At 58.3% G+C, this 82578-nt stretch carries 49 protein-coding genes and 1 pseudogene (1 of these 50 cut by a window edge); 23 read left to right on the top strand and 27 right to left on the bottom strand.

Features of this window, described 5'->3' with window-relative positions; translation table 11 throughout:
• The first annotated feature begins 26 nt into the window (after positions 1–26).
• The 3 genes from DC3_RS12720 to DC3_RS12710 are packed head-to-tail and all read left to right on the top strand — an operon-like array spanning position 27 to position 7239.
• Complete coding sequence (locus DC3_RS12720; RefSeq protein ID WP_146884840.1) at positions 27–2504, top strand: protein kinase domain-containing protein; 2478 nt, start codon at positions 27–29, stop codon at positions 2502–2504.
• Positions 2504–5197, top strand: coding sequence for a hypothetical protein (locus DC3_RS12715; protein WP_146884838.1), 2694 nt, complete (start codon positions 2504–2506; stop codon positions 5195–5197). Before DC3_RS12720 ends, DC3_RS12715 begins: the two co-directional genes overlap by 1 nt.
• Entirely contained in the window at positions 5194–7239 is a 2046-nt protein-coding gene (locus DC3_RS12710; protein ID WP_146884836.1) for a serine/threonine-protein kinase, read from the top strand. The genes DC3_RS12715 and DC3_RS12710 overlap by 4 nt, the downstream gene beginning before the upstream one ends.
• Before the next feature lie 115 nt (positions 7240–7354).
• Here DC3_RS12710 and DC3_RS12705 read toward each other — a convergent pair whose 3' ends face one another.
• Complete coding sequence (locus DC3_RS12705) at positions 7355–7561, bottom strand: helix-turn-helix domain-containing protein (protein WP_146884834.1); 207 nt, start codon at positions 7559–7561, stop codon at positions 7355–7357.
• 689 nt (positions 7562–8250) lie between these two features.
• On the opposite strand from DC3_RS12705, the gene DC3_RS12700 reads away from it, so the two are divergent.
• Entirely contained in the window at positions 8251–13623 is a 5373-nt protein-coding gene (locus DC3_RS12700; protein WP_186816007.1) for a RecQ family ATP-dependent DNA helicase, read from the top strand.
• A gap of 5 nt (positions 13624–13628) precedes the next feature.
• On the opposite strand, the gene DC3_RS12695 is transcribed toward DC3_RS12700, so the two are convergent.
• The 9 genes from DC3_RS12695 to DC3_RS12655 all read right to left on the bottom strand — a co-directional run bounded on the left by DC3_RS12695 (position 13629) and on the right by DC3_RS12655 (position 27193).
• Positions 13629–14450, bottom strand: a complete 822-nt coding sequence (locus tag DC3_RS12695) for a hypothetical protein (RefSeq protein ID WP_146884831.1) — start codon at positions 14448–14450, stop codon at positions 13629–13631.
• A gap of 16 nt (positions 14451–14466) precedes the next feature.
• On the bottom strand, positions 14467–16233 hold the full coding sequence (locus DC3_RS12690; protein WP_146884829.1) for a protein kinase domain-containing protein: 1767 nt from the start codon (positions 16231–16233) through the stop codon (positions 14467–14469).
• Positions 16233–16877 carry an OmpA/MotB family protein gene (locus DC3_RS12685; RefSeq protein ID WP_146884827.1) on the bottom strand — a complete coding sequence of 215 codons (645 nt, stop codon included), beginning with the start codon at positions 16875–16877 and terminating at the stop codon, positions 16233–16235. Before DC3_RS12685 ends, DC3_RS12690 begins: the two co-directional genes overlap by 1 nt.
• Positions 16874–18706, bottom strand: a complete 1833-nt coding sequence (locus tag DC3_RS12680) for a coiled-coil domain-containing protein (RefSeq protein ID WP_146884825.1) — start codon at positions 18704–18706, stop codon at positions 16874–16876. The genes DC3_RS12685 and DC3_RS12680 overlap by 4 nt, the downstream gene beginning before the upstream one ends.
• Complete coding sequence (locus tag DC3_RS12675; RefSeq protein ID WP_146884823.1) at positions 18699–21887, bottom strand: tubulin-like doman-containing protein; 3189 nt, start codon at positions 21885–21887, stop codon at positions 18699–18701. The genes DC3_RS12680 and DC3_RS12675 overlap by 8 nt, the downstream gene beginning before the upstream one ends.
• Before the next feature lie 16 nt (positions 21888–21903).
• Entirely contained in the window at positions 21904–23193 is a 1290-nt protein-coding gene (locus tag DC3_RS12670; protein WP_146884821.1) for a hypothetical protein, read from the bottom strand.
• 379 nt (positions 23194–23572) lie between these two features.
• A complete protein-coding gene (locus DC3_RS12665; RefSeq protein WP_146884819.1) occupies positions 23573–24502 on the bottom strand; it encodes a nuclease-related domain-containing protein in 930 nt (309 codons plus the stop codon).
• A gap of 195 nt (positions 24503–24697) precedes the next feature.
• Positions 24698–26128 (bottom strand): YeeR family protein, encoded by a 1431-nt coding sequence (locus DC3_RS12660; RefSeq protein ID WP_146884817.1) that lies wholly within the window; start codon positions 26126–26128, stop codon positions 24698–24700.
• A 69-nt stretch (positions 26129–26197) separates the two neighbouring features.
• Positions 26198–27193 (bottom strand): helix-turn-helix transcriptional regulator, encoded by a 996-nt coding sequence (locus tag DC3_RS12655; protein ID WP_146884815.1) that lies wholly within the window; start codon positions 27191–27193, stop codon positions 26198–26200.
• A gap of 208 nt (positions 27194–27401) precedes the next feature.
• Here DC3_RS12655 and DC3_RS12645 point away from each other — a divergent pair, with 208 nt between their 5' ends.
• From DC3_RS12645 to DC3_RS12630, 5 genes and pseudogenes are all read left to right on the top strand, one after another.
• On the top strand, positions 27402–29858 hold the full coding sequence (locus DC3_RS12645; protein ID WP_186816005.1) for an AAA family ATPase: 2457 nt from the start codon (positions 27402–27404) through the stop codon (positions 29856–29858).
• On the top strand, positions 29858–31126 hold the full coding sequence (locus DC3_RS12640; RefSeq protein ID WP_146884811.1) for an McrC family protein: 1269 nt from the start codon (positions 29858–29860) through the stop codon (positions 31124–31126). Before DC3_RS12645 ends, DC3_RS12640 begins: the two co-directional genes overlap by 1 nt.
• 230 nt (positions 31127–31356) lie before the next feature.
• Positions 31357–31794, top strand: a pseudogene (locus tag DC3_RS29770) (cyanophycin synthetase family protein); the annotation flags it as partial.
• Positions 31795–32017: 223 nt separating this feature from the next.
• Positions 32018–34189, top strand: a complete 2172-nt coding sequence (gene cphA, locus DC3_RS12635) for a cyanophycin synthetase (RefSeq protein WP_246130652.1) — start codon at positions 32018–32020, stop codon at positions 34187–34189.
• Between the two features lie 101 nt (positions 34190–34290).
• Positions 34291–35205 carry a LysR family transcriptional regulator gene (locus tag DC3_RS12630; RefSeq protein ID WP_146884809.1) on the top strand — a complete coding sequence of 305 codons (915 nt, stop codon included), beginning with the start codon at positions 34291–34293 and terminating at the stop codon, positions 35203–35205.
• A gap of 88 nt (positions 35206–35293) precedes the next feature.
• Here DC3_RS12630 and DC3_RS12625 read toward each other — a convergent pair whose 3' ends face one another.
• The 4 genes from DC3_RS12625 to DC3_RS12610 form a co-directional block, all read right to left on the bottom strand.
• Positions 35294–41401, bottom strand: coding sequence for an ExeM/NucH family extracellular endonuclease (locus tag DC3_RS12625; RefSeq protein ID WP_146884807.1), 6108 nt, complete (start codon positions 41399–41401; stop codon positions 35294–35296).
• Positions 41402–42301 carry a hypothetical protein gene (locus DC3_RS12620; RefSeq protein ID WP_146884805.1) on the bottom strand — a complete coding sequence of 300 codons (900 nt, stop codon included), beginning with the start codon at positions 42299–42301 and terminating at the stop codon, positions 41402–41404. It abuts the gene before it with no gap.
• A gap of 498 nt (positions 42302–42799) precedes the next feature.
• Entirely contained in the window at positions 42800–43774 is a 975-nt protein-coding gene (locus DC3_RS12615; RefSeq protein ID WP_146884803.1) for an aldo/keto reductase, read from the bottom strand.
• Positions 43775–43922: 148 nt separating this feature from the next.
• Positions 43923–44516 carry a DoxX family protein gene (locus DC3_RS12610; RefSeq protein WP_146884801.1) on the bottom strand — a complete coding sequence of 198 codons (594 nt, stop codon included), beginning with the start codon at positions 44514–44516 and terminating at the stop codon, positions 43923–43925.
• A gap of 517 nt (positions 44517–45033) precedes the next feature.
• Here DC3_RS12610 and DC3_RS12605 point away from each other — a divergent pair.
• Positions 45034–47193 (top strand): diguanylate cyclase domain-containing protein, encoded by a 2160-nt coding sequence (locus DC3_RS12605; RefSeq protein ID WP_186816004.1) that lies wholly within the window; start codon positions 45034–45036, stop codon positions 47191–47193.
• A gap of 353 nt (positions 47194–47546) precedes the next feature.
• Here the strand turns inward: DC3_RS12605 and DC3_RS12600 are convergent, their stop codons facing one another.
• Complete coding sequence (locus tag DC3_RS12600) at positions 47547–48857, bottom strand: RNA-guided endonuclease InsQ/TnpB family protein (protein WP_146884797.1); 1311 nt, start codon at positions 48855–48857, stop codon at positions 47547–47549.
• Positions 48858–48972: 115 nt separating this feature from the next.
• Here DC3_RS12600 and DC3_RS12595 point away from each other — a divergent pair, with 115 nt between their 5' ends.
• Both DC3_RS12595 and DC3_RS12590 read left to right on the top strand, forming a co-directional pair.
• Positions 48973–49371, top strand: a complete 399-nt coding sequence (locus DC3_RS12595; protein WP_146884795.1) for a hypothetical protein — start codon at positions 48973–48975, stop codon at positions 49369–49371.
• 9 nt (positions 49372–49380) lie between these two features.
• On the top strand, positions 49381–49818 hold the full coding sequence (locus DC3_RS12590; protein ID WP_146884793.1) for a hypothetical protein: 438 nt from the start codon (positions 49381–49383) through the stop codon (positions 49816–49818).
• A 45-nt stretch (positions 49819–49863) separates the two neighbouring features.
• Here DC3_RS12590 and DC3_RS12585 read toward each other — a convergent pair whose 3' ends face one another.
• Together DC3_RS12585 and DC3_RS12580 are read right to left on the bottom strand one after the other, a co-directional pair.
• Positions 49864–51135 (bottom strand): VWA domain-containing protein, encoded by a 1272-nt coding sequence (locus DC3_RS12585; protein ID WP_146884791.1) that lies wholly within the window; start codon positions 51133–51135, stop codon positions 49864–49866.
• Between the two features lie 60 nt (positions 51136–51195).
• Positions 51196–51906: an ArsR/SmtB family transcription factor gene (locus DC3_RS12580; protein WP_146884790.1), complete on the bottom strand. Its 711-nt coding sequence runs from the start codon at positions 51904–51906 to the stop codon at positions 51196–51198.
• Between the two features lie 111 nt (positions 51907–52017).
• Between DC3_RS12580 and DC3_RS12575 the strand changes: the two genes are divergently transcribed.
• Positions 52018–53085 (top strand): cytochrome P450 family protein, encoded by a 1068-nt coding sequence (locus tag DC3_RS12575; RefSeq protein WP_146884788.1) that lies wholly within the window; start codon positions 52018–52020, stop codon positions 53083–53085.
• Positions 53082–53426: an antibiotic biosynthesis monooxygenase family protein gene (locus DC3_RS12570; RefSeq protein ID WP_146884786.1), complete on the top strand. Its 345-nt coding sequence runs from the start codon at positions 53082–53084 to the stop codon at positions 53424–53426. The genes DC3_RS12575 and DC3_RS12570 overlap by 4 nt, the downstream gene beginning before the upstream one ends.
• 4 nt (positions 53427–53430) lie before the next feature.
• Here DC3_RS12570 and DC3_RS12565 read toward each other — a convergent pair whose 3' ends face one another.
• The 3 genes from DC3_RS12565 to DC3_RS12555 form a co-directional block, all read right to left on the bottom strand.
• Positions 53431–56793 (bottom strand): ATP-binding protein, encoded by a 3363-nt coding sequence (locus tag DC3_RS12565; protein WP_186816003.1) that lies wholly within the window; start codon positions 56791–56793, stop codon positions 53431–53433.
• Positions 56794–56932: 139 nt separating this feature from the next.
• A complete protein-coding gene (locus DC3_RS12560; RefSeq protein ID WP_146884782.1) occupies positions 56933–57526 on the bottom strand; it encodes a DoxX family protein in 594 nt (197 codons plus the stop codon).
• 216 nt (positions 57527–57742) lie between these two features.
• Positions 57743–60073, bottom strand: a complete 2331-nt coding sequence (locus DC3_RS12555; protein WP_186816002.1) for an HD domain-containing phosphohydrolase — start codon at positions 60071–60073, stop codon at positions 57743–57745.
• A 339-nt stretch (positions 60074–60412) separates the two neighbouring features.
• Here DC3_RS12555 and DC3_RS12550 point away from each other — a divergent pair, with 339 nt between their 5' ends.
• Positions 60413–60973: a GNAT family N-acetyltransferase gene (locus tag DC3_RS12550; protein ID WP_186816001.1), complete on the top strand. Its 561-nt coding sequence runs from the start codon at positions 60413–60415 to the stop codon at positions 60971–60973.
• Between the two features lie 167 nt (positions 60974–61140).
• Here DC3_RS12550 and DC3_RS12545 read toward each other — a convergent pair whose 3' ends face one another.
• From DC3_RS12545 to ptsP, 3 genes are read right to left on the bottom strand one after another with little or no spacing between them, the layout of a single operon-like run.
• Positions 61141–62922, bottom strand: coding sequence for a PTS fructose-like transporter subunit IIB (locus DC3_RS12545; protein WP_146884776.1), 1782 nt, complete (start codon positions 62920–62922; stop codon positions 61141–61143).
• A 9-nt stretch (positions 62923–62931) separates the two neighbouring features.
• Positions 62932–63906 carry a 1-phosphofructokinase gene (pfkB, locus tag DC3_RS12540; RefSeq protein WP_246130650.1) on the bottom strand — a complete coding sequence of 325 codons (975 nt, stop codon included), beginning with the start codon at positions 63904–63906 and terminating at the stop codon, positions 62932–62934.
• The gene (gene ptsP / locus DC3_RS12535) at positions 63870–66323 is read right to left on the bottom strand and encodes a phosphoenolpyruvate--protein phosphotransferase (RefSeq protein WP_146884774.1); all 2454 of its coding nucleotides are present in this window, start codon (positions 66321–66323) and stop codon (positions 63870–63872) included. Before ptsP ends, pfkB begins: the two co-directional genes overlap by 37 nt.
• A gap of 262 nt (positions 66324–66585) precedes the next feature.
• On the opposite strand from ptsP, the gene DC3_RS12530 reads away from it, so the two are divergent.
• On the top strand, positions 66586–67353 hold the full coding sequence (locus DC3_RS12530; protein ID WP_146884772.1) for a DeoR/GlpR family DNA-binding transcription regulator: 768 nt from the start codon (positions 66586–66588) through the stop codon (positions 67351–67353).
• A gap of 157 nt (positions 67354–67510) precedes the next feature.
• The gene (locus DC3_RS12525) at positions 67511–68614 is read left to right on the top strand and encodes a zinc metalloprotease (RefSeq protein ID WP_146884770.1); all 1104 of its coding nucleotides are present in this window, start codon (positions 67511–67513) and stop codon (positions 68612–68614) included.
• A gap of 17 nt (positions 68615–68631) precedes the next feature.
• On the opposite strand, the gene DC3_RS12520 is transcribed toward DC3_RS12525, so the two are convergent.
• Together DC3_RS12520 and DC3_RS12515 are read right to left on the bottom strand one after the other, a co-directional pair.
• On the bottom strand, positions 68632–70791 hold the full coding sequence (locus DC3_RS12520) for a diguanylate cyclase domain-containing protein (RefSeq protein ID WP_146884769.1): 2160 nt from the start codon (positions 70789–70791) through the stop codon (positions 68632–68634).
• 172 nt (positions 70792–70963) lie between these two features.
• On the bottom strand, positions 70964–72175 hold the full coding sequence (locus tag DC3_RS12515; RefSeq protein ID WP_146884767.1) for an MFS transporter: 1212 nt from the start codon (positions 72173–72175) through the stop codon (positions 70964–70966).
• A gap of 81 nt (positions 72176–72256) precedes the next feature.
• Here DC3_RS12515 and DC3_RS12510 point away from each other — a divergent pair, with 81 nt between their 5' ends.
• From DC3_RS12510 to DC3_RS12500, 3 genes are read left to right on the top strand one after another with little or no spacing between them, the layout of a single operon-like run.
• The gene (locus tag DC3_RS12510) at positions 72257–72835 is read left to right on the top strand and encodes a TetR/AcrR family transcriptional regulator (protein WP_146884765.1); all 579 of its coding nucleotides are present in this window, start codon (positions 72257–72259) and stop codon (positions 72833–72835) included.
• 39 nt (positions 72836–72874) lie between these two features.
• Positions 72875–74017, top strand: coding sequence for an ArgE/DapE family deacylase (locus tag DC3_RS12505; protein WP_146884763.1), 1143 nt, complete (start codon positions 72875–72877; stop codon positions 74015–74017).
• 4 nt (positions 74018–74021) lie between these two features.
• Complete coding sequence (locus DC3_RS12500) at positions 74022–75158, top strand: diaminopropionate ammonia-lyase (RefSeq protein ID WP_146884761.1); 1137 nt, start codon at positions 74022–74024, stop codon at positions 75156–75158.
• Between the two features lie 48 nt (positions 75159–75206).
• Here DC3_RS12500 and DC3_RS12495 read toward each other — a convergent pair whose 3' ends face one another.
• Together DC3_RS12495 and DC3_RS12490 are read right to left on the bottom strand one after the other, a co-directional pair.
• A complete protein-coding gene (locus DC3_RS12495; RefSeq protein WP_146884760.1) occupies positions 75207–75632 on the bottom strand; it encodes a hypothetical protein in 426 nt (141 codons plus the stop codon).
• Between the two features lie 148 nt (positions 75633–75780).
• Positions 75781–76482: a hypothetical protein gene (locus tag DC3_RS12490; protein WP_146884757.1), complete on the bottom strand. Its 702-nt coding sequence runs from the start codon at positions 76480–76482 to the stop codon at positions 75781–75783.
• A 243-nt stretch (positions 76483–76725) separates the two neighbouring features.
• Between DC3_RS12490 and DC3_RS12485 the strand changes: the two genes are divergently transcribed.
• The 3 genes from DC3_RS12485 to DC3_RS12475 all read left to right on the top strand — a co-directional run.
• The gene (locus DC3_RS12485) at positions 76726–77940 is read left to right on the top strand and encodes an erythromycin esterase family protein (RefSeq protein ID WP_146884755.1); all 1215 of its coding nucleotides are present in this window, start codon (positions 76726–76728) and stop codon (positions 77938–77940) included.
• A 158-nt stretch (positions 77941–78098) separates the two neighbouring features.
• Positions 78099–78503: a hypothetical protein gene (locus DC3_RS12480; RefSeq protein ID WP_146884754.1), complete on the top strand. Its 405-nt coding sequence runs from the start codon at positions 78099–78101 to the stop codon at positions 78501–78503.
• Between the two features lies 1 nt (position 78504).
• On the top strand, positions 78505–82578 hold the 5' portion of the coding sequence (locus tag DC3_RS12475; protein ID WP_146884752.1) for a DUF4132 domain-containing protein. Its footprint extends 702 nt past the window's final position; only the first 4074 of its 4776 coding nucleotides appear in the window; it begins with the start codon at positions 78505–78507; its stop codon lies beyond the right edge, outside the window.

Here is an 82578-nt window from a genome sequence, read left to right as displayed (position 1 = left end):
GGGTTCTGATACATTGATGGAGTCTTATGATCACCCAGCTGGGTCGCTACACCATCGATTCCCTCATCGGGCAGGGCGGGCAGGCCCGGGTTTACCGGGTCAAGCACCCTTTCATTCCCGGAAAGTTCCTGGCCCTGAAGTGCCACCAGAACCAGAACACCTTCGAGCAGGAAAGGGACCACCTGCTTGCGCTGGACCCCTTGCACCTCACCCAGGTGCCCAGCCTGATCGATGCATTTTCTCTGCCAGAAGGCCACTGTCTGGTGATGACCCTGTTTGCAGACCTCACCTCCCCGGCCCTCCCCATGAACTGGAGGCAGACCCTTTCCCTCATGCAGGAACTCGGGGGTGTGGTCAGGCAACTGCATCAGGCTGGGGTGCTTTACCTGGACCTGAAACCCGAGAACGTGCTGTTCTCCCGAAGTGGAGGGGTGCATCTGATCGATTACGGCAACAGCCAGAGAACCTCTCACGCCATCAGCACAGGCATCGGGACACCTGGTTTTGCCGCCCCTGAACAACTGCGGGCAGGTCAGCAGGTGGGGGCTTTCACTGACACTTATGCTCTGGGAGCCCTGGGGCGTTACTGGTTGACTGGAGAAGTGCATGTGCCCGGGCAGGAGGTGCATTTCAGAGAACCTCTGCCCTCTGGTTTTAAGTCGGTGCTGCTGGGTATGCTGCATCCTCAGGCCCAGCAGCGTCACACGCTGGACCTGCTGCTGAACCTGCAAGAAAGCCAGCTGGCGCAGGAGATGGTGCGCTGCCAGAGGTGCCACCGGGAAAACCCCAGAAACGCTGAACGCTGCCACCACTGCTCCCAGATCCTGACGGACACCCCCTCTGCCCCGAAAATCAATGTACCCATGATCCTGCCCCCCATGCACATTCCCGCGCCTGCAGGAAACACTGCGCTGGTTTTACAGGAACTCTCCAAACCTGCCCGCACGAGGGATCTGGATTTGCGCTCCCTGCGGCTGCAGGCCGAGGCCATCTCTAAACTCCCGAGCTTTGAAACCCTGCTGGCTCCAGAACGCCTCAAGCACCGTCTGGAACTCTACCCCCACCAGCTTCATGCAGTGGAACGTGCCCTCAGGGAGATGCGCGGTCAGGTGATGCTGGCCGATGAGGTGGGCCTCGGGAAAACCATCGAGGCAGGCGTGATTTTAAAAGAACTCCACATCCGCAAACTGGTGAAGAAAGTGGTGATTGTGGTCCCGGCTCACCTGGTGGACCAGTGGGTCAGCGAGATGCAGGAAAAACTGGAATTGCCCTTTGAGGCCTATTCCAGAGAAACTGCCCATAAGGACCTGCTGGTGATGTCGTTTTTTCAGAAGCCCAACTTCAGCAAACTGAATGTGGACGCACTGATCATCGACGAGATGCACAACCTGCTGCGCAAGGACGGTCAGCCCAGAAAGGTGTACGAGAATCTGGCAGGGGTCCCCCGCAAGTACACCATGCTGCTCTCGGCGACCCCGATTCGCAAGGATGTGAGGGAACTGTACCACCTGATCAACTTCATCCAGCCGAATTTTTTCCTGTCTTTCAATGATTTTTTCAGCCGGGTCAGAAACAAAAAGGACCTGAAGGTGGTCTTGCAGGAACTGATGATCCACAACCGCAGGCATGAAATCAAATCCAGTTACCAGAACGTTTTGCCTCCAGACCGCCAGATGCACACGCTGTCTGTGCGCATGGACCCTCAGGAAGAAAATCTGCAGAACCAGTTGCTGCACCTGATCCGCACCGGACGCATCCCTGCCAGGGAGCTCTCGAAAGCCTTCAGTTCGCTGGGGTCCCGCCTTGAACTCGCCCGCACATACGGGGTACCCCATCAGGCGACCACCAGCAAAAAACTGGAGGCCCTCGATGGACTGCTGAAATCCATCGGGAAGCAGGTGGTGGTTTTCACCAGGGAAGCGAGCACCGTGCATTTTCTGGCACGGGAACTCCGGCACAAAGGGCACCACGTCATTGAGTTTGCTCCGGGCCTCTCCCGCAAAGAGAAAGCCGAGCGGTTCTACCACTTCAGACGCACACCCAAAGGCATCCTGGTCTCCACCGACGCAGCTGCAGAAGGGCGCAATCTGCAGTTCTCCCACCATCTGGTGCATTTCGATCTGCCCTGGAACCCCTTACAGATGGAACAGCGCATGGGACGCATCGACCGTCTCGGACAAAAAGAGATCCCCCACATCTACACCCTGCTGTATGAGGAGGATTTTGAGGAGCTGATCTACAACAGCGTTTTCAAAAATGGACTGGGGATGTTCGATTTGATCATCGGAGAACTGGCCAGTGTGCTGCAGGACTTTGAATTTCAGGGCGAAAAAGACAGAACCATCGACCAGATCCTGACCAATCTCTGGAAGACCTCACCGGACGTGCGAAGCCTCAACAGGAACCTGGGGCTGCTCTCGGCGGAACTGCGCAAAGCCAGACAGGAATTCGATCAGGACAGGAAAACCCAGAAGCATTTTGACATCGGTGAGGAGCTGTTCTGATGCACGATCTGGAACGATTCACGCTGGGGCTCTTCCAGAAGCTCGGGGTGGAGCCCAGAGAAGTGGCCTCCCGCACCTACCGGGTCAAACTTCCCCTGGAACTGAACCGGTTCTTTCGGCGCAGTGAGCTGTTTTTCACCTTCAGTGAGGAGCATTACGACATTCATCAGGATGAAGGCATCGAATTCATCACTGCTGGAAGTCCGCTGCTGGACCGCCTGATCGGGTTTGTGCGCTCCCGCTTCATGGTCTCGGAAGCCATGCTGCAGGGCAAAGCGCTGGGTCAGCTGGCCCTTTCTTCTCAGAACCTGAACCTTGAGAAAACCCCAAAGCAGCTGTACCGCAAGTACCTGTGTTTTCACGTCAAGATCTCGGTGCGCTCTGATGAGCATCTGGAAGAAATCCTTCCCATCTGGATGGACCTCACCACAAAACAGGTGCTCTCCGAAGCCCCTGAAACTCCGGAACTTCATCCGAGCGAGACCCCCACGGCCCTTGCCCCTGAAGAAGTGCAGGAGGCCTGGAATGGGGCCTGGAGTGGCATCCAGCAGCAACTGAAGCACTGGCTGGAACCCGTGCAAGACGGGATCAATTTGAGGCTGCAACTGGAGATCAACAAACGCCGGGCGTCCGGCCCGGAACGCCAGATGCTCATTGACCGCTTCAAACCCCAGTTGCAGACCGAACTGGTCTTCGCGGAATTGCTGATGTATCCCGTGCAGCTCTGGGAGGTGCAATTCAAGGCCAGAAACTGGTCCATGCGGGCACAATACCGCTGGGACATGGTGCGCAAAACCTGGCTGACCGCACCGACCTGCAGCTCCTGCCAGCAGATCACCTTTCAGTTGCAGGGCTGCGAAAAAGGGCACCATCTGGTGTGCGAGAGGTGCCAGCAGGTGTGCAAGCAGTGCCAGGTCCACCAGTGCAGGCAGCACCCACTGGAGAAATGCAGCAGTTGCCAGGGGGGCACCTGCAACACCTGCCTTGAAGGGTGCCACGCTTGCCAGAAGCACAACTGCCCAACATGCCTGATGCCCTGCCCGGAGTGCAGAAAACAGACCTGCCACACCTGCGTGGTGTCCTGCGCGGACTGTGACCGGGTGGGCTGCACCGACCACTTCCAGACCTGCCACATCACCTTAAAATCCCTCTGTGCCCGGCATGCCCGCACCTGTCAGGGATGCCAGAACGTCACCCACCATTCGGTCCTGCACCTCACTGAAGATGGGGCACTGCTCTGTGAAAACTGCGCCGTTGTGTGCACAGAAAGCCACTCCAGACCCACCTGGCTGAATCCAGCGGTGGCCATGCAGTGCTCAGGCCAGCACACAAAACCCCAGTACCTCTGTCACCAGCACGTGCAGGTGTGCACGGATTGTGGGAAGGCCATGTGCCAGCAGCATCTGGTGACCACAAAATCAGGAGTGAAGGTCTGCAGAGAATGTGCAAAAACCTGCCCGGTGTGCCCCACGGGGACCTACCACACCTCCCAGGAGGTGCAGGGATGTCAGGACAGCCACCATGCGGCACATCTGGTGTGCCATGAGCACCAGCGGAGTTGCCATGATTGCAAGAAAAGCACCTGCAGCCACCACAGCTACCGCTCAAAGCGCAGCCACAATGCGTTCTGCAGAGAACACATTGTGGTGTGTCCGGACTGCAAAACCCAGGTGGGACGCTCCGAAGCGGTGCAGGCTGTGGAAGGACTGTATTGCCTGGAATGTGTGGGGAAATGCGCAGCCTGCAATCAGACGCACTCCAGAAAATACCTTCACACTGCAAAGCACTCTGGAAGGACCTTCTGCAAAACCCACATCATGGCCTGCCCGGAATGCCAGACTCAGGTTGGTGTTTCTGAAGCCGTTCAGACCCTGGAAGGTCCGCGCTGCCCGGACTGCCATGACACCTGCAAAACCTGCCACACGGATCATGCCCTCTCCGGCCTGACCGTCTGCCCCTCCTGTGTTCCTGCAAGCCAGAAAGGCAAAAACAAACGTGACCTTCGACTGTACCTGCACTGTCAGTTGCATGTGCATCACTGTCACGTGTGCAGTCAGGCCACCTGCCAGAGCCACACAAAACAGTGTGCGGACTGTCTGCAAAACACCTGCCCGGACCATCTGGTCACCGACACGCAGGGCCGCAAACTGTGCAGCAAATGTGCTGTGATCTGTACGTACTGCCCTTCTGGAACGTATCATCACAGGAAAGACATCACCTCCTGCTCTGTTTCCAAAGAGCATCTGTGCAAAAACCACACCCTGATCTGCGAAGACTGCCTGAAGCCTGTCGGGGCCAGACACACGGCGAAATGCAGCTCCTGCCAGGGCCTCACCTGCAGAAGTTGCCTGAGAGAGAATGAATGTTATACCTGCTGGACCCTAAAGCCCGCAGATGCACTGCTGCTGAAAGAACTCGGGCTCCAGGAAGTTGCCCAGAGCTGGTCCATACATGCCAGTTTGAAGGACAGAGGGAATGGCACTTTCAAACAGGTGGTGGTGTACCACACCCGCGCGGGTTCACTGTGGGGCGCACTCACCAGCAAGACCTCTCTCATGCTGGATGTGTACCTGAGGTCCGGCCAGAAAATCCAGAAAGTCCGGCACCTTGAACCGGAGAAAGCACCCCGAGGATTCCCGAACCCCTCTCGCCTGAAAGCCCTGCAGGACGCATTGCAAAAGAGGAAACCATGATCTGTCCCAATCCCAACTGCCTGCTGGAGACCCCTGCTTTTCCCTGCGTGAATTGCGGTCACAACCCCAACGCATCTCAACCACCTGCCACACCACCCCATGGGATCTGTGCGAAGTGTGGAGGACCCACCCCCTCTTATCCCTGCGTGAACTGTGCATACCGTCCTGCTGCTGGCAGCGCCACCCAGACCCCGGCCCTGAACATCATGCTGCTGAACCGTTACCGTCTGGAGAAAATCCTGGCGGTGGGAGGGATGGGAAGGGTTTACAAAGGAACCGACACCCTGTTTGGCAGGCCTTGCGCCATCAAGGAAATTCTGCCTTCCAGCGATCCAGAGGAGCAGAAGCATGCCCTGAAGATGTTCGAGCAGGAGGCGGCACTGCTTGCCGGGCTGCACCACACCCACATCGTCACCCTGCTGGATTTCTTTGTGGAACGTGGCAACGCCTATCTGGTGATGGAACTGTGTTCTGGAGGGGACCTCAGCGGAATCAGGATGCCCATCAGTGAAATTGAAGCGCTGAACCTGAGCGTGCAGATCGCCAGTGCCCTCTCAAAGCTGCACCAGAACAGCATCGTCTACAAGGACATGAAACCTGCAAATGTGCTCTTACGGGACAACGGACAGGCGGTGCTTGCAGACTTCGGGATTTCGCGGGTGTTCAATCCCACCAAGGCCAGGGACACCCAGCGCTTCGTGAGCAAGGGATACGCCCCACCAGAGCAGTACGCCGAGAGCATCCAGACGCAGCCCTCTGCAGACATTTATGCTTTTGGAGCCACCCTATACCACCTGCTGACCGGGACAGCTCCCGAAACCTGGATTCGTGAGGTCTTCGTGGAGTTTCCACGTTTGCGAAAGCTCAGACCAGACCTCCGGGATGATTTCATTGCAGTGATTGAGAAGTGCGTGCAGAACAAAATGTCGGACCGTTTCCAGAGTGGCAGTGAACTTTTAGATGCCCTGATGCCCCTAAAGCGCAGATGGGAAGCTGCCCTGTGCAAGTGCGGTCACCAGAACCTGCCAGACAGTCTGAAGTGCACAAGATGCGGAAGCAGCCTGTTGAAACCCACTGCATTTGAAGCCCACTTTCCACACCGCCTGAACCTGAGCCTCCAGAAAATGCCCCAGAAAATCTGGGAGATCACCCTCGGAAAAACCAGGGGCATGCCTGTGCTGCACGATGGTCTCATTCAGGTGGTCACCGAACAGGGACAGTGGGTGACTGTGGATTTGCAGGGGCAGGTGGTTCAGAGCAGATACGTGCCTCCCTCCAAGAGCACTCCTGTGGTCACAGTCCGTGGTCCTGTCCTTGGCACTGAACAGGGACTCTTGCTCCCTGAGGGACGGGTTCTGGAGCACCATGTGTTTTTTGCACCTCCACTCGCCGGTCAGGAAATTTACGCCCTGAGTTACGCAGGGGTTCTCTTCAAACTCAACCTTGAAGGGCAAATCCTGTGGCAGAGCTCGCTGGGTGGACAGGGCATCGGCACACCAGTCCTTGCTGGGAGCCGTGTGCTCGTGACCCTCAGAGAAGGCCGGGTGATCTCTGTGGATGCCATCACAGGAGCATGGCAGTGGAACACCCAGCTCAGCCACCCCATTTTTGGGATGCCCGTGGTGCTTGGGGATCAGGTGTACGTGCTGGACCACCTGGGGAACCTGAACCTGCTCCACCTGCACTCTGGAGCACGCCGTTCCAGCCTCCCCATCGTGGGCAAGAATTACAACATGCCCCATCAGACAGCAGCAGGGTGGGCTTTTGCAGATCACAGTGGGCAGGTGGTCATGATGGATGCTGGCCTCAACCTCAGATGGACCCGGCACCTGAATGCCACCGTGGTGGCCGCCCCTGTCGTGGCAGGTGGACTGGTGCTTGTTGCTGATGAAAAGGGTCAGGTGGATGGGCTGGATGTGGCCTCAGGACAGACCCGTTTTGTGCTGCAGCATCAGGAACGAATCATCGTGCCGCCCATCTGCGATGGGAACACCCTCATCACCCTGACCCAGGGCGGGATTCTGAGTTGTTTTGTGGGATGAGCCATCGGAGAGAGATGAACTCTCTGTTCATCTCGATGGCCTTGATCAGGTTTCTACCCTGCACGTCCATCAGCTTTCGCAGGACGTGCAGGGTGTGGTCGTGGCCCACATTTCCCTATTTGCTGATCACTGCCTGAGCCACGCCCATCTGCTCTGCAAGGGCTTTCTGGTTGTGTCCTTCAGCGTCTATGGACTTCTTGAGGGCCAAAGCCAGTCCAATGCGTTCTGATTCTTCCTGAGCGATGGCGTGCATTTCAGCGGTGTCTGGAATCTGAGACTTCAGCCATGCCATAAAATCCTGTTTGGCTTGTTGCTCTTTCATGTTTTCATTCCTTTCACCATGCATCAGAACGTTCTGGGTTGTCGAAGATGTTTTCCAGAGGCAACCTATAGAGTTTGTCTTCCAGTTTACTGACTTTATCGATCTCCCGGCGCAGATACAAAAGGCTGATCTTCCAGAAGGTCCAGACACACCACCTGCAATGTGCGCCCACCCGCCAGGGTGATGGCAGGCAAATGATCTGGCAATCCTGGAATTCTTGAATACATCAGAATGAAGACTTCAACGAACCTGATAATTGCTGGGGGTTTCACCTGAGTCATGACAACTTGCTTGCTGGATGACACACTTATCATCACAGTAAATCACAACTTCTGAGCAGATGTCCCATCAGAAAATCACATACATGCTGTAATTTGTGATCGAATTGCAATGGAATGTTTTCAAATGAGTTACAAATGATTTTATGGAACTCCAATTTCGTTTCAAAACCAACCTCATCCACCGACGAACCCGAAAGATCAAATTCATCCAGGAGCACAAATCCCAGGATTTCCAAAATCCTTAGAGCGTGATTTTCATCCAGTGAAAACATCCAGAAAGGGTGAATATCCCTTTTCCAAAGATGAAGTAAGGGAAATCCCTTATTTCACGAATGATGTCAGACTTACAGCAGTACCCTGAACTGAACACCTATGGCTTCAGCAGATTTCTTTGCCTCTCACGACCCCATGTTTCACTTCACCCCAGAGGACCAGGTGTGGCTGCTCGAAGCGATCATGTCCGGGCAAACCCTGTCTCAAATGGCACAACATCTTGGACTCCCAGACGGTCCACTGGCCCATCTGCTTGGGCAGCACGGCATGCTGAGAGGATACCTGGCCCAGCGTTCAGAGGATTACGATGCTCTGGAGGGTCTGCTGGGCCAGCACTTGCTGCAGGACTATTTGCAGCGAGGTTACCAGAAAGCAGAACTGCAATCCTCCTCAAAAACCTGTCCCAGGTTTGAGGCCTTCTGCCAGCACAGGGGGTACCAGCCAGACCACATCCAGAAGATCTTGCAGCAGATGCCCCAGAAACAGGTCCGGCTGCTGTCTTTGCGGTACGGCTGGTTTGGTCATGCTGAGCACACCCTGCAGCAACTGGAAAAAGAATTTCAATTGACCCGTGAACGCCTGCAACAGTTGCAGAAGCGGGCCGAACGCCATCTGAAACAGGCAGAGCGACAGCTGAAAAAACATCGACAGCACCAGAAAGAAGTCCTGCCTGCTCAAGACCAGCAGGCCCCTGAAGCTGATTTGCCCACGGTGGACCTTCAAAACTGGCCTGCAGGCCTGATGGTGCTGGATCTGGAAGTTTCGCTGGACGGGCAACTCAGAGAGGGCCTTCACCTGAATGGCTTGCAGGCCAGACGGTTCACTGCGCTGGATCTTGCTGAGGTGGAACGTGAACTGCTGACCTGTGAAGTGCTGCTCGGGCACAATCTGAGGCGCTTCGATCTGCCCTTTTTGCAGAAACACCTGTCACAGAGCAGCTTTGTGCAGTTGCAAAAACGCACCCTGGACACCCTGGAACTCTGCACCCTGGTCTTCCCTGGTGAGCCCAGTCAGGCCCTGGAAAAGCCTTACCGGGAATACGTGCCAAGCAGTGATCCGCTTGAAGATTGCATGGAAACTTACGCCAGATATCTGAAGGCCCGGGCAGCCATTTCGCAGCTCTCTCCTCTGGTGCACCAGACGGTCAGGAGGCTCTTGCCAGACAGTCCTTTAAGAGACCTGTTCCAGGGGAATGATGCCCCGTGGCCCGAAGAACTCCTTCCCCTCAGGCACCACCTCTGGTCTCTGCCGCTTCACGAAGAGAGCAATCTGGGAGCCGTGATCTACCTGAGCTGGATCTTGCAGGCCGGGCAGGACAGCCACCGCAGACCCGCCTGGGCAGAGCACACTTTTCCGTCTTTCCAGCAGGCTGAAGAAGCCTGCTCACCCCTGAATTTTACCTTCGAGCACCTCACCCAGGAATTGAAAACCCTGTATGGCGAGCATTACCAGTTCAGAGAAGGGCAATTTGAGATCGTGCAGACCCTCCTGAAAGGTGAGGTGGTTCCTCTGGGCCTGCTGCCCACCGGAGGGGGCAAGAGCCTGACCTTCCAGTTTCCAGCCCTCTTCCTCAGCAAATACCGCAGAGGGCTCTCTGTGATCATTTGCCCCTTGCAGGCCCTGATGGAAGATCAGGTGATCAACCTGCAGGTGCAATTGCCAGAGTGGGCCTCCAGGGTGGCTTTCCTGAGTGGCACCCAGACGCCCGAGGAACAGAGAAAGGTGCTGGATGGGGTGTGGGAGGGCCGCATCGACATCCTGTATGTCTCCCCTGAACGCCTGCGCAATGTGGCTGTGCAGCGCATGTTGCGCCACAGGCAACCCCACCTCTGGGTGCTGGATGAGGCCCACACCCTGTCCCAGTGGGGCATGGATTTCCGGCCTGATTTTCTGCGCATTCCCGGCATCATCCGGGACCTGCACAAAGAAGGTCAGCTTCCCAGACTGGGTTTTGTAACTGCAACGGCAACCCGACAGGTGGTGGCTGACCTGAAAAACCGCTTTGTGCAGCAACTTGAACCCCTGCTGGGAAGAAGCCTGGTGACGGTCCCGGAAGTGGCTCCCTTCCGCTGGCGCACGGAGATCCAGACCGAGGTGCGGCAAGTTCCCCGCAGCGAACGCCTGAATGTGATCGTCGAGAAACTGCAGGAGGCTCGTGAAACAGGTGTCTCCATCATTTATGTGCAATCCAGGGCACTGGCAGAAAGTTATGCCCAGACCCTGGATGACCTGGGTTTCCAGGTGAAAGCCTTCCATGCCCGCATTCCTGCCGCTGAGAAGCGGGAAGTGCTGCAGATGTTCAAGAATGGTGACCTTGAGGTGGTGGTGGCCACCAGCGCCTTTGGCATGGGGATCGACCGGGCTGGAATTCACACGGTAATTCATGCAGGGCCTCCCTCCACCCCTGAAAGTTACCTGCAGGAAATAGGACGGGTGGCCCGGAAACCGGGCGAATCCGGGCACGCTCTGCTTTTGTGGGACGAGCGTGATTTCCAGCTGCTTTTTGAGCATGAGAAAAACAACCGCATCGCCAGTGAGAAAGCCCTCAAGGACTGCTGGCAGGTGGTGAAAAAGCGCCTGAATTCCCCTCCGGTGCACCGCTGGGTGTCCAGCTTTGAATTCAGCCACGCCCTCCCTCAGGAAGACCCGGACGCCCTGATCACCCAGTCGAGGGTGGCCCTGTTTGCGCTGGAAAGTTATGATCTGGTGCATGAAGGAGAGCAGCGCCCGGCTGTCCTGAAAATCAGGATGCAACACAGCCAGCAAGCTCTGGGGCTGGAAGGCAGCAAGGTGCTGTCTCTGCTGCGGCACCACAGCAGAAAAATCGGTGTGGAGGTGCTGGTCGATGTGCGGGAAGCTGCGATGCTGTGTGCCCTCACCCCGGCAAAAGTCATTCGAGGCCTCCGGCAGATGGTCAAAGCAGGATACGCCAGCTGGAGTTACGAGGTCTCCCTGAGGACTCGGCGTGGAGCAAGAGGAAGGCTGGACGCTTCGACCGCCAGTGTGCGGGCTTTCCTGAGTCACCTTTCCGAGCAGCCAGATGTGGACCTCAGCCAGCTTCACATCGAACAGGTCAATCAGGACCTGATGCGCCGCAGCAGGCAGGCCAGGCTCCAGCAGGCCCTCAGGGTGGCCCAGGTGCTTGGGCTCTCCAGAGCACAACTGGAGAGGCTGAGTGCCAGAATCCAGTTCAGTGATCCAGACCTCTCCCTGCGTGAATGGTGCATGCTTTTCGAGCAGCAATACAGAACTTTCCGGGAATTTGCCGAGACCGTTCTTGAAAAACTCAGCGACGCAGCAGAGGGCATCACCCTGAATGTTGCAGAACTGGACCGCATGTTCGAGATTTCAGAGGGCAAAACCGTGCTGGAAGGTCTGGCTGGAATGCAGATGCTGGGTCTGCTGGATTTCACCCGTGGAGACTTTGAGCAGGGCAGTGTTTTTTACCTGAAACCCGGGCAGCGTGGCCGTTACAATCAGGTGGCTTACCGCCCGCTGGAACAGCATTACGAGAACCGGGCCAGACGCCTGCACAGCCTGCGTGAAATCCTCAGGCAGCCCGATGAGACCCAGCGCATTCATTTGCTGCAAGCCTATTTCACCGAGGACCTCAAGGTGTTCTGTGACCGCCACCTCCCCTATCCTGAAACCGCTGGAACGCTGCAGATCCCGGAGTTCCAGCACAAAATCCTTGCCAGCCTCAGCGAGGTGCAAAAGAGCATCGTGCAGGATGACAGCTCCCGTGCCCTCCTGGTGCTTGCCGGACCAGGGTCCGGCAAAACCCGCACCATTGTGCACCGGGTGGCCAATCTGGTGGCCTTGCGCGGCATTCCTGCGGATCGGGTGCTGGTTCTGGCCTACAACCGCACTGCCGTTGCAGAGGTCAAGGAACGCATCAGTGACCTGATTGGAGAGCTCTCCCTCAAGGTGGATGTCTTCACCTTTCACGGTCTGGCCCGCAAACTCACTGGCCTGACCGAAAAAGACGCTCCGCTGGAAGTGCGCGGGGATCAGGCCAGATTCGACTGGATTCTGAAGCAAGCCATTCAGCACCTGCAGGAGCAGGGCAGCAATTACCAGTACGTGCTGGTGGATGAATACCAGGACATCAAGGACCTGGAATACCAGCTGGTGACCCAGCTTGCTCGTTTCGATGGCAACGCTGATGACGATGAGGTGGACCAGCCTGGTTATCTGGTGGCTGTGGGGGATGACGACCAGAACCTGTATTCCTTTCAGGGTGCAGACATCAAATTCATTCACCGTTTCCAGCAGGATTACAGGATTGAACAGAACAAGGTTTTGACCCTGTCTGTCAATTACCGTTCCGCGCCACGCATTGTGCAGGTGGCCAACCGCTTCATTGAATTCACCCTGCCAGCAGAGAGCCGCCTCAAAGGACAGCACAACCGGGTGATCAGCAACCGGACGGAGGACGGCAGTGTGCAGCTCGGGAAATACACCCGAAGACTCGATGCAGCCTACACCATTTGCAGACGCATTCAGGAGCGCGTGGAGCAAGGCACCCGGCCAGAGGGCATTGCAGTGCTTGCCCGCACCTGGGAGGAACTCAATGAAGTGCAGCACTTTCTGGCCTCTTCAGGCATCCCCATGCAGCTTCTGAACGTGCATGATGCCCTGAGGCCCGTCAGTTCTCTGATCGGGCGGGAAGTGCAGCAGGTGCTGCTCGAAGAAAAAGGCCGCACCACCCGTGACCCTCAGAACATTCTGGAGGACACCCGACTGATCCTCAACCTGTCCAGCAAAGACCATGCGTGGCAGGCCCTGCTGGACAGCGTCTCCAGCCTGAAAAACCCCACTTTTGAACAGGTTGCCCTGCGCATGGAAAACACCCGGCCCCTCGGACACAGAGGGGTGGTGCTCTCCACCTACCACTCGGCCAAAGGTTGCGAGTTCGACGAGGTGTTCGTGATCAGCGAACAGGTGCCCCTGCGTTCAGGTCAGGTGCTCCCGGATGACACCCGCGCCCTGTACGTGGCCCTCACCCGGGCAAGAAACCACCTCCATGTGCTCAGGCACGAAAGCACCTGCCATCCTGCCCTCAGGAGCCGTGAATTCCAGCAAGGGCTCCTGGAAGACGGTGTGGTTCCCTTTGTGGTGCAATGCCCTGCTGAAGTTCCCACCCACCTCACCTTTGATCGCATGCCCGACCCCTCGGACTTCTACATCACCTCTCCCAGGGTCATCCATGTGGATGGCAGACAGGCAGTGCGACGTTTTGCGCAGCAATGGGGGCCCCTTGAACTGCACGGGAACCTGATCACCCACTTCGGGCAACCTGTGGCCCACCTCAGCAAAAACAGCCCTCTGGCCCAGAAACTCGAGCAGTACCGCAACCTGCGGGGACGCATCACCCCCATCGGGCACACGGTCATCCAGTGCCAGCGGGACGACGAGTGGTACAACCGGGCAGGCTACACCGGACCGGAAGACCATCACTTTATGGTGCTTCCGGTGTTCCGGGTAACAGTACCGTATCGGGGGTAAAGTTCTCACTTCGGTCTGGAAAACAACCTCGCCAGTGGCTTCGCACCCTGATACCAGCTCTGGAATTCATTGAAGGCATGTTCAAGCTGCTGCAGGCTGTGGTTCAAATGCTCTCTGTCTGTGGCCTGCTGCTGCATCAATTGCTGGATGCTGTTCTGAACAGAGTTCTGGGTAGATTTCTCCACTTGCAGAACATAAGACTGGAGTCCCTGTATCCCCCCCTGCAGGCTCTGAACATGCTCAGAGAGCACCTGATGACCTTCGCGTTGTTGCTCCTGGACAGTCTGCTGGGATTCCTCCATCATTTGCAATTGATTTTTCAACTTGTTGATCTCCTGCTGCTGGGCCATGATCTGGGATTCGAGGACTGCTGTAGAAGGTCCTTGTGGGATAGGTTGTGCAGGGCCAGAGGAAAGAGACATTTGCTGCACACTGATTTTCAGGTGTTGCATCTGGTTGTGCAGGGGGTCGAGAGCATTGCGGGAAAAAGCCTGTAATTCACAGTCCATTTGCTCATGAAGCGCATTCAGGAGGTCCTGTTTCATGCGGGAAGCATCGACGGGGGCAGGTTGAGCAGACGCTGAAGACCTGGGTTCCTCTTTCGGCACGGCTGGCATTCTGGGTTGCAGGCGGTTCAGCTCCTCCCTGTGGCGGTCCATTTCCTGCTGCATCCGCAAAATGGCATCTTCTGCACGTCTTTCCAGGTGTTCCACGGCCAGGATCACATCGGGCAGTTTCTCTCCCAGTCGCTCCCAGCGTTGCAGGTTCAGTTCGAGGCGTTCCAGCTTTTCAGCCAGGTTTTCTGCGATTTGAGGGGTTTCTGGCATGTTTTGCTCCACCGTCCTACTGAATGTCCACGAGGTACACACTGCCCTGTTCGGTTCCACACAGGAGCTGTTTGCCGTCTGGGGAAAGCACCATGCAGATGACCGTTTGTTCAAGCTGCAACCAGGATCGGGCCTGATTGGCTGTGTCCAGGGTCCAGAGGGTGTTGTCTGAGTCTGCAAAAACCACTGTGCTGGCATTCAGGAAAAGGGCCATTTGCACCTCACAGGTGTGGGTGTAGCGGGTCTGCATCAGGTTTCCCGTTATGTCCCATACCATGAAGCTTCCCTCCGTTCCAACCGTCAGCACCTGCTGGTTTCCACGCAGGATGCTGCACACGGGTCCACTGTGTGCAGGAAGGGGCTGTCCCTGGAAGGTTTTGTTCAGAAAGGCCACTTGCCCGTTTTTCAGTCCCAGAACCACCTTTTGCTGGTCTGCGAGGATCAGCATCTCATTGATGTAGTGGGCAATGGGCTGGCTTTCCAGCAGTTTGTCACGGTTCTGCAGGTCGTACAGGCTCAAACGACGGCTGCGGGTGGCAACCACCAGACGGTTCCCCATCACCCCCAGGGAGACCACAGGCTCATCGCAATGGATGCGGTACGGGACCGAATGGGCAGGTCGAATCACCACCACACCATCATCCCCACCAGAAATCAGCAGGTCTCTGAAGACCACCAGGGCCTGCACTCCCCCATCGTGCTCTGAGAAGGTTTTTTGCGGGCTGTCCAGTGCGCTCAGGGTCCAGCGTTTGACCGTGTGGTCCAGGGAGGCCGTGATGAGGGTCTGGGGGTCCAGAAACACCATCTGCTGGACGGCACTGTGGTGCATGTCGTGCTCCGTCAGTTGCAGGTCGTTTTCCTGGAAATCAGGGGCGTCACTCAGCAGGCCCAGAAACTCCTGCACCGTCTGGGGCCGTTCCTTCACACTGGTTTTCAGGCAGGCCTGGATCGCCCGGGAGAGGTTGGCAGGGACATGCGCAGACATTGCAGGCAGGGAGCCATTCACCAGATCGGTGGCCGAGGGGGGAGGTGACCCCTGAACACAGTGGTACAATGTCGCTCCCAGAGCATAAAGGTCGGTGTAAGGACCATATTTGCCCTGCGAGCTGTACTGTTCCAACGGCGAATACCCGGGACTGACCAGCTGGGTCATCGACTGGGTCTGTCCGGTGCTCTTGCGGGCTGACCCGAAATCAATCAGGATGGTGCGCTGGTCCTTTGTCTGCACGATGTTGTCCGGTTTGATGTCCCGGTGCAGCATCCCGGCCTGATGCACGGGATTCAGGGCCTGCGAGACAGCGTGGGCCACCGTCAGCACCTGTGGCATGGGCAACGTTCCCTGATTCCGCAGCATGTCCCCGAGGCTTTCACCATCGAGCAATTCCATTGCATAGTAGGCCGTTCCGTTTTCCTCAAAGACGTCTTGCACCTTCACGATGGAGGGGTGCTGAAATTGGGCAAGGGTCTGGGCTTCCTGAACGAAAGCCTGCTTGTGCTGCAGGAATTCACTGAGGGCAGCAGCACCACTGGGAATCACGTCCTGACCGACCCTCAGGACCCCCTGGGGGAAAAACTCTTTGAGGGCCACCCCTCTGTTGTGCAGTTTGTCGTGAGCCTGATAGGTGATGCCAAATCCTCCTTGACCAAGCACCTTTTCGATGGTGTAACGGAATTTGAGGGTGGTGCCTTTCGCCAGGGTGGTGAGGTTCAGGGGCATGCCACAAGAAGGGCATTTCACATGCGTGCCGATGATGGGGGTGTTGCAGTAAGGGCAGGTGTTCATCAGTTGCAGTCCCGTTTCTGGTCTGTCTTGTCAGAAGCACTCAGGGCCGAGTATTCCAGGATGATCTCCACCCGTTCATTCCGCTGATCCGAACGTGCAAGCCCCAGCGCTTTGCTCTGTCCTCCACGTCCGGAGGTGGATATGCTGTTGGCCCGGATGGCACAGCTGTTGTCGGTAAAGAGTTTGGCCACAGTGCTCGCACGGGCATTGGCCAGATCCCAGTTGTCCGGTTTGTTGAGTTCGGTGGGCATGGTGTGACCTTCGATGCGGGCCCTGCGCCATTTGTCGGTGTTCTGGGCCATCAGATCCGCAAATTTGGAGAGCAGTTGCTGTCCATGGGGGGTGAGTTTTGCTGTCCCCCGGATGAACAGAACCTGATCCTTGAACACCCACCTCTGGGCTCCCGGAGGATCATTTTTCACCTTGTAGTCCAGCATCTGCGGCCTCTGCTGCTCGGGAAAAGCCTGAATCACCCTGTCATAAAACTCTTCACGCACATCCTTGCGGGTGTCTTCTTTCTGCAAAATCGCCAGCAAAACCATCACGGTAAAGAGGGTCATGACCATCACCATGCTCAGGCCGTTGTCTGCCAGGGCAATGTAAGGGTTCACTTCCACCCCATCCTGACTGCTCAGGCGTCTCATGCGCCCTCTCCAGGCTCCTGCTCAAGTTTGACGGTCACCGCAGGGGGAACAGGAGGTGCAGACTGGGGTGGAGGGTTGTTCGAATGCCCATTGCTCCCTTTTTGCAATGCCAGTGACAGGGCCGCTTTCAGGTCCTGCACTTCCATGTGGGTCTTGCGCAGTTGACCCTGCAGGGTCAGCACATAATGCTCCAGTCTGTCCTGCAACTGGTCCCCGGATTCAAAAATCCACTGGTGCACATGCTGGCGCTCTGGAATCACCGTCTGCAGGGCATTGAGCAGGTCCTGGGTTTTCTGCAGGTCCAGGTGAAGTTGTGTCCCCAGACCTGCACTGGCCTGCTGCACGGTTTCCATCATGCGTTCCTGCTGCTGAATGAGGCCACCAAGGGCGGCGGTCTGGTACACCTTCTGGTCTTTCAGGAACTCCAGGGGGCTGTGCGCCTCCATGGTCTGCTGCAACTGCAAAGCAAGTCCCTGGTTGTTGCTGGCCAGGGTTTTGAGGAGTTCCAGATGACGCAGTTTCTCCTGCTCCTGGATGTGTTCTGAGAGCTGCAGCACGTCCATGCTGCGGTCACTCAGGGTCTCAATGCGGGTCGTCATGGCCTGGAGGTGCTGCCCCACCTGACCCATCTCTCGCTGGTGCGCGGTGAGGGTGGTGTCCAGCATGCCGTGCAGACCTTCAAAGGACCCCTGCACTTTCTGGGCAATGCGTTCAGAAGAGGTCTCAAGTTCTTTGCGGGTCGCATCCATGTTCTGCGTCAGCTGACCCATGCCCTCTGAGGTGACGAGCAGGTGACTGAGGATGTTCTGGCTGCTCTTCCCAAAGTTGGTCTGCATGTCCTGCAATTGCTGAAGGTGCTCAGACGCCCTGCGGTCCAGCTCTGACTGGCTGCGCACGAACATGTTCTCCAGTGAGGTGTGGGCGTTTTGCAGCTCGGTATGGAGGCCCCGGAATTCCTGCGTGCCTTTTGCCAGTTCGTTGGCCGCAGTGATCACGTTTTCAGAGACCTGCTTGAGCTGGTCGTGCACGTCTTTTGCAGAAGATTTCAGCTCGATGAGACTGTCTTTCATGACTTTGCCTGCTGCACCAATTTCCTTGCCGAAATCCTGGGTGACTTTCTGCATCTGCTGCGAGAGCTCTTTGAAGAAATCTCTGGTTTCGGTGATGGCGTTTTGCAGGATTTCCACCTGTTTCTCAATACGAGGCAGCAGGATCAGGGGGGCGAGGTAACTGTGTCCCACATTGGAGAGCACCGTCAGAAGTTGCTGGCTCTTTCTCAGGGTATAACTGAACATGAAGCCCAGCAGCAAAGCACACCCCACCCCGAACATCGAACCGTAGAACGCCCCTTTCATCTCACTGAGGGCTTCAGGGAGGGCTGCAGTCAATTGCTCTACATTGGCTTCCCGGACGGGCAAATTGCCAATGGTTTGCCCCAGACCAATCAGGGTGATCACCAGACCACCGAGCATCAGGAGGTTGGGGGCGCTGCGCAGTGGGGTGAGCCAGGACTGCACTTCCTCCGCAATGGGGGTGAGCATGGTGTCAATTTCTGCGGTGGGGAGGCTGCGCTGGCGCTCGGCCATTTTCGCCAGTTTGTGAATGAGGGCCGAGTCTTTGGCCACCTCCATTGCTTCAGCACTGGAGAGCCCCTGGCCTTCAAATCTGGAGTAGCGGTTCAGGGCTTTTCCCAGCTCTTCGGCTGTTTGTCGCTCGTGGTCAAGCCTGGCATTGACCTGCCAGATCTGAACTCCGTACCAGACTGCCAGAATCAGCAGGGCAATGATTCCATACAGACTCACCTGTGTCAGACCCAGCTGTTCAACCATGGTGCGAGACTTTCTCCAGCTGGTCCCCGAAGTGGTGCTCGGGATTGATGAAACAACGCCAGCCATGCTGGGCGGCTTCTTCAAGGGTTTTGCCGATCAGGCCGCCGTCATGTTCGCAGTAGAAGCCAGGTTCAGAGACCACACCACCCCACAGGCCCCGGTCTCCTTTTTCAAGCCACAGTCGGGCCAGAATTTCCTGGTCGGGTGGGCTGATGCGCTGGTAGGCCGCGAACAGGTCTCCACTCTTGGCAATGAAGCGCACCACGTACTCCCAGGTCCATTCTTTGCTGCCCCAGTCCCGGATGATTCTGGAGGGGTCGGCGTAACGCAGGAAGAAGGCATTCACCTGATCGATCAGCAGTCGCACAAATTGCTCGCTGCTTTCTTCGGGGGTGGAGGTGGACTGGTGCCATTTCTGTTCAATGCGGGCTTTGAGGACAGCACGCACCCCTTTGAGCTGTCCGCCTTTGACATCGCGGTGCTCTCGGGCCAGCATGCGCGCTGCATCGTAGAAGCTCAGGGGCAGGTGGCGTTCCTCCATTGCTCCACCCATGCCTTTCATGGAGAAAGTCAGGCGGCCTGCCTTGATCTGGATCACATCCAGAATCACCCCGAGCACCAGCAGTTCTTCGGTTTCGCGCAGCAGGTTCCCTTCTCTCGGGGAGAGGCCCAGCCAGTAAATGTCCCGGCGGGTGTGGAAGGTGGGGAAGTCCTCGCATTGGGCTTCGTGGATGCCTCCTGCCCCGAGCACGTCTGTGAGGCCACGCAGGGGGAACCTGTACCACTCGTTCAGCAGCACAATCCTGAAACGCTGGGGCGAGAAGGCATTCCCGGCCTTGTTCGCAGAGAACACAGAGCTGATGGCGGTTTTGAATTCCGTTTTCTGGCTGTCGGTGACATGGTTGGGCAGCAGCAGGGAGGTCACGTTGAGGATGCGGGAACGGTTGCCTTTCTCGGCCTGATTGCGGTCGACACGCAGGAAAGGTTTTGCCAGTTGTGCGGCATCCCTGGCCCGCATGGCCGGGTCTGCGCCGCTCTGGTCCACACCCAGTTTCGACCAGCGTTCCAGCACGTCAATGTTGGCAAGGCGCTGGAAGGGCTCCAGGGCTTTTTGCCACAGGCGCTTGAACTGCCTTTCAGGAAGGGGATCTTCTGTACCAGCGAGATACGGTCTGGACAGCAGGTCCTCTTCTGAGGACACGGCCAGAGGGGGCATCAGCATTTCGGTGACCTCGGTCCAGTCCTGGATGATGCGCTCGGATGCTTCTTCCTGGGCACCTTCAAAGGTCTGGGTGGCGTCTCCGGTCCATTCCTGCAGGCAGCGGCGGTATTCCTGTTCCACGGAACTGTTGGGTTCGAAGATGGTCAGGCCCACCAGTGGGGGAGCATTTCTGGAGAGTTCCTGCACCCTGCGGTCCAGGTTGGAGGTCAGGTGGGTGATGCGTCCTTCCAGGCCACGCAGACGGGTTTGAATGGGGACCATCATGACTTTCAGACGCTCCAGCAGTCCTTTTTCGGTTTTGCCCCGGGTGGTCTGGTTGGAGAGCACCTGGTACATCAGTTCATCAATGCGGGCTTCCATTTCTTCCAGAAGCAGGTTACGGAATTGCCGCACGTCTTCTTTACGCTGGGCCACCTGGGCTTTGTTCACCCCAAAGAGGTTGCGTTTGATGGGCTCTTCCAGTCGCGTGATGACAGCATCCACATTGCGTCTCGCCTCATCGCTGCTGGATGGGGTCAGGTTCTGGGACACCTCCTGCACCCAGTCAATGCCTGCCTTGACCACTTTCTTGAAGGGATCAGGACCCTCGTAAAGGTTGGTGAGGACATCTGCTGCGTAATCCCGCAGCCGGTTGTACACCCCTTCCACCACCCTGGAAACATTGGATTTTACCGCTGTGGAGACACTGCCTTCACCTGCTTTGAATTTCAGGCGGAAAGCGTCCAGTGCGGCACGAAGTTTCTCAGGCTGGGTTTCAGCCTGCCTTGACAGTTCTTCCACCTGATCCCGCAGACGCTGTTCGAGTTCCCGTTCATTGCCTTCCTGCGCAAGCAGCATGGCCTTCAGGCGGTTCCAGGTGAGGCCCACCCGATCCAGCACACTGTCGGTGTCCACATCATGGCTGTCCTGCCAGCGCCTCAGGGAGCGCAGAAGCAGCTTGCTGGTGCAGGCTTCGGTGAGTTGCTGGGCAGGCACTTCCACTGTGGCCAGCCCAAAAGTGCAGAACACGTGGGCCTGGTTTTCCAGATCAAACGTACCTACATCCACCGCGTTGCTGTAAGGGTCGGTGGAGGGGGTGAACACATTCAGGAAGATGCGGTCAGCCACCATGTTGATGATTTCCACCTCACCTGCGGTGGTGGCCTTGTTGGGCATCACCAGGTAAGGCAGGTCATAAGGGGGGACTTTCTTGAAGCGTTCACTGCTGGTTCCATCCGGGAAACGGATGGGAGGGGCATCCCCTTTCTGGGAAAGGTGGTAGTGGTTCAGTTCCACCAGTGCACTGTATGCATTCTTCTTGATGCGCTGGGCATAGGGGTGCACCGAATTGGGGTGTGGGAGGGTGAAGATCCCAATCAGTTTTTCCTGCCCCAGGAAAGAACGCAGGAAGTACCCAAAATCAGGGGCAAGCCCGGAGCAGGTCCCACCACAGAGGGTCCCAACAATGAAAATGCGCACCTGTCCATCCGCAGCAAAGGTGATTTCAGGGTTGCTGCCGTCTGGCAGAGGGCCGCGGGCCTCCTGGGCTTTGGCCTCTTTGAGGTCCCGGAGTTGTTCAATACGGGAGAGCACTGAGAGTTTGATGTTCTCAAAGTTCTCGCCGTACAGCAAGGCCAGCCTGCCCACCATGCGGATGTTTCCGGCTCCACCTTCAGGATCGGGAAGTTTTTTCAGGGTGTCGATGTCCGCCCAGTCGTCCAATGCGATGCGCTCATTGTAGGCATGCATGTTCTGCAGGATGTCGTTGTACTCTGCCGTGCGAAAACCAATCGAGCGGAAATCCCCATTCTTCTTGAGGGGCGTCGGTTCATTGGAATTGGTTTCAATGGCGAGGAAACGGACCCAGGGGGCTTTCTCCAGCCCACCGAGCTCCCACTCGATGCGCCGCACCAGTTCATTGCAGATGCGGGTTCCTGTGCTGCCCAGACCGATCACGAGGGTTTTGATGTAGGTGCTCATGGTGTCTCCTTAAAGGTCATTCCGCCTGAGGACGGATGCGGATCTTCAGTTCTTGCTGAAAGGGGCGGGGAGGCAGGGTGGGTTTCTCCTGGTACTGGCCGCGAAGTTCAATGCGGTAGAGGCCTTCACGCAAAGGAATCAGAGGTTTCTGGGGAGGTTGACCATCGATGGAGTGGAGTTTCACCCCATCGGCCACCTTGATGAGGATGCTGTCTCTGTCCCGTTCAAGCTGGGCGAGGTCTGCTGGAATGTTCTTTTCGGAGATCAGGGTGACCCGATCAGAGGCAGGAATGCCCTGATCCTTGCGCACCTGACAGATGAGCGGAGGATCTTTGGGACCGGGGATCGCAAAACTGGATTTTCCAATTTCCAGTTCAAGGGGAGCTTTGCTGGCCCGTGCTGCTTTGGTGGACCCACCTGTGGGTGCAGGATTTCTTTGCCTGGTGAGCAAGAAAACCAGCACACCCAGAATCAGGACACCTGCAACAATGTAGACCCACAACAGGTTGGGTTGTTTTGCAGCTTTCTGGGCAGCAACCAGTTGCTCTGTTCGGCTGCCCTTGTCAAGTGCAGCAGGCTGGTAATCGTTGGGCAGCACCAACACAGCATCCAGGGTGCGGCGCTTTCCACCCTGCTCCTGAAAAGGCAACTGCACGGAAGCCCCACTGGCACTGTTGCTGCTGAGCCGCTTCCAGCCTTCCAGAACCTTCTGATAGGTTTCAGAACGGGTCCCGATGGGTTTCTGGCTGTCGGAGGCCACACTGTATGCAGTGTTGGTGAGCAGCACCAGAACTGTGTTTTTGCCCTGCAGTTGCTCAGAGAGCTCCACAATGGTCTGTTCGGTGTCATGTCCTCCTGCGGTGTCAGGTTGTGCAGAGAGGGGCCACAGGCGGTTCACCTGTGCCTTTGCAGCATCGTCTTTCAGGCTGGCAGGCAGGGTGTAAGGGTTGAATTCCGCACCTGGGTGGGACCACACGTTCATCTCCCAGGCATAGGCGGAGATCTGGTCCCCTTCAATCATGTGGTCTCTGACAAACAGGTTCGCAATCTCCCGTGCCGCCTGCGCCATGGTGGGGTCCTGTGCAAAGTGCCCGGTGCTGAAGGCGAATGCCACATTGAGGTGCTTCTGCTCTGGATCACCCTGCACTTCTTGCAGGGCCTCCTGAAGGGTCTGGTAGAGGATGGAGGCAGATTGTTCCAGGACCGTCTGGTCCAGTTTGGGCTGTTCGGACTGCCCCTCCTGTGCCGCAGCACCCCCCAGAATTCCGAGGGCAAGGGCAACTAATATACGCTGATGGCCCATCATGGGTAAAACCTCCAAAAGAAAAGGGCTGAGAAACTGTGCGCAATTTTACAGACTTTATTTTAAACTGATTTTTGAAAGTACAAGTGATCAAATAGGTAAATACACCTAAAAACCCATTACAAAATCAGAACAAAATAAAGTTGTCGGTTCAATCCTGCTTTCTCTTGCAGCAAAACTCCTGCTCGACCAGACCACGAGAGAACAGGGATTTTCTCGTTGTCAAATGATGGGTCTGTCAGGTCTTCACAATCATGGCTCACCCATGACCATTGCACACCACAGAAACGACAGGTTGTGACGCACCATTGCCACAATAGGATGCCCATCCCGTCCAGCAAACAGCAAATTGGGACGGAAAGTGCTGATGAGAGGCTCTGCCTCAGGGATTCACATGAAACAGCACAGATGTGCCTTTGCCTGCGTGCTCCAGAAAGAACTCCCGACCTTGCTTGCGGATTTTGTACCCATTCTTGAACGCTGGAAAAACGTCACTGATGGGGGTGTTCTGTTCACAGTCCAGGCAATGGAAGTAATACCCGTATTTGCCCCACAGCATTTCCAGCCTTTCACTGCGACACACCCGGCAGTGCTTTGATTCTGACTGTGCTGTCTGTTGTGACCTTGCAGGGGCAGCTTTCTTGTCCGTCTGAGGGATCAGGAACCTGGTCAGAGGGGAAGGCTTGTGGCTTGACACCAGAAGCTGACCGAATGCTGTGAGGTGGGTGCTGCCAAATTCCTGTCGGTTTGAAAAAAGAGCACGGGCAGCTTTCTGGCTGCGGTGAATGCGGTTTTTGACTTCCTCGACCACCGCATCTGCTTTCAGGACCCCCGCAGGACGGTTGTTGCCCGAAATGAGACCCTGATCGCTGATCGCCACCAGCACCTCACTCTGGAATTCTCTGGCCCGGATGGGACCCAGCAGGCCCAGACGACGGCTCATGCGTTTTGGTATCTCCTCATCCATGAAAGCATCAAAAAGTTCCTGTTGCCGCTCTGCCTGCCGCACCGGAGAGGCCATGCCCTGGAAACGTCCGTTCCACTTGCGGGACCACTCACCGTGGGCATTGATTTGCACCTCACTGACCACACTTTTCGACTCAATGATGATCCAGCCCCAGCTGTGCAGAATCAGGTGGTCCATCTGGCAGGCAAAACCGCCATGCTCAATGCGCAGGTCATGAAAGACCAGCACCAACGGATCATTTCCAAACGCCCGTTCCAGGTAGTAAGCCATCTGTTTTTCTGCTTTCTGTCCGGCTGTCTGCAATTTGTCATCGGTGGGAGGGTGGGCTGCAGCTTTCAGAATCATGGGGTCATCTTACTGAAAATCAGTCTTTGCTGAAACTCCGGAAGCAGCTTTAAGAGCAACCTGGGCATTCAGAAACCGACCTTCATTTCCTGACTCAGATCCTGGGATCATGTTTTGAGGAAGGCCAGCCAGGGATGCATTCACCCAGAACAATAAAATGGGTTTGTAAGCCCATTTTATTGTTCTGTCATCATTTCAGTCAGCTGCGAATTCCAGCACTTCGGCCAGTGCCACCATCAGTTCCTCCTCACTGGGAGGAGTCACTTTTTCACGCTTTGCCACCTCTGCTTCCATCAGAGGAACGAGCAGTTGTCTGGCGTACTCTTGATGGTCTTTGCTGGCATGCATTTCCAGCAGCTTCTTCCCAAGGTCCAGGTTCCTCAGAGCAGCCACCACAGCTTCACCTTCTTGTTCACTGAGCAAAAAGCCCTCGGCTTCTGTGACAAACACATTTTCGATGATGGACAGCAGCTTTCTGGAATCGTCCTGAATGAACCGGTCCATGACTTTTTGGGTGGCATCTTTGGAGAATTTGCCTCCCAGAAGTCCTCCAGTGATGCCAATGAGCGCTCCTACCACTGTTCCCACCCCGGGGAAAATCATGGTGCCAATGGCACTGGCCGCAAGGGTTCCCCCTACCCCTCCCGCCACGCTTGCTGTGGTGATGGTGACGTTCTTGAACAGCTGTGCACCTGAAATCTGGCGTCTGAACAGTTTCACCATGTCCTGGCTGGAAAGCACCACCACGGTGATGGCTGAAGTCACCACATTGCCCCGCAGAATTTTGCTGACATGGCTGGCGGCAGCCGCACCATAAAGGGGTTTCCCATTGCGCAGACCCGTGGCAATCCAGCGGGTGGCCTTTGGTCCCAGTTGCTTGACCACCCAGTCTGTGGCAGGACGCAAACCTTTTTCCAATCCTGTACGGCCCACCTGGGCCGCGGCAATGCTGCTGACCCAGGCAACCCCTCCAGAGTGAAGACCTGACAGGACTGCTGTTTTCAGGGCAGTGGCGATGTCCTCTTTGCGCCAGATCCCCACAGCAAAGCTGATCACTGCAGTGATGCCTGCCGAAGTCCCGGCCAGCCGAATTCCTCGAACAGCATCATAGGTGAGGCCTTCAATGGTTCCAGCTTGGGCAATGCGTTTCACCTGCTCATAGGTGAAGTGGCCTTTGCGTATGATGTTTTCTGCTTCTGCTGGATCGCTCACTCCCGGGATGGTCCCTTTTTCAATGCGGGTGCGCATGGACTGCACCGCCGAATCATACATATCGCTCGGCACCTCAATCTGCATGGGCGTCCCATCCGGGTTTAGGTACCTGAAATGTCCCTGCTCATTGAAGCATTCCTGCACACACTTCCCGCCACTGGCACAGTACTTGGATTGGATCTGAATGCCGTTGACAATGCGATCTGCACCGTCCTTGATGTTGTTTGAACCCACATGCTCTGCTTTCTGGCCTGTCAAAACATCAAACATGTGATTGGCATGTTCAGCGGCCAGCCCATGCCCTCTGGGATTGTTGAACATGGCATTTTCAGAGTAATTTTCAGCACTCTGATTGATGCCTTCAGCGATTCCTGCAATGTCAGCATTCTGTTTGAGAACGTCCTGTTTGCTCATTGTTACCTCCACAAACGAGTTGTTGCATGATGGTTTTAAACCTCTGGCGTGTTTCTGCTTTTCCACAATTCAGGAGCTCAAAACCTCCTGCGGCTCAGCATCGCTGTAGTACTCCAGTGCCTCCTGCAACTGCCTGATCAGTTCATCCCTCAGAAACAGGGGCTCCTCCACCCGCACCCATGCCCCCCAGCCCTTGATCCAGGGCACCACTTCCCACACGTTGGCCACGGTCAGGTCCACGCAGGTGAAACCATCCTCAAGAAGCTCAAAGCGGTCGGCCCGTTCTTCCAGATGTTCTTCCAGGAGTCGCTCTCTGGCCTCTGGCTTGAATCTCAGGACCAGTTTCTGTGGATCTCCCACACTGACCCCCCAGGCGTGCTGCATGAATCCCAGTGCATTGAAATCCTCTGGAATCTCGCAGGGCTCGTTCAGGACCAGGGTGCCCATCATGCGGGACACTTTGAACACCCGGATGGACGGTTTTTTGCTGGTGCGCTCAAACCCGATGGCGTAGGCAGAGCGGTTGTGCGGGTTGATTTCAATGAAGTAAATGGAGAGCTCCACCGTGCGTTTCTTTCCAGTGGAGGGGGCATGGTAATCAAATTTGAGCCATCGGCCTTCCAGCCAGGCCAGTGAGCAGTGCTCCAGGCTGCGGCTCTGTCTCCGATTGGGCTTCTCGCGGTACACCCTGTTCATCTGCTCGGCGACTTTGCGCACGGGCTCAGGAAGATTATGGGTGAGTTTCTCCAGGGTGGTCAGGTAATGCTCGTTGTACTCGGAAGCATGGTGGAAAAGGAGCCTTGCTGCAGAGTACGCAGCGAGGGCTTCTGCCGGGTTCAGGGCAGCAGGCTTTCTGGCCTTTGTGGTGTAACGTCCATCTGTGCGGCGCACCAGATCCTCCCGCTCAACGAGGAGTTCAAGGTCCCGTTGCAGGGTGCGGGTCTGGGTGTCGGGAAGGCCCAGGCGTTTTCTCAGTTCGGTGGTGTTGAGGGCAGTGTACTTGAGGATGTCCAGAATGCGCATGAGGCGTTCACTTTTGTGGATGGTGCGGCCAGACAGATTCATGTTGCTTCCTCCCGACAGGATTCAGTGTCACCCGGATGACTCAGTGTAACTTCAGCTGACGACATTTTCTGTCGCACTGCTGGTGTAGCGTGGAGGGAAGAGAGAAACCAGGGATTTTTACAACAGAACGCTGGGGCTTTGCTTTCCCCGGGTTTGTCGTTGAACCCGAGACATGCGGTAAACTGACCCTCAAAAAAGGACGGAATTCATGACTGCAAGGCAAGAAATCCTCAATGCCATCACTGCCCTCACTGCAGACCGGGACCCACCCACGGCCACTGCCCAGGAGATCCTCAAGTACCTTCAGGACCAGGGAACGACCTACCAGAGGCCCACCCTCACAGCACACCTTTATGAGCACATGAAAGATGTGCTCGAGAGAACCGACCGGGGCACTTTCCGCATCCGCCAGAAATCTTTGCTGCTCGAAGCGCAGGATGCGGACTGGATTCACTTCCACCGGGCTTACCTGAAAGCCCTCGAAAATCCCGATCTGGACCCGCAGGTGCTTCATGAGTTGCAGCGCCTGTTGATTCCCCAGACTGAGCCCTTGAACCTCGTTGCCCTGTGTGCCGCCCCCTACCTTCCCAGGCACCGGGAAAAGAGCATTCAGGGCATCCACTTCCTGCTGCAGATGGAAGCACCCACCCCCACCCATTACTTTGGGGCAAAACTTGATGCAGGTCAGTATTACACTGGAGAACAGGACACCGGGTTCATCCTGGAACTGGGACGGACCCTCTTCAAAGCAGCCCGGAATGGTGCTCTGTCCGAGGAACAATTCCATGCCCTTCAGCAGCACATTCCTGTGTTCAACAAGGCCACGGTGGCGTGCTACTTCATGAACCCCGAGGTGTACCTGCCCCTCAACGTGTACATCGAACGCCTCGCTGCCCGTTACGGGGTGAACGTCCCAGAAACCTTTGACTTCCAGAGCTGGAGGGTGTTCACACAGGCACTCATGGAGCGCACTGGTCTGAAACCCTTTGAACTGATGGCCCTGGCCTGGAAGCACGCACCGGAACTCAAAAAACCTGTTGCAGCAGAAAAACCACCTGTGAAGAAAATCCGCGTCGCACCTGCAGGTCCTGCCACCAACCTGATCCTTTACGGTCCTCCGGGCACAGGCAAAACCTATGGCGTGGTGGATGAGGTGCTGAAACTCCTGTCCCCAGAGCACCTGAACAGCCCACGGGTCCAGAAAGTGCAGGTTTTCGAGGGCCTGAGGTCTGCAGGTCGGGTGGAATTCGTCACCTTCCACCAGAGCTTCACCTACGAGGATTTCGTGGAGGGCATCCGGGCCGAGACCACCGAGGATGGACAGGTCAGGTATGTGGTGCGGGATGGGATCTTCAAGACCCTCTCCCAGAGGGCACTGGATCTGCTCATTGTGGATGAGCCTCAGGCACAGCCTGCTCCAGAATCTGCAGCAACCCAGGGCACATCTCCTGAAGTGGAAGCTTACGCCCTTGAGCAAGGGATTGATCTGCAAAAGACCCTCTGGAAGATCAGCATTCAGGATGGACCCACCCTCAGTTACTGCCTGGACCACAACGAGGTGCGGGTGCATTTCGGGCACGTGGGTGATTTGCGCCACCCCACTCCAAAACAGGAAGAACAACTGCAAGAACTGAAAAGCAGACAGCACATCCTGCGAAACCTCTCCACCCTTCCAGAAGGAACCCTGATGGTGCTTTCTTCAGGTGGCGCACTGGTGGATGCTGTGGGGGTGGTCAGAGGACCCTATCATTTTGATGCCCACCCTCCAGGGCTTGTCCACCAGGATTATCAGCATGTACTTCCAGTTCGCTGGCTGTTCAAAGGAAGGCAGGAATCCTTTTTTGAAGAGTATGGAGGAAACTTCAACACCTTCACCCTCAACCCTTACCTGTCCACCAAAGTCACACCGTACATGGTGCTCTCCCGGTTCCTGGGCGTCTCAACCCCCATCCCTGAATCAACAGAGGCTGCACCTCATGCCCCTTCCTGCGTGCTGGTCATCGATGAAATCAACAGGGGAAACATCTCGCGCATTTTCGGGGAACTGATCACCCTGCTTGAGCCTTCAAAGCGGCTTGGGGCTGCAGAACAGCTCACGGTGCGGCTTCCCTACTCGAAAGAGGACTTCGCAGTACCGGGTAACCTGCACATCATCGGCACCATGAACACCGCAGACCGCAGCCTCACCCAGATGGACATTGCCCTGCGCAGGCGTTTTGAATTCCGGGAACTTCCCCCCAGACCAGAGGTGCTGCCTCAGGATTGTGCGGGGGTGAATGTGAGGCGCATGCTGCATGCCATCAACCGTCGAATTGAGGTGCTCTTTGACCGGGACCACACCATCGGGCACGCCTACCTGATGCCCCTGCATGAAAACCCGACCCTGAACACCCTCGCTTCCATCATGCAAGACCGCATTCTGCCTTTACTGGAAGAGTACTTCTTTGAGGACTGGGGCAGGATTCGCATGGTGCTCGCTGACGACCAGACCTCCCGCACAGACGAGCAATTCGTGCTGGAGGTCAGTGAGGAGGAAACCACCCTGTGGGTGCCCCAGAGCCGCCCGAGGGCCATATACCGGGTGAACCCCGAGGCTTTCAGGAACGTGAGCGCCTACCAGAAAATCTACAGTTCCCTGCCAGACCACCTTTTTCAGGGGCTGTGATGCTCTTCACGGTGCACGAGCATGAGGTGATCCACCGGGGGTCCGGTCCTGGGAAAAGCCTGCCTGCTCAGGTTTTTGACCGCCTCAAACAGTTTTATCTGGAAAATGTCCCCAACACCTTCATGCCTTTCACCCTGACGTTTCTGGGGGGCCGGGAGGTCTTCAAGGTGGGCAATTTCGTGGGGGTGATTTCGGCACCGGACTTCACCCTGGAAATCCTGCCAAAAGTGCAGCTGGGAGAGGGGGGGAATTCAGCAGAGGAGCGGGCTTTGCTCCTCAGGATGCTGGTCACGGTGGGGATTCTTCCAGGCACCCAGACCAGTGTGAATGCCAGTGTGGAAACCGCAAAAGTGCCGTTTCATGAGGCATTTTTCCGCAGGTACCTGCTGGAGGTGTCGGAGGTGGTGCGGCGCGGCCTGATCCGCCATTACACCGACCACCAGGACCACCTGCTGTCCCTGAAAGGCAGGCTGGATGTGAGCAGGCAGATCCGGGAGAACAGCGTTTTAAAGCACCGGTTTGCTGTGGAGTATCAGGAGTTTGACAGGGACCGGGCCGAGAACCGCCTGATACAGTCTGCCCTCCTGCACGTGGTCCGGAACACCCGGGACGCCGAAAATGCCCGGCTCACCAGAGAATTGCTCTTTGCCTTTGAAGGGGTCTCCCCTGCCAGAAACCTTGAAGACGAACTCAGGAAGTGGGCCACGGACCGCAACAGCACCCACTACCAGCCGATCAAAGGCACCACCGAGATGATCCTCAGGCAACAGAGCCCCTTTGCCACACTCGGTGCGGCTTCTTTCTTCTCTTTGCTCTTCCCGATGCAGGACGTGTACGAACAGTACGTGCTGCACCTCCTGAAGGGTCAACTCTACGGGTGGCGCATTCAGGCGCAGGTTTCCTCAAAGCACCTTGCGACCTTGCAGGAGAGGCCCATTTTCCAGCTCAGGCCAGACGTGCTGATTTCCCGGGGGCACGAGCAGGTGATTCTGGACACCAAATGGAAGCGCCTGGACAGCAAGGACACCCGCAACCACTACGGAATTTCTCAGTCCGACCTCTACCAGATGTTCGCTTACGCGCAGACCCACCTTCAGAATCAAGAACAAAAGAGGGTGATATTGCTCTACCCCAGAAACGAGCATTTCACGGAAGTGCTCGGGCCTTTTGTGCTGCCTGACCGGGTGGAGGTGTGGGCGTGGCCTGTGAACCTGCAGCATGCTCAGAATGTGGCTTCAAGTCTGCGGTCCTTTCTGGGGGGTTCCTGATGAAAAGGGCTGGAGGATTTTTCCTCCAGCCCTTTTGAAGGTGTGAGTGAATGAGAGCCTTCAGTAAACAGGAAATCACAGGCCAGTGCAAGGAATGCAAAGGCAACTGAATTCATGCTGATGCACGTCTTAATTTGCAAGTCAGCTTCTGCTACATATTGACCTGCTGCTCGGTCCAATAATGGGTTTGAACCGACTTGCCCGATCCCTGTGTGCTGCAACCCCTGTCCATGAGACACGACCTGTTGCGGGCGGGCGGACACCTCATTTCAACCTCAAGGAGCCCCATGGACAACCTGAATTCTGAACCCAGAGAAACCATCAAAGTACTGGGACGCCATGTGTACCGGGGTCCCCACCTGTATGGCAAGACCCCCATGATCCACATCAAACTGGACCTCGGTCCGCTGGCTTCCAGCACCACCCACAGCCTTCCGGGTTTTGTGGCAAAACTCTTGAGCCTGCTGCCTTCACTGCAACAGCACCCGGGAGCGAGTGGCACCCCTGGAGGACTGGTGCAGCAACTTCAGCAGGGCATGCCCATCACCCAGCTTTTGCAGGTGCTGGCCATGGAACTGCAGTGCCTGGCAGGGAGTCAGGTGCAGCTTGCCCCCATCCGTCCTCCCCTGCCCAGCAGCACCGCCAGCCATGTGCTGTACCCGTACGCGGAAGAACGCCTGGGTCTGCTGGCCGGGTGGTTTGCCCTGCGCATGGTGCACCACCTGCTTCCAGCAGAATTCCAGGGCATTCGGGGGAGCAGCCGTCTGATTCCCAGCGACGTCTCCCCCCGAGCCGAATTTGATGACCCTCTGGATGTGGAGGGGGACATCCGGGTGCTGAACCGCATCTTCCGGCGTTACGGGCTGGGCCCCACCACCCGTTCCCTGGTGGATGAAGCCCGGAACCGGGGCATTCCGTGGATGCGCCTGGACGACCAGAGCCTGGTGCAACTCGGATACGGCAGGCACCAGCACCGCATCCGGGGTGACCTCCCGCACTTCAAGCCTCGCAGCAGAAAATGCCAGCGACAAGGACCTCACCAAGCAGTTGCTGGAGAAATCCAGCGTGCCTGTCCCCAGAGGAAAAGTGGTCTATTCGCTGGAAGAGGCCCTGGAGGCCGCCGGGGACCTCGGGTACCCACTGGTGTGCAAACCACTGGACGGCAACCACGGCAGGGGCATCACCCTGCACCTGATGGACACAGAGGCGGTGACCAGAGCCTTTGAACTGGCAAAACAGCATGGGTCGGCGGTCATCCTGGAGCAGCAGTTTGAAGGCCGGGATCACCGGGTACTGGTGGTCGGTGGCCGCCTTGTCGCGGTGGCCGAGCGGGTTCCGGCCCATGTGGTCGGGGACGGCATTCACACCATCGACCAGCTGATCGATCAGGTGAACCAGGACCCCAGACGGGGTGAAGGCCATGAGAAGACCCTCACCCGCATCAAGAAAGATGACGCCCTGTTGCACCTGCTTGAGCAAAACGGTCTGAACCTGCAGTCCGTTCCAGAGCAGGGCAAAACCGTGTACCTCAGGGACACCGCCAACATCTCCACCGGTGGAACCGCCATTGACCGCACCGACGAAATCCACCCGGAGAACCGCCTGATCTGCGAGCGTGCCGCCCGGGCGGTGGGCCTCGACATTGCCGGGATGGACCTGGTGTGCCCGGATGTCACCCAATCCATTCTGGAAACCGGAGGGGGCATCATCGAGGTGAACGCCGGGCCGGGCTTCCGCATGCACCTGCACCCCAGCCAGGGCAAGGCCCGCAATGTAGCGAAACACGTGCTGGACATGCTGTTTCCACCGGGGCGACCCAACCAGCTGCCCATTGTGGCGATCACTGGAACGAACGGCAAGAGCACCACCACCCGCATGGTCGGGCACATCATGCGCCTCGCCGGGCACTGCGTGGGCCTCACCACCTCCAACGGCATCTACATCGGGGGGCACCGCATCGACAGAGGGGACACCACCGGACCGAGAAGTGCACGCACCGTCCTGATGGACCCGGAAGTGGACTTCGCTGTGCTGGAAACCGCCCGTGGAGGGCTCCTCAGGGAAGGTCTGGCCTTCGAGAACTGCACCGTTGGAGCCCTCCTCAACATCGCAGAAGACCACCTCGGCATCGGAGACGTGAACACCATCGAGGACCTTGCGCGGGTGAAAGGCACCGTGATTGAGGCGGTGCGCAAAGACGGGTACCGGGTGCTGAACGCCGATGATCCCCTCACCGCACAGATGCAAAACACCGGAGAAGGCACATTGATCTGGTTTTCCAGGCAGGGCCTCGCCAATCCGCTGGTGGCAAAGCACGTGCAGGAAGGGGGCACGGCACTGGTGTACGGGCAACTGCTGGAGGTCGGCCCGGGAACGGCCAGTCAGGCCCAGCAACAGCAGGGCTGGGTGCTGCTGTACCAGGATGGGGAACGCACCCCCCTGATTGCCGTGCAGGACATTCCCGCCACCATGGGCGGACTGGCCGAATTCAACATCGAAAACAGCCTCGCAGCTGCAGCCATCGGGATTGCCTGCCAGGTGAGCCCGGAAACGGTGGCCGCAGCCCTGCGCAGCTTCCACCCCTCCTTCGAGGAGAACCCGGGCCGCATGAATTTCTTCTACGAGCATCCCTTCACGGTGCTGATGGACTACGCCCACAACCCTGCAGGCCTCACCCACATTGGCAGGCTCGTTGAGGGCCTCAGGGAAAAACACCGCCGGGTGATCGGGGTGCTCAGCGGCACCGGAGACCGCCGGGACGAGGACCTCGTGGAGCTCGGGCGCATCGCGGGAAGCATCTTCAATGAACTGATCGTCAAAGACGATGAAAGGCGAGGCCGGGAGGTCGGTGAGGGTCCACAACTGGTGGCAAAAGGGGCACGCGAGGCCGGACTGGGCAAAAAACACATCCAGAGCATCCAGCCTGAATCGGCTGCCGTGACCGCCGCACTGGAAATGGCCCGCACCGGAGACCTGGTGGTGATTCTGGCCTCCAACGTGGAAGACGTGTGGGCACAGATTCGCAGCTTCAAACCGGACCGGGCACTCCTGCAGATCGACTGAAACCCATCTTCTCAGGTGAGAACAGGTCAGAGGGCAAAAACCCTGCTGACCTGTGATCCATCCGTCCTGAAAATCCGACTCAAGGTCTTACACTTGAACCCATGAAGCTCACCCAGTTGAGATGCCTGCTGGCCATCGCGGAAACCGGCAGTTTTTCAGAGGCAGCGTTGCAGCTTGGCATGTCCCAGTCCTCGGTGAGTGGTTCCCTCTCGGCACTGGAAGCCCACCTGGAATGCACCCTGATCGAGCGGGGCCGCTTCGGGGCCAGGCTCACCGGGATCGGCCAGGAAGTGGTGGTGCACGCCCGGGCGGTGCTCAGTGCTGCTGAAGGCCTGGAGCAGCAGGTGGCCCTGTACAAAGGGAAGGTGCAGGGGCAACTTGTCATCTGCACTTTCCGCAGCATGGCCAGTCAGGTGATCCCTCCCCTGATGCGGCACCTCAGGCCCCTCCACCCGGAGTTGCAACTCCAGTTGCTGGAAAGCACCACCTGCGAGCCGATCAGCCTCCTCAAACCCCTCGAAGACGGCAGTGCAGACCTCGCGTTCATCCCGGACCATGACTATCTGGCGTTCCTGTCCTGGGTGGTGATGGAAGACCCTTACGTGGCCCTCCTTCCAGAAGGCTGGGGTGCAGGTGAGGTGTTCCACCCGCAGCATTTGCTGCAGCACCCCCTGATCCTCTCCCGCTGCGAGCACTGCGCCGGACGCATCCTGCAGTACCTTGACGGGCATGGACTTGTCCCGAAAGAGGTTCTGCAGGTGCAGGACGACTTCACCATGTACAGCATGGTCGCCCAGCAGCTCGGGTGGTGCCTCAACCCCAGGCTGGCGATTGATTTTGTGCCACCTGGAACACGCATGCTGCCGCTGGCCCTGCCCCTGGGCCGCACCATCCGACTGGCTGTGAGGTCCGGTGGGCTCAGGCTCCCGGCGGTGCGTCACTTCATGCAGGCCCTGAAAACCCTGCTTCCTGACAGTGCACTGCCTGAAACTGCACCACAGTCTCAATCATCATGAGGGCCAGAACATCGGTCGCCTTTCCCTGCATTTTCAATGCAGCAAAAAGCAGGCCAGGGGTCACTGGCCTGCTCTGTTGCGAAAGAGCTTAGAGGCTGGGCAGGGTGCAACTGGCCACGGTGCCCACACTGCCCATAATCACCGAAATGGTGCCGGTGTTGCCTGAGGCATTGCGGTTGAGGGCTCCACCTGCCTGGGACAGCTCAAAGATTTTGCTGCTGTCTTCCAGAACGTTGTTGCGGAGGTCCAGACAGAGGGTGGCCGAACCCCCCGTGACGGTTTCAGCCTTGAAACGGCCCACAGTGGTTCCTGTGCTGGGGTTGCCAATGGTGTTGCCTGTAACCGTCGCCTGCAGGTTGCTGGAAGCGTTGGTGGCACGGATCGCCAGTGCAGAGTTGGCAGTGTTGGAGCCTCCCCAGATGCTGGGGTTGTTGTTGACGTGCACCTTCAGCACAGCAGCGGTCTGGGTTTCCAAATCCAGGGCCCGACGGGAAGAGGGGGTGCCCACAGGATTTGCCTGGGTGCCAATGGTGTTCCCTTCGATCAGCACGTTCACGTCATTGGCGTTGTTGCGGGCCGAGATGAGCATTCCCTGACGGGCAATGTTGGTGAACGTGTTGTTCAGGATCTTGATTTTGTGGTTGATGCCGGTGACATCGTTGTCGATGGCCATGCGCAGGCCCACATAACCGTTGGTGCCTGCAGGATCGTAAGCATAAGTGGGTCCAGCACCACTGCGGATGTTGCTGACGGTGTTGTTCTGGAAGGTGGCAGGGGTGGTGCCATCACCGTACCGTCCATTGAAGACGGCATTCGCATTGATGACCCCGACGGTGGCCAGTGGCAGGGCCACCCGGTCGAACTGGTTGTTGTTGATGTTGGGCACCAGGGTGCCGTTGCCCCCTACACCCATCTCCAGATTGTTGAGCCCGTTGGAAGGGGCATTGACAAATTTGGTGTTGGAGACATTGAAGTACACTTTTGCGGTAGAGCCGAGGGCGTCTGCTGCACCCACCACAATGCCACTGCCGAACAGGTTGGTGTACTTGCTTTCAAAAGCGTCACTGGTGTTGCTGTCTTTTACATTGAAGGTGACCACCGAATTTCCCATGGTGGAAAGGCTCACGGAGGTGGCCCCATCCATCTTGTTCTGGAAGGTGGTTCCATCAAAGGTGATGGTGGAGTTGGTGTCGGTGTTCACGACACGGTAGGCATAAGCCCCTCCAATGGTGGTGCTGTTGTAATCCACCACGCTGTTGTTCAGGGTGCTGGTTCCGCCCAGATTGGTGGCCAGCACACCACTGCCATTTGGAGCGAAAATCTTGATGTAATTCAGATCCAGGTTGACAGCATTGTTGACCAGGACAGCAGTTCCGGTGGTTTTGTTGAGGGTTCCACCGGAGGTGGCCACCCCTGCGGCTCCCACCACCGAGAGGCCGCCCTGGCTTCCAGTGCCGTCCAGCACAATGGCATTGGCGGGACCCGTGCCACCTGTGCCCACATTGATGCTTTTGAATTTCAGGCCACCACTGCCAATGGTGGTGTTCTGCACGTTCACTGCGGTGCCGGTGGTGGTGGAAATGGTGCTCTGGGTGCTGGTGGCCGTCGCCATGCCGCCGTTGATGGCATTGAAAGCCGTGCTGGTTCCGGTGCTCAGGGCAAGCTGTCCACTGAACGTCACCGTTCCAGCACTGTTCAGGTAAATCCCGGACCCGTTGTCGGTGATGTTCCCGTTGAAGGTCACCGTGCCTGTGGCACTGCTGATGCTCACCGACCTGCCGGTTCCACTGTTGGTGAGGTTCGGGGCCACCGTGATGGTCGAGCTCCCTCCACTGACACTGAACAGCGGGGTGCTGCCTGATGTGCGACTGATGGTGGCTGTGTTCGGCAGGGTCCAGCTGTTCGAGGTGTTCGTCAGACCGATGGCCGTCCCGTTGCTGGCATTCACCGTGAGGTTGCTGCTGGTGATGCCCCCAAGGTCCACACCCGTGAAGGCCAGACCATTGTTTCCGCCCAGGGTCACCGTCTCCAGGGCCGAGAGGGTCAGGATGCCTCCGGTTCTGTTGAGGTTCAACGCGGTGGTGGCCCCACTCACCGTGGTGTTTTTCAGGCTCAGGCTGTTGGTGCCCGTGCTTGAGGAAATGTCAATCCCGGTGTTTCCACTGGCCGGGGTGACGTTTGCTCCACGGATTTCCAGCGCTCCGAGATTGCTGCCCGAAACCCTGCCAAAGGTGGGAGCAAACCCGGCGGCTTTGCCATTGAAGGTCACACTGGGAGCACCTGAGATGTCAGAGAGGCCAAAAGCCACTCCCTGGCCGATCAGTTTCTGGTTGGTGTTGCTGAGGGCCACAGGTGTGGTGCCATAAGAACCATTGTACACGTAGATGGTGGCTCCACTGCTGTTGCTCTGGGCCGCTGCCGTGGCCACTGACTGCAGAGGAGCGATGGACGTGCCATTCCCACCTGCGGGTGCAGTTGCATTGACATACCACACCTTCCCGGCCACGGTCACGTTCACCGTTCCGGTGGACTGCAGGTGACTGGTCACCCCTCCGATGACGTGGGTGTCTTCCACCACATAGGTGAAAGAGTCACTTCCGGTGAAGCCCGGAGCCGGGGTGTAATGGAACGCTCCGGTTGCAGCATCAAAGGACACGCTGGCCCCGGAAGCAGAATTCACCGATTTCACAACCAGCGGGTCTCCATCCGGGTCGGTGTCGTTGGCCAGCAGCAAGGCACCACCATCGGTGACGTACATGTCTGAAGTGCTGATTTTCTGCACGTGCATGGTGGTGTTCCCGATGGTCTGGTACCCGCTGTCGGTGTTTGCAACAGGGGCTTCGTTCACATCGTTGATGGTGATGCTGACGTTCTTCTCGTAATACAGGCCACCACTGTCGGTCACCCGGAGGGTCAGGTCGTGGGTGTCGTCCCCCTCGTAATTGAGTTGGCTGCCATCATCCACCTGGAGCTGGCTGCCAGAGACCTTGAAAGCCCCGGCATGCTCCTGCGAGACAATGCTGAAAGACGCAATGTTGTTCTCGGGGTCCAGTCCGCTGAGGTTCGCCACCACGGTGTTTGCAGCACTGTTCTCGTTGACGTTCTCGCTGGAAAGCTCAAGATCCACAGGCGGCTCATTTTCGTTGGTGACAGTCACCGTGATGGCCTGCTCGGCAGTGAGCCCGGCAGCATCGGTGGTGCGCACCCGGATGGAGAAGGTGTCTTTCAGCTCGAAGTTGAAGGCCTCGGTGGTCTGCAACTGGTCCCCGATGATGGAGAAACTGCCGTTGTCGGTGTCCCCTGCTCCACTCACCAGACTGTAAGAGAAGGAGTCGCCGATGTCCTGATCGGTGCTGCTGAGGCTCCCCACGGTCGTTCCAGCAGGCTGATTTTCCGCCACGCTGGTGTTCCCGAGGGACACAGCTGTGGGGGCATCGTTGGCGTTGGTGACGTTCACGGTGAAGGCCTGTTCAGCAAAGAGGCCCCCAGCGTCGGTGGTGCGCAACCGGAAGGAGTAGCTGCTTTTGCCCTCAAAGTTGAAACTGGCATTGGTTTGCAACTGGTCACCAGAAATCTGGAAGCTGCTGTTGTCGTCAGACCCTGGTCCGCTCACCAGGCTGTAGGTGAAGGTGCTTCCGCTGTCCTGATCGACGCTGTAGAGGGTCGCCACGGTCGTTCCAGCAGGCTGGTTTTCTGCCACTTCGTTGTTGCCCAGAACAAGCTGCACGGGCGCTTCATTCACATCGGTGATGGTGATGGTGAAAGCCTCAGCGTAGGTGAGTGAACCATCCGTGGCTTCCAGACGCACTTTGTACTGGCTCTGGTTTTCAAAGTCCGGCACCCCATTGAATTTCAGGCTGGTGCCATCCACCGTGAAACTGCCGTTGTCATCGTCTCCGACACCTGCACCCAGGCTGAAGGTCAGGGGGTCTGAGTTGGGGTCGGTTCCCCCGATGGTGCCCACCCCACTGCCCGCCGGGCTGTTCTCGGCCAGGGTGGTGCCAGTCAGGGTGATGTCACTGGGTGCGGCATTTTCTGCCACATTGTTGATGGTGATGGTGAGGTCTCTGGTGGTGAAAAGCCCACCTGCGTCCTCACTCCTCACCCGGATGCTGTAACTGGGTTGGGTCTCGTAGTCCGGGGAGCCGTTGATGGTGAGGCTGTTTCCGGTGATGGTGAACGCTGCATTGTCCCCGTAACCGGACACCAGGGTGTAGGTGTGGGTGTCCCCTGCGTCCACATCGGTGGTGCTGAGGGTGCCCACTTCGGTGCCTGCCGAGACGTTCTCGTTGATGCTCTCACTGCTGAGGGCAATGCTGGTGGGGGCCTCATTCACATCCGTGACGTTGATGGTGAACGTCTTCTCGAACACCTGGGCAGGGGACCCACTGTCGGTGCTGCGGATGCGCACACTGTAGCTGTTTTTGGTCTCAAAGTTCGCACTGACCGCAAAGTTCAGGTTGTTGCCCACTATCTGGAAACTGGCGTTGTCGGTGTCTCCACTGCCCGACACCAGGGTGTAGGTGTGGGTGTCGGAGGGGTTCCGGTCGGTGCTGCTGAGGGTGCCGACCGTTCCGGAAGCTGCGTTCTCGGGGAAGCTGTTCCCGCTCAGGGCGATGTCAGAGGGGGCAAGGTTGCTGGCAGCCAGGTTCAGCCCGATCAGGATGGGGTCACGGGGGCTGGAGCGGTAAGCGTCTGCTGCGTACACACCTGCAGGTTTGTTTTCAGTGTTGTAATCGAACACTGAAGGCTCGTCTGCGTTGATGTGCCACACCCCATGCCCGCTGACCTGGGCGGAAAGAGAGGGGCTCACAAACGCATGGTCGAGCAGGCCGGTGAAGCCACCTTCCACACTGGTGTATGCTCCAGCGGTCAGCACATCCACAAGGTCATCGGTGTTTTCTGCGGCGCTTGCGCCGGCCTGCAGGATTTGAATGGCATTTTCGTTTCTGTGGGCGTTGAAATCGCCCAGAATCAGGGCATCCTCGTCAACGGTGCCCGTGGGATTGGTGATCAGCCAGTTCAGCAGATCCTGGGTCTGACCCAGGCGGGTCTGGGCGCAATTGCCCTGACCATCACTCAGATCATCCCCACCCCCACACGCTGTGTCCCGTCCGGTAAACTGGGTGACCACAGCGGTGAAGGTGCCCAGGGTGGCATTTTCCCGGAAGGTCTGGGCAAGTGCCTGCACCCCACTGGTCGGGCCGGCTGCACTCCCCTCCACGGTGAGGATGGAAGGACGGTACAGGAAGCCCACACCGCTGCCCTGGATGAGTGCATTGGTGCCCACACTGGGGGTGCGGGCATTCAGACTGTCCTGCAGGTCTTTCAGTGCTGTGGGTGTGCTGGAGTCCGGGTTTTCAAGTCCAGTCAGGCTGATCACATCTGCATTCAGTCCAGCGAGGGCTTCCACCACTTTGGCTTTCTGCTGCTGGTGTTCGGTGTCATTGCTGGCCCCAAAGGTGCCAGAGAAGCCACTGCCAGCCCCGTCTCCATTGGCGTACTCACCGAGGCTGAAGGAGGCCACTTTGAGGGTGGAGGTGCCCACATCAGGCACGGAGGGGCGTGCAGCGCCCGTGAAGGTGGCACCGGCCTGGGTGGCATGCAGGCGGTAGGCATCGGTGCCTGCCCATCCGCTGTCACTGAAGCCCAGCACCCCGGTCACGTCGGCACTGTCTCCACTGCGCAGGGGGTTGCTGGTGGAAAGGGCAGCGTTGCCCCGCCCGAACAGGGTGGAAGGGTGCTCGTTCAGGGAGCCATCGTCCACAATCAGGCTGCGTTTCAGGCTGTCGCTGAGGAAACTGGCATAACCGGTGGCATTGGGGGCGTTGTTTTCAGTGAAGTATGGGGTGCGGGTGTCGGCAAGGGTCACCAGGCCTCCGCGTCCCAGGTTGGCGGTGTCGGTCACCACGCCAGTCACGTGGATGCGCATGCCTTCGTACTGCTCCCAGTTGGTGCCACTGGCAGAGAGCGTCACGTTTGTGGCGGCAGGCAGGGTCTGGCCGGTGCGCATCACCACAGCACTGCTGATGCTGGTCAGGTGGGTTTCTTGCAGGGTCTCCCCCACTTCATCCACCATGCCCGTGACCCGCACACGGTCTCCAGCATTGATGCTCAGGCAGGTGGTGTCGCACTTCACGAAGATGCCCTCACTGGTGGTGGGATCGCTGTCCTGGTCTGCGGTCTCTTCCTGCACTTAGAACCCACCCAGTTCACTGGCCTGCTGCAGGTCCGTGGTGACAATGCCATCAATGGTGACGGTGTTTCCTGCAAGTGGACTGGCGGCATCTCCACTGGCGGTGGCCCCCTGAATGTCATGGATGCGGGTGATCCCTGAGGTGGTCACCTCCTCGCTGAACACGAACAGGATCGAGAAGGAATACGGGTCGTTCTGGGGGGTGAACTTGCCATCTCCGTCCACTGCCATGTCGTAACTGGCCCCCAGGGTGACGTTCACCGATCCGCCGATGGGCAGCACGCCAGGCACCTGCCAGCCGTAATTCTTGACTTCTGCGATCACCATGCCTGTGGGTGCGGTGGGGGTGATGCCACTGACATTGAGTCCGGTCAGAAATGGGGTGGCGGTGGGGTCGGCACTGGTGGAATCCGTGTTGATGTCGTAACTCTGACCACGCATCAGGGTGATGTTGCTGGCCTTGCTGGAGGCGTCACTGCCATCGAAGTACCGGAGGCTCTTGATGGGGGTGTTGCCGACCGTGGGGGTGTTGCCTCCGTTGTTGGAGGGGTTGCCGTCGTCGTCGGTATCGACAGGGATGAAAGCGATGTTCTCGATGGCCTTTCCAGAAGTGTTGGTGATCTTGTAACGGGCTTTCAGGTGGCGCTTTTTGGTGCTGTCCACGCTGAACGATTCCACGCCCAGACGCTGCAGGGTGAAACTGCCATTGGCATCGGTGAGTGCGGTTTTCTGGTAACCGCTCGCGGTCTGCTTGTAGGCATTGATCTCCACTTTTGGGTTTTTGGAGTTGGCATCGGTGAAGGTCAGCTCGTAAAGGGTGGGGCCACCCGTCTGGGGCGGGTTGGGGGCACAGGGTTGGGGGCGTTGTTCTGGAAGCACCCGGTGAGGAGCAGGGCACAACTCAGCAGTTTCAGTTTCTTCATGCGGTTCCTTTGGGGGAGGCGCTTTACCGGGGCCAGGCAAAAGCGCTTCAGGGGGTCAGCAAATGGAGCTTGGACTGTGGGCAGGAAAAGTCACAGGCAGACTGTACCTCCTGATCAGGTGTCGTGGCTTCTGAAGGCAGCTTCAGGCTGCGCTAAGTTTCGTTACATGTATCCTTGTCATTACACACCATTCTCAGTCTCTCAGGCAAGCTTCAGCGTTAAGTGATTGAGGACAAATTGGTCACAATTTGTCTGAACACCCTGTCAGAAGCTGTAAGAACACACAATCAACCACAGACGACAGAATGTAAGCGCATACAAATTCAGGCCTGTTCCCTCCAAATGGATGTCTGCAGTTGAGGATGTGTCCGAGGAAGAAAACCATGCCCATCCCCCAAAGGAGCACCCTTGAGGCTCTGTGAAAAAGCAAAAGAAGCCTCACATGAGGCTTCCCAGATCCAGAACGGTCAGAGGGTCAGATGCCAGCCACACTGCGAGGACAGTAAGGTTCCTCCAGATGACGCACGTCCTCTTCTGAAAGTTTCACATCCAGTGCAGCTATCGCCTGCTCCAGATGCGGCAGTTTGCTCGCTCCAATGATGGGCGCGGTGATGCCGGGTTTCGAGAGCATCCAGGCAATGGCAACCTGTGAAGAAGACACTCCGTGTTGCCCTGCAACTTCGGCCACCCGGTCTGCAATCTGGTGGTCGGTTTCGCTGCCGTACAGGCTGTGGCTGAAGCCATCGCTTTTTGCACGGGTGGTCTGTGCCTCTCCCCCTTTGCGGTTCCCGGTGAGGAAACCCCTTGCAAGGGGGCTCCAGGGGATCACCCCCACCCCTTCTTCAATGCACAGAGGGATCATTTCCCGCTCTTCTTCCCGGTACACCAGGTTGTAGTGGTTTTGCATGCTCACGAAACGCGTCCAGCTTTTCAGGTCGGCAAGGTAGAGGCTCCTGGCAAACTGATATGCGAACATGCTCGAAGCCCCGATGTAACGCACCATGCCCAGTTTCACCAGGTCGTGCAGGGCCTCCAGGGTTTCTTCGAGGGGGGTGTTTGCATCATAACGGTGAATCTGGTAGAGGTCGATGTGGTCGGTGCCCAGCCTTTTGAGGCTCGCGTGCACGGCGTCCATGATGTGCTTTCTGGAGAGGCCCCGGTTGTTCACACCCTCCCCCATCGGCCAGTAGACTTTGGTGGCGATCACCACGTCTTCCCGTCGGGCAAAGTCCTTCAGGGCACGTCCGACGACCTCTTCGCTTCTGCCCAGTGAATACATGTCTGCCGTGTCAAAAAAGTTGATGCCCGCTTCCAGGGCTTTTTGAATGAACGGGCGGCTCTGCTCCTCAGGCAGCACCCAGTCCCGCCATCCCGGGTCCCCGTAGGTCATGGTGCCCAGGCAGATGCGAGAAACATTCAGACCACTTTTTCCCAGTCGAAGGTATTGCATGTGGGTTGTCCTTTCAAATGCGAATGTTGATGCCCAGCCCATTCTCAAAAAATCTTTGCCCTTGCATTGTGAGGAAAACCGGGTTTGCAACATCCAGCAGCAAACAAAGAAAAACCCGCACTTTGTGCGGGTTTTCCAGAAAGGAGGGTTACAGGGCGGGTTTCGCCTGAGGAGTGACTTTTCTGAAGAGTTTACCGGGCGCTCCGGGAACACCGAGGTAAGGGAGCACCACACGGTCCAGTCCGTAATGCCCAGCCACCCTCCACCCCAGCACGATCGCAAACGCTGCAATCAGCATGATCGGGTTCGAGGACACCGTTCCCGCGAACAGGAAGTTTGCATTCATCAGTCCGCCGAAGAAGGCTGCAATCCCACTGAAGATCCCCAGGATCAGCGCAATCCCGATCAGCACTTCACCAAACGCCACCATGTAAGAGAGCAGTTCTGCATTTGGAAGCGCGAAGTGGGTGATGAAACTGGCATACCAGCCTGACACATCGGGGTGGTCCCCCTGGGTTTTGGCCAGTGAGCCTTTCAGGAAGCCTTCGATGGCCACCCCGGCTTTGTCTCCGACCCACACCCCTGCGGGGTTGGTGACTTTGCCCCATCCGGCGTGCAGCCACTGCCAGCCCAGCCAGATTCTGAGGATCGTCCAGAGGGGTGCGAGACGGGTGTCTGCGAAGAGGACGCGGGTGAGGGTGGGTTCGGGGATTTGTGTACGGAGGTCTTGTGTGGTGCTCATGTCGTACCTTCTTTCTTTCTGATTTCATGGTACCCCTCACCCTTGTGAAAAATGTCCCGAGTGGACTTCACTGCGCTGGAAGTCAAACGTCCCATCATGTCAGGAGGATCATCCTGAAGCACCACCAGCACAGTGCAGAAGAAAGCGCAGTCCAGGGCAGTGCCTGCCAGAAAGTCCCTCCTTGACTTGCAGGACAGCAGTCCCCTTCTCAGAAAGTGGAGAACAAAATCCTTTGCATGTCACCTTCCGTCCGCAACAAGGTCACATGCACGCTCCCGACTGGCACACGCCTCCCCTGCTGCTTTCAGCAGAACAGCAGAACAATCCGTTTGCCACCCTCACATGGGGGACAGTGTGCTGGCGAGTTTGAAGGTGGCAGCACATGCCTGAGGACCCTTCAGCACTTCTCTCTGTGATGCTGTTTCTCCGCAATCAGGTGTGGTTTGTTGACAGGGGTGTAAGAGGCCACAGGGTAAACTGCAAGGGATTCCAGGCCATCCAAACCCAGAGGTGCCCCATGTTCCAGAAGATCGCGGTGTTGATCGACCATTTTCATCCTTACCAGAGCACCGTCCTCACCGGCATCCGCCATGTGCTGGACCAGCACAACATGGGGTCCACCGTGTTGATTGGTCGCAACCTGCACGATCCCAGCCCCGGAATCCGCAGGGCCAACGACATCTACAGCCTGGCCCGCACTGGAGATTTTGCCGGCCTGATTGTCTTTTCGGTGTCAATGGGGATTTACGCCAGTGATCAAGACCTCAATAGCTTTGTGGACACCTTTCAACCCCTTCCCACAGTGTGCATTGGCCGCAGGGTGGAAACGTACCCGACGGTGGAGGCAGACAACATCCACGGCATGGAAAGCCTCATCCACCACCTCATTGAAGTAAGAAAGTTCACCCGCCTGGCTTTCATGCGGGGCATCCCTGGCAACCAGGATTCTGAGGTGCGGGAAGAGGTGTTCAGGAGGTGTGTAACGCAGAAGGGCCTCACGGTGCATGAACCCTGGATGCTCACCGGGAACTTCTCCTCCAGCGGAGCCCAGCAGGCACTGGAGGCCGCATTGAAAGAAAGCAGCCCGGACTTTCAGGTGGTGGTGTGCGCCAACGATGAAATGGCGCACGGGGCCATCACCCTGCTCAGCCAGCGGGGAATCCGGGTGCCTGAGGACATTGCAGTGGTGGGCTTCGATGACAGCGAGGAATTCAGGCATGTGGTGCCTGCACTGACCACCGTGCGGCAGCCCTTTTTCGAGCAGGGTGTGCAGGCTGCAGAAGCCCTGATGAAGCTCCTGCAAAACCAGCCCGTAGATTTGCAGCTGTTGGTGCCGACCCGGCTGGTGGTGCGGGAATCCTGTGGAGCAAGCCCCGCTCCTGCGGGAGCCGCCGAACCTGCACCTCAATCTCCAGATTTGACCTTGCTGGAACACATGGCTGCCCACTGGCTGGAAGCCCTGCAGCAAAAAAACCCTTTGCACTTTCTGGGGTTCTGGCGGTCCCTCCTGCTCGAACGCCCACTTCTGGATGAGGAGTTCAACCACTGGCAGGGCTTGCTTTTGCAGGCGTCCGTTAGGGTGGAAATGGAGCTGCAAGAAACACAATGGCCCGGGTTCAGCCGCCTGAAAGACCAGGCGTTCACCACGCTGAACAGTGCCCTGCAGATGGTGCACTCCACCCGGCGCATCCACAACGTCACCCGGGCCATGCACCTGCCCGTGATGTTCTCGGCAGGCAGCAGCATGGAACTTCACACCGAGATCAGGCAGCACCTGCAGCACCTGTCCCTGAAACCGCACGTGCTGGTGCTGAGGGACCTCGAAGATGAAACGAAATCCCAGGTGGTGCTGTCGGATGGGGTCAAGGGTGCAGAAACACAGCCTTTCCCCAGCCACCAGATCCTGCCCAGCAGCCTGGAGGGGGTCCTGAATGCTTCACACACCCTGGTCACCCCCCTCTTTGAACCAGAAAGGATGCTCGGACATCTGGTGTACCGTCCGCCCAGCGACCTGTTCTTCGATGAAGAGTCCCTGTGCTACACCCTCAGCCGGGCTGTGCAGCATCACCTTCAGCAACAGAGGCTGGTGCAGAATGCTGAGCGTCTGGAAGAGCTGGTGCGTTCCCGCACCCGGGAACTGGAAGCCCTCAACCTGGAACTGCAACGCTCCGCATTTCTGGATGGCCTCACCGGGATTTACAACCGCACCGCTTTCAAGGACCACCTGGCCCGCCTGTGGGCACAGCACCTGCGCAAAGGGGCACCGCTCGGCCTGATCCTGTGCGATGTGGACCACTTCAAACGCTACAACGACACCTATGGGCACCTGCAGGGAGACGCCTGCCTCAGGCAGGTGGCAGAGGTGATGGCCTCCTCGATCCGCAGGGGGGACGTGGTGGCCCGCTTCGGAGGAGAGGAATTTGTGGTGCTTTTGCCTGAAACCAGGCTTTCTGGTGTCATTCAGGTGGCCGAGCGCATCCAGCAGGAGTTGCAGGGCCTGCAGATTCCCCATGAGGGCTCGGACGTTTCACCCTTTGTGACCCTCAGCCTTGGGGTCACCTCACAGGTTCCGACCTGCGCCTCCTCTGCTGAGGAACTGGTGAAAACAGCCGACCTGTTGCTGTATGAGGCCAAAAGGCAGGGGCGTGCCCGCTGGGTGGATTCGGGTTGCGACTGAGGCTGACCCCGGTGTCCGCAAGACAAAAGGGGTTTTCAGAAAGAATGGTCATGCGATGCAGGATCTTTCCGGGTTTTGCCCAGTATGCTGCAATCCGGTCCTGCAAGAGGATGGGCTTTGATGCACCATGGTGTGCTGGGTACAAATGCATCTTCTCGCACCACTTGCCGCCATCTTGTAATAAATTTGCAATTTTTACTGGAATCGTGCATTTCTTTGCAATTTCGTCACACTCATTGCTTTAACATCAAACCATCATGCACACACCAAACGCGGTTCTGGCAAAAATCACATCAGGCACACTCGGAGGACTGGCCGGAGGTGTGGCCTTCGGATTCATCGTCAATGACCCATCACATTAGTGATGGGCTTGCGTCTGGATTCCATCGCAACTCTGCATACCTTTTCAGGCGAGCAGCTTTGACTTCACCATCCGACACATCAGGGCGCATTGACAAAGCACCCGTACTCATCCAGTCCTGCCGGACAAGCATCGTTCTCAAAGCAATGTTCACACTCGCCACCCGATCTGCGTGACCCCGATGACCACATGCCTCACACAAAAACTCCAACCCAGCCTTCGGCCTGTTCCCTCTGGACACATGACCGCACTTCGGGCAGGCTTGAGACGTGTAATGGGCATCCACCCGCACCGCAAGAGAGCCAAACAGGGGAGCTTTGTACGCCAGTTTGCTCTGAAGTTCCGCAAACGACCACTGGCTCTGGTGACGCTTGGCCCGTTTGGTCTTCGGACTGGCTTTGGGGTTGCTGCGTCTCTCGGTGCGTTCACGGATTTTGGTCAAGTCCTCCAGTCCAAAAATCGAGCGAGGGAAACGGGTGATCAGCCTCTTCGCAAGGGTGTGATTTCGGTCAGCGATCAACCGTCTTTCCCGTCCACTCAGAGCAACCAACCTTCGGGTTGCAGAACGGGTGCCTTTACGCTGGAGGGATTTCTTGATGCGAGCAAAGTGCTCCTTCTTCTGACGAACCGCCTTTCCTTTCTCGAACAGGGATTTTCCGTCCTTATCGGTGGCCACAAAGTGGTACCTCTGGCCCACATCCACACCCACAATGTTGGAATGTTGCGTCGGGTGAGGGTCAGAAAGTTCAACATTCAAAGCCACAATCAGGTAATACTGCTTCTTCGACTTCTGGTAGTAAAGCTTGGCCGCTCCGGTTTCGCAACCCTGTCGAATCAGATCCAGATGCTTCTGGTACCCTTCGTACTCCAGAACCATGCGTCCCTCAAGGGTGCCAACACTGACTTTGCCACCTTTTTTCCAGGAGTAATCGCGGCCATGCTGGTACTCCAGGGTACGAGCAACAAATCTGGGGGCAGCCTCTAGGCCTTTGTAACGGCGTTTGGTCCGACCCAGTTCTCGGGCTTTGAGGTTCTGTTTCAATTTGGTCCACTGGCCTTTGTAGGTTGCTGCGACCTGACGTTCTACAGTGCAGGCGAGCTGGGCTCCGAGGCCAAACTGTGCCCGCAAATCAGCATAGACCGCCTTGTGGAGCCTGGGTGCAGAAGAAGTTTTGTCGAGTTCAAAGGCTTTGTTGGAGGCGTAATTCAGAGCATCACGGTAGGCCAGGGTGATCCTGTCCAATGCAGCTTTTTGCGCTGCAGTGTGGTTCAGTTTCAACTTGGCGCTGATGGTGATCCTCATAAAGAGAGTCTAACATGGTGAAAAAACAAGGTGGAGATTTTGACAAATGGGCAGGCTTTAGCCTTCCACCCCTTCCTCCCGTGACTGAAGTCACGGGAGGAAGGGGTTGCTTGACATGAAGTGGCAGGGGGTGCTGCCCTTCGTGGCAAAACTGGTTGGCTCGGACTCCGAATTCATCGGGTACCTGGTTCACCTGGGGATTGCAGCAATCATCGGCCTGATTTTCGGCCTGATCTACGGGCCAGCCCAGACGCTCGGGGTGGCCCTCAGAAGCGGAACCCTCTACGGCATCATCTGGTGGGTGCTCGGACCCCAGATCCTGGTGCCCCTGTGGCTCGGCTTCCCACTCCCCGCAACCCCTGCTGCCTGGATTCAGAATGCTTTTTCTGCGTCCATGGTCTGGAGCCTGATCGGGCACATCCTCTACGGGGTGATCAGCAGCCTGCTGGGCCAGATCCTGCAGGGTGTGGTGGGAGGCCTGTTCCTGGGCCTCAAAGAACGCGCGAGGGCCTGAGGAAAGACCATGCCACAGCTCAAACGCACCTGCAGCACCTGTGAACACACCTGGCTGGTCAGCCGGGACATGGAGGCCCTGCTCACCCGCGAAGCCGTGCGCGGGCACCCCAGAAAGAAAGGCCTGGACCTGCTGAACCTCGACCTCAGCCAGCTGGTCCAGCGGCGGGTGAAAGCCACCCTCACCGATGTGGCCCTCGGGGACTCGGTGGCCGCACAGGAACTGAAACTCAGCCGCAGTTGCCCGAACTGCAAAACCTACCTGCAGTACACCGAAACCGAAGTGGACCCCACAGAAGCCCTGGCAAGTCTGGTGTCCCTGGTGCCAGAGGAGAACAGGGTGGAACAGCTCCTCTCTGAACTCGACCTGCTTTTTGAGGACCTGCAGAAAAAACGCATCACCCCGGCAGAATTCACCCGCAGGCAGGAACAATTGCTGCAATCCTGACCCCCTGCAAGAACGGGCAGGCCTCCCGGGGCCTGCTTTTTTCGTTCACCTCAGGATGCCCTTTTGCCGGACTGCCCTGAGCCACAGCGGAAACTCCTGCAGGAGGCGGCTGTAGAGGTCTTCATCCGAGAGGTCTGTAAGGTCATCGATGGCAAAAAAGCTGGCGTTGTCCACCACACGTCCCTCCAGGGTGTCGAGTTTCTCCAGCACCCCGTAATTGCGCCCGGCCAGACCCATGAATTGAAAGAAAATCGGGCATGCTGCCGCTTCGGTGATCACCTGTTTGATCTCAGCGGTCTGGCTCACCCCACCATCAGAAATGAACAGCACCAGCACCGGGACACGGCTGTTTCTGTGCCGCTCCACCAGCGCACGCAGCACCGGAGGTTCATTGTTGGCCCGGCCCAGACCCATCAGGAAACCACCGCTTTGGTCCAGCACCGTGCGGGCCACATAACCATCGATGTTGTCCAGGGTCACATCCGGGGTGTGGTGGAAGTCTTTCGCGTAAAACCAGGTTTCCAGCTTGCCGTCATCGTCGAGGCGCATGGCAAGCACCCCGATGCGGTCCACCACTTTCTGCACGGCACCGCTTCTGTAACTGTTTTTCATGCTGCCTGTGGCGTCCATCACCAGCACCACCTGGGCTTTTTCTTCGGCCACCCCTTTTTTCTCCAGGGTGACATTCACGGTTTTCACCAGACTGACCAGCCGCTGTCCAGTGGGATGTGCTGCCACTTTCTTTTCGAGGTCCACCCCACGGTTCACCACAGGAGGCGGAGGAGGAGAGGCTTCCTCTTCCCCACCGTAATGCTTCAGCAGGCTGCTGAGCCCACCCGAATACCCCTGTCCCACCGCAGCAACCCGCCACTGGTCTTTGAAGTAGACCTCCAGAAAAATCAATGCTTTTTCCTGCTCGAATTCCGTGCCCTGCACCTGAAAGCCCAGCACAGGCTTTCCTTCTGCATACACGGTGATTTGCCCATCTGGCAGGTCCCGCATGGTGCCTGCTCCATCAATGCTCACCGTGAAGACCAGTTTGCGGATGGTGTGTGGCAAAAGAGGCAGTTTCACCTGAAAACGCTGCAGTTCACCTGTTTCCGGAGGCAGCAGTTTCAGTGCCCCGTGGGGTGACTCTGGCTGATTGAAAAAACAAAAATACCGGTCATCGGAAAGCTGGTCTGCCCCATCCACCCCGAAAACACTGGCATCCAGCGTGAGATGCTGTGGGTTCTGAAAAGACAGGGCCACTGTGAAATCCACAGCGGACATGAAGGCAACAAGGGGGCTTTTCTGACCACGGGTCAAAGTGTGCATGGGGTCCTCGACTGGAATGGTGTTGTGGCCTTTGCGGCTGCACGGCCAGATCTCATCACATTAATGGCTGGCTTCTGCTGAACCTGTGCGCTGGAACACAACACCTGCCGGCAATGCTCCAAAAAGCACCTGCAACTGTTCATTGCCCTGCTCCGTGAGGGTGAGCAGGCGGGTGTGTTTGGTCTGAATGAGCCACCCCTGACCGGTGAAATGGCCCACGAGGGCTGCCCCGAGGCTCCCGGCGAGGTGGTCCTGGCGTTCACTCCAGTCCAGGCAGGGGTAGGCCAGCTTGCGGCGGGATTTTTTGAGGGGTTGCAGCTGAATTCCCAGGTCAAGGAACCAGACCTCCCCCTGTGGGGTGATCTGGTAGTCAGGCGTGATCACCTCCAGGTCCTTTAACCTTCGGGTCACAAAGGTGCCCAGCCGTCCGGCCAGATGGTCGTAACACAGGCGGGCCTGGTGCATGGGTGGGAGGTCGGTTTCTGTCTGCTGGGTGCGGGGGGCAAGCACCATCAGGGTTTCCATCAGGCGGGCCACTTCCGCTGAGGCCAGCCGGAAGTACTTGTGGCGGCCCTGCGGCTGGCAACTCACCAGGTTGAGGTCCAGCAACTGGCGCAGGTGACTGGTGGCAGTGGCGGGTTCTATGCCCGTTCCGTGGGCCAGTTCCTTGGCGGTGAGGGCCCGCCCTTCCATCAGCAGGGAAAGCATGTGCATGCGGCTCGGCTCTCCCAGAACGCGGGCAAGGCTTGCAAGGTCCGGGTGTGCAGTCATGCTTCGATGGTAATCAAACCGATGCTGCATGACAAGGCCAGCCTGCACAGGGATAATGGATGCAGGCAAGAAGCCTTCCACCAAATTTCATTTCCCACAGAAAGGACATCCATGTCGTTTCCTGCCCACCCCATTGCTGCTGTCACCCATCCTGACCCTCGTGTTTACCATGAGGCCCTGCTCAAAGGACCTCCTGTGCACTTTGACTCCACCCTCCAGGTGTGGGTGGTGACCCACCCTGAGGCCATTGTCGAAGCCCTCAACCACCCGGATTTACGTGTGCGCCCTCCTCATGAACCTGTGCCCACCCCTCTGCTGGGCACCCCGCTGGAGCCTTTTTTTCGTTCCCTGCTCCGCATGAACGACGGGGAGATGCACCAGACCTTGCGTCCTCTTGTGCTGGAATTGCTGGAAAGCATTTCCGAAATGGAGGTGCAGGAAGCCACCCGATCCAGGCTCTCTGGTCTGTCCCTGCAAAACCCGAACTGGGCCTTTCACCTGGGTCTTGAAGGGCTGCGAAGCCTGCTCAGGGTTCCAGAAGACCTGCTCACTACGCTCTCTGCAGCGTGCCTGTCACTGGTGTTCAGCCTGTCCCCTCTGGCCGGCTCAGACGATGTGAAAGAGGGAATTCACGCCCTCCACACGCTCGAAGACATTCTGCAGCGAAGTCCACTGGCACAGCAAAACACCACAAATCCCCGGGTGTGGAGAAGCAACCTGATCGGACTGCTGGTGCAGACCTGTGATGCCACCGCCGGACTGCTCGGGCTTTCCTTGCTGGCCCTGAAAAAACACCCAGAGCTGCAAACCGACCTGCGTTCAGGAAAGATGACCCTGCAGGATGTGGTGCTGCAGGCTGCCCGGCACGGCTGCCCGGTGCAGAACACCCGGCGTTTCGCGGCCCGGGACATCACCCTTTATGGACACACCCTCCCTGCTGGCTCTGCCCTGCTGCTGCTGCTGGGAACCGCAAGTGTTCACCCCTCTGCCCCACTTTTGACGTTTGGTGCAGGACCCCACCACTGCCCCGGTGAAAATTTGGCCATCACCCTGGTCACAGCAGCCCTGCAGGCCTTGCTGGAACAAGGAATGCAACCAGAACACTTCTCCTGTGTGGGATACCGCCCTTCCATCAACACCCGGGTGCCCCTGCTGCAATACTCAAAGGAACCAAAATGATTGCCGTGATTTTCGAAGTGAAAAACCACCCGGGCCGGGAAGCACGCTACCTGGATCTGGCTGCCGATCTCCTGCCCCACCTGCAGGAGATCGAGGGTTTCATCAGCATTGAGCGCTTCAGCAGCCTGAAAAACCCCGGGAAACTGCTGTCATTGTCCTTCTGGGAAAGTGAGGAGGCCATCAAGACATGGCGCAACCTGGAACTGCACCGCCTCGCCCAGCAGGAGGGGAGGCAGGAGGTCTTCGAGCACTACCGCCTGCGCATTGCCTCTGTGGTGCGGGATTACTCCATGACCGAACGGGAGGAGGCCCCCGGGGACAGCCAGCAGCACCACCGCTGAAAGATCAGGATGGGCTTCGGCTGTCCATGTCTTCCGTGAGGGGGCCCAGCACGGCCTGCAACGCCACCATCTGAGGGTTTGCCCTCAGGTACGTGGCCTGATGTTCCACAGGCACATGCTCTGAAACCACCTGCTGGACCCTGGCACGCAGTGCTTCAAGCGCCTGACGGGCCTCCACGGGTGGCAACAGGGCCGCCTGATGGGCCTGCAGCAACCAGCGGTCCTCCATCCCGAAGAAGTAAAGGTGGGCTTCTGTGGGGTTCACCTCCAGCGGTTCAAGGCCCAGTTGCAGGTGCAGAATGGCACGTCTGGCCTGCAAGGCGGTTTCTGCACGGTCCAGGTGATGGCTGCGGCAGAAAGCCTCCATGCCCTGCAAGGCCTCCACCTGGGCTTCCAGCGGGAGGTGCGCGGCCTCTTCCAGCCTCAGCCGGATGGTGGTGAAGTGATCGGGGTGCTCCTCGTTGCTCTGGTGGGCGTCTTCCCAGATGCGTCTGGCGTCGGCTGTTCTGCCCAGGTGACGGTGAATGCGGGCAGCCACCAGCAGCAAATCTGCCTGATTGTACCCGAGTTCTTTGCCCTCTTTCAGGATCTCTGACACTTCCACCAGAGCCTCATCTGGTGCCCCAAAGGTGAGCAGCATCCCTGCCAGACGCACCTGCATGATCATCTGCTGCATGGGGAGGTGACGGTACTGTCCTTCCCTGACCCCCTTCAGCCACCCCAGGGATTCCCGGTAACGTCCCAGCAGGGCAAGACACACGCTCATGCCGTAAATGCTGTTGGCCCTGGCGTCGTCATGGCCCTGAATGTCCTGCAGATTCTGGTGGGCCTCTTCGAAAGCCTGCAACGCCTGATGCACTTCTCCGGACTTCACCAGATCGGTGCCCCGCTTGCTGGCTGCTGCAGCGATCCCGGTGCGGTCTCCAGCTTCCCGGTACAGCTGTTCGGCCTTCAGCAACAGCCCGATGGAAGCCTGCAGGTCGTGGTTTCCCACAATGAGGGCTTCTCCTTCAATGGCCCGGGCCTGCCACGACACCTCCCCGTGTTTCTCAGCAAGTTCGGCGGCCTGCCGGACGGCCTGCAGGGCTGCATGGGAATCACGGCGGTAGTAGGCCTCGAAGAACAGAACCTCCTGAAAGCGCAACTCCAGCACATGGTTTGTGGTTTGCCTCACCCAGTGGATGCCCTCCCGGGCAATCTGGGCGAGCAGGTGGATGTTTTCCCGGGCAAAATGGTGCTGCGCCAGATGCAGGTGGTAGGTGGCCTTCTCATCGGGGGTGGATGCCAGGGCTTCCAGCCTGTGAAGCACCCCCTCATGGGCTTCCAGGTCGGCAAGGACACCCAGGGCATCGGCCTGCCTTGCCAGCGATTCGAATTCCCTGACCCTGTCTCCGAGGGCTTCATGCAGTTCTGCGGCCTGCGCATGAAAGTGGGCGGATTCTCTGGCCCGGTACTGCAGTGTGGCATGCTCCCCTGCCCGGGAGAATTCCGCTGCGGCCTCCAGGGGGTGCCCGGCAGCCAGCCAGTGGCGACCAATTTCGGCAGCGGGAGCCTGCTCCTGCACCAGGATCTGGGCGGCGCGGCGGTGAAGCAGGTTCAGCACTGCTGGAGGGGTGCTGCCCAGCACCACCTCTGGAAGTTCACTGTGGGTGAAGCGGTCTTGTTGCAGGAGTTGTTTCTCGTGCAACGCTTCCCAGGGCACCTGCAAGGTTTCGGGCGGGTTGCCCAGCACCTCCGCCACCCGTTGCAAGGTGAAGTCGTTCCCGAGCACCGCTGCTGCCCGGGCCACCCGCAGCACCTCCAGAGGCAGATTTTCCAGGCGTTTTTGCAGCACCTGCCGCACCTGCCCACCGATGGGCCCTTCAGGCAGCAGAGAGCCGTCTGATTCCAGCAGGTAACGTGCGGCCTCCACCAGCAGCATCGGGTTCCCTGCCGAGTAGTCCATCAGCCGCAACTGGATGTCTTTTTCCGCAAAGGCTTCCCCCATGTGGTCCAGCATTTCCTGCATCTCGTGCGGACGCAGGGCTTCGAGGTGCACCTGAAAGGCCAGTCCGGCCTGCACCAGATCCTGCCAGACCCGGGGGAGGTCTGCACTGTGGGAGGTGCAGGTGACCAGGAAAACGGCCTGCTCTGGCAACACCTTGGAAAACAGGTACTGCAGAAATTCCAGGCTGGCAGGGTCCACATGATGCACGTCATCCAGCACCACCAGGGGGAGGTCCTTGGCGCTGAGGGTGATCCCTTCCACCAGGGCTTCAAAAAACCGCAGGCGCTCCAGGTCAGAGGTGATGGGGGCAGGCACTTCAGGGTGCAGGTGGGGCACAATGCGGGCCACTTCCTGACGCACCCAGCCAGGCCACTGTGCACGCTGGGAGGCTTGCAGCAACATCTTCAGCAGCCTGGAGAGGCCCGCGTAGGGAATGCCCTGATCGGTGGACCGGAAAGCCACATGCACGGCAGCTCCCTGCTGGTGGGCGAAGTCCAGGGCAAGTCGGGTTTTTCCCATGCCCGTCTCCCCGGTGAGGAGGGGAAGGAGGCCCGTTGCCTTCCCTTTCTGCAGGCGCTGCAGGTGCTGTTCTCTTCCCACCAGCACTGGAGGTCGCAGCACAGAAAGGGGCAAGGCAGCAGGACCGGGCCCTGCAGGACCCGGCAACGCACCCTGCTGGATGTCGCGGGCCAGGGCGCAGGTCTGCGGGGTGGGGTCGGTTCCGAGGGCTTCTTGCAGCACCTGGCGGCAGCGCTCAAAAGCTGCAAGTGCAGCCCCTCTGTCCCCGAGCAGGTACTGCAGGCGCATCACCAGACGGTGGGCCTCCTCGCTCAGGCGGTCCAGTTGCAGCAGCATCAATGCGCAGGTGAGTGCACCCTGCCAGTCTTTTTCCTGCTCCAGCCTGAGGGATTCAGCAAGCGCTGCCTGTCTGCGCTGCTCAAAGACCTGCTCTCTGGCAGAGACCAGCCACTCCTGGATTTCGGGAAGGTCATCCACCTCGATGCCTTCGAGCAACTCCCCTTCAAAAGCCAGCACCTTCTGGTGGTTTTTGCTGGCCACGGCGTCTTGCAGCAGGCACACGTCCACCTGCACTGCATCGGTGAGGTGCAGGTGCACCGTTCCATCCACCACACTGGCACCCAGTCCCACCCGCAGGCGGCGCAGGAGTTGCCGCATGTTCGCCCGGGCGGTGACCTCACCGGAATCCGGCCAGAGCATCCCGGCCAGGCGGTGCTTGTGGGCTTTTCCCTCAAGGGCAAGATAAGCAAGCAGCAGGGCGGTGCGGCGGTCCAGGGGCCGCTGGTGGTGTCCTGAGCACAGGTTCACGGTGCCCAGGGTCTGAAGATGCCAGCAAGAGGTCGCAGCAGTGGGTTGTGGCATGGTTTTCATCTTAGGGTGCAGGTGCATTCCACCACGTGAGGACCATCACTTCATGAAGTCCAGCCTGTTTGAAAGACAGGAAGCCCTGCAATCAAAAAAGAAAAACCCGCACAGGGTGCGGGTCTTCCAGAAAGGAGGTTTACAGGGCGGGTTTCGCCTGAGGAGTGACTCGTCTGAACAGTCTTCCAGGAGCTCCGGGAACCCCCACCATCGGGAGCGCAATGCGGTCCAGACCGTAATGCCCTGCAATCCTCCACCCCAGCACGATCGCAAACGCAGCCACCAGCATGATCGGGTTCGAGGACACGGTCCCCGCGAACAGGAAGTTCGCATTCATCAATCCGCCGAAGAACGCTGCAATTCCGGTGAACAGGCCCAGAATCAGGGCGATCCCCACGAACACTTCACCAAACGCCACCATGTAACTCAGCAGTTCTGCATTGGGGAGCGCAACGTTCTGGATGAAACTGGCATACCAGCCTGACACATCGGGGTGGTCTCCCTGGGTTTTGGCCAGTGAGCCTTTCAGGAAGCCTTCGATGGCCACCCCGGCTTTGTCTCCGACCCACACCCCTGCGGGGTTGGTGACTTTGCCCCATCCAGCATGCAGCCACTCGTAGCCCAGCCAGATTCTGAGGAGGGTCCAGAGGGGGGCGAGGCGGGTGTCGGCGAAGAGGAAGCGGGTGAGGGTGGGTTCGGGGATTTGCGTACGGAGGTCTTGTGTGGTGCTCATGGTGCACACCTTCTTTCTTTCTGATTTCATGGTACCCCTCACCCTTGTGAAAAATGTCCCGAGTGGTCTTCACCTCCCTGGAAGTCAAACGTCCCACCCATGCCAGCGAGCAGCAAAAGCTGTCTTGCTGCACGGCAAAGGACCACACGTCAGAAAGCCCCTGCATCAGGACAAGCGTCCCAGAAGCACCGTCAGGACAAACCACCCACGCAGGGTCTACCTGCCCTGCATTCTGGAGCGCATCAGGCTGCTGAAAGCCACCACCACCCCGGGATCAAACATGCCCCCGGAGCAGCGCTCGATTTCCTGCATGGCGTCCTCATGGCTGAAAGGCTCCTTGTAGGGCCTTCTGGACACCAGCGCATCGTACACATCCACCACCGTGAAAATCCGGGCCAGGAACGGGATGCCTGTGCCCTTCAGGCCTGCAGGATAGCCTGTCCCATCCCACTTTTCATGGTGGTGCAACACCACCTGCAGGCTTTCACGGGTGAGGGTGGGAATGTGCCTGAGCATGTCAAACCCAATCTGGCTGTGCTTTTTGACCACCTCGAACTCCTCGGGGGTGAGCCTTCCGGGTTTCAGCAAGATGGCATCTGAGATGGCCATTTTTCCGGTGTCGTGCAGAAACGCGCCCCAGCGCAGGGCCAGCAGCTCTTCCTCACCGAGCCCCAGGGTCCGGCCCAGGTCCACGGAAAGCTCCACCACCCGATCGGTGTGCCCCCTGGTCTCAAAATCCCGGTGCTCCAGCACAATGCCCAGCGTGCGCAGGGTTTCCTCCCGGCTGGAGGCCAGCTGATGGAGGTGCAGGGAGCGCTCTGCAGCGTGGTTGATGCGGTCCTGAATGGCTCGCAGCAGCTTCAGGGTGGTCTCTTCCAGGTGGGTGTCCTGCCTGGACCGGGACAGGGCAATCACCCCACGAAGCTGCCCGTCCAGTTGCACCGACAAAATGACCTGCTGGGATGGGAAAAGGAGACCCGGCTGGCAGTCCATCCAGGTGGCGGCGTCTGGATCGTACAGCCGCATGCGGTGGGTGGTCAGCAAAGCAAGTTCCCTGTCCCCCACCTGCCGGAAGTGGTCCCGCACCACCTGCTCCAGCACCTCCGGATCAACCACCAGGTCCCGGGTGGCGACCTGCTCGACCACAGGCCCTTCCCCCTGGAATTCGATGTAGATGGCCATGTTGAAAGGCATGCGGTGCACACAGTGCTCCAGGGCCACCCGGGTGACCTCCCTGAAATCCTGCGTTTCTTCCAGACGAACCGTGAAATCCACCAGTCCCCGGGCATCTTCGAGGGCCTCTTGCAATTGCAACTGGGCTTCCACCCGGTCCGAGACATCCATGGTGGTCAGGATCAACCCATCAAAATGCCCTTCCTGCCACAGGAAGCGGATGGCCGTCTGCACCCAGAAGCTGCGTCCACTGCGGTGGCGCATGCGGAACTCCACATGGTGCAGGCGCCAGCCTTCCTGAATGCCCTGCTGGATCAACTCCGAGAGCCGTTCCTGGTCCAGTGGATGCACCAGAAAAGCGGTGAGGGTCGCTGGAAGTTCATCAGGGTGGTAACCGTGCAACAGGTGGCTGTTCGGGGACTGGTACACCCGCTCCAGGTCCCGGTTGAAGTGGGCCACAAAAGTGGCTGCATTCTGGGCAATGAATTCCAGTTCCTGCTGCCGCCTGAGCAACTCCTCTTGCATCTCCATGCGGCCCGTGACATCGCGCGCCATGCCGATGGTTTCTCCATCCACAAACACCGAATTCCACTCCAGGTGCACCGTCCTGCCACTCTGGTGCACAAAACGGTTCTGGAAGAACATCACGTCCTGCTCCTCAGAAAGCTGTGCTGCGGCCTGCAGGGTCTTTTCCAGGTCCTCCGGGTGCACATACCCGGTGAAATCCGTACCCAGCATCTCTTTCTGGGTGTACCCCAGAATGTGTTCACAGGAGGGGTTCACGTAAGTGATGGTGCTGCCCTGAAGCACCATCATCAGATCCAGCGAATGGTCGGTGATGCGCTGAAACCTGCGTTCACTGCGGCGGGCCTGCGCCCGGAGTTCCTGGTTGTACAGTCCCACCGTCAGGGATTGGGCCACCTGTGCGGCCAGCACAATCTGCCCGGTTTCGGGCTGCTGCACCTCCCTGGAAGCCGCGTACATCACCCCATACGCCCCATCCGGCAACCTCAGGGCACAACAGTACAGGGTGGAGAGGCCAAAAGCCTGCATCAGGGTCCCCTCGGTGGGGCCGAGTTCCTGCAGGTCTGAGGTCCACACCAGTTTGATCTGCTCTGTTTTGAGGGCCTGACAGGCCAGCTTTTCGCCCTTCATGTGCAGCTCTGTCTGCTGCAAAAGCTGCAGGTCCCTGCCACTGATCCCATAATGCCCCACCACCGTCAGCCACTCGGTTCCCGGACGGGTGAGCCACACCGCCGAAGTGCTGCAATTCAGGGCCTGGGCAAAAAGGGCAGCGAACCGAAAGGATGCGCCTGCAGGCCATTCCAGGGCCAGCCGGGTGGCCTGGACGGCGAGAGATTGGGATTCAGGCATGGATGCTCCTTGAGACGAAGGGGCCGAAAGAGAGGCAGGGCACATGAACATTCAGATAAACGTTTCCATTTTACAGAGAAAGTGTTTCGCAGGCTGTAGAAAAACCCATTTTATGAAGGTCTGGAGGTGTGGTTCTAAAAGAAATCGTCAGCTGCCTCCAGGGTGTTTCGGGCTCTGTGAAAGTCTGATCACAGGCACAAAAAGAAAGGTTTGAGAGACCAGCCTCAAAAGGGGCAGCCTGCACTCTGCCGGATGACCCACTGTTGCCTATGTCGTTGTGCAGATGCCCTCCAGTTTGCCTTTCCCTATGCTGGTGCATATCCCCATCAAGGAGCCACCATGACCTCAGCCATTCCTGTGCTCACCACATCCCGTTTGATGCTTCGTCCTTTCGTTCTTGCAGATGCCCCTGTGGTGGAACGCCTGGCAGGGGTTCCCGAAGTGGCCCGCTGCACTTATGTCCCCTTTCCCTACCCTGCAGGTGCAGCCAGAGGCTGGATTGAGAGCCATGCAACACAAGCACAGGCCGGGCAGCAGATCACCTGGGCCATGGTGCATCAGGACCAGCTTGTGGGCTGTCTGGAACTGGCCCTCAACGGTTTTCACCGCTGGGCAGAACTGGGGTACTGGCTGGGGGTGCCCCACTGGGGAAAAGGCTTTGCCACCGAAGCAGCGCACGCTGTTGTGCATTACGCCCTGAAGGACCTGGGGGTGCTGAGGGTTCAGGCGGCCATTCATGTGGACAATCCTGCCTCGGCGAAAGTCGCGGAGCGTCTGGGCATGACCCTGGAGGGAACCCTGAGGCAATACCAGCGCTGGGGTGAAAAAAACGCTGATGCCTGGATGTACGCCATCATCCGTCAGGACAGGGAAAGACAGCAAACAGAAGCCGGGGCCTGAGGAGGACCGCAGACACTGGCCTGCACCATCCTGACCTTCGGCCCGCTGAAAAAAGCGCTCTGCAGGTTGACTTTTCCTGCCAGACATGTTGAGCGACCCACCATGCAGTGATCCAACAGAACCGCCAGGGATGATCCCTGGCGGTTCTGTTGTTGACTTTGCTCCGGTCAGCCCTGAACTTTCTGCTGGGCTGCAGAGGCAGGCTTTGCTTCACCTGCATTCACGTCCGTCACGGGCTTTTTCAGCATCCCGAGCAGCACCGCTGTGACCACCGTGCCTGCAAGCAAGGCCACCACGTACATCGGCAGGTTGGTGACGGCGTTGGGGATGGGCAGCACGAAGACACCACCGTGGGGGACCCGCAGGGCACAACCGGCCATCATGCTGATCGCTCCGGCCACTGCGGAACCCGCCACCAGGGAGGGAATCACCCTCAGGGGATCACGGGCAGCAAAGGGAATGGCCCCCTCGGTGATGAAGCTGATCCCGAGCACCGCAGCGGCTTTTCCGGCTTCCTGCTCTTCGGTGGTGAAGCGGTTCTTGAAGAGCAATGTGGCCAGCCACAGACCGAGAGGAGGCGTCATGCCGGCCACCATCACGGCGGCCATCGGGCCGAAGATGTCACTGGCGAGCAGTCCGGTGGCAAAAGCGTAAGAGGCCTTGTTGACGGGTCCACCCATGTCGAAAGCCATCATTGCACCCAGCAGCAACCCGAGCAGCACGGCGTTGGTGCCGCTCATGCCTTTCAGCCACTCGGTGAGGGCATTCAGAACTGCGGCCACAGGTGTGCCGATCACGTAGATCATCAGCAGGCCCACCAACGTGGTGCCCAGGAGAGGCAGGATCAGGGTGGGTTTGAGGCCCTGCAGGGTGCGGGGAAGCTGGATATTCTTGTTGAGCCATTGCACGAGGTAACCGGCCAGGAACCCTGCAATCATGCCCCCCAGGAAGCCACTTCCTGCACTGACGGCCAGCATGCCCCCCACCATGCCTGGCGCGAGGCCAGGACGGTCCGCAATCGAGAAAGCAATGTATCCTGCGAGCACCGGAACCATCAATGCGAAGGCGTTTCTGGCACCCACCTGGAAGAGGTTGTACCCAAGGGTGCCCTTGTTGACCTCCTCAAAGACATTGATGCCCCCGAGTGCGAACGCAATGGCGATCAAAAGGCCCCCTGCGACCACGAAAGGCAGCATGAAACTGACCCCGGTCATCAGGTGCTTGTAGGCCCCGGTGCGGTTCTGGCTGCTCTGCTCCTTGTTGCGGGCCACCGTGTCCGCGTAGGAGGCACCCCCCGCTGCTGCCCCGTGCACCTGCCCCTGCACGATGGCGGTCTGCACCACCTTCTGGCTGTCGTGGATCACCGGTTTGGTGCCTGTGGAGTAGAGTTTCTTGCCCTGAAAGCGGGACAGGTCCACGTTGGTGTCTGCGGCAATGATCACCAGATCGGCTTTTTCGATGTCCTGCGCAGACAGGGTGTTTTGGGCTCCGACCGAGCCCTGGGTTTCCACCTTGATGTGATGCCCGAGTTGCGTTGCACCCTGCTGAAGCCCTTCGGCGGCCATGAAGGTGTGGGCCACTCCGGTGGGGCAGGAGGTGATGGCCACAATGTTGAGGGCCTGTGCAATTGCTGCTGTAGAGGACTGGTTTCCTTTAAGCGCCTGATCAATGATCCCGGCACTGTCCTGAATGGCATTCCGGGTGCTGAACTCAAAGACTTTCTTTCCTGAGAACCGGGAGAGGTCAATTTTGGTGTCTGCTGCGATGATCACCGCATCTGCCTGCTCGATGTCCGCTTGTGTCAGGGTGTTCTGGGTGCCCACCGAACCCTGGGTTTCCACTTTGATCTGGTGCCCGAGGCGGTTCGCGGCCTGCTGCAGGCTCTCAGCGGCCATGAAGGTGTGGGCAATGCCGGTGGGGCATGATGTGACTGCAACGATCTTTGCCATAAATCCTCCTCAGACCCGCCCGGAGGCGAGGGTGACCACTTGAACGTGACTTTGCAATTCCTGCAAGACATTTGCCTCAGGAAGGTTCGCGCCAATCTGCTGAATGCTGCCCGCCGAGAAAGCCGTTGCCAGACGTGCAGCCTCCTGCACCTCCAGACCCTCATGCAGGGCGGCCACCAGTCCGGCCACCATGGCGTCTCCAGCCCCCACGGTGCTTTTGACCACCACCCTGGGTGGAATGGCGTGCACGGCTTCTCCTTCGTGGAAGAAAAGTGCCCCCTGTTCTCCCATCGAAACCACCAGCCACTCCAGACCCTGCAGGCTTTTCACGGCGTCCAGTGCATCCTCAGGGGTGCTCAGGGTTTTCTGTGTGAGCTGGGACAGTTCATGCAGGTTGGGTTTCACTGCAGTGGGTCTGGCTTTCAGGCCAAGTTCCAGTGGGCGACCACTGGTGTCCAGCACCACCTTCTTCCCGAGGGCCTTCAAATCCCGGATGAGGGTGAAGTACAGGTCTTCTGGAGCACCCGGAGGGAGGCTCCCGGCCAGCACGAACAGGTCATGGGTTTCAGCGAGGGTCAGAACCTTTTTCCTGAGTGATTCCACCTGGGGGGGGGCCACCTGAATCCCTTTCAGGTTGATGTCGGTGGTCTCCTGGCGGGCTTCATCGACAATTTTCAGGCCCAGTCGGGTGCTTCCGGGAATGCGAATGAAGTGGTCTGCGATGCCTTTTTTTGCAAACAGACGCTCGAAAGTTTCACTGTTCTCCTCACCGAGCAGCCCGGTGACGGTGACACGTAGACCCCAGTCTGCAAGTATCGAGGCCACATTGACCCCTTTTCCAGCGGGGTTCAGCTGCATGTCCTGGCCCTGATTCACCTGACCGATCTGCAGGTGGTCGCTGCGCACGGTGAGGTCCAGGGCAGGGTTGAGGGTGACGGTGACCACCTTCACAAGAGGCCCCTCACTTCCCTGGCGGTCTGGCACCTGAGGGCCTTCTGGGCAAGCTGCACGAGGTCCTGGTGGCTTTTTTCCCGCAGGGTGGCTTTGATGGTGGGCACCGCCGGGGTGGCCACACTCAGCTCACTCACGCCCAGTCCGGTGAGGATCAGGGCCCCTTCCACATCTCCGGCGATCCCTCCGCACACCCCGACCCAGCGGCCGTGTTTGCGGGCGGCCTGCACGGTGTGGTCGATCATGCGCAGCACGGCGGGATGCAATCCGTCTGCCTGGTGGGCGAGCTCCGGGTGCAGGCGGTCCATCGCCAGGGTGTACTGGGTGAGGTCGTTGGTGCCAATCGAGAAGAAATCCACCTCTCTGGCAAGTTCTTCGGCGAGCATCACTGCAGAGGGCACCTCGATCATGATGCCAAGCTCCACTTTCGGTGCACCGACTTCCACGCGCACCCCTTCTGCAAGGTCACGGGCCTTCTGGAAGTCCTCCAGGGTGGAGACCATCGGGAACATGATTTTGAGGGGTCCATGCCGGGCCGCCCGGTAAATGGCGCGCAGTTGCGGCAAAAACAGGTCCGGGCGCTGGAAGCACAGCCGGATGCCACGCATGCCCAGGAAGGAGTTGTCCTCCCGCTCCAGACCCAGGTAACCCACTTCCTTGTCTCCGCCGATGTCCAGAGTGCGGACAATCAGGGGTTTGCCCTGCAGGGCTTCGACCATCTGGCGGTAGGCCTGGTACTGTTCTTCTTCGGAGGGGGCGTGGTCGCTTTCCAGAAACAGGAACTCGGTGCGCATCAGGCCCACCCCTTCGGCTCCGTTTTCCAGGGCGGCAGGCACATCGGAAGCGCGGTTGACGTTGGCGGCCACTTCAATGCTCACCCCGTCTGTGGTGGTGGCAGGCTGGTGGCGGGCCGCGCGGGCCACTTCAAGTTCCTCCTGCCAGTTGCGCAGGGTGGTCTGGGCTTCACGGATGTCTTCTGCGCTGGGTTCCACGTAAAGTGTCCCGGAAAACCCATCCAGAATGCTTTTCGATCCAGCAGGAATGCTGAGCACGTCCCGTCCTGCACCCACCACAGCAGGAATCCCCAGGCTGCGGGCCAGGATGGCCGAGTGGGAGGTGGGGCCGCCCACCGCAGTGCAGAAACCCAGAATCAAATCGGGGTCGAGCATGGCGGTGTCGCTGGGGGTGAGGTCCTCTGCGATCAGCACCACCGGGCGGTCCAGTTTCAGGGTGCTCTGGTTGATCTGCCCAAGCAGGTGACCGAGCACCCGGTCTTTCACGTCGCTGAAATCCACCGCCCGGGCAGCGAGCACCGGGTCATCGAGTTTTTTCAGCTGACCGATGCGTTCATTGAGCACCTGCTGGAACGCCCAGGCGGCACTGTGCCCCTGCAGCATGGTGCTGACCACCTGCTGGATCAGGGCCGGGTCTTCCAGCAGACTGGCCTGAGCCTGAAAGATCTCGGCCTTGCCGGAGCCCAGACGGTGACGCACCCCTTCTGCGAGGTCGAGCAGTTCGGATTGTGCCTGATCGAGGGCTTTTTGCAACTTTTCGGTTTCATCGGCCATGTCAGCGGGGGTGTCCTCCACCTGCAGGTGCAAGACCCGATGCTGGTGGATTTCCCCGATGGCAAGGCCCACCGATGCCGCGAGGCCCTGGAGCTGCAGCCCGCTGCTGGCCTGGAAGTGCAATGCCGGGTGGGACGTTTCGGTGACAGGCTCGGTGAGGTCGTCTCCGAGGCCTTCCAGAATGGCTTTCTTCAGGCGTGTGAGCACATTTTTAGCATCTTTGCCCTGTGCGCTGACATGCAGCAGGGTGCCACGGCTGGCCCCGAGGCCCAGCAAATCCATCATGCTGCTGGCTTCCGCAGTGCGGTTCCCGGCCCGGATGCGCACCTGGGCATCAAAGGTGCTGACGAGTTCCACCAGATTGCGGGCAGGCCGGGCGTGCATCCCGGTGGGGTTGGGAAGCACCACCTCAAAGCCTTCAGGGAAATCGGGGAGGCCTTTTGCTTCAGGCTCCGGGCGGTTTCCGGTGAGGAATTCGATGATGTCCTCGGGGCTTGTTGTGGTGTGCAGGGCACGGATTTTTTCAGCTTCGCCGAGCACGCGGGTCAGTCGGCGCAGGATTTCGAGGTGCTCGTCGGACTGGGAGGCAATGCCAATCAGGAGGTGGGCCTTTTCCGGTCCCCACTGCACCCCTTCGGGGATCTGCAGCACGGCAAGTCCAGTTTTGTGCACCAGGCTGCGGTGCTGGGGCAGGCCGTGGGGGATGGCCACCCCGTGGGCCAGGTAGGTGGTGGCGGTCTGTTCGCGTTCCAGCATGCTCTGGGCATAAGCAGGATCAATGAAGCCGTTCTGGGCGAGCAGGGCCGCCACCTGCTCGATGGCATCACGCTGGGTGCTGGCGTGGGCAGCCAGCAAGACATCTTCTCTTTTCAGTTGAAGCATGGGAACCTCTGGGGCAGGGGAATCCTGTGGGGACAGGAAAGGATCTGATCGGACGCTTTTGGAATTGTTCGATTTTGTTTGATTATAAGGTGAGGATGTGCGGTTTGCAAGCCATTCGCACATCCTCACCTTGCTGCATCCTGAGCGAAAACCGGGTACTTTGATGCTTTCACAGGCCATTGTCTTCACAATGTGCGTTTGCACGGGTTTTTAAAGGACACAAATTCGCACAAAACTGGCCATTTTCTGGTAAAACAGAAGCATGACCCTCCCCCTCGCAGAAGACCGCCTGCAAACCATCCTCAAACTGCTGGTGGAAAAAGGCTCCTGCCGCACCAGCGAACTGGCCCGACAGCTGAAAACCAGCGAGATGACCATCCGCCGGGACCTGGACACCCTCGCGGCCAGAGGGCTCATCAAGAAGGTGCATGGGGGAGCCACCCTCAACAGCATGGACATGCAGTACCAGGAGCGCCAGAAGCTCTCCAGAGGCCCCAAGGAGCGCATCGGGCTGAAAGCCAGGGAGCTCATCCAGCCCGGGCAGACCATCTACATTGACGCGGGAACCACCGCCATTCAACTGGCCCTGGCCCTCAAAGCCGATCCACAACTGGCCCGCACGGTTTATGTGGTGACCCACGCCATCAACATTGCCTATGAACTGCACAGCGAATGCCGCCTGTACCTGATCGGAGGAGAAGCCTACCAGGGCACCTTCAGTCTGGTGGGTCCGGACGCCATCCAGATGATCCAGAAGTACAATTACGACGTGTTTTTTGTGGGGGCGTGTGGCATCCACCCCAGAAGCGGCCTCACCAACACCAACCTGATCGAGGCCCAGCTGAAGTCAGAAATCCTGAAGCGCAGCAACCAGAAGGTGCTGATGGCCGACCACAGCAAATGGGGAAACCTGGGTTTTGCCACGTTCGCCCCGGTGGACGCCGTGGACCTGTGGATCACCGATCAGGCTCCTGATGAGGCCCGGGCGTTCATGCAGGAGCGTCAGGTGCAGGTGATTGAGGCACCCTGAAAAAAATCGAACACATTCGAACATGGATTGGTGAAAGTTTATGCTTTTCACAGAGCTCCCTTTATTCGATCAGGTCTGCTCTTTTTCAGCTACCATAAAGCAATCAGCCATGAAAAAATGACCGTCTGGCTACAGCATTGGAATTCTGGAGGACGCCTTGATTTATCTTGTCTACCTGATCACTGTGCCCCTTTACATAGCGATGTTCATGCAACCCGGCGTGCAGAAGACCCTCAGCAGCCTGGGACCTACACATGGCCTGGAAGTGCCCGCAATGATCTTCATCACCTGGATCTGTGCACTGCTGTGCACCACCCTGCATGAACTGGGGCACCTTCTGGCCGCCAGACACCAGGGGTTTCAGGTGACCTCCATTCAGGTTTTTCATGTGCTGGTCATCCATGAGGAAGAAGGCTGGAGGCTCAGGTGGAAAGCACCTCCCAGGGGTTATCAGGGCATGGTGACAGCAGAAACCACCCTCCAGATGCTGCAGGGTCGTCTGGCGCCGAGGTATGTGTGGCTGTGGACAGCAGGCGTGGTCATGGATGTTCTCACTTTGCTGGTCGCCACCACAGGGTTCTCGCTGACCTCCGGAGTGCCGCAGGTCCTGTGGGGATGTCTGGCCATTTACAGCGTGTACAGCATCCTGTGGAACCTGTATCCCCTGCAGACCGAACACATGACCCATGATGGCTGGTTTCTGTGGAACCTCTGGAAGTTTCGCACAGACGCCGAACCCCTGATGGTGCTGTACTGCATGCAGTCCCTGCTCAGGCGCGTCCGGGCAGAAGACATTCCCCTTGAACCCCTGCAAAAAGCTGCACACCAGGCAAAACACCCCCAGTTGATCACCCGTTTGCTGTGGATGTTGCACCACCACCAGGTGTCCCACAAAAAAATCCCCGAAGCGATGGACACCCTCAAAACCTTCCGAACCCTGGCAGACCCTGAAGCCTGGGGGGGCGTGAGCGACTGGTCAGAGGCCTACGTGCAGGCCAGACACCTTGAGAATCCACAGCGTGCCAGGGAGTTGCAGAACAGCCCCTGTCCTGAGTGGTGGCCCCAGCTGTTTCAGGCGCTGGTGGAGGTGGTCACCCTGACCGCAGAAAACAAGGGAGACCTTGCCCTGGAGCGCATCGAAAAGATTCGCGAAGAGGTGAAAGCAGGCATTCACCAGACCTACCCGGGGACCTTTGAAGAACTGCAGGAACTCGAAACAGAAGCCCGGGACAGGCTTTCCCTCTCCAGCACAGCCTTCTGAACCTGAGGGCAGCAGAATCACAGCACCGTGATGCAGTTTCGCCTGAGTCGTTTGGAGTGATACAGCCCCTGGTCGGCCGCATGCACCAGTTGCATGGGGTCCTCCCCTGCACGGGGAACATGGGCCTTCACCCCCATGGACAAGGTGATGTGGGGAGACACCTCTGAAGCCGGATGCCGGAGTTTCAGGGCCGCCACTGTCTCCTGAATGCGCATTGCAACGTGCTTTGCCCCTTCTGCAGTGGTATCAGGGAGCACCACCACGAATTCTTCTCCACCATAGCGGGCCACCATGTCTCCAGGTCGGTAGGCCGCCTGAGAAAGGGCCTGTGCGATGGCACGCAGGCAGTCATCTCCGGCAAGGTGCCCGCAGGCGTCGTTGTACTTCTTGAAGAAATCCACATCGCACATGATCACCGACAGGCTCTGGCCGGAACGCTGGTGTTCCTTCCACATGCGCCTGAGGTAATCGTCAAACGCCGAGCGGTTGTACACACGGGTCAGGCCATCCAGCAGCAAACTGCGGCGCAATTCCCGGTTGGCCTCCTCCAGTTGCCGGGTGCGATCCTGCACCTGCTGCTCCAGTTCCTCAGAGTGCCGGATCAGCGCGCGGGTTTTCACCATGTGGTGGATGCTGCGGGTCACCAGATAGCGCAGCAGTTCCTCATCTCCTCCCCAGCCTTGCGGTTCCACCATCATGAAACAGCCATAATGTTCGTCATTCACGTAAATCGGGTGGACCTGCCAGTTGAGAAGTGGACGCTGCAGCAAATAACCCGGAAGCAAGGCACGGGTCTCCAGTACATCCCCTTCCGTGCCCACGCCTCCACTGCTCAGGTGAATTTTCAGCCGTGAACCCGGGGTGGGTCCATAGTGGTCGTAGAGGGCCAGCATGAAATAGTGCAGTCCAATCGAGGGAAGGCTGTGCTTGAGTTCATCCAGCAGGCCTTCCAGGGTGTCATGTGCTCCCATCGAAGTGCCCACATGGGAAACGTGCCGGGTGTACTGCAGTTGCCCCACCGTGTGCCGGGTTTCCAGCCTGAGGATGCGTTCAGAAACCAGATGGCTGGCCTGCAATCCCAGAGCGAGTGCCCGTTGCTGCTGGGCGGCTTGCAGGTGCTGCAGGTCAACGCTCCAGTGGAGCAGCAACTGCTGGTGGCGCTCGAGTTCTGCAGCCGTGCGAATCTCCTCCAGCGCTTTCTTCCAGGCGGGCAGAAACACCTCCCCTGCGGTTTCCAGGTCTGAAAGGAACAACTGGTGCAGGGTTCTCTCGGTTTCACCCTGTTCCACAGGGGCCACCTGGGTTGGCCGTTTTCCTGCACTGCCACAAGACTCCCGGACCACCAGTCTGGAGGGAACCAGCACGTCCTCCTGGGGCATGCCCTGTAGCATCGCCAGCAGCATCCGGGCCGCCACTTTTGCCATCTCGGAGACAGGTTGATGCACGGTGGTGAGGGGTGAGGAACCAAACTGCCCCATCTCGATGTCATCAAAACCCACCACCGCCACGTCCTGAGGGACATGCAGACCGTGTTCTTCGAGCACCCCCATCACCGCGAGGGCCATTTCATCGTTGGCACAGACCACACAATCAAAATCCCGGTGGCCTGCTTCCAGGAAGTGCATCATGACGTGTCTCGCGGTGGGAGGGTAAAACGCTCCATTCAGGCAGTGGTCCTCCTGAAACTCCCGTCCATGCTGGCGCAGGGCCTCCCGGAACACCTCTTCCCGCTCAATGGATTCGGGGTTGTCTTCAGGCCCACGCATGAAGACGAAATTCTGGTATCCCCTCTCGATCAGCAGGTGCTCCATCAGTTCCTGCATGCCACTTCTGTTGCTGAGGCGCACTGTGGGGATGCCCGGCAATTTCCGCCCGAAGCCCACCACCGGAAGCTGCAAGAACGGCTGCATGAAAGCAAGAAGCTCCTGATCGATGCTGTGATTGCCCAGCGTGGAGGTGAGCACGAAGACCGCCTGATGTGCCTGTGGGTCAAACAGGTGGTAGATGTCGTTGCTGGTGCCATAAATGGGGTTGGGATGGTGCACTTCCCGACCCACGTAGGTGACGGTGCCCACCCCTGCTGCATTGAGGGTCTCTTGCAGGGCACCCAGCACAGTCTTCTGGAAGGGTCCGATCCAGTCGGTGAGGATGGCAATGGTGGGGGTCTGGTGGTCCATGCAGGTCTCCGGGAAGTGGTTGGATGTTTGACTGGGTTCAAACCGTTTATACCCCGCCTGATCTGTCAGAAACCTTATTTTGTGCACAACTCAGGCCCATCCTGAGGATTGCCCTCCTGACAGCACAAAAGCCAGCCCCTCTTTCGGAGCTGGCTTTTGCGTGATCCTGCGTTCAGTCGGTGGCAGCTGCATCCACCGCTGCAGCCCTGTTGCGATTGGCTCGCACCACAGTCATGGTGAGGAGAAGCCCTCCCAGCATCATGAGCAGCGCTGGAGCGGCAAGCCACTGGCTGCCCAGGGTTGCCAGAAGTTGACTGCCGAGGCCCGAACCGAGGCTGATTCCGAGGTAGACGGTGGCGGAGTTGAAGCCCAGCATCAGGTTGCGCTCTGCGGGATTCAGACGGATCATGCGTTCCTGCTGGGGGGTCTGGAACATCTGCGCAAAGAAGGACAGCACCATGAAACTGAGGAGTCCTGCAAGGGGAACTGCAGGGTCGAGGAGCAGGGTGAGGATCGCAAAAGCCCCACCTGCAAGCCCGAGCAGCAGCATCCGGTTGTTGCCGAGGCGGGCATTGAGGGTGCCCACCAGGGCATTTCCCAGCACCCCTGCAATGCCAAACGCCAGGAAGGTGGCAGAAATCCAGGTGGGGCTGCTGTCAAAACGCTGGGTCAGGTAGCTGCCGATCACGGCGTACAGCACGAACACCCCACCAATTTGCAGCAGGGTGGTGCCCAGAGCGGGGAACAGTCCTGGCGTGCGGGACACCCGCTGGTAGGTGGCAGGGGTCACCCGGTTTCCGCCTGCAATATGCGGGACCAGCTTCCAGATGAGGATTGCTGTGACCACCAGCAACACGCTGAGCAGGAGCAGGGTGCCCCTCCAGCCGAGCAAAGGACCGATCACCGAGGTGAAGGGGATGCCCAGCACCGAGGAGAGGGTGAAGCCCGAAAAGACCCTGGAGAGCGCCTGTTGCTGCTGTTGGGGAGGGACCAGCATGCTGGCCGTGGCGGAAAGCACGGGGCCCAGCAGGGCTCCACCGATCCCGGCGATGATGCGGGTGAGGAGCAGCAGTGGAAAACTGGGAGCTGCCGCACCGAGCAGCAGACCGACCACCAGCAAGGCAATGCCTCCCAGCAGCAGCCATTTGCGGGGCCAGTGGCCTACCAGCAAGGGGGAAAGCAGGGCAGAGACGGCAAAAGTCAGGGAGAAGGCCGTGACCAGCAGTCCAGTCTGGGCTCCGGTGACATGCAGGTCATGGCTGATGGGGGTGCTGAGGGCCACCACCGAGAGGGTGCTGGTGCCCAGCATGAAATAGGCGAGTGACAGGGTCGAGAGGGCGGTTCCAGTGGGTCTTGCATCATTTTTCGAGACGCTCCGTTGCATAATTAGATTAAATACGCATCGTCACGTATTGTCAATACGCAACGTCACGTATCGTTAATTGGCCCGTGATACACTGAAGACATGTCGATCGGTCGCCCACGCAACAACGCCCACTCAGATGCCGCCAAAGAAGCAGCCCTGCAACTCCTCACCGAACACGGGTATGCGGCCATCAGCATGGAAGCCGTTGCCCAGCACACCGGCATCGCCAAACAGACCCTGTACCGCCGCTGGAAAAACAAACGGGACCTGATTCTGGACGCTTTTGTCGATGATGCCAACCGCATGCCGCCCGCAGCAGACACCGGAAGCCTCGAAGAAGACCTGCGCCTGTACCTGCGCCAGACCGCAACCCTGCTGAACAGCAACTGCGGGGTCACCAACCGGGCATTGATGGCCGAGGGCCTTCAGGACAGTGATTTCCTGAAAGAACTGCGGGAGCGCCACCTGATCAAACGCCGCACAAGGTTGCGGGACATCATCCGCCGCAAACACACCCACTTCACTGAAGAACAGGAAACCTTCCTGGTGGACCTGGCCCTCGGTCCGGTCTGGTACCGCCTGCTGGTGCAAAACGCCCCACTGAACGATGCTTTCACAGATGCACTGGCCCATCAGGTGACACGGGCCGCCCGGGAACTGGAAACCCAGACCTCCTGATCCTGAGCCAGCAGTGATATGTGATATATTACTCTCACCATGGATGACCTGCAGCAGCTGCTCTGTCAACTGGTGGGCATCGACTCCACCAACCCTGACCTTGTTCCAGACGGCAAAGGAGAACGGGAGATCTCGGCTTATGTGCAGCACTGGCTGCAGGAAAGGGGCATCGAAGCACAGCGGGAGGAGTTCTCTCCCGGACGTTTCAATGTGGTGGCCCGCGTGCGTGGCACAGGGGGAGGCAAAACACTTCTGCTCAACGCCCACATGGATGTGGTGGGCACAGCAGGCATGCAGGACCCCTTTTCACCAAAAATCGAAAATGGTCGCCTGTATGGACGTGGGGGGTACGACATGAAAGGTGGCCTCGCTGCCTGCATGGTCGCTCTGGTGCAGGCCAAAAAGCTCGCCCTGCAAGGAGACGTGATCCTCACCGCCGTGGCAGATGAAGAGTACGCCAGCATCGGGATGCAGCACCTGCTGAAAACCGTCACTGCAGATGCCGCCATTGTGACAGAACCCACCGAACTTGCCCTGTGCATTGCCCACAAGGGTTTCACCTGGCATGAGGTGACCACGTTCGGCAAAGCTGCGCACGGCTCCAGACCTGACCTGGGCGTGGATGCCATCGCCCACATGGGACGGGTGCTCGGAAAAATCGAAAAGTGGCAAGGTGACCTCAAAAGCAGAACCCCACATCCCCTGCTGGGACACGGTTCCGTGCATGCTTCCCTGATTTCTGGTGGTCAGGAGCTTTCCAGTTATCCGGAAACCTGCACCCTGCAACTGGAGCGCCGCACCCTTCCAGCAGAAACCCCTGAACAGGTGCAAGCAGAGCTTGAAACGCTCCTGTCAGAACTGCAACGTCAGGACTCCAGGTTCAGGGCAGAGCACCGGATGACCCTGCACAGGGACGGCTTTGAAGTCCCTGTAGACGAGAAGATGGTGCAGGTCGTGAAGCAGCAAGCCTCTGAAGTCCTCGGGCACACCCCTGAAATCACCGGGAAAACCTTCTGGATGGAATCGGCTTTGCTGCAACAGGCAGGCATCCCCACGGTGGTGTTTGGACCTGCGGGCACCGGAGCGCACGCCACCGAAGAGTGGGTGGACCTGAAGTCCGTGGAACAGTGCTGTGAAGTGCTCACCCGCACCATCAAAACATTCTGTCAGGCAGAGGGTTGAAGAGATGGAGAATCCGCGTTTCTACTTTGCCCCTGAGACCCGCTCATTTCCCGTCCAAGTGTCTGCAGAGGTGCTGGACTTTCACCAGAAACTCCCAGGATACAGAGCCACCCCACTGGTCTCTGCTCCCACCCTGGCCCGGTCACTGGACGTCAAACAGGTGTGGGTCAAAGATGAACAGAACCGCCTGGGGCTCCCTGCCTACAAGATTCTGGGGGCATCATGGGCCACCTACAAAGAGCTTGAAACCCACTTTGGCCCTTTTGAGGCCTGGGAAACCCTCAGTGAACTGGCGAAACAACTGAAACCCCACCTTCCCGTGACCCTGATTGCAGCCACCGACGGCAACCACGGAAGGGCCGTGGCAAGGATGGCATACTGGCTGGGCTTGCAGGCAAAAATTCTGGTTCCAGCAGACATGGTGCCCTCCCGCAGAGAAGCCATTGTGTCCGAAGGGGCTGTGCTTGAGGTCATTGACGGCTCCTACGATGAAGCGGTGGAGAGGGCCGCACAGCAGGCCAGTGACAGGCACCTGGTGATCAGTGACACCAGCTGGGAGGGCTACACCCGAGTCCCTGCATGGGTGGTGGAAGGATACAGCACCATCTTTCAGGAGGTGGACAGTCAACTGCAGGACCTGCAGGCCACTGTTCCTGATCTGGTCGCGGTGCAGATGGGGGTGGGTTCCCTGGCTTCTGCGGTGGTCCAGCATTGCTGCACTCCTGGCAGGAAAACAAAAGTGGTGGGGGTGGAACCCCTTGCAGCAGACTGTGTGCTGCAAAGCCTGCTGCAGGGCACCCTCACCGAAGTTCCAGGACCCCACCATTCGATCATGGCTGGGCTGAACTGCGGGAACACCTCTCCCCTGGCGTGGCCTTACCTGCAAGGGGGCCTGCAGGCGGCAGTGGCTGTGGCTGATGAAGGTGCCCAGAACGCCATGCGCCTGCTGGCCAAAGATGGGATCATTTCGGGGGAAAGCGGGGCCGCAGGGGCCGCTGGACTTCTTGCCCTGCTGACAGGAGCGCAGGCTGAAACCAGACGGGAAAAACTGGGCATCACCCGGGACAGCACCCTGCTGGTGGTGTCCACCGAAGGGGCCACCGATCCAGAAAATTACCAGAGGATCGTGGCTGGGATTTGAAGGGCGTGGGCAGATGAAGCACCTGAACTTCAGGTGGGGCCCCAGGTTTTATTTTCCGCAGTAAACGAACATCTCCGGCGTGGACCCGGTGAACAGGCGGGGAGGCCAGACGTTGGTCGCTTCCTTGAAAGGCCCTTTGCGGACCGTCGGGCACCAGAGGGTGGTGTCTCCCTGCTGGACTGGGGTTTCATCCACCACGTATTCCCGCTCGTCCCCCCACATGCAGGTCCGGGTTTCCACGGTGTAGCTCCCGTCCAGGGTGAAGTGGAAATTCTGCCATTTTCCGTTGGGTGTGGCCGTTTCATAAGTGGTCCCGAGAAGCTTCTTCGTGCAGGGCATGGGTCCTGAAGAAGGCTGGTAGGTTGCACCTTCCTGGCGGGTGCTGGTGGGGCTGACATGAAAATCAGGGCCAGACAGGGCAAAAGCGAAAGAGGGTGTGGCAAGCAGGAAAAGGGTGAAGGTGGCTTTCAACATGGGGTTCCTCCAATGGGATGTGGCGTGATGAAGACATTCAGAACCTTGCAGCGTGGCTGCCAGTCTCTGTGCAGGGGCTTGCAAATTGTGGGCATGGACTGGGAAAAGGGTTTGATGCACCCAGATCAACAGGAATGACCGGGTGGAGTCATTTGACAGGCTGGCCTTTGAGCACCTCGAAGGGTTTGGCCGCCCCGGAGATGTAGGCACCTGTGAAGACCATGAAGGTCACGTTGCCTGGAGTGTTTGCGGAGGGCACCTGCAGTTCATAGTGTCCAGTGGTGTCAATGGGGCTTGCATCGCTGAACACCTTGCCCTGTGCATTGGTTCCCACAGCAACCAGAATGCGGTTCTTGAGGCTGGGTGCAACGCCTTGCAGAACCACGGGTTCTTCTGGGTCCTGGGGGTTTTGCTGCACCATGTGGTCTTTGCCAGGCCGGGATCTGGTGAACCAGAATTCTGCTGCTGCACGGTACCAGTTTCGGAAATTGGTGTCTGGACCGGTGGGTTGCAGGGTCAGGGTGAGTCCCTTTGTGGTGACGTTCAGTTGGTCCCATCCCTGGATGCGGACAGGTTGTTTTTGCAGGATGCGGTCCAGCAGGTTGTTGATGAAATAGTGCTCTCCCTGGGTGTTGTAGGGGGTGAGGGGCACCTGCAGGGTTATGCCATTCAAGTTGAGGGTGAGTTCTGTGGGGGTGGTCCGGGCAAGGATGTTCTGTTGTTGAAGTTCTGCTTTGAGGTCTTCGAGGGGCACCTGAAGGTAGGTGGTGCCGACTGTGCGGGCAGGCAGTGGGGCAAGGGCGAACGCTGACGTGCTGGTGAGGACCAGAAGGGTGGTGAGGTGTTTCATGGGTGGATCTCCCTGAGGTTTCCATTCGTTTTCATAGCTTGACTATATAGTTTAATTATGTAGTCTGTCAATATAGTATGACACTGAAGTACACCTGCGTGCTCAACCACGTTTTCCAGGTGTCCCCGAGCGTCCTGTCCAGAGAATAAAGACTTTATGAAGGCAATCCCGTAAGGTTTCTCATGCAGCCCACAGGAACAATGGAGGGACCAGAGCAGGCGCCCTCTGGCAAAGGAGTAAGCCATGCCAGAACCCACTTTTCCTGAAATCGGCTGGGACCTGAATGATCCAGGTCCTGCCCTCGCGTCCTTTCTGGACACCCTTCCTGAGTCGCCTCGACTGCTGGGTCTGGGAGAACCCAGCCACACCCAGCAGGCCTATCCCCTGTGGCGCAACCAAATTTTTCAGATTCTGGTTCAGCATCATGGGTACCGGTCCATTGCCCTTGAAAGTGACCTCATTGCAGGCCTGAAGGTGGATGCCTACATCTCTGGTGGGGATGGAGACTTTGAAGACGTCATGCAGCACGGGTTCAGCCATGATTTTGGCAAGTTCGAGGCCAACCAGGAACTCATCCGGTGGATGCGGGAATTCAACACTGGACGGTCAGAAGAGGACAGGTTGCGTTTTTATGGCTTTGATGCCCCCACCGAATCCATGTGGGCCCCTGGTCCCCGTCATGCCCTGCTGGTGCTGCATGACCATCTGGCCCGCTGGGTGCCTGATTTGACCGTCGACAGAGACACCCTCTTGCACCTCTGTGGAGAGGAAGAAAACTGGACGAACCCTGCCGCCGCCATGGACCCCACCCAGTCCATCGGGAACTCAAAAGAGGCCAGGGAACTCCGTTGGATGGCCGATGAAATGATGACCCTGCTGGAGGTCGAAGGGGCACGCCTGCAAGTGGAGCAGGAAGCCTACTGGCATGCCCACCTGCATGCCCGGGCCGCACAGGGCCTGCTGCGTTACCATGCCCTGATGGCCACCGATTCCCCCCACCGCCTTGCGAGACTCCTCACCCTCAGGGATCAAATGATGACCGACAACCTGTTTTCCATTCTTGAGCGTGAAAAGCCCCGTGGTCCGACCCTGGTTTTCGCGCACAACCAGCACCTCGGGCGACAGGTCAACCGGTGGAAGAGAGGCGTCCTCAGTCTGGAATGGTGCCCAGTGGGGGTGCACCTGTCGGCCCGACTGGGGAAAAGTTATGCCTTCATTGCCACTGCAGTGGGACAGGCGGATGGGGTGCCTGAGCCTGCACAGGACACCGTGGAGGGACAGTTGAAAAGGCAGGCCAGTGCAGCCACCCTTTACGCCACCCACGATTTGTTGCCCATGCTTGCATCTTCCCTTTCTGAACGAACAGACACCGCTGCAAACCCGGCCCATTTTCCCCTCAAACCAGAAGAGCTCAGGAACACCGATGGGGTGCTTTTTCTTCCTGACCTCAATCCATGACCACAGCCTCTGACCCACCTTGTACCCTGCTTTGCAAGTGGGGCACCCTGCATCTGGGACATTCAAAAACGCACTTCGACAGAACAGATCTAGAAATTATGTTAAAAACAGAATATAATGCTTCATGTTACAATTGATTTCATTCCGAGGTGACCCACATGATTCTGGAAAGCCGCATTCTGGGCCGAAAAAAAGCCTTTGAACCCCTGACCCTCACCCTCTCCAGAGACACCCTGACCCTGCAGGAACTCCTTGAGGAGGTGGTGAAAGACCAGGTGGAACAATTCAACACCAGACAGAAAGATGGACAGCTGTTTAAACTCCTGACCCCAGAAGACCTGCAAAAAGGCCTGGAAAACGGAAAAATCACCTCCGGTGGCCTGGAAGAACAACAGCAGGTGCAGGTTGCAGTAGCACAACAGGTGGCCATCACCGCATTCAAAGACGGACTCTATTATGTTTTCCTGGGTGAAAAACAACTCGAAGACCTCTCGGAAAGCCTCACCCTTGAGGAAAACTCCCGGGTGATGTTCGTGAGGCTGACCCCTCTGGTGGGCGGCTGACATGCGGGCCGAAGACGCACACAAAACCCTGCAGGACATGCAGGTCAAATGGGAAGAAACCTACAAGTCACGTGCAAAGCAGGCTGCAGAACCCGCCCGAACCTTTGCCCAGGACTTTCTGGACCTGCACACCTTTCCGTATTACAAACGCACCGAAAGACACCACCAGCTTGAAAAACAGTTGCCCCAGACCCTCTTTGCCATGACCCCTGCAGAACGCACCCGTGTATTTCAGGTCCTGTTCCCCCGCATCGCAGAGGATGTGGAAAGAACATGGCAGATGCTGGATGCCCTCCCCTACCAGATCGGGTACTCCCGCAAATCCTTTCGCATTCAGGGGCACGGGGTCAATCTGCAGAAGAAATGGCATTGGATGCAAGGACTCTGGCAACTGACCCGGCATTACGAAGAAAACCTGCACTGGTTCGTCGTGTGGGCCGGGCACATTGGCAGTTACCAGGGGGACATCCTGGGGTACCTCTTTGCAGCGGCCATCAACCATGGGGATGAAGAGGTGCTGCAGGTCCTCAAAGACACCGCCTCTACCGAGCACGACATTGGCCTGATGGGTCGGCACGTCACCCGGGCACTGCTGAGCTGCAGCCGGGAAGACGCCTGGACCTACTGCGAGAAACTGCTGCTCGCGGCCCAGAGGCAAGAAGGCCTCAGGCAGGTGATTCTGGAGACCGTCGATGAGGCGCACCCTGAAGCTTTTGTGCGCATGGTGAAACTGATCCTCTCTGAAGACCTGCTGCGTTTCTCCTCGGTGATGCGGGCGGTCGGGGTGTGGCTGGGTTTCAACATGGATGTCACCGAGCGAAAAACGCTGGAAACCCACCTGCAGACCTTCCTGACTTTCCTGCAGGACGAACAGTCACTCCAAAACGCCTTGGAGCAGGGAAACGGTCAGAACCTGTACATCGCCCTGATGGCGGTGGGCTTCAAAGACGCCCGCCAGACCCTGGAGCTTGGTGAGACGGTGCTCTCTGAAGCAGACGTGGAAAGGCGCTACGCTGCTGCACAGGTGATGCAGGCCACCGGGCTCCCTGAATTTGGACTTTACCGCAGCCGCCTGATGCAGGACCCGGACCTCAGGATCGCCACCATGGGCATTCCTTATGGGCATGGCAGTGAACCTGCGGATCTCGGTGCAGACGCCTTTGAACAGCTTGTTGCCCTCGGGGAGAGGCTGCCGAAAGACAGCAAACAGGAGCCCCTGTTGTGGCCGTGGCTCGGTTACATTGCAGGCAGGAGCACCGCCTTCAACCTGCTGCCCAATGCGCTCGGGAACCGTCCCAAATCTGACCTGCTGCCTCACATACCCGGAATGGACAGCTGGCACCACGGTTACCTGCTCAGGGGCCTGAAAGAAGAGCCTCTGGAGGCAGGCCCTCTGCGACAGCATGTGGTCGAATCCCTCGGCAGCACCGATGAATTCGTTCGGGGATGCGCCTTTGAAGCCCTTGAAAAACGCACCCTCACCGAAACAGAAACCCTCAGCATTGAGGCCCTGTTCAACCGCAAAGGGTCAGACGTCAGGCAGAAAGCAGCCCAGCTGCTCCTGAATCAGCCCGTGGAAAGCACCACCCAGTCGGCAGGCAGGCTGGTGAAGGAGAAAAAAACCGACCTCAGGATGGCTGGGCTTGACCTCCTCACCCAGCTGGTGCGCAATAAAACAACAGAAAAAGCAGTGCAGGGGCTGCTTTCAGAGGTGCTGGAGATCTTCACCCCCAAAAATCCCAATGAGACACAGCTGTTTGATGCCCTCAGGGTCCCGGATGAGCAGCTGACCTTGCAAAACGGACTGGGCCTCTTTGATGAAGAAAAGCTCTCAGGGTTTCAAGAGCCCCGCTGGATCAAACGGGATTACGCCCGCAAGGGCCTGATCCGTCACCTGCTGGAGCTGAACCGCCTGATCGAGCACCACAAGGACACCGAGATCACCCTGAAAGACTATTTCGGGGAGAGCCAGACTTATGTGCTGGGGAACCTGTTCGAGTACAGCTGGACGCACCAGCTTTCCAGGCAGGAGGTCTTCCCCCTTGGTGAAGTGTGGAAACGCTGGTGGGAGACCCGCCCGAACCCGCAGGATCACGACCTGACCCAGCTGATCTGGCAGTTCGAGAAACTGGGCTTTGACGGCTCAAAAGAAGAAGAGCGCCACCCCCTGCTGAAAAAGCTCACCCAGCCCACGGGTCTGAAGCGCCACCTGATCGAGCACATCCTGCAGTTCCTGAAGAAAGACGGGGTGCCCTCAGGGGCCATTGATTTCCTGCTGGACGCTTTCGAGAGCCACCTGAGCCTGATTGACCGTGAAGCAGCACCCCTCAGAAACGAGCGGGGGGAGGTGCTTGATCCCAGGGCACGCATGGACCACCTCAGTGATCTGGCCTCCTTTCAGCTCGAAGATTTCAGCAGCGAGCAGATCCAGCGCCTGTGGAGCCTGTCGTTGTGTTACAACCGGGGCTTCAGGCATTTCTTCAAAAGCCTGCCAGACTTCACGCTTGCAGTGCATGCCTGGAAGAAAGGCTTTGCCAGTGAGCACGACCTGTTGAACATCCTGATCGGCTGGGACAGCAATGATCCTGAGAAGCCCCGCACCCAGTTCCATGACCTCTCACACCTGACCTCCCGCAAGCCTGCCCCCCTGCTGGAGCAATTTCCTGAACTCTCCCCCATCGTGGAACGCATCCGGGAAAGGGTGCTGGAGGTGGAGAAAGACCGCACCGACCTGCCCACCGCAGCAAGCCGGGTGGCCACCCACATCAAAACGGTGTACGGGGCAGAGCACACACTGAAATTGCTCGCTGGACTCGGCAAGGACAGCATGACGCGGGGATACGTGCAGAACGAACTCAGCAAGACGGCTGTCTTCTCCCGCCTGATCCGTGTGTCCTTCCCTGCCCCAGAAGACACGGTGCAGGACTTTTCAAAACAGGTGAAGGCCCTGAGCATCAGCAACACCAGGCTGCTGGAACTTGCCGTTTATGCGCCACAATGGGCAGAATTTGTGGAAAAGCACCTCGGCTGGACGGGACTCAGTGGAGCCATTTTCTGGCTGCTGGCCCACACCAAGGACACAGGGTACTTTGTGGACCAGCAGGTGCGGGAAGTGTGGGAGGCTGAAATTGCAGAGCGCACCCCGCTTTCCCCACAGGACCTGCTCGATGGGGCGGTGGACGTGCAGTGGTTCAGGGAAGTGATTTTAAGCCTTGGTGAAAAACGCTTCGCAGAACTCCTGAAAGCCTCCCGTTACCTGTCGAGCACCGGTGCGCAGAAACGGGCAGAGCTTTACGCCAAAGGCATCCTCGGACAGGCCGACGAGAAAGACCTGCTGCAGAACATCAAAACCAAACGCCACCAGGACAGCGTGAGGGCCATCGGGCTGCTGCCGACCACCAGTGACACCCAGACTTTGAGCCGCTACAAGGTCCTGCAAGCCTTCCTCAAGGAAAGCAAGCAATTCGGGGCACAGAAACAGGCCAGTGAGCAAAGGGCCGCCAGAATCGGGCTGCACAACCTCGCCCGCAGTGCCGGTTACATCGACCCGGAACGCCTGATGTGGCAGATGGAGACGCTGGAAGTGCAGGGGCTTCAGGGCCGTCAGGTCACGATTGAGAACGTGACCCTCACATTGCAGGTCGATGAGGAGGGCACCCCCAGCATTCACATTGAGAAGGCCGGGAAAGCCCTCAAGAGCATCCCCGCTGCCCTGAAAAAACACCCGGAAGTGGTGGCCCTCTCGGAAGGCAAACGCAACCTTGAGCAGCAAAAAAGCCGCATGCGGGAGGCTTTCGAGCAGGCGATGGTGCGCGGAGACCACTTCACCCTGAAGGAAGTGCAAACCCTCTACACCCATCCGGTGGTGAAACCCATGCTGCAAAGCCTGCTGTGGGTGCGGGGAGAACGGGACCTGGGTTTCTCAGATGGGATGGATTTTATCCACCTGGAGAACCGCACCGCCCTGACCGACGAAGGTTACCGCCTCGCCCACCCTCATGACCTTTTGCAAAGCGGCCAGTGGCGGGAGTGGCAGAAGCACTGCTTTGAGCATGAGGTGCAGCAGCCCTTCAAG

Source organism: Deinococcus cellulosilyticus NBRC 106333 = KACC 11606 (assembly GCF_007990775.1).
Lineage (GTDB): Bacteria > Deinococcota > Deinococci > Deinococcales > Deinococcaceae > Deinococcus_C > Deinococcus_C cellulosilyticus.
The sequence above is the reverse complement of the archived record's forward strand: the minus strand, read 5'-3'. Positions and strand labels throughout refer to the sequence as shown.

Coding starts and splice junctions, on each gene's coding strand:
- DC3_RS12520 (WP_146884769.1), bottom strand. CDS start 70,791: ATGGACCACCAGACCCCCACCATTGCCATCCTCACCGACTGGATCGGA.
- DC3_RS12700 (WP_186816007.1), top strand. CDS start 8,251: ATGTTTCACTTCACCCCAGAGGACCAGGTGTGGCTGCTCGAAGCGATC.
- DC3_RS12705 (WP_146884834.1), bottom strand. CDS start 7,561: ATGAAAGAGCAACAAGCCAAACAGGATTTTATGGCATGGCTGAAGTCT.
- DC3_RS12645 (WP_186816005.1), top strand. CDS start 27,402: ATGACTGCAAGGCAAGAAATCCTCAATGCCATCACTGCCCTCACTGCA.
- DC3_RS12480 (WP_146884754.1), top strand. CDS start 78,099: ATGATTCTGGAAAGCCGCATTCTGGGCCGAAAAAAAGCCTTTGAACCC.
- DC3_RS12500 (WP_146884761.1), top strand. CDS start 74,022: ATGGAGAATCCGCGTTTCTACTTTGCCCCTGAGACCCGCTCATTTCCC.
- DC3_RS12575 (WP_146884788.1), top strand. CDS start 52,018: ATGTCGTTTCCTGCCCACCCCATTGCTGCTGTCACCCATCCTGACCCT.
- DC3_RS12680 (WP_146884825.1), bottom strand. CDS start 18,706: ATGGTTGAACAGCTGGGTCTGACACAGGTGAGTCTGTATGGAATCATT.
- cphA (WP_246130652.1), top strand. CDS start 32,018: ATGAAGCCCGGAACCGGGGCATTCCGTGGATGCGCCTGGACGACCAGA.
- DC3_RS12595 (WP_146884795.1), top strand. CDS start 48,973: ATGAAGTGGCAGGGGGTGCTGCCCTTCGTGGCAAAACTGGTTGGCTCG.
- DC3_RS12550 (WP_186816001.1), top strand. CDS start 60,413: ATGACCTCAGCCATTCCTGTGCTCACCACATCCCGTTTGATGCTTCGT.
- DC3_RS12600 (WP_146884797.1), bottom strand. CDS start 48,857: ATGAGGATCACCATCAGCGCCAAGTTGAAACTGAACCACACTGCAGCG.
- DC3_RS12660 (WP_146884817.1), bottom strand. CDS start 26,128: ATGAGCAAACAGGACGTTCTCAAACAGAATGCTGACATTGCAGGAATC.
- DC3_RS12530 (WP_146884772.1), top strand. CDS start 66,586: ATGACCCTCCCCCTCGCAGAAGACCGCCTGCAAACCATCCTCAAACTG.
- DC3_RS12615 (WP_146884803.1), bottom strand. CDS start 43,774: ATGCAATACCTTCGACTGGGAAAAAGTGGTCTGAATGTTTCTCGCATC.
- DC3_RS12490 (WP_146884757.1), bottom strand. CDS start 76,482: ATGAAACACCTCACCACCCTTCTGGTCCTCACCAGCACGTCAGCGTTC.
- DC3_RS12715 (WP_146884838.1), top strand. CDS start 2,504: ATGCACGATCTGGAACGATTCACGCTGGGGCTCTTCCAGAAGCTCGGG.
- DC3_RS12665 (WP_146884819.1), bottom strand. CDS start 24,502: ATGATTCTGAAAGCTGCAGCCCACCCTCCCACCGATGACAAATTGCAG.
- DC3_RS12585 (WP_146884791.1), bottom strand. CDS start 51,135: ATGCACACTTTGACCCGTGGTCAGAAAAGCCCCCTTGTTGCCTTCATG.
- DC3_RS12630 (WP_146884809.1), top strand. CDS start 34,291: ATGAAGCTCACCCAGTTGAGATGCCTGCTGGCCATCGCGGAAACCGGC.
- DC3_RS12565 (WP_186816003.1), bottom strand. CDS start 56,793: ATGCCACAACCCACTGCTGCGACCTCTTGCTGGCATCTTCAGACCCTG.
- DC3_RS12605 (WP_186816004.1), top strand. CDS start 45,034: ATGTTCCAGAAGATCGCGGTGTTGATCGACCATTTTCATCCTTACCAG.
- DC3_RS12695 (WP_146884831.1), bottom strand. CDS start 14,450: ATGCCAGAAACCCCTCAAATCGCAGAAAACCTGGCTGAAAAGCTGGAA.
- DC3_RS12555 (WP_186816002.1), bottom strand. CDS start 60,073: ATGCCTGAATCCCAATCTCTCGCCGTCCAGGCCACCCGGCTGGCCCTG.
- DC3_RS12485 (WP_146884755.1), top strand. CDS start 76,726: ATGCCAGAACCCACTTTTCCTGAAATCGGCTGGGACCTGAATGATCCA.
- DC3_RS12685 (WP_146884827.1), bottom strand. CDS start 16,877: ATGAGACGCCTGAGCAGTCAGGATGGGGTGGAAGTGAACCCTTACATT.
- DC3_RS12515 (WP_146884767.1), bottom strand. CDS start 72,175: ATGCAACGGAGCGTCTCGAAAAATGATGCAAGACCCACTGGAACCGCC.
- DC3_RS12675 (WP_146884823.1), bottom strand. CDS start 21,887: ATGAGCACCTACATCAAAACCCTCGTGATCGGTCTGGGCAGCACAGGA.
- DC3_RS12505 (WP_146884763.1), top strand. CDS start 72,875: ATGGATGACCTGCAGCAGCTGCTCTGTCAACTGGTGGGCATCGACTCC.
- DC3_RS12670 (WP_146884821.1), bottom strand. CDS start 23,193: ATGATGGGCCATCAGCGTATATTAGTTGCCCTTGCCCTCGGAATTCTG.
- DC3_RS12610 (WP_146884801.1), bottom strand. CDS start 44,516: ATGAGCACCACACAAGACCTCCGTACACAAATCCCCGAACCCACCCTC.
- DC3_RS12510 (WP_146884765.1), top strand. CDS start 72,257: ATGTCGATCGGTCGCCCACGCAACAACGCCCACTCAGATGCCGCCAAA.
- ptsP (WP_146884774.1), bottom strand. CDS start 66,323: ATGCTTCAACTGAAAAGAGAAGATGTCTTGCTGGCTGCCCACGCCAGC.
- DC3_RS12640 (WP_146884811.1), top strand. CDS start 29,858: ATGCTCTTCACGGTGCACGAGCATGAGGTGATCCACCGGGGGTCCGGT.
- DC3_RS12560 (WP_146884782.1), bottom strand. CDS start 57,526: ATGAGCACCACACAAGACCTCCGTACGCAAATCCCCGAACCCACCCTC.
- DC3_RS12545 (WP_146884776.1), bottom strand. CDS start 62,922: ATGGCAAAGATCGTTGCAGTCACATCATGCCCCACCGGCATTGCCCAC.
- DC3_RS12590 (WP_146884793.1), top strand. CDS start 49,381: ATGCCACAGCTCAAACGCACCTGCAGCACCTGTGAACACACCTGGCTG.
- DC3_RS12690 (WP_146884829.1), bottom strand. CDS start 16,233: ATGAACACCTGCCCTTACTGCAACACCCCCATCATCGGCACGCATGTG.
- DC3_RS12655 (WP_146884815.1), bottom strand. CDS start 27,193: ATGAATCTGTCTGGCCGCACCATCCACAAAAGTGAACGCCTCATGCGC.
- DC3_RS12570 (WP_146884786.1), top strand. CDS start 53,082: ATGATTGCCGTGATTTTCGAAGTGAAAAACCACCCGGGCCGGGAAGCA.
- DC3_RS12580 (WP_146884790.1), bottom strand. CDS start 51,906: ATGACTGCACACCCGGACCTTGCAAGCCTTGCCCGCGTTCTGGGAGAG.
- DC3_RS12495 (WP_146884760.1), bottom strand. CDS start 75,632: ATGTTGAAAGCCACCTTCACCCTTTTCCTGCTTGCCACACCCTCTTTC.
- DC3_RS12710 (WP_146884836.1), top strand. CDS start 5,194: ATGATCTGTCCCAATCCCAACTGCCTGCTGGAGACCCCTGCTTTTCCC.
- DC3_RS12720 (WP_146884840.1), top strand. CDS start 27: ATGATCACCCAGCTGGGTCGCTACACCATCGATTCCCTCATCGGGCAG.